This window comes from Phyllobacterium sp. CCNWLW183, from assembly GCF_037203775.1.
In the GTDB taxonomy this organism is placed as follows: Bacteria; Pseudomonadota; Alphaproteobacteria; order Rhizobiales; family Rhizobiaceae; genus Phyllobacterium; species Phyllobacterium ifriqiyense.
In genome coordinates, this window is record NZ_JBBCBN010000003.1 from 286469 (window position 1) to 401811 (window position 115343).

Annotated in this window: 107 protein-coding genes and 1 pseudogene (2 of these 108 running past the window's edge); 47 read left to right on the forward strand and 61 right to left on the reverse strand. The window is 53.7% G+C overall.

Annotated elements, in window-relative coordinates:
* On the forward strand, positions 1-1628 hold the 3' portion of the coding sequence (locus V9K95_RS09515) for an ABC transporter ATP-binding protein (RefSeq protein ID WP_307282459.1). The gene continues 4 nt to the left of window position 1, outside the view; 1628 of the gene's 1632 nt are visible here — the last part of the coding sequence; its start codon lies off the left edge, out of view; its stop codon occupies positions 1626-1628.
* Positions 1625-2584 carry a 2-hydroxyacid dehydrogenase gene (locus V9K95_RS09520; RefSeq protein ID WP_307282457.1) on the forward strand — a complete coding sequence of 320 codons (960 nt, stop codon included), beginning with the start codon at positions 1625-1627 and terminating at the stop codon, positions 2582-2584. Before V9K95_RS09515 ends, V9K95_RS09520 begins: the two co-directional genes overlap by 4 nt.
* A gap of 179 nt (positions 2585-2763) precedes the next feature.
* Here V9K95_RS09520 and V9K95_RS09525 read toward each other — a convergent pair whose 3' ends face one another.
* From V9K95_RS09525 to V9K95_RS09535, 3 genes are all read right to left on the reverse strand, one after another.
* A complete protein-coding gene (locus V9K95_RS09525; RefSeq protein ID WP_336440655.1) occupies positions 2764-3633 on the reverse strand; it encodes a C40 family peptidase in 870 nt (289 codons plus the stop codon).
* Positions 3630-3977, reverse strand: a complete 348-nt coding sequence (locus V9K95_RS09530) for a MarR family transcriptional regulator (protein ID WP_115051373.1) — start codon at positions 3975-3977, stop codon at positions 3630-3632. The genes V9K95_RS09525 and V9K95_RS09530 overlap by 4 nt, the downstream gene beginning before the upstream one ends.
* Before the next feature lie 66 nt (positions 3978-4043).
* Positions 4044-5414: a leucyl aminopeptidase family protein gene (locus V9K95_RS09535; protein WP_336440656.1), complete on the reverse strand. Its 1371-nt coding sequence runs from the start codon at positions 5412-5414 to the stop codon at positions 4044-4046.
* Positions 5415-5537: 123 nt separating this feature from the next.
* Between V9K95_RS09535 and V9K95_RS09540 the strand changes: the two genes are divergently transcribed.
* The gene (locus V9K95_RS09540; protein ID WP_307282449.1) at positions 5538-6371 is read left to right on the forward strand and encodes a tetratricopeptide repeat protein; all 834 of its coding nucleotides are present in this window, start codon (positions 5538-5540) and stop codon (positions 6369-6371) included.
* A 42-nt stretch (positions 6372-6413) separates the two neighbouring features.
* Here the strand turns inward: V9K95_RS09540 and V9K95_RS09545 are convergent, their stop codons facing one another.
* The 9 genes from V9K95_RS09545 to V9K95_RS09585 form a co-directional block, all read right to left on the reverse strand.
* Positions 6414-7439, reverse strand: a complete 1026-nt coding sequence (locus tag V9K95_RS09545; protein ID WP_336440657.1) for a type II secretion system F family protein — start codon at positions 7437-7439, stop codon at positions 6414-6416.
* A 15-nt stretch (positions 7440-7454) separates the two neighbouring features.
* Positions 7455-8468 (reverse strand): type II secretion system F family protein, encoded by a 1014-nt coding sequence (locus V9K95_RS09550; protein ID WP_336440658.1) that lies wholly within the window; start codon positions 8466-8468, stop codon positions 7455-7457.
* Positions 8469-8495: 27 nt separating this feature from the next.
* On the reverse strand, positions 8496-9941 hold the full coding sequence (locus V9K95_RS09555) for a CpaF family protein (RefSeq protein ID WP_307282447.1): 1446 nt from the start codon (positions 9939-9941) through the stop codon (positions 8496-8498).
* Between the two features lie 23 nt (positions 9942-9964).
* Positions 9965-11248, reverse strand: coding sequence for an AAA family ATPase (locus V9K95_RS09560; protein WP_115051379.1), 1284 nt, complete (start codon positions 11246-11248; stop codon positions 9965-9967).
* A 20-nt stretch (positions 11249-11268) separates the two neighbouring features.
* Positions 11269-11946, reverse strand: coding sequence for a CpaD family pilus assembly protein (locus tag V9K95_RS09565; RefSeq protein ID WP_336440659.1), 678 nt, complete (start codon positions 11944-11946; stop codon positions 11269-11271).
* Between the two features lie 14 nt (positions 11947-11960).
* Positions 11961-13520 carry a type II and III secretion system protein family protein gene (locus tag V9K95_RS09570; protein ID WP_336440660.1) on the reverse strand — a complete coding sequence of 520 codons (1560 nt, stop codon included), beginning with the start codon at positions 13518-13520 and terminating at the stop codon, positions 11961-11963.
* A gap of 1 nt (position 13521) precedes the next feature.
* Positions 13522-14319, reverse strand: coding sequence for a Flp pilus assembly protein CpaB (gene cpaB, locus V9K95_RS09575; protein ID WP_115051381.1), 798 nt, complete (start codon positions 14317-14319; stop codon positions 13522-13524).
* Between the two features lie 203 nt (positions 14320-14522).
* Positions 14523-15047 carry an A24 family peptidase gene (locus V9K95_RS09580; RefSeq protein WP_307282438.1) on the reverse strand — a complete coding sequence of 175 codons (525 nt, stop codon included), beginning with the start codon at positions 15045-15047 and terminating at the stop codon, positions 14523-14525.
* A gap of 3 nt (positions 15048-15050) precedes the next feature.
* The gene (locus tag V9K95_RS09585) at positions 15051-15251 is read right to left on the reverse strand and encodes a Flp family type IVb pilin (RefSeq protein WP_115051383.1); all 201 of its coding nucleotides are present in this window, start codon (positions 15249-15251) and stop codon (positions 15051-15053) included.
* 223 nt (positions 15252-15474) lie between these two features.
* Here V9K95_RS09585 and V9K95_RS09590 point away from each other — a divergent pair, with 223 nt between their 5' ends.
* The 5 genes from V9K95_RS09590 (at position 15475) to V9K95_RS09610 (ending at position 19593) form a co-directional block, all read left to right on the forward strand.
* The gene (locus V9K95_RS09590) at positions 15475-15909 is read left to right on the forward strand and encodes a pilus assembly protein N-terminal domain-containing protein (protein ID WP_115051384.1); all 435 of its coding nucleotides are present in this window, start codon (positions 15475-15477) and stop codon (positions 15907-15909) included.
* 160 nt (positions 15910-16069) lie between these two features.
* Entirely contained in the window at positions 16070-16615 is a 546-nt protein-coding gene (locus V9K95_RS09595) for a TadE/TadG family type IV pilus assembly protein (RefSeq protein WP_336440661.1), read from the forward strand.
* A 13-nt stretch (positions 16616-16628) separates the two neighbouring features.
* The gene (locus V9K95_RS09600) at positions 16629-17222 is read left to right on the forward strand and encodes a TadE/TadG family type IV pilus assembly protein (RefSeq protein WP_162802385.1); all 594 of its coding nucleotides are present in this window, start codon (positions 16629-16631) and stop codon (positions 17220-17222) included.
* A 530-nt stretch (positions 17223-17752) separates the two neighbouring features.
* The gene (locus V9K95_RS09605) at positions 17753-18994 is read left to right on the forward strand and encodes a sensor histidine kinase (RefSeq protein WP_336440662.1); all 1242 of its coding nucleotides are present in this window, start codon (positions 17753-17755) and stop codon (positions 18992-18994) included.
* The gene (locus tag V9K95_RS09610) at positions 18991-19593 is read left to right on the forward strand and encodes a response regulator transcription factor (protein ID WP_336440663.1); all 603 of its coding nucleotides are present in this window, start codon (positions 18991-18993) and stop codon (positions 19591-19593) included. The genes V9K95_RS09605 and V9K95_RS09610 overlap by 4 nt, the downstream gene beginning before the upstream one ends.
* A gap of 89 nt (positions 19594-19682) precedes the next feature.
* Here the strand turns inward: V9K95_RS09610 and V9K95_RS09615 are convergent, their stop codons facing one another.
* Positions 19683-20048 carry an autotransporter outer membrane beta-barrel domain-containing protein gene (locus tag V9K95_RS09615; protein WP_336440664.1) on the reverse strand — a complete coding sequence of 122 codons (366 nt, stop codon included), beginning with the start codon at positions 20046-20048 and terminating at the stop codon, positions 19683-19685.
* Positions 19973-24982: an autotransporter domain-containing protein gene (locus V9K95_RS09620; protein ID WP_336440665.1), complete on the reverse strand. Its 5010-nt coding sequence runs from the start codon at positions 24980-24982 to the stop codon at positions 19973-19975. The genes V9K95_RS09615 and V9K95_RS09620 overlap by 76 nt, the downstream gene beginning before the upstream one ends.
* A gap of 1173 nt (positions 24983-26155) precedes the next feature.
* Between V9K95_RS09620 and V9K95_RS09625 the strand changes: the two genes are divergently transcribed.
* The 8 genes from V9K95_RS09625 (at position 26156) to V9K95_RS09660 (ending at position 36255) form a co-directional block, all read left to right on the forward strand.
* Complete coding sequence (locus V9K95_RS09625; RefSeq protein ID WP_336440666.1) at positions 26156-27385, forward strand: phosphopentomutase; 1230 nt, start codon at positions 26156-26158, stop codon at positions 27383-27385.
* Positions 27378-28271: a bifunctional DNA-formamidopyrimidine glycosylase/DNA-(apurinic or apyrimidinic site) lyase gene (gene mutM, locus V9K95_RS09630; RefSeq protein WP_336440667.1), complete on the forward strand. Its 894-nt coding sequence runs from the start codon at positions 27378-27380 to the stop codon at positions 28269-28271. The genes V9K95_RS09625 and mutM overlap by 8 nt, the downstream gene beginning before the upstream one ends.
* Before the next feature lie 11 nt (positions 28272-28282).
* Positions 28283-29056, forward strand: a complete 774-nt coding sequence (locus tag V9K95_RS09635; protein WP_336440668.1) for an enoyl-CoA hydratase — start codon at positions 28283-28285, stop codon at positions 29054-29056.
* Between the two features lie 219 nt (positions 29057-29275).
* Complete coding sequence (rpsT, locus tag V9K95_RS09640; protein WP_008122492.1) at positions 29276-29542, forward strand: 30S ribosomal protein S20; 267 nt, start codon at positions 29276-29278, stop codon at positions 29540-29542.
* Positions 29543-30474: 932 nt separating this feature from the next.
* A complete protein-coding gene (gene dnaA / locus V9K95_RS09645) occupies positions 30475-31968 on the forward strand; it encodes a chromosomal replication initiator protein DnaA (RefSeq protein WP_435530116.1) in 1494 nt (497 codons plus the stop codon).
* Between the two features lie 167 nt (positions 31969-32135).
* Entirely contained in the window at positions 32136-33254 is a 1119-nt protein-coding gene (gene dnaN, locus V9K95_RS09650) for a DNA polymerase III subunit beta (protein ID WP_115051396.1), read from the forward strand.
* A 17-nt stretch (positions 33255-33271) separates the two neighbouring features.
* Positions 33272-34435, forward strand: coding sequence for a DNA replication/repair protein RecF (gene recF, locus V9K95_RS09655; protein WP_336440669.1), 1164 nt, complete (start codon positions 33272-33274; stop codon positions 34433-34435).
* Between the two features lie 158 nt (positions 34436-34593).
* Positions 34594-36255 carry an L-lactate permease gene (locus V9K95_RS09660; protein WP_307282418.1) on the forward strand — a complete coding sequence of 554 codons (1662 nt, stop codon included), beginning with the start codon at positions 34594-34596 and terminating at the stop codon, positions 36253-36255.
* A 59-nt stretch (positions 36256-36314) separates the two neighbouring features.
* On the opposite strand, the gene V9K95_RS09665 is transcribed toward V9K95_RS09660, so the two are convergent.
* Positions 36315-36728, reverse strand: coding sequence for a pyridoxamine 5'-phosphate oxidase family protein (locus V9K95_RS09665; protein ID WP_336440670.1), 414 nt, complete (start codon positions 36726-36728; stop codon positions 36315-36317).
* Between the two features lie 109 nt (positions 36729-36837).
* Positions 36838-37056 carry an HVA1 family protein gene (locus tag V9K95_RS09670; protein ID WP_115051400.1) on the reverse strand — a complete coding sequence of 73 codons (219 nt, stop codon included), beginning with the start codon at positions 37054-37056 and terminating at the stop codon, positions 36838-36840.
* Between the two features lie 134 nt (positions 37057-37190).
* Here V9K95_RS09670 and V9K95_RS09675 point away from each other — a divergent pair, with 134 nt between their 5' ends.
* Together V9K95_RS09675 and V9K95_RS09680 are read left to right on the forward strand one after the other, a co-directional pair.
* Complete coding sequence (locus V9K95_RS09675; RefSeq protein ID WP_336440671.1) at positions 37191-37637, forward strand: SRPBCC family protein; 447 nt, start codon at positions 37191-37193, stop codon at positions 37635-37637.
* Positions 37624-37953 (forward strand): ArsR/SmtB family transcription factor, encoded by a 330-nt coding sequence (locus tag V9K95_RS09680; protein ID WP_307282411.1) that lies wholly within the window; start codon positions 37624-37626, stop codon positions 37951-37953. The genes V9K95_RS09675 and V9K95_RS09680 overlap by 14 nt, the downstream gene beginning before the upstream one ends.
* On the opposite strand, the gene V9K95_RS09685 is transcribed toward V9K95_RS09680, so the two are convergent.
* Entirely contained in the window at positions 37930-38544 is a 615-nt protein-coding gene (locus tag V9K95_RS09685) for a TetR/AcrR family transcriptional regulator (RefSeq protein ID WP_115051402.1), read from the reverse strand. The genes V9K95_RS09680 and V9K95_RS09685 overlap by 24 nt on opposite strands.
* A gap of 115 nt (positions 38545-38659) precedes the next feature.
* Between V9K95_RS09685 and V9K95_RS09690 the strand changes: the two genes are divergently transcribed.
* Both V9K95_RS09690 and V9K95_RS09695 read left to right on the forward strand, forming a co-directional pair.
* Positions 38660-39865 (forward strand): MFS transporter, encoded by a 1206-nt coding sequence (locus V9K95_RS09690; RefSeq protein ID WP_115051403.1) that lies wholly within the window; start codon positions 38660-38662, stop codon positions 39863-39865.
* A gap of 154 nt (positions 39866-40019) precedes the next feature.
* The gene (locus tag V9K95_RS09695; RefSeq protein WP_336440672.1) at positions 40020-42758 is read left to right on the forward strand and encodes an autotransporter family protein; all 2739 of its coding nucleotides are present in this window, start codon (positions 40020-40022) and stop codon (positions 42756-42758) included.
* A gap of 268 nt (positions 42759-43026) precedes the next feature.
* Here V9K95_RS09695 and V9K95_RS09700 read toward each other — a convergent pair whose 3' ends face one another.
* Positions 43027-44178, reverse strand: a complete 1152-nt coding sequence (locus V9K95_RS09700) for a DUF2778 domain-containing protein (protein ID WP_336440673.1) — start codon at positions 44176-44178, stop codon at positions 43027-43029.
* 205 nt (positions 44179-44383) lie between these two features.
* Positions 44384-45310: an adenylate/guanylate cyclase domain-containing protein gene (locus V9K95_RS09705; protein WP_307282403.1), complete on the reverse strand. Its 927-nt coding sequence runs from the start codon at positions 45308-45310 to the stop codon at positions 44384-44386.
* A gap of 267 nt (positions 45311-45577) precedes the next feature.
* Between V9K95_RS09705 and sugE the strand changes: the two genes are divergently transcribed.
* From sugE to V9K95_RS09725, 4 genes are all read left to right on the forward strand, one after another.
* Positions 45578-45892 (forward strand): quaternary ammonium compound efflux SMR transporter SugE, encoded by a 315-nt coding sequence (gene sugE, locus V9K95_RS09710; RefSeq protein WP_115051407.1) that lies wholly within the window; start codon positions 45578-45580, stop codon positions 45890-45892.
* Between the two features lie 287 nt (positions 45893-46179).
* Positions 46180-46959, forward strand: a complete 780-nt coding sequence (locus V9K95_RS09715) for a molybdopterin-synthase adenylyltransferase MoeB (protein WP_336440674.1) — start codon at positions 46180-46182, stop codon at positions 46957-46959.
* Entirely contained in the window at positions 46949-48205 is a 1257-nt protein-coding gene (locus V9K95_RS09720; protein WP_336440675.1) for an aconitase X catalytic domain-containing protein, read from the forward strand. Before V9K95_RS09715 ends, V9K95_RS09720 begins: the two co-directional genes overlap by 11 nt.
* Positions 48202-48606 carry an aconitase X swivel domain-containing protein gene (locus V9K95_RS09725; protein ID WP_336440676.1) on the forward strand — a complete coding sequence of 135 codons (405 nt, stop codon included), beginning with the start codon at positions 48202-48204 and terminating at the stop codon, positions 48604-48606. Before V9K95_RS09720 ends, V9K95_RS09725 begins: the two co-directional genes overlap by 4 nt.
* Before the next feature lie 198 nt (positions 48607-48804).
* Here the strand turns inward: V9K95_RS09725 and V9K95_RS09730 are convergent, their stop codons facing one another.
* On the reverse strand, positions 48805-49806 hold the full coding sequence (locus tag V9K95_RS09730; protein WP_115051612.1) for a 2-hydroxyacid dehydrogenase: 1002 nt from the start codon (positions 49804-49806) through the stop codon (positions 48805-48807).
* Positions 49807-50012: 206 nt separating this feature from the next.
* On the opposite strand from V9K95_RS09730, the gene V9K95_RS09735 reads away from it, so the two are divergent.
* Positions 50013-50573, forward strand: coding sequence for an SH3 domain-containing protein (locus V9K95_RS09735; protein WP_435530078.1), 561 nt, complete (start codon positions 50013-50015; stop codon positions 50571-50573).
* Here V9K95_RS09735 and V9K95_RS09740 read toward each other — a convergent pair.
* Positions 50570-52096, reverse strand: coding sequence for an MFS transporter (locus V9K95_RS09740; protein ID WP_336440677.1), 1527 nt, complete (start codon positions 52094-52096; stop codon positions 50570-50572). The genes V9K95_RS09735 and V9K95_RS09740 overlap by 4 nt on opposite strands.
* A gap of 130 nt (positions 52097-52226) precedes the next feature.
* On the opposite strand from V9K95_RS09740, the gene V9K95_RS09745 reads away from it, so the two are divergent.
* Positions 52227-53117 (forward strand): LysR family transcriptional regulator, encoded by an 891-nt coding sequence (locus V9K95_RS09745; protein WP_115051411.1) that lies wholly within the window; start codon positions 52227-52229, stop codon positions 53115-53117.
* A gap of 118 nt (positions 53118-53235) precedes the next feature.
* On the opposite strand, the gene irrA is transcribed toward V9K95_RS09745, so the two are convergent.
* Positions 53236-53667 (reverse strand): iron response transcriptional regulator IrrA, encoded by a 432-nt coding sequence (irrA, locus tag V9K95_RS09750; protein WP_115051412.1) that lies wholly within the window; start codon positions 53665-53667, stop codon positions 53236-53238.
* Between the two features lie 307 nt (positions 53668-53974).
* Here irrA and fabA point away from each other — a divergent pair, with 307 nt between their 5' ends.
* The 3 genes from fabA to fabI are packed head-to-tail and all read left to right on the forward strand — an operon-like array spanning position 53975 to position 56571.
* On the forward strand, positions 53975-54490 hold the full coding sequence (gene fabA, locus V9K95_RS09755) for a 3-hydroxyacyl-[acyl-carrier-protein] dehydratase FabA (protein ID WP_008122449.1): 516 nt from the start codon (positions 53975-53977) through the stop codon (positions 54488-54490).
* Between the two features lie 29 nt (positions 54491-54519).
* On the forward strand, positions 54520-55746 hold the full coding sequence (fabB, locus tag V9K95_RS09760; protein WP_115051413.1) for a beta-ketoacyl-ACP synthase I: 1227 nt from the start codon (positions 54520-54522) through the stop codon (positions 55744-55746).
* Positions 55747-55755: 9 nt separating this feature from the next.
* Positions 55756-56571: an enoyl-ACP reductase FabI gene (fabI, locus tag V9K95_RS09765; RefSeq protein WP_336440678.1), complete on the forward strand. Its 816-nt coding sequence runs from the start codon at positions 55756-55758 to the stop codon at positions 56569-56571.
* A gap of 143 nt (positions 56572-56714) precedes the next feature.
* Here the strand turns inward: fabI and V9K95_RS09770 are convergent, their stop codons facing one another.
* The 3 genes from V9K95_RS09770 to rpsO all read right to left on the reverse strand — a co-directional run bounded on the left by V9K95_RS09770 (position 56715) and on the right by rpsO (position 60441).
* On the reverse strand, positions 56715-57731 hold the full coding sequence (locus V9K95_RS09770) for a class I SAM-dependent methyltransferase (RefSeq protein WP_336440679.1): 1017 nt from the start codon (positions 57729-57731) through the stop codon (positions 56715-56717).
* 81 nt (positions 57732-57812) lie between these two features.
* Positions 57813-59954: a polyribonucleotide nucleotidyltransferase gene (pnp, locus tag V9K95_RS09775; protein WP_115051415.1), complete on the reverse strand. Its 2142-nt coding sequence runs from the start codon at positions 59952-59954 to the stop codon at positions 57813-57815.
* Between the two features lie 217 nt (positions 59955-60171).
* A complete protein-coding gene (gene rpsO, locus V9K95_RS09780) occupies positions 60172-60441 on the reverse strand; it encodes a 30S ribosomal protein S15 (protein ID WP_008122441.1) in 270 nt (89 codons plus the stop codon).
* Positions 60442-60683: 242 nt separating this feature from the next.
* Between rpsO and V9K95_RS09785 the strand changes: the two genes are divergently transcribed.
* Complete coding sequence (locus V9K95_RS09785; RefSeq protein ID WP_336440680.1) at positions 60684-61031, forward strand: gamma-glutamylcyclotransferase family protein; 348 nt, start codon at positions 60684-60686, stop codon at positions 61029-61031.
* On the opposite strand, the gene truB is transcribed toward V9K95_RS09785, so the two are convergent.
* From truB to rimP, 6 genes are all read right to left on the reverse strand, one after another.
* Positions 61028-61999, reverse strand: a complete 972-nt coding sequence (gene truB, locus V9K95_RS09790) for a tRNA pseudouridine(55) synthase TruB (protein ID WP_115051418.1) — start codon at positions 61997-61999, stop codon at positions 61028-61030. The two genes, V9K95_RS09785 and truB, sit on opposite strands and share 4 nt — an antisense overlap.
* The gene (rbfA, locus tag V9K95_RS09795) at positions 62000-62455 is read right to left on the reverse strand and encodes a 30S ribosome-binding factor RbfA (RefSeq protein WP_115051419.1); all 456 of its coding nucleotides are present in this window, start codon (positions 62453-62455) and stop codon (positions 62000-62002) included.
* Between the two features lie 79 nt (positions 62456-62534).
* On the reverse strand, positions 62535-65354 hold the full coding sequence (gene infB, locus V9K95_RS09800; RefSeq protein ID WP_307282379.1) for a translation initiation factor IF-2: 2820 nt from the start codon (positions 65352-65354) through the stop codon (positions 62535-62537).
* Positions 65351-66004, reverse strand: a complete 654-nt coding sequence (locus V9K95_RS09805) for an RNA-binding protein (RefSeq protein WP_115051421.1) — start codon at positions 66002-66004, stop codon at positions 65351-65353. The genes infB and V9K95_RS09805 overlap by 4 nt, the downstream gene beginning before the upstream one ends.
* A gap of 16 nt (positions 66005-66020) precedes the next feature.
* Positions 66021-67622 carry a transcription termination factor NusA gene (gene nusA, locus V9K95_RS09810; RefSeq protein WP_115051422.1) on the reverse strand — a complete coding sequence of 534 codons (1602 nt, stop codon included), beginning with the start codon at positions 67620-67622 and terminating at the stop codon, positions 66021-66023.
* A 62-nt stretch (positions 67623-67684) separates the two neighbouring features.
* Positions 67685-68338 (reverse strand): ribosome maturation factor RimP, encoded by a 654-nt coding sequence (gene rimP / locus V9K95_RS09815; RefSeq protein WP_336440681.1) that lies wholly within the window; start codon positions 68336-68338, stop codon positions 67685-67687.
* A gap of 268 nt (positions 68339-68606) precedes the next feature.
* Between rimP and V9K95_RS09820 the strand changes: the two genes are divergently transcribed.
* Complete coding sequence (locus tag V9K95_RS09820; protein ID WP_307282376.1) at positions 68607-68771, forward strand: hypothetical protein; 165 nt, start codon at positions 68607-68609, stop codon at positions 68769-68771.
* A gap of 26 nt (positions 68772-68797) precedes the next feature.
* Here the strand turns inward: V9K95_RS09820 and V9K95_RS09825 are convergent, their stop codons facing one another.
* The 16 genes from V9K95_RS09825 to V9K95_RS09900 all read right to left on the reverse strand — a co-directional run bounded on the left by V9K95_RS09825 (position 68798) and on the right by V9K95_RS09900 (position 87173).
* Positions 68798-70342 (reverse strand): tripartite tricarboxylate transporter permease, encoded by a 1545-nt coding sequence (locus V9K95_RS09825; RefSeq protein ID WP_115051424.1) that lies wholly within the window; start codon positions 70340-70342, stop codon positions 68798-68800.
* Between the two features lie 5 nt (positions 70343-70347).
* On the reverse strand, positions 70348-70839 hold the full coding sequence (locus tag V9K95_RS09830; RefSeq protein WP_307282372.1) for a tripartite tricarboxylate transporter TctB family protein: 492 nt from the start codon (positions 70837-70839) through the stop codon (positions 70348-70350).
* Entirely contained in the window at positions 70836-71786 is a 951-nt protein-coding gene (locus tag V9K95_RS09835) for a Bug family tripartite tricarboxylate transporter substrate binding protein (RefSeq protein WP_115051426.1), read from the reverse strand. Before V9K95_RS09835 ends, V9K95_RS09830 begins: the two co-directional genes overlap by 4 nt.
* Before the next feature lie 206 nt (positions 71787-71992).
* Positions 71993-72691, reverse strand: a complete 699-nt coding sequence (trmB, locus tag V9K95_RS09840; RefSeq protein WP_336440682.1) for a tRNA (guanosine(46)-N7)-methyltransferase TrmB — start codon at positions 72689-72691, stop codon at positions 71993-71995.
* Positions 72692-72713: 22 nt separating this feature from the next.
* Positions 72714-73979 carry a methionine adenosyltransferase gene (gene metK, locus V9K95_RS09845; protein ID WP_115051615.1) on the reverse strand — a complete coding sequence of 422 codons (1266 nt, stop codon included), beginning with the start codon at positions 73977-73979 and terminating at the stop codon, positions 72714-72716.
* Between the two features lie 512 nt (positions 73980-74491).
* A complete protein-coding gene (locus V9K95_RS09850) occupies positions 74492-74911 on the reverse strand; it encodes a helix-turn-helix domain-containing protein (protein WP_115051428.1) in 420 nt (139 codons plus the stop codon).
* A gap of 100 nt (positions 74912-75011) precedes the next feature.
* Positions 75012-76601, reverse strand: a complete 1590-nt coding sequence (gene lnt, locus V9K95_RS09855; RefSeq protein WP_336440683.1) for an apolipoprotein N-acyltransferase — start codon at positions 76599-76601, stop codon at positions 75012-75014.
* Between the two features lie 22 nt (positions 76602-76623).
* Positions 76624-77706, reverse strand: coding sequence for a hemolysin family protein (locus V9K95_RS09860; RefSeq protein WP_115051430.1), 1083 nt, complete (start codon positions 77704-77706; stop codon positions 76624-76626).
* 14 nt (positions 77707-77720) lie between these two features.
* Positions 77721-78209, reverse strand: a complete 489-nt coding sequence (gene ybeY / locus V9K95_RS09865) for an rRNA maturation RNase YbeY (RefSeq protein WP_162802387.1) — start codon at positions 78207-78209, stop codon at positions 77721-77723.
* A gap of 9 nt (positions 78210-78218) precedes the next feature.
* Positions 78219-79244: a PhoH family protein gene (locus V9K95_RS09870; protein WP_307282363.1), complete on the reverse strand. Its 1026-nt coding sequence runs from the start codon at positions 79242-79244 to the stop codon at positions 78219-78221.
* Between the two features lie 51 nt (positions 79245-79295).
* The gene (gene miaB / locus V9K95_RS09875; RefSeq protein WP_336440684.1) at positions 79296-80714 is read right to left on the reverse strand and encodes a tRNA (N6-isopentenyl adenosine(37)-C2)-methylthiotransferase MiaB; all 1419 of its coding nucleotides are present in this window, start codon (positions 80712-80714) and stop codon (positions 79296-79298) included.
* 10 nt (positions 80715-80724) lie between these two features.
* Complete coding sequence (locus V9K95_RS09880) at positions 80725-81588, reverse strand: lysophospholipid acyltransferase family protein (RefSeq protein WP_336440741.1); 864 nt, start codon at positions 81586-81588, stop codon at positions 80725-80727.
* A 1-nt stretch (position 81589) separates the two neighbouring features.
* A complete protein-coding gene (gene rimI / locus V9K95_RS09885; protein WP_115051432.1) occupies positions 81590-82108 on the reverse strand; it encodes a ribosomal protein S18-alanine N-acetyltransferase in 519 nt (172 codons plus the stop codon).
* Entirely contained in the window at positions 82105-82791 is a 687-nt protein-coding gene (gene tsaB / locus V9K95_RS09890; protein WP_336440685.1) for a tRNA (adenosine(37)-N6)-threonylcarbamoyltransferase complex dimerization subunit type 1 TsaB, read from the reverse strand. The genes rimI and tsaB overlap by 4 nt, the downstream gene beginning before the upstream one ends.
* 93 nt (positions 82792-82884) lie before the next feature.
* On the reverse strand, positions 82885-85053 hold the full coding sequence (locus V9K95_RS09895; protein WP_336440742.1) for a malate synthase G: 2169 nt from the start codon (positions 85051-85053) through the stop codon (positions 82885-82887).
* Positions 85054-85157: 104 nt separating this feature from the next.
* Positions 85158-87173: a hydantoinase/oxoprolinase family protein gene (locus tag V9K95_RS09900; protein WP_336440686.1), complete on the reverse strand. Its 2016-nt coding sequence runs from the start codon at positions 87171-87173 to the stop codon at positions 85158-85160.
* 131 nt (positions 87174-87304) lie between these two features.
* Here V9K95_RS09900 and V9K95_RS09905 point away from each other — a divergent pair, with 131 nt between their 5' ends.
* A complete protein-coding gene (locus V9K95_RS09905) occupies positions 87305-88267 on the forward strand; it encodes a cation diffusion facilitator family transporter (RefSeq protein ID WP_336440687.1) in 963 nt (320 codons plus the stop codon).
* Between the two features lie 37 nt (positions 88268-88304).
* Here V9K95_RS09905 and V9K95_RS09910 read toward each other — a convergent pair.
* Positions 88305-89411 (reverse strand): annotated as a pseudogene (locus tag V9K95_RS09910) (DNA recombination protein RmuC); the annotation flags it as partial.
* Between the two features lie 241 nt (positions 89412-89652).
* On the opposite strand from V9K95_RS09910, the gene def reads away from it, so the two are divergent.
* Genes def through truA form a run of 4 tightly spaced genes read left to right on the forward strand, consistent with a single transcriptional unit; the run spans position 89653 to position 92392 of the window.
* The gene (gene def, locus V9K95_RS09915) at positions 89653-90183 is read left to right on the forward strand and encodes a peptide deformylase (protein WP_336440689.1); all 531 of its coding nucleotides are present in this window, start codon (positions 89653-89655) and stop codon (positions 90181-90183) included.
* A 3-nt stretch (positions 90184-90186) separates the two neighbouring features.
* Positions 90187-91122 carry a methionyl-tRNA formyltransferase gene (fmt, locus tag V9K95_RS09920; protein WP_336440690.1) on the forward strand — a complete coding sequence of 312 codons (936 nt, stop codon included), beginning with the start codon at positions 90187-90189 and terminating at the stop codon, positions 91120-91122.
* Positions 91119-91613: a GNAT family N-acetyltransferase gene (locus V9K95_RS09925; protein ID WP_336440691.1), complete on the forward strand. Its 495-nt coding sequence runs from the start codon at positions 91119-91121 to the stop codon at positions 91611-91613. Before fmt ends, V9K95_RS09925 begins: the two co-directional genes overlap by 4 nt.
* A complete protein-coding gene (gene truA, locus V9K95_RS09930) occupies positions 91613-92392 on the forward strand; it encodes a tRNA pseudouridine(38-40) synthase TruA (RefSeq protein WP_115051439.1) in 780 nt (259 codons plus the stop codon). Before V9K95_RS09925 ends, truA begins: the two co-directional genes overlap by 1 nt.
* Here the strand turns inward: truA and V9K95_RS09935 are convergent.
* Complete coding sequence (locus V9K95_RS09935; RefSeq protein WP_336440692.1) at positions 92350-92964, reverse strand: hypothetical protein; 615 nt, start codon at positions 92962-92964, stop codon at positions 92350-92352. The genes truA and V9K95_RS09935 overlap by 43 nt on opposite strands.
* A 7-nt stretch (positions 92965-92971) precedes the next feature.
* Positions 92972-94159, reverse strand: a complete 1188-nt coding sequence (gene dapE / locus V9K95_RS09940) for a succinyl-diaminopimelate desuccinylase (RefSeq protein WP_115051441.1) — start codon at positions 94157-94159, stop codon at positions 92972-92974.
* An 83-nt stretch (positions 94160-94242) separates the two neighbouring features.
* On the opposite strand from dapE, the gene V9K95_RS09945 reads away from it, so the two are divergent.
* The gene (locus V9K95_RS09945; RefSeq protein ID WP_336440694.1) at positions 94243-95259 is read left to right on the forward strand and encodes a 2-dehydropantoate 2-reductase; all 1017 of its coding nucleotides are present in this window, start codon (positions 94243-94245) and stop codon (positions 95257-95259) included.
* Here V9K95_RS09945 and dapD read toward each other — a convergent pair.
* Positions 95256-96110 (reverse strand): 2,3,4,5-tetrahydropyridine-2,6-dicarboxylate N-succinyltransferase, encoded by an 855-nt coding sequence (dapD, locus tag V9K95_RS09950; RefSeq protein WP_307282338.1) that lies wholly within the window; start codon positions 96108-96110, stop codon positions 95256-95258. The genes V9K95_RS09945 and dapD overlap by 4 nt on opposite strands.
* 150 nt (positions 96111-96260) lie before the next feature.
* Here dapD and V9K95_RS09955 point away from each other — a divergent pair, with 150 nt between their 5' ends.
* Positions 96261-97103, forward strand: coding sequence for an LOG family protein (locus V9K95_RS09955; protein WP_307282336.1), 843 nt, complete (start codon positions 96261-96263; stop codon positions 97101-97103).
* A gap of 36 nt (positions 97104-97139) precedes the next feature.
* Here the strand turns inward: V9K95_RS09955 and V9K95_RS09960 are convergent, their stop codons facing one another.
* Positions 97140-97877 (reverse strand): pyrimidine 5'-nucleotidase, encoded by a 738-nt coding sequence (locus V9K95_RS09960; RefSeq protein ID WP_307282334.1) that lies wholly within the window; start codon positions 97875-97877, stop codon positions 97140-97142.
* Positions 97878-98061: 184 nt separating this feature from the next.
* On the opposite strand from V9K95_RS09960, the gene V9K95_RS09965 reads away from it, so the two are divergent.
* Positions 98062-98817 (forward strand): GGDEF domain-containing protein, encoded by a 756-nt coding sequence (locus V9K95_RS09965; RefSeq protein ID WP_307282332.1) that lies wholly within the window; start codon positions 98062-98064, stop codon positions 98815-98817.
* Between the two features lie 6 nt (positions 98818-98823).
* Here V9K95_RS09965 and phhA read toward each other — a convergent pair whose 3' ends face one another.
* Positions 98824-99657: a phenylalanine 4-monooxygenase gene (phhA, locus tag V9K95_RS09970; protein WP_336440695.1), complete on the reverse strand. Its 834-nt coding sequence runs from the start codon at positions 99655-99657 to the stop codon at positions 98824-98826.
* Positions 99658-99779: 122 nt separating this feature from the next.
* Here phhA and V9K95_RS09975 point away from each other — a divergent pair, with 122 nt between their 5' ends.
* Positions 99780-100262, forward strand: coding sequence for an Lrp/AsnC family transcriptional regulator (locus tag V9K95_RS09975; protein WP_307282328.1), 483 nt, complete (start codon positions 99780-99782; stop codon positions 100260-100262).
* Here V9K95_RS09975 and argB read toward each other — a convergent pair whose 3' ends face one another.
* The gene (gene argB, locus V9K95_RS09980; RefSeq protein ID WP_115051448.1) at positions 100263-101165 is read right to left on the reverse strand and encodes an acetylglutamate kinase; all 903 of its coding nucleotides are present in this window, start codon (positions 101163-101165) and stop codon (positions 100263-100265) included.
* Positions 101166-101337: 172 nt separating this feature from the next.
* Between argB and V9K95_RS09985 the strand changes: the two genes are divergently transcribed.
* The 3 genes from V9K95_RS09985 (at position 101338) to V9K95_RS09995 (ending at position 103213) form a co-directional block, all read left to right on the forward strand.
* Complete coding sequence (locus V9K95_RS09985) at positions 101338-101877, forward strand: sigma-70 family RNA polymerase sigma factor (protein ID WP_115051449.1); 540 nt, start codon at positions 101338-101340, stop codon at positions 101875-101877.
* Complete coding sequence (locus V9K95_RS09990; protein ID WP_307282325.1) at positions 101874-102578, forward strand: anti-sigma factor; 705 nt, start codon at positions 101874-101876, stop codon at positions 102576-102578. The genes V9K95_RS09985 and V9K95_RS09990 overlap by 4 nt, the downstream gene beginning before the upstream one ends.
* A gap of 83 nt (positions 102579-102661) precedes the next feature.
* Positions 102662-103213, forward strand: a complete 552-nt coding sequence (locus tag V9K95_RS09995; protein ID WP_115051451.1) for a fasciclin domain-containing protein — start codon at positions 102662-102664, stop codon at positions 103211-103213.
* Positions 103214-103295: 82 nt separating this feature from the next.
* On the opposite strand, the gene yihA is transcribed toward V9K95_RS09995, so the two are convergent.
* From yihA to rpmH, 4 genes are all read right to left on the reverse strand, one after another.
* Positions 103296-103931: a ribosome biogenesis GTP-binding protein YihA/YsxC gene (gene yihA / locus V9K95_RS10000; RefSeq protein WP_307286340.1), complete on the reverse strand. Its 636-nt coding sequence runs from the start codon at positions 103929-103931 to the stop codon at positions 103296-103298.
* Positions 103932-104151: 220 nt separating this feature from the next.
* Positions 104152-105990 (reverse strand): membrane protein insertase YidC, encoded by a 1839-nt coding sequence (gene yidC / locus V9K95_RS10005; RefSeq protein WP_115051452.1) that lies wholly within the window; start codon positions 105988-105990, stop codon positions 104152-104154.
* 47 nt (positions 105991-106037) lie between these two features.
* A complete protein-coding gene (gene rnpA, locus V9K95_RS10010) occupies positions 106038-106400 on the reverse strand; it encodes a ribonuclease P protein component (protein ID WP_115051453.1) in 363 nt (120 codons plus the stop codon).
* A 47-nt stretch (positions 106401-106447) separates the two neighbouring features.
* Positions 106448-106582: a 50S ribosomal protein L34 gene (gene rpmH, locus V9K95_RS10015; RefSeq protein WP_040853797.1), complete on the reverse strand. Its 135-nt coding sequence runs from the start codon at positions 106580-106582 to the stop codon at positions 106448-106450.
* Positions 106583-106842: 260 nt separating this feature from the next.
* Between rpmH and V9K95_RS10020 the strand changes: the two genes are divergently transcribed.
* Positions 106843-108357 (forward strand): sensor histidine kinase, encoded by a 1515-nt coding sequence (locus V9K95_RS10020; RefSeq protein WP_370878777.1) that lies wholly within the window; start codon positions 106843-106845, stop codon positions 108355-108357.
* 17 nt (positions 108358-108374) lie between these two features.
* Positions 108375-109835, forward strand: coding sequence for a phospholipase D-like domain-containing protein (locus tag V9K95_RS10025; protein ID WP_115051455.1), 1461 nt, complete (start codon positions 108375-108377; stop codon positions 109833-109835).
* On the opposite strand, the gene V9K95_RS10030 is transcribed toward V9K95_RS10025, so the two are convergent.
* From V9K95_RS10030 to V9K95_RS10040, 3 genes are all read right to left on the reverse strand, one after another.
* A complete protein-coding gene (locus tag V9K95_RS10030) occupies positions 109807-110673 on the reverse strand; it encodes an endonuclease/exonuclease/phosphatase family protein (protein WP_435530081.1) in 867 nt (288 codons plus the stop codon). The genes V9K95_RS10025 and V9K95_RS10030 overlap by 29 nt on opposite strands.
* Before the next feature lie 41 nt (positions 110674-110714).
* Positions 110715-111998, reverse strand: a complete 1284-nt coding sequence (locus tag V9K95_RS10035; RefSeq protein WP_336440696.1) for an NAD(P)/FAD-dependent oxidoreductase — start codon at positions 111996-111998, stop codon at positions 110715-110717.
* An 88-nt stretch (positions 111999-112086) separates the two neighbouring features.
* Positions 112087-113013: a LysR family transcriptional regulator gene (locus V9K95_RS10040; protein ID WP_336440697.1), complete on the reverse strand. Its 927-nt coding sequence runs from the start codon at positions 113011-113013 to the stop codon at positions 112087-112089.
* A 122-nt stretch (positions 113014-113135) separates the two neighbouring features.
* On the opposite strand from V9K95_RS10040, the gene hglS reads away from it, so the two are divergent.
* A complete protein-coding gene (gene hglS / locus V9K95_RS10045) occupies positions 113136-114524 on the forward strand; it encodes a 2-oxoadipate dioxygenase/decarboxylase HglS (RefSeq protein WP_336440698.1) in 1389 nt (462 codons plus the stop codon).
* A 72-nt stretch (positions 114525-114596) separates the two neighbouring features.
* Positions 114597-115343 carry the 5' end (the start) of an L-piperidine-6-carboxylate dehydrogenase gene (gene amaB, locus V9K95_RS10050; protein ID WP_336440699.1) on the forward strand. Its footprint extends 765 nt past the window's final position, so only the first 747 of its 1512 coding nucleotides appear in the window; the start codon lies at positions 114597-114599; the stop codon falls past the right edge of the window.

The window sequence follows — 115343 nt, forward strand, 5'->3', positions numbered from 1 at the left end:
CCAAAGCTCCCCTCCTCTCTGTCCGCGATCTCTCCGTTGCCTTCACGCAAAACGGGCGGGAAACGCTCGCGGTTGATCATATTTCTTTCGATATTGCTGAGGGTGAGACGGTCGCTCTGGTTGGCGAATCCGGTTCGGGTAAATCCGTCTCGGCCCTTTCAGTGCTGAAGCTTCTGCCCTACCCGCCTGCTTCGCATCCTTCAGGCCAGATTCTGTTCAATGGCGAGGATTTACTCGACAAGGATGAAACTGACCTGCGCCGTGTGCGCGGCAATGACATTACGATGATCTTCCAGGAGCCGATGACCTCGCTCAATCCGCTCCACACGATTGAGAAGCAGATCGTTGAAGTTCTCAAGCTGCATCAGGGCATGCGTGATCAGGCTGCGCGCAAGCGCACTCTGGAATTGCTTGAAGAGGTTGGCATCCGCGACCCTGAAAAGCGTCTGGACGCCTATCCGCACCAACTTTCCGGCGGGCAGAGGCAGCGCGTCATGATTGCCATGGCTCTCGCCAATAAGCCAAAGCTTTTGATCGCCGATGAACCGACAACGGCACTTGACGTGACCGTGCAGGCGCAAATTCTCAAACTCCTTGCGGAGCTGAAATCTGCGCAGGGCATGTCGATGCTCTTCATCACCCATGATCTTGGCATTGTCCGCAAGATCGCGGATCGCGTCTGCGTCATGACGGGCGGCAAGATCGTCGAGACAGGACCAACCAAGGAAATTTTCGACAATCCTCAACACGCCTATACCAAGCATCTGCTTGCAGCCGAACCGAAAGGCAATCCGCCTTCGGCTGATCTTTCGGCTGAGCCTGTCATGCGCGGCGAGAATATGAAGGTCTGGTTTCCTATCAAGCAGGGCTTTTTCCGCCGCACAATCGACCATGTGAAGGCCGTTGACGGCATCGACGTGACCATTCGCGCCGGTCAGACATTGGGCGTCGTGGGCGAATCCGGTTCCGGCAAGACCACGCTCGGCCTTGCCCTGTCACGCATGATTTCTTCGGAAGGTGTCATCCGTTTCGGCGAAAAGGATATCAACCAGTTTTCCTTCAAACAGATGCGTCCCTTGCGGCGCGAAATGCAGATCGTGTTTCAGGACCCGTTCGGCTCGCTATCGCCGCGCATGTCCATCGCAGAGATTATCGCAGAAGGTTTGAAGGTTCATGAGCCGAAACTTTCTGCCGATGAACGCGATGCGCGCGTCGTGACTGCTCTTAAGGAAGTGAACCTTGATCCGGAAAATCGTTTCCGCTATCCGCACGAATTTTCCGGTGGTCAGCGCCAGCGCATCGCCATTGCGCGCGCCATGGTGCTTAACCCGCGTTTCGTCATGCTGGACGAGCCCACATCTGCGCTCGACATGAGCGTCCAGGCACAGGTTGTCGATCTTTTGCGTTCATTGCAGCAGAAGCATAATCTGGCGTATCTTTTCATCAGCCATGATTTGAAAGTTGTCAGGGCGCTTGCCAATGATGTTCTCGTGATGCGCAATGGCAAGGCGGTGGAATATGGACCATCGGAGGAAATCTTCGCACGTCCGAAGACAGATTATACAAAAGCCCTGATGGCCGCGGCCTTCAGGATAGAAACGGCCGAACAGGGAGCGGTTAGCGAATGACAAGCTTGGAGAGTGATAAGATCCTGCTGGCGGTAACCGGCTGGGACCCGGAGGTTTGGCAGACGGAATTCGCTAAATCAGCGCCCAAGCGCAAACTCGTGCTTGATAGTGAAGCTGACAAGAATGATGTTCGCTATGCACTTGTCTGGAAACAGCGCCCCGGTTCGCTGATGAATCTGCCCAAGCTCGAAGTGATTTTCTCATTGGGTGCAGGCGTCGATCATGTGTTTCATGACACGCAAATCCCTGATGTTCCAATCGTCCGTATTGTCTCGCCTGATCTTACCATGCGCATGAGCGAATATGTGGTCTGGCAGGTGTTGGACCATCACCGTCTTGGTCTTCGCTACCGCGAGCAGCAAAAGCAGCGCGTGTGGCATGAAGATCGGCGCCAGCCAGCCGCTCATGAAGTGAATGTGGGCATTCTCGGTCTTGGTGTGCTTGGACGTGACGCCGCTCAAAAGCTTCGCACGCTCGGGTTCCGCGTCAGTGGCTGGAGCCGCCGCCTGCAAACCATCGAAGGGGTTACAACCCATTATGGCAAGGATGGATTGAAGGATTTTCTCAAGGATGTAGATATTCTTGTCTGCCTGCTTCCCTTGACGCCGGACACGAAGAACATCCTGTCGATGAACATATTTGCGCAGCTGAAGCCGGAAGGCCCTCTCGGCGCGCCTGTCCTTATCAATGCCGGACGCGGCGGCCTGCAAAATGAGGCGGATATTCTGGCAGCGCTTGATCGCGGCATGCTCTCTGCCGTGACCCTCGACGTGTTCAACAAGGAACCATTGCCGAAGGACAGTCCTCTCTGGACTCATCCGCAGGTCATTGTCACACCGCATGCAGCTGCAAGTTCAAGCCCGCAAGCACTGGTGCCTGAAATCGTCGCCCAGATCGAATCCTATGAGCGCGGTGAGCCTTTAAAGAACATTGTCGATAAGGCTGCTCAATACTAAGCTTGCATAATCAATGGTGCGTGGTTCGACAGGGCTCACCATGAGGAATGTGGGCTGGTTGCAACGACAATCGCAATTTAACGCGCTATGTTCCTGCAAGGAACCACCTCCCTCATGGTGAGCTATCCTGAGCTAGTCGAAGGGCGAACCACGCAAAGTTCTATTTGCCACCAATATTCTTACAACCGCCGAACAGCTGTTGGCTTCCCATACAAATAAGCGATGCGCTCGATAGCATCGGGCAAGGGTTCCAGCGTAACGCTCATTGTATGGCCGCTTGCGTGAAGCAGCGTGGAATGGCTGGCCATGATGCCCACATGGCCTTTCCAGAATACGAAATCACCGCGCTTGAGATTCTTGTAATGTTCATCGGGCTCAATCAATTCACCGACAGATCCCTCCTGCAAGTCCGTGTCCCGCAAAGCGCCTTGACCGGTCATCAACAGAGACAGTTGCACCAGACCTGAGCAATCAATGCCAAAGCCGGAAACGCCTCCCCAAAGATAGGGCGTGTGCATAAGGCTTTCGGCCACGGCAACATGGTCCTGTGCCACTTCATCAATAGGCACGAGATGCTTGGCAATGACCGCCTCACCGCTTGGCAGCATGGCGTAAAGCGTGCCGCGACGCTCCTGCCCGCCAGTGATTGTCACGAGGGAACCCATCGATAAGGCACGGGATCGCGGATAACGCAGATCGGAGCCGACATAAACGAATGTACGGGGAGCAATGACAATATGCGTCGCTTCATCGGCGCGGCGATCAAGCGATGTATCCACCACATAACCGACATAACCATCGCGCTCGTTCTGCACCCAGCACCAGCCATTATCGTCTTCGAAAACAATGACGTCATCGCCGTAAAGAAACTGCGTTGTCATGCCTGCATCGCCGCGCGGCTCGGAACGGACATCCACCACAGGGTCGGCGATGCGCATCGGCTTGCCTTCGACGAAGCGCTCAGCCTCGACAAGCCCGCGCAGACTTTCGTCGGCAAGATCAGGCCTATATGCATTCAGCCGCTTGTCGAGTTTCTCGGGTGATTTCAAAGTGGCAATCCTCTCGCTTTGGCGATCACAAGATCACCGAGCCTTTCAACATAGAGCGCACCTTTTACTGTTCTCTTGACGAGAACGTTGCGCTTGTCCTTTTCGTCACGGTGACGATCAACCAAACCATAGGCGCCCATTGTGTCGAGAGCACGGGTGATGACCGGTTTTGTTACGGCCAGCTTTGCAGCCATCGCGCGGATCGTGTGCGGCGGCGGCTCCAGATAGATCGTAAGCAGGATTGCAAGCTGGCGCATGGTCAGATCATGGGCGTCATCACGCACTTCTGAAAGGGCGATTTCCTTCCACAATGTCAGCGCCTGCAAGGGCTTGAGTTCAAGCATAAACGGCTTCCGCAATCATTTCGGTTCCGTTCCATTCTACTCTGTCACATTTGCGATGCAAGCCGCTCAACTTGCTGGATAGCGTTCTTTCAAAAGACGGTAAAGCGCCCTTATGGCTTGGGCCTCTCCGCCAATGGGTGAATGCGCTTTCTCTACCGGGTTCCAACCAAATATATCGAAATGAGCCCAAGTCTTCGTCCTGGTTACAAAGCGCTGCAGGAACAAGGCGGCCGTAATCGAGCCGGCAAACCCATCCGTGGTGACATTGTTCATGTCCGCGACACGCGAAGAAAGCTTGGCCTCGTAAGGTGTCCAAAGCGGCATGCGCCAAACCGGATCGGCAACGGCGGTTGCACTGGCAGCCACGTCCCAGGCAAAAGCATCATCGTTGGAGTAAAATGGCGGCAGGTCGGGTCCAAGCGCCACACGTGCAGCACCGGTCAACGTCGCCATGTCGATGAGAATCTCAGGCTCTTCTTCATCGGCAAGCGCCAGCGCGTCGGCCAGAACCAGCCGGCCCTCTGCATCAGTATTGCCAATTTCTACCGTCAACCCCTTGCGGCTGGTCAGCACGTCGCTCGGCCTGAAAGCATTGGCAGCTATCGAATTTTCAACAGCCGGTATTAACAGGCGCAGGCGCACCGGCAATTTCGCGTCCATGATGAGTTGCGCAAGCGCCAGTACATTGGCTGCGCCGCCCATATCCTTTTTCATCAGAAGCATGCTGCTGGCTGGTTTGATATCCAGACCGCCCGTATCGAAACAGACGCCCTTTCCTACCAGCGTTACTTTCGGCGCGTTCTTTTTTCCCCATTCCAGATCAATCAGCCGGGGTTCTTCGCTGCCAGCGCGCCCTACCGCATGGATCATAGGAAAGTTCTTCTTCAACAGGGCATCGCCCTTTACGACATTGACCGAGGCTTTATGCTCGTCGGCCACATCGCGGACTGCAGTTTCAAGCGCAACCGGCCCCATATCATTGGTTGGCGTATTGATGAGATCGCGCGCGAGAGCGACTGCCTTGGCCAAGCGCTTTACATCCGCCTTGTCCGCGCCTTCGGGCAGCGTCAGGCTGATGCTTGTCTTGTCCTTTTTGGTGTAGCGGGTGAACTTGTATCCTCCAAGAAGGAAGCTCAAAGCTGTCAAATCAGGTTCGTTAACAGCGCCTGCAATATGCCAGGCCCCTTCCGGCAAAGCCGTTGCAAGTTTCCCCGCTGCAAGTCGATTTTCGTCCTTACCCAAACCGAAGAGCGCACCAGCAATTTCGCCGTTCACGCCAGGAACCGTCAACACACGTCCAGCCTGTCCTTCAAAGCCATTTGCTTTTGCCCAGCTGAGTGTTGCGCTTTCAAGACCGGCTGTTTCCAACTCGCCCTTGCGTACAAACCATATGGGTTTGCTGTCACGCGACTTTCTCGCTGTAATTTCGGCGGCCATGGGTTTCTCCTGATCAAACTTCTGCATCCCGGATCGACGTTGTTAAGAGTCCATTAGGGTTAACAGATTATTTCTTTCATACGGGAATGAGTCGCAGACGATAAACTGCGCGTGGGGCAAATTATGACAGGTCCAGCTTTTATTCAACGTAAGCGCAGTTTCATTTTGTCAGTAGCGTTAATCGCTCTGGCGAGCGGCATATCCGGGTGTTCCACCACGGATAAAACGACGACCGGTTCCATAAGTCCGGCGGCCAGCAATTCACCCACAATGCCAGCCGGCAATTTCGACCAGATGAACCAGCAACAATTGATGCAGGCATCGACTAGTCTTGGAACACGCTATCAAGGCAATCCGAAAGATAAAGCGACTGCAATCAATTATGCCACTGTCCTTCGCATGACAAATCGTAGCGATCAGGCATTGGCTGTCATGCGCAGTCTTGCCATCGCCTATCCCAAAGATCGCGATGTTCTGGCGGCCTATGGCAAGGCACTGGCGAGCAGTGGCCAGTTTGAAGCCGCGCTGGACTCTTTGCGCCGGGCGCAAACACCGGAATATCCGGACTGGAGATTGCTATCGGCTGAAGGCGCAATCCTCGACCAGCTCGGCAAGACTGGAGAAGCGCGTGACCTCTACCGCAAGGCCTTGCAGGTCAAGCCCGATGAAGCTTCCATCCTTTCCAACATGGGGATGTCCTACGTTCTCTCGGGCGAGCTGAGTACAGCTGAAACCTATATGCGTAAGGCAGTTGGTGCACCGGGTTCGGATAGCCGTGTTCGCCAAAACCTCGCGCTTGTTGTCGGCTTGCAGGGTCGCTTCGATGAAGCCGAACAGATTGCCAGTCAGGAGCTTTCCGCCCAGCAGGCAAAAACAAATGTTCAGTATTTACGGTCCATGCTCTCGCAGCAGAATTCATGGAACATGCTCAAGGACAAGAAGTCACCGAAAGGCTGATCGTCTGATCTGCGACCTCCGGGTATATAGCGGCTTCAACCGCTATTTCGCTGTGGCGTGACCGAAAATGCCGCCTTGCGCGTTGATCTGGATGATTGCCGGGCCAAGAATGACGCAGAACAATACCGGCAAAAGAAACACGATCATGGGCACCGTAAGCTTCGGCGGCAATGCGGCTGCCTTCTTCTCCGCAGCCATCAATCGCATTTCGCGGCTTTCATCTGAAAGCACCCGCAGCGCTCCACCAATCGATGTGCCATAGCGTTCAGATTGTGTCAGCGCCTGCACCACCGATTTGACCGTTTCCAGCCCGGTACGCAGGGCCAGGTTTTCATAGGCCTGACGACGCTCAGACAGAAATGATAGCTCCGCATTGGTCAGAACAAGTTCCTCGGCAAGCTCAGCAGATTGCACGCCAATCTCCTCCGATACTTTTTTGAATGCCGCCTCAATCGACATACCGGATTCGACGCAGATTAACAGAAGATCAAGCGCATCCGGCCATGCGGCCTGTATCGCTGTCTGACGTTTGGTTCCGGCATTCTTCACGTAGAGATTGGGCAAATAGAAGCCGACATAGGCCCCGGCGAAACATGCGGCCATCCGGACAAATGTGTTCTGATGGGCAAGCCCCCCCATCGCGAATATCCAGAATGCAGCAATTCCGAGCGTCAGGAAAGGCAAGCCAAAACGGGCCGCGAGAAAAATGTTGAGAGCATTTTGCCCGCGAAAGCCAGCAATCCGCAGTGCCCCTGCGGTTTTCTCATCCGCCAGGGCACGTTGAAGATCAAGTCGTTCCACGAATTGGCGAATGCCTTCCCGCTCAACCCGGCGTAGAGAATTCGAAGAGCTTTTCCGCTTGCTATCGCTTTCTGTCGCCAATCGCGCTCGTTCGCGCGTGCGGATCTGATCCCGTTCCAGTGCAACGGACTTCATTCTCGATTTTAGCGTGGAGCCAGAAAACACCGGCATGAGCAGCGTCACGATTGTCCCGAAAATGGACACTGCCACCAAAACAGCAAAAATGAAGGCTGGATCGTGAATGGCTTTGGTGAAGGTGTTGATCATGGCATACCCACGCTACTAGAATTTGAAGTTGATCATCTTTTTCATGATCATGATGCCAATCGACATCCACGTCCCTGCACATGCCAGAACGAAATTCCCGCTGGAAGTTGTGAAAAGGATCATAATGTAATCGGGGCTTGTCAGATAGACCAGCGCGGCGACAACAAAGGGCAATGCGCCAATAATATAAGCAGAGGCTTTCGCTTCCATTGAAAGCGCCTGTACCTTGGCCGCCATCTTCTTGCGATCGCGCAAAACCCGCGAAAGATTGCCCAGCGCTTCTGAAAGATTGCCACCGGCCTGTGATTGTATCTGGATGACGATGCCGAAGAAGCTTGCTTCCGAACAGGGCATATATTCTGACATGCGCATAGCGGCATCCGGGATGCTTATCCCCACCTGCTGCTGGTCGACGATGCGCCGGAATTCGGTCTTCACCGGCTCGTGCGCCTCCTGCGCAATAAGCCGGATACCATCATTCAAGGGCAGGCCCGAACGAATAGCTCGGACAATAACGTCGATGGCGTTCGGAAATTCATGCAAGAATGCCTTGATCCGCCGGCCACGACGAAAATAGACATACCAGCGTGGCAAGCCCACTGTTCCGGCAATGAAAAGCCCGGGCAGCAGATAAAGCGGCGAGCCAAAGAGCAGCCCCAGCACCGCAACGACGAGTCCGGCTATCGCTGAATAAAGATAGAAACGCGATGGAGACACGCGCATGCCCGCCTGCTGAATAAGCATTTTCAGCGGAGGTGACTTGATATTCTTGTCGCGCAATTTCTGGCGCTGCTCGATATCTTTCAGCGTATCTTGAACTGACTTGCGACGCTTGTTCGCCTCGGCCTGCTTGTCACGTATGGCGAACTTGCCAAAAGACTCGGCATTGGCCAATTTGATCGTGCTGAGACGTTCCTCGGTTTTCTTCTGACGCGCCATCGAGTCAAAGAGGAAGACATAGGCCAAGGCAGCAAAAGTGAATGCCACCAGACCGATGAAGGCCAGCTGTGTCAGATCAAGCCCGGCCATTCGACTGTCCTTCGATACGGGCTAAGCTCATAGCTTGGCCTTTTCCATGGAGTCGAGTGCGTTGGCGAGCCGCCTGTCTTCATTGTAATACCGCGCCCTCTCCCACATATGCGGCCGGCTGATCCCCGTAGAGACATGATGTCCGGTAAGCTTGCCATTGGCGTCCTCGCCGGTAATCTCATAGGTCAGAAGATCCTGCGTAATGATCACGTCGCCCTCCATGCCTATGACCTCGGTCACATGGGTAATCCGCCGTGAACCGTCGCGCAGGCGAGCCGCCTGAATAATGATGTCGACCGAACCGACGATGATTTCGCGCACTGTTCGCTGCGGCAACGCAAAACCACCCATGGCGATCATCGACTCGATACGGCTCAGACACTCGCGTGGACTATTGGAGTGGATCGTACCCATGGAGCCGTCATGGCCGGTATTCATGGCAGACAAGAGGTCGAAAACTTCAGGCCCGCGTACTTCGCCGACAATGATCCGTTCGGGGCGCATGCGCAGGCAGTTTTTAACGAGGTCTCGCATGGTAATTTCGCCTTCGCCTTCGAGGTTAGCGGGGCGTGTTTCGAGGCGTACCACATGCGGCTGCTGTAATTGCAATTCAGCTGAATCTTCGCAGGTGATGATGCGCTCATCCTTGTCGATGTAATTGGTCAGGCAATTCAACAGCGTGGTCTTGCCGGAACCCGTGCCGCCGGAAATCACGATATTGCAGCGGACACGTCCGATAATTTGGAGAAGCTCGGCTCCTGCCGGAGAAATAGCTCCAAACCGCACGAGTTGATCCAGCGTCAGCTTGTCCTTTTTAAATTTGCGGATTGTCAGAACAGGGCCATCAATGGCCAGTGGCGGAGCAATCACATTGACGCGCGAACCATCCGGCAGACGCGCGTCGCATATCGGGCTGGATTCATCGACACGCCGCCCCACCTGGCTGACAATGCGCTGGCAAATATTCAAAAGTTGCTGATTGTCACGGAACCGGACACCAGATTCCTCAACCTTCCCGAGAATTTCGATATAGGTCTTGCGAGCACCATTGACCATGATGTCGGAAATCTCATCGCGAGCCAGCAATGGCTCCAGCGGACCGTATCCCAGCACATCGTTGCAGATATCGTCGAGCAGTTCCTCCTGCTCCGAGATCGACATGGCAAAATTCTTGATTGCAATAATGTCATTGACGATATCGCGGATTTCTTCGCGCGCCACTTGCGGATCGAGCTTCGATAATTGTGCCAGATCAATCGCATCGATAAGAGCGGTAAAAACCTGCGACTTTGTATCGTAATAGGCCTCGTTTCTCTCGCGCACCGGCATGGCGATCTTCGGCACCTCTATCGGTGAGCGTTTGGGCTCCAAAATATCGCGCGGCAGCCGTCCCGCCTCCGGCTTGATTGACGCGAGGGGTGGTGTTGGAGCTCTGAACTCACTTGGCTGGGCATTACCGCGTTTACCGAACATGATGTCGCTTTACCTGCTCACAACTATTTCTTGCGTTTTAACTTCGAGAACACCGAACCCAAACCGGCCTTCTTCCGCGGACTGACCTTTTGCCGTCCTGTCAGAATATGGGCGATCTCATTGATGCTCTGGACCACTGGATTTGCTGGCTCCGTTTCACCCAGCATGCGTCCATTGTTGGAAGCCTGACCGAACAGGCCGGGGTCAAAAGCGATTGTCGCGATGGCCTTGAGTCCAAGCGGGCTGCAAAAATCAGTGGGAGCTATCTCCGGACGTTTTGGAATACCCACCTGATTAAGAACAAGCTGCGGCGGCGTATCGTTCGGACGCAATTGCTTTAAAGCGTCGATGAGATTTTTCGTGTTGCGCAGATTGGCAAGTTCCGGCGATGCGACAATAACCACCTCATCTGCGCGGGCCAGCGTCGTGCGTGTCCAGCCGTTCCATGTATGCGGAACATCAAGGATGACATGTGGAACCGAACGCTGCGCTATGTCGATCAGATGCGCAAATGAGTCATCGCGAAAATCGAACACGCGTTCCAGACTGGATGGAGCTGCCAGGAGCGAAAGATTTTCGGCACATTGTGCCAGCAACCGATCAAGGTAAACGTCGTCGATGCGTTCGGGGGAAAACACCGCTTCCGCGATACCCTGAGCCGGATCCTGATCGAAGTTTATATTCGCCGTGCCATAGGGTAAATCCATATCGGCAATCACGACTTCGCTTTTGAATAGCGAGGAAATGGCCCAGCCAACATTATGAGCAATGGTCGAAGCGCCGACGCCGCCTTTTGCACCGATGAAGGCAATCGAACTACCCAGCGGCTTCAGGCCCGGATCGCTGTACAAACCGCCAATGACGCCGATAATATCCGATAGATCGATCGGGGCGACCATATATTCCGAAATGCCGTTGCGCATCAGTTCGCGATACAGCCACACATCATTGTAGTGACCGATAATGATGACTTTGGTGCTCGGGTCGCAAACTTCTGACAGGGCAGCCAATGCCGCAAGCATTTCCTTGGGCGCCGCGCCTGTTTCCAGCAGAATGAGGTTTGGCGTCGGCACCGTTTGGAAAAGTTCAACGGCAGTTTCCAGCCCGCCCATATGAATCTGGGCATGAGTTTTCGCCATGCGGCGGTCGTCACGCGCGCGAGACATTTGCTCAGCAACCGCTTCCGTTTCGCAGAATATCTGTATCGAAATGCGCGGAATCGGCCTGTGGGCATTCAGCCGCCCTACATGAGCGACACGGTTTGCCTCTTCCAAATATGGGTCTGTGTCCAAGGCCAATTGACTCATTGTCGTTTCCACCGGTGGGATTAATAGGTTACTTCCATTTCGGGCTTGTAGACCCATGTTGGCGCTTTACGGTATCCATCAATGACGGTACCGCGCCGCTCCGCATCAATCGGCGAAGATGCCCGCGGTCCGAGCAAGTCGGCGGGATTGGCAATCTGCGCAGCAAGGTTATTTTGGCTGGCACAGCCAAAATTCGCGTAGTGTTTATTGTCTGCCGTATCCAAAATATCTTTGGGCCACTGGCCACATTGATTTGTCGAGGCAGTCATCGCCGAATAGGACAAACGCACGGGCGCAGAAGCTCCCGGGGCTTGGTATGTTTCGCTGGAAATATTGAACGGCTTCACACCACCACGCCTCAAAGTAGCGGTAATATCGTTACGCAACGCTGCCGCCGCACGCTCATTTGGCGAACCGGCAGGCGTCAGAATATGAATAACGCCGGATCCGTTGGCGTGGTAGTTGCTGATGACCCGCTCCACGATGCTGCGCTGCGTAATGGACAAGCGCTTATCTGCATGGCCGACAGGAATGTCTGCAACTTGTTCCTGTTCGGAAATGACGATGGGATGGTTCGTACGATAATCGTCCGGAATGCTGCCGGTCGTATTACTCTTTGATGCGCATCCCGCCAGCAAAGCCATGGCGAGGATAGCCAGTACAGTCTTGCAATGCGAACGCTTTGCGGTGTCGAACATGATCCTGTCCTTGTTCATTTGTAGATATATCCGACATTGCCCTCGTAACGGGCATCAGGCAGTTTTGCCTCTCTGGACCCGTAGACGCGGTTAACCTGGCCGAGGAATATCCCGGCCGCATCGCTGGCCAGATTAAGATTGTCATCCGGTCTCGCCAGCGCAGTGCGCGCCACCGGGCGAACGAGATAAGGCGTGATGATGACGACCAGTTCGGTTTCGTTTCTTACAAAATCACGGCTGCGAAAAAGAGTTCCGAGGATCGGAACCTTTGCCAATCCGGGAAAGCCGGAGATTGCCTGTCGTGACTCATCCCGCATCAATCCGGCGATCATCATTGAACCGCCAGAGGGAAGTTCAACCGCCGTATCGGCAAGCCGCTTGCGGATTGAGATAAGGTTCGCGTTAGGCTCCCGGACAGAAGTTCCAACGGTGAGCGATCCTTCAACCGTAGGTTCTGAAACGGATGTCCGCACTCTCAGACTGATACGCCCAGGTGAAAGCACGACGGGCAAAAACTCGAGAGCGATGCCATATTCAATTTTTTCATGCTCACGGGTGATCTGTCCCTTATCGTCGACTTCCTGCCCCGACAGAACATTGTACTCGCCGCCTACTTTGAACGTGGCCTTCTCTCCGGAGATGGCGGTCAATGTAGGCTCGGCCAGCGTCTTCATGACGCCTGCCAGTTCCATGGCATTCATGTAGGCACCGATGGACGTGTTCCCGATGGAGCCGGATAGACCCAGACCTGAGCCGCTCAAGGTCTGCCCTAGTCCCGTGGCGTTTTGCGATATGGCGCCATACTCGATGCCGTTGCTTGAGCCCGAGGCAACCAGATTGACACCAAGCTGTTTCATGACGGTGCGACTGACTTCAGCCACGGTAACTTTAAGCGTCACCTGATCTTCACCGGCAATTTGAATGAGATTGACGATCTTGCTCGTCCGGCGCTCTTCGTCCTGGTCACCGACAACGACGCTCGTACCGCCATTGCCCGCACTAACCGAGGTTTGGGCGTATTGGCCAGTCGTGGCTTCACCACCTGAAACCAAAAGGTTGGCAAGTTCTGAAGCGCGTTTGGCATCCAGCGGGGTCTGCACCGTCCCCGTCAGAATGACATTGTCATTCATCAACTCGACCTTGATATCGGAATCCGGAATGTACTTTTTCAGACTACCTTCCAAACCGGCCACGTCGCGTTCAATCACCAGATCGAAGCTGGCGAGCTGCTCGCCATTGGGGCCGAAAACGAAAACATTCGTTTGGCCGACCTGCTTGCCAAACAGATAGATCCGCCTTGCTGTGCGGGTAACCGCATCTGCAACACCCGGATTGGCAACCAGAATGTCATAGGCATCGGCTGGAAGATCTACAACCAGCGACTTGTTGAGGCCAAGATTGATGCGTTTGGCCTCGCCATGCCCCTGATTGAGTCGAACGACATTACTCTGTGCTGTTGCTGGGCTATGCACAGCTATTGACGCGAGCAAACAGCCCATGGCCGCTGCTGCAAATTTTGCTGCTATCGAACTCTTATACTCGCGTGAGAAAACCTTGCCTGGCTTGTTTGCCATGTTATTTGCGCCCCAGAATTTCGGTGACTGTACCGGACTTGATGAGTTTGACATTGCCGGCACGGCCGGGAGAATTGACAAGATATCCAGCTCCAGGACCGGTTGCTTCCTGCGCATCCTGAATAGAACGCAGCACCAGCGCGAGGCGCGTTGCCATCTGTTGCGAGACAGTCAGGATTTCCGCCTGCTCCGGCGTCAATTCAAGCGTCGCCGTTGAGCCGACTTTTGTTTTTTCACCCGATTCATCTTCCTGAATGGTCTGGTCGATCGCCAGCACGCGGATGTTGCTTAGAATTGTTTCCGTAACATATTGCTTCTGCTCGCCTTCCATCTGGCGGATCATGATGACATCGACATAATCATTGGGGAGAATGAACCCGCCTGCCGAAGTATCTGCCGCAATTTGCGTCGCTACTGCGCGCATGCCAGCTGGAAGCTGGGCTGACATGAAGCTTTGACCTTTGCCGATCAGTTTGGCTTCGCGAATTGGTTCTCCTGGAAATATCTGAAGACGAACGGTGGAACCTTTCAGCTCCTCTTCGGCGCTAGGGCGTTCCGAGCGGGTGATGTACCCTTCCGCAAGAGCTGAAACAGGCCAGGCCTGCCACCGCATCTGGTCCTGCATTTCAGCTCCGACACCGAGACTTTCCGTGGCGACCAAGATATCCTGAAGTTCCAGCTGTGGCTTCTCTGCGGGCTGAACGACGGTCGCTTGCGGCTTCATGTTCATGGCCAGATATCCGGCCGCACCCGCAGCAGCCACTGCCACGATCAGGATGACCAGTCGTGCTTTTTGCATTTATGCGCCCCGTTAGACTTTTGTCTTGATACTAAGGTCGCAGAGTGCCTGCCATTCGTGTATTTATGGTTAATAAAACGCTTATAAGTATGATTAATGTCGCTTAACGTCTTAATTTTTCGCGCGATTATGCGGGTATTACTTTTACGCCAAGAAGATCAAAGCATAAGTCTTGAAGGCCGATAGAGAAAACCTGCTCTGGGTCAGGAGTGCGCTAGTTGCTGCACGACCCAGGAGCCAAGCGGCGATGCGGGAAAACTCAGCAGTCCAGCGAGACCCAATGCAACACCGTATGGAACGCCTTCTTCTTTCTGGGCAAGGCGTCGCATAAAAGCAAAGCGTGCGGCGAATACAATAATGGTCTGTGAGTTGCGATAGCTCAGGATTGCGAGTGTAAGAACCCCGCCCAATAGCGAAAGCGTCAGCAGATAGCTGACGAGTTCAAGATTCCATCCGAGCCATATCGCAGTTGCGGACATGAGCTTTGCGTCACCACCGCCCATGGTGCCGGTCGCGAAGAGCCCGAAGGTTGCCGCCAGCACCGCGGCTCCGGCAACGAAATGCATGGCATAGGCATCCCAACCCATGCCCGTTAAAGGCGCAAGGATAACGAACGATACAAGCAGTATAATTGACACGCGATTCTGAATTGTCATGGAGAGCAAGTCGGAGATGGCAGCAAAAACCATGGCAAAGGGGAAAATGATAAGGATTGCAGCTTCAATCATCTTTCATTTCCCCGTAGAGGCGGTGACTTCCGTCGCAACATCGGTGAAAAGCGTGTTTACGGCCCTGCCCATGGAATTCGCACCAGCTAGAATACCTATGCTGACGATGGAGGCGATGAGCGTATACTCAATGACCGTTGTGCCTGAATCTTCCTTGAAAAGCTTGGCCAGTATGGCAGGAAAGCGATTAACGCCGCGCTTCATCTTCAGCCTCACATCTTCTTGGATATTGTCTGGTCCAAAAATATCGTTTCGGCATTGCAATCAGTTTAAGAAACAGACTTAGGAAATAGTAAATTCCGCTCAACAACGTTTATTGCTGCGCTGATACCCGCGATATTATGCTTAATATTTCATTGCAGATTTAAATCTTCCTTCATGAATACTGTCCATTCTATAGCCGACAGTTTCGGGTGAAGGGCTTCCCATGTTTTATACTAAATTCCAGCCAATACAAATATATGGAATGGCATTGCTCGCAGCCTTGCTCGGTCCACTGCCTGTCGCACAGGCCGATACCGGTATTCACGTCGTTATGAATCAAGCGCGTATCCTCAAGCTTGCTCGCCCGGCTGACACGGTTGTGGTCGGCGACCCCGCGATTGCAGATGCTGTTGTGAAGGATGCCCGCACTGTCGTCCTTACGGGCAAAGGCTTCGGAATCACCAATATTGTTATTCTTGACGCCGAGGGCGGGGCCATCGTCGACGACGAGATCATGGTCAGCCGTAGCGTCGTCAATACGACGCGCGTATATCGCCGCGCCAATGTACAAACTCTTTCCTGCACCCCCTATTGCGAAACAGCGCAAAAGACCGACGCTGAAAAAGAGTCTGACCGCACAATCGGCACGAGCGAGTAAAGCATTCGCGAGACCTGGTTTAATCGGAAACACCCTCAACCCTCCACACACCAAGGTTGAGAAATAGTGAATCCTCCGCTTGCAATTTACGGGGTTCCCGGAACCGGTTTCTAACGATTGGCATGTTAATTCTCCCCCGAAATAAAGTGCGGGGAAATGCATGTCGCCCATAAAAAGAAAAACACCCCATAGGCAGGGTTTACTGACGCGGTTTTGGGCCAACCGGCGCGGCACCGTTGCAATTGAATTTGGAATGATCGCGTTGCCGTTCTTCTTCATGATCTTTTCGATTATGGAAGTGGGCGTCGGCTTTACCGCGCAACAGGCCATGGCCAATTCTACCGATATTGTGGCTCGCCAAGTTCTCACCGGGCAATTGCGTCCTGCCGACCTGACGATGACTTCCCTCAAGGCGAAGATTTGCGCTGGATTGCTCATGCCCGAAAAAGATTGCCCAAATCTGGTGGTTGATCTTCGGTCCTATGCAAACTTTGCAGCCATACCCAAAACCTTGCCCATAACATCAACTGGTGACGTGAACAGTACGGGGTTTGTCAGCACGCCGGGCGGGGCCGGTACGATCAATCATTTGCGGGTGTTTTACCGTTATCCCGTCGTGACGGATTTCCTGACACGGCGGATCACTGGAACAACACGTATTCTCCTTTTCTCAAGTGCGACGTGGCGAAATGAATCCTATTTATAAAATGAGTTCGGCCATGGGACGCCTCTTTCGCTCCGGCAAGCGGTTTTGTATTGACCAGCGCGGTGTTGCGGCGATGGAATTTGCGCTCATCGCCCCCGTACTAATCCTGATGTACATGGGCAGCGTGGAGACAATCACAGGCGTGGATGTCGACCGCAAATTAAATCGTGCAGCAACGATGATGTCTGCTTTGCTTACTCAGGAAAAGGGCACGATCACCAAGGCGAAAATTAGCGATATCATGAATATCGGGACAGCCACGCTGCTACCCTATACACGCGATACGCCAAAGATAACCGTTACCTCCATCAATGTTTCTGACGCAGGTGTAGCCACCGTCGAGTGGTCGCGTCGAAAAGTAAACGGAATTGAGACGCGGCCCTTTACCAAGGGAACAGTGGTTACGCTCGATTCCAATCTGCTTATCAAGAAAACATCCGTGATACGGGTGGATATGAGCATCGCCTATGTCCCCATGATCGCATGGACCATAACTGGTGCGGTCGAAAAGGCAGATGGCAGTGCCGCTGTCGGTATTGGGCTTTCCGATCAATCGTTCGGACGCGTCAGAATCGGTCAATCGTCAACCACATGCTCGGATTGCTGATCTTATCCAGCTTGCGGGAAACCCTCATTTTATTCGCGATCGCCTGAAACTCAGAAATTCAGCGGTGCGGCACCAGCTTTCAACCGCTCGGCGCTGTTATCTGGCGCGAGACTTGTTATTGTAGATTTTTTTAATGACGTTTTGATTTTGCTTTATGAGATTTCATGAACCCCAGACGTTTTCTAATTCTTGTAGTAACGGTGTGGCTTGCTGCTCAAATCGGCAACATTCTTATATCGGGATTTATTGCCTGGAGCTCCATATCGGACGAGTTCCTTGAGCAAAACCAAAAGATCGCGGAATTGGTTTCCAATCGATTAGCCCATCATGAAGCGATCATGGGATCGCTCAAAGCTTTGACGAGAGGCACGTCCGACAAGATTTTCCAACGGCTCACGTCAAACGTCTTCAAAAATTACCCAAGAATTCAAAGCGCCAAAATCTACCGGTTCGATTCCCGTTCCTATAGTGCAAAGCCTGAATTGCTCTATGAGGCTCCCAGCAAAAGCCCGGCATTTCCGATGTCGGTTTTGAATGCCTTGCCCAGACAAGAGACAAACATAGTGCGCGTCTATGATGCGCCGGCAATCCCCAATCATTATCTTTCGACGATGGTTGCGAATAACCGGCAAGGTCTCATCGCAGTGGTTTTGCTAATCGACTCAACAAAACTTTTCGATTTGCCCCCGGCATCATATCCTCCGGAAATTAATCTCACCCTGAATGACGTGCTTGTTTTTGGCAGTACAGACCATGACAATGGACGCCACGATCATGAGAAGGATATTTCATCCATTCTCAAGAATGCTCTATATGCGGATCTTGATTGGGATCGGTCCGGCTATCGTTTCAAGATCCATGCACATCGCCCCATTGAGTTTGGTGAATTGGTCACTTTGCCTGAAGTGATACGCTTCGCCTTATTGTCGCTGGCCGCCATTTTGGGCGTCTCTTATGGGCGGTATCAGACCTTGGTTTCCCGGCAATCAAAACAAGCTGAGGAAAAAGCAATCAAACGCTCGGCAATGCTCGAACACGAAAATCGTCTCAGTCACGCCGCACGAGTCAATCAGGTGGGAGAATTGGCGTCCGGCATAATCCATGAGCTGACACAACCACTTTCGGCGCTCCTAAGCCAAAGCCAGGCCGGCATCATGATTATGGAAAAGCTTCAGATCACCGATGATTTATTAAATCGGGCTTTGAGCGTCAATATTATTGAAGCCAAGCGAGCCGGTGAGATCATGGATCGCATCAGAGATTACATTGTAAAAAAGCCCGTTATTTATGAAGAGCTAGACCTCAATATTGTCGTCAGCAACACCGTCAACCTCTTGCAGGGTGAACTGGATAAACAAAACGTGGTACTTGAATTGCAGCTGTTGCAACCGTCCCCCCGGTCGAATTTCAGTGCCATAGAGCTTGAGCAAGTGATTCATAACCTCATTCGTAACGCGACGGATGCATTGGGAACCACAACTCAGCTCGCGAAAAAAATCATTATAAAAACAGACATGGTGGGTCCGATGAATATCATCCGTATCTCTGACAATGGACCCGGAATAAAGGAGCATGTCCTTTCAAAAATATTCGAGCCTTTCTTCACCACGAAGACAAATGGCATGGGCCTTGGTTTGTCCCTTTGTTCGAAATTGCTCGAGCGAGTGGGAGGCACCCTTCACGCAGCAAGTGCAGATGGCGCGGTTTTTACAATAGCTCTGCCGAAGCTGGTCGGCTTGATCGATGCTGGTGCTGATCCGGCTGCCACATGACGAAACATTATCCTGTTTATTTGGTCGATGATGATGCAGCCGTTCGCAATGGGCTGTGCATTCTCTTTGAGGCCCATGACAGAAAAGCCCTTGCATATGAAGACCCTGTTGGTTTTCTTCGCTCTATTCCCAGTGCAAAACCCGGCTGTTTAATTCTTGATTTGCAGATGCCTCATCTGACCGGATTGGAGCTGCAAGCCGAACTCCTGCAGCGTGGATTTCGATGGCCCATTATCATGATTACCGGGCACGGAGATGTACATCATTGTCGGGTTGCGTTTAAATCCGGCGTGATTGACTTTCTCTCGAAACCCATCGATTCTGGCCTGCTTTTTGAAGCGCTCAAAAAAGCCGATCAAGTGCTTGAAGCGCTGGTTGAGGTGGAAAAAGCACGCGCAATTCTTGCAACATTGACACCGCGCGAAGATGAGATTGTCAGGCTCATTTGCCGTGGGTGGGGATCGCGGGAAATCTCCGTAGCACTGGACATTGCCCTGCGAACTGTGGATGCGCATCGCGTCCATATTTGTGAGAAACTGGGGACCAGATCTCCCGCCGAATTTGCTCAAATCATCATGACAGCCGATAGGCAGTCGTAGCGCAAGTTTTGCCGATCACCCGGCTGGCGGCCGGGATGCGAAGTGCAGTCCAAACTCACCACCTGGCGGGTTCGGACTGTATAGACTACTCAAAACCTGAGCGACAAATTTGCCTTGACCGCATTATCGCGGCTTTGTTGTGAAAATTGCCCGGTATATTTGATGCCAAGACGGGTATTTTTACCAATGTCGATATCAATTCCAGCTTCAACATTGAGCGCGTCCTTTGCAATCGGCAAGCCCTGGATGGCGAAATTTCCGCCGCCTGCAAAGGCATGCTGCCCCGTCACTGTCACGTCTCCCATTGCATGATTCCATCCGACCATGCCGTGAGCGGTCAGCGTGGTCTTCTCGCTTAACTGGAAGTGATGCGAAGCTCTCAGACCCAGCGTTGTCGTTGTAACATTATAATTTCCTGACCGCCCGGATAGAGCCGTACGCCCCCCTCTTCCCAAAAGCCGTCACTCTTCAAATACACATGGCTGATCCCTGCAAAGGGCTCAATCACCCCATAGGACGTGTTGATCGCATAGCTAATTTCACCAAAGCCTTGCACAGTTGTTGCTCCATAGGTGGCATGGTTGCCGTCCACTGTTGCAAACCATTCTGCTTGCCGATCGGTGCTGATGTCGTGACGTCCGAGATTAACGCCAAAACGTAATCCTAGCGGATTGCCTGCAACATCCCACTGCGTGCCGCCATAGGCTCCCATGTGATAGCTGTTCACGGAGGCGACCCCATTGCGCGTTGACAGAGAGGTCGTGCTATACCCCGCCAGAAGTCCGAAACGCCATGTGTCTGAAACTGCACCGTCAAGGCCGGTCACGATCCCGCTGACAGTGCGACTGTAACCGTCCGCATTGCCATTTTCTGCCGCATTGGCCCAGGAACCATAGGTCTGCCCCCATACAGCCAGGCGCGTATCCATTGCTGCGTCACGCTGCGTGATTGCCTTGAGTGCTGCGCCCGAACTTTGCGGTTTGCTTTGAGTGCCATAGGCGAGTGGCTGCACGACTGCCTGCTTCAAAGCGGCGTTATCTCCAAAGGCTTCCCGTAATCGGCTCGCGGCTATATTCGAGATGAAACGGCTGTCTTGTATAAGCACACCGGCGAGTGTTGCATGAATTTCACCACTCAACAGATCATAATCGGGGGTCGAGTTTCTTGATGATCTGAGTAGATCCGTGAACAGATCATTGCCAAGGCCCAACGACTTGATCGCTCCGCCTACGCTTTTCTGGTTTGCGCTGTTTGCGCCAATCAATTCAAAATCACGAATCTGAATCTCAACTCGCTCAGCTTTCTTCCCGGCAATCGAATCAGCAGTCGCGGCCACCTCAGTTGGCTGAATTGCAGCCACTTGCGGAGCTGCAGGAGGAGTGTCTGCCTCCTTCGGCTCGACCGGTGGCGCGACAGTCTCCTTAGTCTCAACTAGTGGAGCAATAGTCTCCTTCGGCTCGGTCGGCGCAGCAACAGCCTCCTTAGTCTCAACGGGTGGAGCAACAGTCTCCGTCGGCTCGACCGGCGCAACAACAGTCTCCTTTGGCTCAACTGGTGGAGCAACAGTCTCCGTCGGCTCGGTCGGCGAAACAACAGCCTCCTTAGTCTCACCTGGCGGAGCAACAGTCTCTTTCAACTTGGCTTCTTGCTCAGCCTTCAACTTGGCCTCTTGCTCAGCTTTCACCTTGGCCTCTGCGTCAGCCTTCAACTTGGCCTCTTGTTCGACCCTCAGCTTGGCTTCTTCGGCAGCCTTCAACTTGACTTCTTGCTCGGCCCTCAACTTGGTTTCTTCATCCACCTTCAGCTTGGCTTCTTCGGCGGCCTTCAGCTTGGCCTCTTGCTCGGCCTTCTGCTTGGCTTCTTGCTCCGCCCTCAACTTGGCCTCTTCGTCAGCCTTCTGCTTGGCTTCTTGCTCGGCTTTCAGCTTGGCCTCTTCGGCGGCCTTCAGCTTGGCTTCTTGCTCAGCCTTCAACTTGGTTTCTTCATCCGCCTTCAGCTTGGCCTCTTGCTCGGCCTTCTGCTTGGCTTCTTGCTCCGCCCTCAACTTGGCCTCTTGCTCAGCTTTCACCTTGGCCTCTGCGTCAGCTTTCAGCTTGGCCTCTTCGTCCACTTTCGGCTTGATCGGTGGAACGATGGAGAATTCCAAGTCCACCGGATTTTCTGATTTGCTTGGCGTGGGCTCCGGTATCCGTTCAAAACCGAGAATAACCTTGTTGCCGCTACAAGCGACCTTGCCCTTGACAGAGGTCATTGGCATCACGTCCTCAAAACAGCCCTGATCCGAGATTCCATTGCCTGCCGTCAAAATCTCAAAACTCTTGCCGGTCAGATCGACTATCTGTTCTTCACTAAGCACTACGGCATCATCAGCCATCGTGACCATGATAACGCCGCCTAGAAGATAGGCTTTTCCGCTTATTGCGACCTTACTTGCTGTGCTCGTGTCCGGGGCAATCTCGATGCCAAAAATACTATCCTTGGCGAAGGTTGCATCTCCCTTCACTTTCAATAAGTCGGTCGAATTTTCCAGCGATATGCCACCGCTATTCACGAACAGCTTATCAACGCTACCATTGCCGCCAAGTATGCCACTTGCATTAATTGTTGTTGTACCAGCCTTACCGTCCACCGTTGCAGAACCACCATTCAGCAGCAGATTGCCGGAGACGCCGCTTGCCAATACGGCAAGCCTCCCCCCATCAGCCACCTCAATATCTTTGCTTGTGCCAGCAATGGTGAGAAGGGCGTCCTTGTTGACAATAGAAGCGGAGTCAATTTTTCCGCCCTGATTGATCAAAAGCTCACCGCCATTCACCGTCGTAGTGCCGGTATATGTGTTCTGACCAAGCAGGGTTAGTTGCCCAGGTCCGGACTTGGTCAGGCCGCCAATTGAGCTGAAATCTGCGTTGAGACTTGAATTGAAACCCTTCGTATCGACGTCAATTCCTTGAGAGCCTATAGTGGCAGTATTAAAAACCCGCACATTGGCAGGGCTGCCATAATGTAGCGTTGCCCCATCGGTCACCAGGGAAGACAAAGAGCTTTCTCCGGGAACCAACCAGAGCGACTTGTTTTTCAAGGTAAGATTAAGAGTCGATGGGTCGACGAAGGATGTCGTACCATCCAGCGTCGAACCATCAAGGGTTACATTAAGTTTCGCCCCGGCAACTGCAACAAGTGCCGCCTCCTTTCCCTTTATTATGGAAGAACTGCTCGCAAATATCTCCAAAGGAGCGCCGCTCGTGTGGGCTCCAGGATTCAAGGTTGATTCCACCCGGCTATTGGTAAGGAAAACCTTTGAAAGAGGTGTCGAAACATCGCCCGCGCTAAAAATACCAACAGCTTCTGTTCCAAGGGAAGTAGCAGTACTATCGACAAGCCGCAGTTCTGCTCCATTTTCACTGGAAACCGCATGAGCCATATTCCCATTGGTGCTTATTATTGTTTTCGTTGCTGTCAGTGATGTACCAGCCTTTACGGAACGCAGCCCATATGCCTTCTTACCCGATGTCGAAACCGTCACTCCATCAAGTTTCACCGTTCCGCCATTGGCCCAAGTGCCTTGAAATCCTTCGCCATTGGCAGTCAGTGAGCCGCCACTTATGTTGAGCTTGCCTCCATCACTGGCAGCACCATGACCTGTAGTCGTTGTCACTTTGGTGTCCTTGGCCTTCAATTCTCCGTTGATAATACATAGACCCGTAGAATCGGAACCCTTTGTTTCAATCTCGGAGTCTGTAATATCGATCACACCGCCATAGGCATATGCGCCTGATGCCTGGTAGCCATTTGTTGTCACCTTGGTATTATTTTTTGCCGTAATCTTGCTCTTGCCGTTCTCCGAACTCAGACCATATGCGCTCTTACCCAACGTGGTGACCGTGGCTCCATCAAGCTCGATCGTGCCGCCTAATGCCCAAACACCACGATGTTCATCGCCATTGGCAGTCACAGAGCCGCCACTTATGTTGAGTTTGCCTCCATCGCTGGCAGCACCATGACCTGTAGTCGTTGTCACTTTGGTGTCCTTGGCCTTCAATTCTCCGTTGGCAATATATAGACCTGTAGAATTAGGACCCATTGTTTCAATCTCAGCGGCTGTAATATCGACCACGCCGCCTTTGACATAGACGCCTGATGCCTGGTGGCCATTTGTTGTCACCTTGGTATTATTCTTTGCCGTAATCTTGCTCTTGTCGTCCTCCGAACTCAGACCATATGCGCTCTTACCCAACGTGGTGACCGTGGCTCCATCAAGCTCGATCGTGCCGCCATTGGCCCAAGCACCATAACGATTGTCTCCGTTGGCGCTCATTGAGCCACCAGTTACACGCAGATTACCTCCCGCATAGCTGGCAGCAGCATGGCCCTTCTCGGCCGTCACTTTGGTATTCGTAGTCGTCAATACTCCAATATATTCAACATATAGGCCGGTAGAGCCAGATCCCTTCGTCTGAACTTCACTTGATATGAAATCGATAGTTCCACTTTTGGCAAAGGCGCCATAGTTCCCATCGCTATTGGTGGTCAGTGAGCCGCCTGTAATAGTAACTTTACCTCCCGACTCGCTAAAAGCGCCATAACCATTAACCGCTGTCGCAATGCTATTTGTGGCCTTCAATATGCCAGACTCAGCAGCATAGAGGGCCGGAGATTCGCGCCCCTTTGTCTCAATTTCAGCCGCTGTAATGTCGATCTCGCCGCCAGCGGCAGAGACAGCCCTTGCACGTTCGCCAAGTGTATTTACCTTGGTGTTATTTTTTGCCGTAAGCTTGCTATTGCCCGCCCCCGAATACAGACCATGTGCCTCCTCCTGGGATGTAGTGACCGTCACTCCATCCAGTTCGACAGTTCCGCCATTGGCCCAAACAGCCCTAGACCTGCTTCCATTGCTGACTAGTGAGCCACCTGTAACAGTGAGTTTACCTCCCGTCCAACCGATAGCAGTATGAGCGTTGCCCGTTGTTACTTTACTATTCGCAATCGTCAATATACCGTTGTTTTCAGCATGTAAGCCTACACCCTCGAAACCTCGCGTCTCAATGTCAGCCCCTGTAAGGTCAATCACGCCGCCATCGGCAGAGACAGCCCTTGCATACAAGCCGCTTGTTACGAGTCTAAGAGGGCCGTTGCTTGAGATTTTCCCATTGTTCCGGGCTGCCAAGGCATAGCCCGATGCGCCGCCCAACCAAAATCCCGTATCAATGGTTCCGCTTACGCTTTTCTCCACACCGTCGGCCGTAACCCACTGTGCCCAGGTGCTTTGGGAATCGACGCAAATATATGCAACGCCCATCAAGAGCGACGCAGCTAATTTCGCCAGTTTTATGAAAACAGCACGCCGGAGATCACGTCGCGTGAATGCGGGGGCATAAGAGTAAACCAACATGGCACCTTCTTTCAAAGGGGACAGTCCGCATCGCCTTCACCCATTCCATTCCGCCTCGCGCCATAGCAACGGCTATCTGCAAGTGTTTCCAGCGAAGATGGAGCCAAGCAAATGCTCCAATTCTTTGCTTTTGCAAATTCCAACTAACACTACACGTTTGTTGGAACTGCACTTATCTCCTGTCAAAAACTCTAGATCGCCGGGCCTCCTCACGGACGCAAGATGGCAATCTTTCCTTTTGTCTTAGCATCAGATCATCCGAAAACCGGAATTCCACTTTTCAAGCCGATGCTTCAGCTTGGCCAAGACCCTTCCGGGCAGAAAACGCAACCTATCTTTCACTTGGCATCGGATTTGCGAAAATCAGGATTCTATTTTGATCTGCATTATAGGCGAATGAACTGTCTGAAGTGTGAGCACTGAGTAAGGCAACGTCTGTATATTGACATACTCCACAAATATATACCGCACTCACCATCAACTCTATCCGTACGGATACCTATTTTATGAAAATCATCAAGTTTTAATAGAATTTAATCTGAGACTTCGTGACAAATTCTTACCATATTTGTGACAAATTGTTAAATTTTTATCATTTCCAACTTATTATTGCACTTTTAATACTTAATAATTTGAACCGTGTTAAGTATACATTAGAAATAAACTTTCGAGAACCTATCCTATGCCAAAATCGAAATTTACTTCCGCAAATCTATTTTTTCCTGACAACGGCAACCGCTATTCCTCAGAATGCTCGGTAGTTTTACCGGTATTTAGCGCCACCAAGCTTCAGTAAATGCGCAAGCATACTAATTCAAACTGAAACTTCTAAAGATTGCCCCTTGAACCCATTCGTCCGATCTCGCTTGATCAGATCAACCTGAGATAGTCTGTAAACAGTGTTTCAAGGGTGAAATAGCGTTAGGGTTGCATTCCACTTGCATGATTGTCGACCGTACCTCAGGGCGCAATTAGTAATTTTATCCAGAACCCCCGCACATCGCTGATCCGAGAAAATTATCGACGCCGAGGAGCCTTGGCACGTCTGCCCGGATCCTGAAAAATCCATACTCAAAGGCATGATGTATCCACAATTTGTCTTTGGGCGCCGTTTCACCTATCTGTGGTTTTTGGAGCAAAACAAGATCTGCTCAAACTTTCGTGGAGTGGGCCATGTCTCGCGCTTTTCTTTTTGTACTGGATAGTTTTGGCATTGGTGGCGCGCCGGATGCCGCAGCCTTTGGCGACGAGGGTTCCAATACCTATGGCCATATTGCTGAAGCTTGCGAGGCGGGACGAGGTGACAAAGCCGGACTTCGCTCGGGCCCGCTTTCATTGCCTAACCTCAGTGCGCTCGGGCTGGCCCACGCCGCCCACCTGGCTTCCGGCTTTCAATTACCACCCCAGCCTCTAGAACTTACCGGCCTATGGGGTGCAGCGCAGGAAGTCTCCAACGGCAAGGACACGCCGTCCGGCCATTGGGAAATTGCTGGTGTGCCGGTGACTTTCAACTGGGGTTATTTTCCGCAAACGATACCCGCCTTTCCGGCAAGCCTTGTCAGCGCGGCTGTACAGCGTGCCAGCCTGCCCGGAATTCTTGGAAACAAACATGCATCCGGCACAGATATTATAGATGAGTTCGGCGAGGAACACATTCGGACCGGCAAGCCCATCTTCTATACATCCACCGATAGCGTGATCCAGATCGCCGCTCACGAAACACATTTCGGACTGCAACGGCTTTATGACCTTTGCCAGATCGTGCGCGAGCTGGTCGATCCACTCAATATAGGGCGCGTGATAGCGCGGCCCTTTCTGGGAGAAAGCAAAAGCACATTTGAGCGGACTGGCAATCGCCGTGACTACTCCGTTCCACCGCCGGAACCGACGCTTTTGGACAGGCTCACCGAGGCTGGGCGCACTGTCTTTGCAATCGGCAAGATTAGCGACATCTATGCCCATCGCGGGGTAAGCCATGTGCGCAAGGCGAATGGCAATATGGCGCTGTTCGACGAGACGTTGAAAGCAATGGATGAGGCAAAGGACGGCGACTTGGTTTTCACCAATTTTGTCGATTTCGACATGCTGTATGGCCATCGCCGTGATGTTGCGGGCTATGCGGCCGCGCTTGAGGCGTTTGATCGTCGTCTTCCTGAAGCCCTTGCCAAGCTGAAACCCGGCGACCTCATGATCCTGACGGCTGATCATGGCTGTGATCCAACCTATAAGGGAACCGATCATACGCGTGAGCGGGTTCCGGTTCTGTGCGCAGGGACTGGCCTGCCCCATGCCTCATTGGGGCTTCGCCTCAGCTTCGCAGATATTGGCGAGACGATTGCCGCCCATCTGAGTATTGCCGCTGGCAAGCATGGTAAAAGCTTTTTGAAGGGCACCGATGCCTGAATTACCCGAAGTAGAAACTGTAAAGCGCGGCTTGCAACCCTCAATGGAGGGCGCAACCATTCGCCAGGTGGAGCAGCGGCGTCCTGATCTGCGCTTTCCCTTTCCCGAAAACTTTGCCGGGCGTTTGATCGGACAGCGCATCTCATCGCTGGAGCGGCGGGCAAAATATCTCATATTCCACCTTGATAATGGCCTTGGCCTTATCAGTCATCTTGGCATGTCCGGCTCCTACCGCATTGAGCAGGAGGATGGCAGCGATATTCCCGGCAGCTTCCATCACGAGCGCTCGAAACTTTCCGCTCATGATCATGTGATCCTGCATCTGGCAGGAGTCGACGGTATTAACCGCCGTGTCGTCTATAATGATCCGCGGCGGTTCGGATTCATGCTTTTTGCCGAGCCGGACCAACTCAATACCCACCCTCTTATAAAAGACCTTGGAACAGAGCCCACGGGAAATCGCCTGGATGGCTCACTGATCGCCAGGCTTTTTGCAGGCAAGTCTGCGCCCTTGAAAGCAGCATTGCTTGACCAGAAGCTCATTGCCGGACTTGGCAACATATATGTCTGTGAAGCATTGTGGCGTGCAGAGCTTTCTCCGGTGCGCATGGCTGGCAGTATTGCGGGCAAGGACGGCGAAGCGACGCCCATGTCCGATCGGCTCGCGACATCGGTCCGGGCTGTTATCGCCGATGCAATCAAGGCAGGCGGTTCCAGTCTTAAAGACTATACACAGACCAATGGCGAGCTTGGATATTTCCAGCACTCGTTTTCTGTCTATGATCGCGAAGGTTCCCCTTGCCCCCGCAATGGATGCGGTGGCACGATATCGCGCATTGTCCAAAGCGGCCGTTCAACATTTTATTGTCCTGTCTGCCAGCATTAGGAGATTTATTCATGGCCTATGAGAACATCATCGTCGAGACGCGGGAGAAGGTTGGTTTTATTCAGCTCAACCGGCCCAAAGCGCTCAATGCGTTGAACTCCGCTTTGCTGGCCGAATTGACAACGGCGCTCGAGCTCTTTGAGTCCAATGCCCGAATAGGCGCAATCGTGATTACGGGCTCTGAAAAAGCCTTTGCTGCTGGCGCCGATATCAAGGAAATGCAAACGTTGCAGTTTGCCGATGCCTATACGGGTGACCATTTCAGCGGCTGGGAGCGCGTTACCGCTATCCGCAAACCCATGATTGCAGCTGTAGCCGGATATGCGCTGGGCGGTGGCTGTGAACTCGCCATGATGTGCGATTTCATCATTGCTGCCGATACGGCCAAGTTCGGGCAGCCGGAGATTACCCTCGGCGTGATGCCCGGCATGGGCGGCTCACAGCGGCTCACTCGCTTTGTTGGCAAATCCAAAGCCATGGACATGTGCCTGACAGGCCGAATGATGGATGCGAATGAAGCAGAACGCAGCGGGCTGGTTTCCCGCGTGGTTCCAGCAAATGAACTTGTTGAGGAAGCGCTGAAGGCCGCCCATAAGATCGCGTCCTTCTCCCTGCCTGTCGTCATGATGACAAAGGAGACGGTGAACCGGGCTTATGAGACGACGCTGACTGAAGGTCTGCGTTTTGAGCGGCGCGTGTTCCATTCCATGTTTGCACTGGAAGACCAGAAAGAAGGCATGGCCGCTTTTGCCGAAAAACGCGCCGCCAACTTCAAGGACAGGTAAAAACCATTGCTCGACAGGCGGATCCAGTGCCCTTTTTGCCCTCCGATCAGCCTGTCGATGCCGACCTTGCGAATTTGCGGGAACTCTCCACAGATTCCAAGTTGACGCATAAGCAAACCTCATCTATAAGCCCGTCAACGTTCGGTGGCCCTTGGCCGCCCTATTATTTTGTGACGACAGCCTGAAGCTGTCGATTAGCTGACAGAAAAGAGAGGCATCATGGCCAACACTCCTTCGGCCAAGAAAGCGGCGCGTAAGATCGAAGCCCGCACCGAAGTAAACAAGTCCCGCCGTTCGCGCGTGCGTACCTTCCTTCGCAAGTTCGAAGATGCGGTAGCAAGTGGCGATCAGGCAGCTGCTGCCCTTGCCTTCAAGGCAGTAGAACCAGAAGTAATGCGCGCTGCATCGAAGGGTGTCTTCCACAAGAACACCGCTTCGCGCAAGGTATCGCGCTTGTCATCGCGCCTGAAGGGCATGACTGCTTAAAACCATTCTAAATTTACATATGAAAACCCGGCTATTCCTTAGCCGGGTTTTTTTATTGGCGTTTTTTTGGGAATAAATTCGTTTCCCGAGAAAAACAATACGGCTTGCCCATGCAATGTCATATGCTTGTCACAAGCAATGTAAGACAGAAAGCGACAGCCACTCTTTATCGTTTATTTTCAATAAGTTAGCGAAGGTAGCCTCCATAGATCAAATGGAGGGTTCGGATTCTCCGGCTGGAGCTACTGTCAAGCGAATATTTATTATTTTTTTTTGGTCGTCGGACTCCGCACTGCAACAAAATGTGAGCTCTAAAAAAGGCGTTGAATCCGAACACTTTTTCCCGCTTGCCCCGACAACAGTTAAAAAAAATGCAATTCCGTTAACCCTTGCTTCATTAAAAATCCCGCGACTCGCACTTGCCCTCACCGCAAAGGTTTTTGTAAGGTCCAGACATCGACGGGGTGGGAAAAACCCAATTAACAGGCTTATAAAATTTTGGTTGTGAACGCAGATTTCTAGTTTGCGTAACGGGTAGTTTTTGTCAGTGCTCAGGTCCAACGGACTTGGAGTCATTTCATTAAACGAGGGCGTTGACGGCGCTGGCGAGAGCCGGGCGTGAGTCTTGTCGCGCTCAAAACTTGAGAAGGATAGAACGGTGACATTGATCGAAAATTCGCAATACGGGTCTTCATTCCAAATGCGTGTCAGCGTTTCAAACTTCAACAACTAGCTTAAAATGAACGGACCGTTCGCAAAGCTGAACGTCCGGATTTACTGTGCGGTGAAAGCCGGCACGCAAAAACCACGGGCAAAACAAAAAGACCCGATACATATCTTTCAGGATGAGGCGAATGACAATGAACAGCGGAATAATGGAAAACGGCGCAAAAGCAGCCATAGTCCCGCTCCATATGGGTGAGGGGAAAGCTATGGAGATAGCCACCAGTCCGGGCGAAGCGATCTTTGAGCGTGTAAAACTCAAACTGAAAGCAAAACTGGGAAGCGAAGTTTATTCGAGCTGGTTTGGCCGCCTGAAGCTGGATGAAACATCAAAGAGCATCGTTCGCCTGTCTGTCCCCACAGCGTTTCTCCGGTCGTGGATCAACAATCACTACGCGGACATGATTGCAGCGCTATGGCGCGAAGAAGACGAACAGGTTCTCAAGGTCGAGATCGTTTTCCGTAGCGCAAGCCGGGCCGCTATCCGCCCATCCTGCGATGAAAGTGCATTGCGCAGCGAAGCCTCTGGAGCTGATCGCGCCGGATCTGACAAGTCCAGCTTCGCCCGCGAAAAGCCGGTATTCCCGGTGGGCAACCTTGCTTCCGACAAGAAAACGCCTGCCCACTTCACCGACCGTGCGCAAAATGCTGTTTTCGGCTCGCCGCTTGATCCCCGCTATACATTCGACACCTTTGTCGACGGCACACCAAACCGTGTCGCTTTGGCTGCTGCCCGCACCATAGCGGATGCCGGCGCCAGTGCTGTCCGCTTCAATCCGCTGTTCATTCACGCCTCGGTTGGCCTCGGCAAGACCCATCTCCTGCAAGCCATTGCAGCCGAAGCCTTGAAGCGGCCAGAACGCGCCCGCGTTGTCTACCTTACCGCTGAATATTTCATGTGGCGCTTTGCAACCGCTATTCGCGACAATAACGCGCTGTCTTTCAAGGAGCAGTTGCGCGATATCGACCTTCTCATCATTGATGACATGCAGTTCCTGCAGGGTAAGTCGATCCAGCATGAGTTCTGCCATCTTATCAATACGCTGCTCGACAGCGCCAAGCAGGTCGTTGTTGCGGCTGACCGTCCCCCATCAGAGCTGGAATCGCTTGATCCACGCGTTCGTTCGCGTCTTCAGGGCGGCGTCGCGCTCGAAATGATCTCGCCAGACTATGCAATGCGCCTTGAAATTCTCCAGCGCCGGCTTGTGGCGGCGCAGGCGGAGGACAAGTCGCTGGATATCACGCCGGAAATTCTTGATCACGTCGCACGTTCCGTTACCGGTAGTGGCCGTGAGCTTGAGGGTGCGTTCAATCAGCTTCTGTTCCGCCAGACTTTCGAGCCCAATCTTTCGGTTGATCGCGTTGACGAGCTTTTGAGCCACCTAATGCGTGGCGGTGAAGCCAAGCGTATTCGCATCGAAGAAATTCAGCGCATCGTTTCGCGTCACTATAATGTTTCCAAGCAGGATCTTCTGTCGAACCGACGCACGCGGACCATCGTCAAGCCACGCCAGATTGCCATGTATCTGGCAAAGATGCTCACACCACGCTCGCTTCCCGAGATCGGTCGCCGTTTCGGCGGACGGGATCACACAACTGTGCTCCATGCCGTGCGCAAGATCGAGGATATTGTCGGCAAGGATCAAAAACTGTCGCAGGAACTTGAACTACTCAAGCGCCTCATCAACGATCAGGCGCAATAAGCAGCGCCATTCAACAGCTTATCAACAGAAAGCCTGCGGCGAGAACGTGTGTTGCTCCCCGCAGGCTTGCTTTTTACGTCTGTTTTCTGCCAATTTGCTTGACCTAAGGGGAATGCCTCCCCACCACCAGACACTTGTTTGGCAAAAGTCAGTGAGACCGGTTTATCATGCGTGTAACTCTTGAACGTTCCAACCTTTTGAAGTCGCTCAACCATGTCCACCGCGTGGTCGAACGGCGCAACACTATTCCGATCCTGTCGAACGTTCTTCTCCATGCCGACGGGGCCAGCCTGGCTCTGAAAGCAACTGATCTTGACCTTGAAGTGACCGAAGCGACTGCGGCACAGATCGAGCAGGCGGGCGCCACCACCGTTCCGGCACATCTGCTTTACGATATTGTCCGCAAATTGCCCGATGGTGCGGAAGTCATGCTCGCAACCAATGCGGATGGCAATTCCATGGCCGTGACGTCCGGTCGCTCAAGCTTTCGTCTCCAGTGCCTGCCGCAATCGGATTTCCCTGAGCTTACAGCAGGTACCTTCACCCATACATTCCGGCTGCCGTCGAGCGCCATCAAAGGCTTGATCGACCGTACGCAGTTTGCAATATCCACCGAAGAAACCCGCTATTATCTCAATGGCATCTATTTCCATACCATTGAAAGCGACGGCACACTGAAGCTCCGCGCTGTTGCAACGGACGGGCACCGTCTTGCCCGGGCCGAGCTTGAGGCTCCCGCCGGTAGTGAGGGCATGCCTGGCATCATCATTCCGCGCAAGACCGTGGCTGAATTGCAAAAACTCGTCGACGATCCCGATGTTGTGGTGACCGTTGAATTATCGGAAACCAAAATTCGTTTCACGATCGGCTCCGTTGTTCTTACATCCAAGCTGATCGATGGCACATTCCCGGATTATCAACGCGTTATCCCATCAGGCAACGACAAGAAGCTCACAATTGACAGGCAGAGCTTCGCCGCCGCCGTTGACCGCGTTTCGACAATTTCGAGCGAACGTGGTCGCGCCGTCAAACTGACGATCGCCGAAGGTCAGGTTACGCTTACGGTTAATAATCCGGACTCTGGCAGTGCCACTGACGAGCTGGCGGCAGACTATGATTCAGATGCTATCGAGATTGGTTTTAATGCCAAATATCTCCTCGATATCACGGCCCAGCTGACGGGCTCCGAAGCGATCTTCATGCTTGCCGATGCCGGCTCACCAACATTGGTGCGTGATACGGGCGATGAGAATGCGCTTTATGTGCTCATGCCGATGCGGGTCTAGCTGCACCTTGCAGTCTCATGGCCGATGATCCCCCTATGGACGCGGGCAAGCCAGCCCGTGTTTCGATCAGCAGGCTGAAGCTCAGCAATTTCCGCAATTATGAAAGCCTGTCCTTACGGCTGGCGCCTTCGCACGTGGTGTTGACGGGTGAAAATGGTGCAGGCAAGACCAATTTGCTTGAAGCTGTTTCGTTTCTGTCTCCAGGTCGGGGTCTGCGCCGCGCGACCTACACTGATGTTACCCGCAATAGTGCAACTGACGGCTTTGCCATTCATGCGTCTATCGACACAGCCGAAGGTACGGTCGATGTTGGAACAGGCTTGGCCGGAAATGCACCAGGCGATACGGCCCGCCGCGTCCGCGTTAATGGCGTAACGGCCACCAGCGCAGACGATCTTCTCGACTATTCACGCATTCTCTGGCTCGTCCCCGCCATGGATGGGTTGTTTACCGGCCCTGCCGGTGACAGGCGGCGTTTTCTGGATCGCATGGTCCTTGCCATCGATCCGGCCCACGGCAAGCGTGTTCTAGACTATGAAAAGTCGATGCGAAGCCGTAACCGCCTGCTTACAGAGGAGCGTGCCAACGCTTCATGGCTTGATGCGATCGAGACGCCCATGGCTGAACTTGGCATCGCTATTGCTGCGGCGCGTGCGGAATTGATGCGCCTCATCAATGGCATGATAGAGCGAATGCCTGACGACACCCCCTTCCCCAAGGCTGACTGCCTGCTTGAGGGCGAGCTGGAACAGCGCATTGGCATAGAGTCCGCGACGGATGTGGAAGAAACATTCCGCCGCGCGCTGCATGATGGCCGCTCGCGTGACCGGGCAGCGGGGCGCACGCTTGACGGACCGCATCGGTCCGACCTGCTCGTGCGGCATCGGCCCAAATCCATGCCTGCGGAACTTTGCTCTACCGGCGAACAAAAAGCACTGTTGATAGGATTGATCCTTTCCCATGCCCGACTTACTGGCGAACTTGCAGGGATGGCTCCGATCCTGCTGCTTGATGAGATTGCGGCCCATCTGGATGAAGGGCGCCGGGCGGCGCTCTTTGACATTATAGAAGAGCTGGGCGGTCAGGCTTTCATGACTGGCACGGACCAGGCACTGTTTAAAAGCCTTGAAGGACGCGCGCAGTTTTTCGATGTGTCGCATGGCGAGGTAACTGGCGTCTAAATAGCGTTACACCACATCATTTGCAGCCCATGGTGCAATATCAAGTGGATTAATGCCCTCTACATCCCATGACTTACAAGTTGCGCTTGCAATATCTCCTGATCACGTAACTACTAAGCGAATCTGACACATATATTAATGATGGGAGAGCATTCATTATGTGGAATCAGGTTTACAATCCCTTCAACAATGCTGTTCTGTCGACGCTTGCCGCAGCTGTACCTGTCGTCATTCTGCTTGCGCTGATAGCGTCAAACAAGGTCAAAGTGCATCTGGCGGCGATTATTGCGCTTATCGCTGCCAATCTGGTTGCGATCTATATTTTCACCATGCCTGCTGATCTGTCCCTGCGCGCTTCGCTTTTGGGGGTCATCACCGGCTTTTTCCCGATCGGCTGGATCGTTCTCAATGTCATTTTTCTCTACCGGCTAACGGTTGAGAAAGGTGTCTTCGAGACCTTGCAGAACACGATTGGCGGCGTGACGCGCGACAGGCGCCTGCAAATCCTGCTTATCGCCTTTTCGTTCGGGGCCTTTTTTGAAGGCGCATCCGGCTTCGGCACGCCGGTCGCTGTCACGGCGGCCATTCTCATCGGCCTAGGTTTCTCGCCGCTCGCTGCATCCGGTCTATCGTTGATCGCCAATACCGCTCCTGTTGCCTATGGCGCTCTTGGTACCCCGATAGCCGGTCTTTCGAGCGTGACGGGGATCGATCCATTTTTGCTCGGCGCGATGGTCGGGCGGCAATTGCCATTCTTTTCGGTGATTATTCCATTCTGGGTGGTGTGGGCCTTTGCGGGCTACAAGGGTATGAAGGAAGTTTGGCCCGCGATTCTAGTCACCGGCCTGTCCTTCGCCATCCCGCAATTCCTGATTTCCAACTATGTTAATCCATGGATCGTTGATATTGGCGCTTCGTTGATTTCGATGGCCTGTCTAATTGGCTTCCTGCGCATCTGGCAGCCAAAGGTCATCTGGACATCGACAGCCTTGCGTATCCGCGATGATTCCGCCAGCCAGGTACCGCCGGTCAAACAGACAAAGAAAGAGCCGACGAGAGCGGAAGTCTGGGCTTCCTTGACACCATGGATCATTGTCTGCGCCGTGCTTTTGGTATGGGGCACTGACTGGTTCAAAGGCATGGTCAACCCGTGGGCCACCTGGAGCTATCCCGTACCCGGTCTTAATGAGCAGATCATGAAGGTCGCGCCCATTGCCGCAACGCCGACACCGGAAAAAGCCGTATTCGCCTTCACATGGCTCTCTTATACGGGTTCGGGCATGTTGATTGCGGCGATCATTTCCGGCTTTCTCATGGGCTATACGCCGGGCGAGCTTGTCCGCAGCTATGGACGCACACTCAAGCTCTGCTCCTATTCACTCATTACCATTTCCGCCATGCTGGCAATCGGCACGCTCACACGGCTGTCCGGCATAGATGCTACCCTCGGGCTGGCTTTTGCGACAACCGGCGTTCTCTACCCGTTCTTCGGCACATTGCTTGGTTGGCTCGGGGTGGCGCTCACAGGCTCCGATACCGCATCCAATGTGCTGTTCGGCAATCTGCAGAAAATTACCTCCGAGCAACTTGGCCTATCACCAATCCTCATGGGTGCAGCCAATTCATCCGGCGGCGTCATGGGCAAGATGATCGACGCTCAATCCATTGTTGTCGCCTCCACGGCGACCAATTGGTACGGGCATGAAGGAACAATCCTGCGCTTCGTCTTCAAGCACTCGATTGTACTGGCCTGTCTCGTTGGCATCCTCGTCATGCTACAGGCCTATGTCTTCACGTGGATGATCGTGACACCGCCTTGATTGATCGATAATGGCATAACAAAAGGCGCTGCTTACGGCAGCGCCTTTTGTTGGAAGCATCAGATTTTTATTTCGCCCTCTTCCATGCCATCCCAATAATGAGCGCGCTCAGCGCTAACCCTTATCATCGCCATTCCTTTTGTATCGACACCGTCCTTGAACCAATCATCGAGATCCGATGTCCAATGTTCCTCAAATTTCTTCTTGTCTTTGATGATCTCGGCTTTCCCTTCGAGAGAAATGGAAAATGCCTTATCACCTTGAAAAGTCAGAGCCACCTTGGGATTTCCCTGGATATCTGAAACCATGTGAGAGTCATCCCAAGTGAAAAAGTAGGAATCCCCATCATATTCGACATCACGATTATTGCTCATGGGGCGTCCTGCAATTGCCCCGTTTTTGGTATGGGTCATCAGCATGCAAATATCGATGTCGCGCATCTTCTCTGCCAGATAGGAAATGTTCTTGCTCATGGTTTTCTCCCTTTTATCGTGAAAGGGCAACGCGCTAAGGGTCGTTTGGTTCAGCTTGAAACCAATTTTCGGTTTGTTGACTTGCCATATCAATTTAGAGCCTTGTCTGTTACTCAGCAGGCTTCAGTTCCGACCCGCTTTTGAGAACCTTGTCGCCATTTTCCTGTTCGATCAGATAGGCAGGATCTTCCTTGGAAGCTTTGCGTGTTACCTCCGCGCCTTTTATTTTCCGCGTCACCGTGCTCGTGAACGTATGAACAATTTTACCGCTGCCGGTACCATTGCCCCAATTCCATTCAACCGTGTTGCCATTATAGAATTTCGTCATAGTTCTTCCTGTCGATCTCTAAAAACATATTAATCAGGAAAATTCCCATCTGCCTATTCAAACCAGAACCGCAACTTTTTGGTTGCATTTCTTTTCTTGATCTGCAAGATTTAAAGCAACCAGGAGGTTGCATAATGTCTGACCGCATTGAAAAGAACATTGAACTGAATGCGCCTGTCGAAAAGGTTTGGCGCGCGCTCACCGATCATCTCGCATTTGGCGAATGGTTTCGTGTCAAGCTTGATGGGCCCTTTGTTCCCGGTAAGGTTTCCACTGGCCATATTACCTATCCGGGCTATGAACATGTGAAGTGGCACGCGACGGTGAAAGCTATGGACGAGCCTCGTCTGTTCAGTTTTACGTGGCACCCCCACGCAATTGATCCCGATGTGGATTATTCAGATGAGACACCGACCTTGGTCGAGTTTCGCTTGCAGCCTTCGGCCAAGGGAACGCGGTTGACCGTCACCGAGTCCGGATTTGACGCCCTGCCCGCCCATCGCCGCGACGAAGCTCTGCGCTCAAATGACGGCGGTTGGGATGAACAGATAATGAATATCAAGACCTATGTTGAACGATAGCCATCTTCCCGATCCCGCACCTTTATTTGCGGCCTTGGGTGATCGAACCCGCCTGTCGCTGCTGACCAAGCTCAGCGACGGCCAAACTCGTTCAATTGCGGGCCTTTCTTCGGATGCGCAGATTACCCGTCAGGCTGTCACCAAGCATCTCAAGGTTCTTGAGGACGCTGGATTGGTGATCAGCACAAAGGTGGGTCGGGAGAGCCATTTTGCGTTCCGGCCGGAGCCGATCAAAGATATTCGTGCTTATCTTGATGGCGTTTCCCGGCAATGGGATGATGCTTTGGAACGATTAAGAGTGTTTGTCGAGCGCTGAGGGTTTTGGCAATAATCCATCCAGCAACTGCCGGATGGCCTTGACTGCCTTGCGCAACGTGGCTTCCGGCTCTGTGGAATTAGCGACCCAAAGCGAAGCGTGGGTTAGCGCTCCATTGAGAATGCGGGCCATTGCTTCCGGCTCGACATCCCTTATCGCCCCTTCATCACGAAGTTGCGTCAGGCTGTCGGTCATGGAGCGAATACAGCTATTTGTTGTTGGCCAGTTTGCCGGGTCGCCCAGAACGGCAGGCCCATCCAACAATACAATACGCTGTATTTCCGGCTCGATCGCCATTTCGACATAGGCCACGCATTCATCGACATAGCCTTGCCAGCGGTTGGTTGCTTTCTCATTGACCTTGATCAAGCGGTCATTCATCTCCGCATCGATCTGTTTGATAACAGCTTCGAGCAATCCCTTTTTGTCTCCAAAATGGTGATAGAGCGCCCCGCGGGTAAGCCCCGCCGAAGAGGTGAAATCGTCCATTGATGCGTCCGCATAGCCCACTGTACCAAAGGCGTGCCGGGCAGAAGCCAATAGTTTTGCTCGGGTTTCGACGATCATTTCACTGCGCGGCTTATGGGCCATCAAATTTCCTTTCACATACGCAACGTATATTAGTTGACATACGCGGCGTATGCAACTATTTCATTTATATACGTCGCGTATGTAAATGGCGGCTGTTCAACAAAGGATGTCTTTCATGGCAAATCCATATAAAGAAATTTTCGCTGCGCCGGGAAGCGTCGCTTTCTCGGCATCCGGGTTCATCGCCCGCCTGCCACTCGGCATGGTAACGCTCGGCATTGTCACCATGCTATCGCAGACTCACGGCACCTATTGGCTTGCCGGCGCAGTCTCCGCGACATTCGCATTGTCCAATGCGCTCATTGCGCCGCAGGTATCGCGTCTTATGGACCGTTTCGGTCAAAGCCGCGTTCTGCCGATTTCGTCCCTTATCACAATCGCTGCGCTGGCCGGACTTATGCTGGCCGCTCACTATCGCACCCCCGACTGGACATTGTTCCTGTTCGCCATGCTCGCCGGCTTCATGCCCAGCATGACGGCACTCGTTCGTGCACGCTGGACGGAAATTTATCGCGATACACCAAAGTTGCGCACAGCCTTTGCCTTTGAATCGGTCGTTGACGAGGTGATCTATATGGTTGGCCCGATCATCGCTATCGGCTTCAGTGTTGCTCTTTTCCCGCAAGCTGGACCTCTTGCCGCAACTTTGCTTCTCGCTGTCGGGAGTGCACTGTTCGTTGCACAGAAATCCACTGAACCCGCCATCCATCCGCAGGACCGCACAGACAACGCCTCGGTAATCCGCCTGCCATCGCTGCAAATTATCGCTATCACACTGGCAGCTATCGGAGCGCTGTTCGGTACGGCCGAAGTCACCGCCATCGCCTTTGCCGAAGGGCAGGGCCAGAAGGCCGCCGCCGGTATTGCGCTTGCGAGCTACGCCGCAGGTTCGCTCATTGTTGGCCTCGTCTTTGGTGCTCTAAAGCTCCAGATGCCTTTGGCAAAACAGTTCCTGCTGGCAATCGGCCTTGCCATGCTGACGACGCTGCCCCTGCTCATCGTCGAGGGCATTGGCGGCCTCTCTATTGCTCTTTTTCTGGCAGGCGCTGCGGTATCCCCAACCATTATCATCTCCATGGGCCTGATCGAGCGTATCGTTCCAGCGGCGAAACTGACCGAAGGCATCACATGGGCAATGACGGGCGTCATGATCGGCATGGCGCTAGGCTCTTCCCTTTCAGGCTGGGTAATTGACGAATATGGCGCAAGCCGCGGTTTCTATGTTTCGGTAGGTGCTGGCGTGCTTGCATTCGTCGCCGCCTTTGCCTTCTGCCTCAGATACGGCCCCAAGCCGCAGGTACAGCTCAAAACAGCTGTTTAACTGCCAGCATCACAAAGAAACCGGCAGAGATGTTTGCACCTCTGCCGGTTTTATTAAGTTAATCTACAATTCTTCAATAAAATGGCTTGTCTACACCTAAAGTATTACCTAACTTCCGCATCGAGTTCACTACATCGCACTTGGGGGGAAGTAGATGGTTCTGGATTTTCTGCGCGGCAAACCTGTCTTGTGCACTGGATTACATAGGACGATACTAACCGGCATCCTTCTGGCCTCAACTACATCAACATTTGGGCTTCTCGCATTCTCCGGCGTTGCGCAAGCAGCCTGCGATCTTACGCCGACAGCTGGCGACAGCACCTATGTCTGCGATAGCGGCGTCAGCACCGGCCTCACCGATAATACCGGCAACAATACGCTTACCATGCCTGCGGGTGGCAGCGGCGCGGTCAATGGAAGCATTGTTTTTGGCGCAGGCGCCGACAATGTGACAATTGGCTCCGGTACAATTACCGGCAATGTCCAGCAGGGCAGCGGCATAGACAATTTCAGTATGACTGGCGGCTCTGTCGGCTCCCTCAACCAGGGTGACAATCTCGATACCTTCTTCATGTCGGGAGGACATATCATCGATGCCTTTGATGACGGCGACCGGGCAATCATGACTGGCGGTCGCATCGGGCGCGTCAACATGAAGCTCGATGACAATCTGTTCGATATGTCCGGCGGTGTCATTGACCGCAATCTTGTTACTGGCTTCGGCAACGACACGATCATCCTGTCCAACGGAACGATCGGCGGCAATATCAGCGTAAGCGGCGGCACTGACAGCGTTACGGTTACAGGCGGCAGCGTCGGCGGTAGCATCCTTCTCAGTTTCGGCACTGACACATTCAACTGGGACAGTGGCGGTATTATCTATGGAGCGATTGATCTGGGCGGCGACAATGACGTTGCCACACTCACCAATCTGACCGCTGCAAATATTGGCGCGACGACACAGGTTACGGGCGGCGCAGGCAGCGACGCGTTGACCTTCAGCAATGTCGCTGCAGACAATGTTTCGCGGTTTCAAAGTTGGGAAAACATCGCTGCGACCAATGACACCGAGCTTACTTTCAATGGCGCCTTGACACTGGGCGATGCGGGTACGCAGACGGGCAACCTCTCGGTTGATTCAACCAGCACTATATTTGGCGGCGGCGCAAACTCAGCCGTTGCATCCTTCGTGGCTGGCCAGTTCGTCAATGTAGCCAATGCAGGCCGCATTGATCTGACCAATGGCACCGGCACAAGTGACAGCTTCCGCATTGCCGGTAATTATACCGGTAATGGTGGGCTGCTGTTTCTAGACACTGTGCTTGGCGATGACAGTTCAGCTTCCGATAAGCTCATCATTGACGGCGGCGTTGCTTCCGGTACGACTGGCATCAGCGTTATCAATAATGGCGGCACCGGCGCCAGCACGACGCAAGACGGCATTCTTCTGGTAGAAACCGTCAATGGTGCAACGACCACCAGCAATACATTTGCGCTCAACAATGCTGTCGCGGCAGGTGCCTATGAATATTACCTCTTCAAGGGCGGCATCAGCGACGGCAGCGAACAAAACTGGTATCTGCGCTCCACGCTGGTAAGCTCCCCTGAGCCACCTGCCCCGGCTCCGGCACCCTCGCCAGTTGATCCTGGCCCGGTCGTCGAGCCGCAACCGCCGGAAGTATCTCCGCCACCGCCGCCACCACAGCAAGAGCCAGCGCCACCTTTGCCCGTAAATCCGGACGACCCGAATCCGGTCGATCCCTCGCCGCCTGTGCAGCCGGGAGACATAGCACCGGTCGCGCCTCCACCACCGGCGGAAGCGGCAGCGCCAACGCCGCCGCCATCCGCACCGCCTATACCCGGAAATCCGGCGCCGGTGCCCGGGGCTGGTTCAGCCCCGCCGACGCCTGGTGCAACCCGCGTCCTTGGCGATATTGTGTCTCTATACCGCATCGAAGTGCCAACCTATTCGGCAGCAATTCCAGCACTGCGGCAGACAGCCTTTGCAACGCTCAGCACATTCCACGAGCGGCGCGGCGCTCAGGAAATTCTTGCTCCGGGCGAGATCGGTTCAGCCGCATGGGCCCGTGTCTTTGGCGAAGACGTCGAACAGGGTTGGGGCGGCACCGTTTCCCCGACCATCGATGGTACGCTCTGGGGCGTACAGGCAGGACTCGACATTCTGCGCTATGAGAGCGAGAGCGGCCACAAGGATACAGCCGGGCTATTCTACGGATTTGCTTCGCTTGATGCCGATATTCGGGGACAAGCACTTGGTTGGAACAATCTGAAGACCGGCAAGATTGATACGGACACCCACAGCGCCGGTGCTTATTGGACCCATATCGGCCCCACAAACTGGTATGTCGATGCCGTTGTCATGGGAAGCTGGTTCGGCGGCACCGCCCGTTCTGATCGGGGCGTTGGCGTTGACGTGGAAGGCAATGGCGTAACAGCATCGCTGGAGGGTGGTTATCCGTTCAAGCTCAGTGATAATTGGGTTTTGGAGCCGCAGGCGCAGATCATCTGGCAGCATATCTCCCTGGACGATCAGGAGGATGAGTTTTCTGATATCGCCTTCGATGCCGATGATGGCTGGACAGGCCGTGTCGGCGCAAGGCTGCAAGGCAATTATCAGACATCATCCGGTCTGTTCCAACCTTATGTGAAGGCCAATCTCTGGCATTCGTTCAAAACCAAGGACAGCGTGAAGTTTGGCGGCGATGATATTGTCACGGAAGGTGAAAACACCTCGCTGGAACTTGGCGGCGGTATCGTTCACAGTTTCAACAAATCGGTCAGCGCCTTCGCTGTGGCTGACTATACGTTTGATGTTGATGGCGACAAACGTGAGGTCTTCGAAGGCAATATTGGCCTTAAAGTAAGCTGGTAGGCGCTCATACCGCCTGGAGTATCTTGCGTTTGACCAGTAAATGGGTAGTGCGTGCTTCGACAAGCTCAGCATGAGGAATGTAGAGACTGGCAGGGAGCCTAGTCTGAGACGTTGCAATTAGACATTGCAATCCACTTCTTTCCTCAGGCTGAGCTTGTCGAAGCACGCACAACATCCATGCAAAATTACTGAATTTGCAAAACATTTGGAGCAATTGCAGCGAGAGCGTCAGCGGTTTTGCGTCGGGAATTGCGCAAGACCAACGGCTTTACCGTGACGCAACACTTGTGGATCCGCCAGGCAAACGGGCGACCACGACCAGCTGTGTAATTTCGCCACGTTTGAAAGCGGCAAGGAAGCGCTTGTAGTCCTTGAACACAAGGCAACCATTGGAATCGCCGCGCTTGCCCAGCATGTAAGTGTGAGCCAGCAAGCCATCGCGCCCGAAAATCTTGCTCGGGTCGACCGGGTTGAGCCGGATTGCTTCCACTCCATGGAATAGGGCTTCCCGCATGGTCAGCTTATAGGTATGTGGCGGCGTCGCACCGCGCATTTTCTTATGCACGAAGCGTGGGTCGTCTAGCATTGGCCCCAGACCCGAATGTGCTTCAAGACGCTCTCCACTCGGCATATAGACCGTCTTCTGCTCGATACTGTAGATCGCCGTTCGGGCGCGAGCCGTAATAACAGGAGCGGGCTTGTAGCTCGGCGCCATATCCTGAATGTTGTTTTCCTGCGGCGCGTAAGCCATGACTTGCGCGTCGCGCTTTGCCGCATCCGCAAGCCGCTTTGGCTTCATGCCGGGCAATGGAACTTCCGTCTCGACGTCAGTCTCCGCCAGAACAAGGCTGAATGGTTCTTGCGGCGACGTGCCAAGGGCTGGGCCGGGCTCCTGCAAGGCGACGATTTCGGCAGGCGCAGGCGCGTCCAGAGAACTATAGGATCGGACAGGCGTATAGATTGACGAAACCTGCATTGTATCAAGCCCTGCAGCCCGCGCATCGAACGCATCTGCCTCAAGCGGCGGCTTTGCTGCCACCACTACTTTCGGCTTGGGCGGGGTAATGACAATGACTTCGCCGTTCTTCCCGATAACCGAGCCTTCATCCATGTCACTGACCTGCCAGCCAGTCCGGTTCAACTCCGGCATACGCGGGAACTTTGGTGCGCTTGGATTGGCATCATAGGCAACATGTTGCATGGCATGCCCGGAAAATGGGCTGAAAGCCTGGCCACCGGCGCTTGCCGAAACGTGGGGGATAAAGGCGCGCTGCAGGCTGACGACCGCGGCAACCGTGCCCAGTGATCCAACGACCCCGAAACCGGCAAGAATAGCCGCGGAAAGGAAGCCCCGCGCCGGCTGACGGCCCTTTTTGGCTTCAGGCTTGGCGCCCCCGACCGTCTTGACTGCAAACGCCATGATACAAGCTTCCCGAACTCTTACTCAATACATATCAGCGCCCCGCAAAATCACTGCTTACAAGGCAGGATTGAGGCCGAGGGCAAAACATGCGCCCATGGCAGGTACTGATGAAAACAGAGAATGAAGAAACTTGGTTACCAAGTGGTTGATGGGGAGAAAATTCAGTCTGAAGTCCTTCTTCGCTCCCGGTGCAAGCCGGTAATCAACCGCCAGCACTGCGGCGATAGCGCATGACCCAACGAATACCTCCAATAACTGCTATGGCGAGTAATGGCCATGCCGCCCAGAATCTCCCTTCCCAGGAAATCATGTTGATGCCCGCTATTGTCAGTCCGATGACCACAAGAGCGGCAATAAAGCGATCAATGCGCTCCGCCGTTTTAGCCCAGCGCAGCCCCCATATTGCTGCCAACACAAGAAGCGGCCAGCGCGACCAGAAGGTGCCGTCCCATGAGAGAAAATTGATGCCGACCAGTCCGATGGCAATGATCGCAAGCAAAGCCAGGCTTGTGCTTTTAGATGCTGCGGCCGTCGCGCCCGTTCTGGTCAAATCAGCTCTGTACCCGTCATTTACTGCAGGAGTAACAGGCTGCGCCTGCTTTGTGTCTTCACCAATCCGCACCGCATAGCTGAGAACGCCACCCTCAATATTCTTGACCTGAAGTTGCCCGAGGCATTCAAATCCGACCGCCAGTTTGTTGCGAACCTGATCATAGACCGTATTGGATATAACGATGCCGCCAGCAGAAGCCGATGCCTGCAAGCGCGCAGCAACATTCACGCCGTCCCCGTAAATATCGTCGCCTTCTGCAATCACATCGCCAAGATTGATGCCGATACGAAACAGCATGCGGGTTTCATCCGGACGGTCGGCATTATAACCGGCAAGTTCCGTTTGCACATCGAGGGCAGCGCGCACCGCCTCCACGACGCTGGAAAACTCCGCGATCAACCCATCGCCCCAAGTGTTGATGACCCGGCCGTAATGTGCCTCAATCAGCCTGCTCATCGCTTCCCTGTAAAGCTTGAGCGTGTCAAGCGTGCCTTCTTCGTCAGCGCGCATCATGCGCGTATAATCCTGCACATCTGCGGAAAAGATCGTGGTCAGCTTGCGGCGCGTTTCGGGCATGGCATCCGTTCTCCCCCGGCTCTTGCCTTGCTTTTGCGGCGAGAAACCCTCGCGACTGAGTTGGAGAATATAGTTTCAAACCGTTTGTGGGAAGGACTGTTCTGCTCTTTCACTCCCCTTGATGTTAAACACCAAAAATACTCATCGCGTCGCTGGCTTGCCTAATTCGCCGTCCGACCTTAAATCAATCTGTGAAGGACGACCTTCACGCGATAATGCGCTTCAGACAAATCCGGGACGGCCCGACAGTTCAAAAGGATGGTCGTCATGGCCTGGATTATTCTCATAACCGCAGGACTTTTCGAAATCGGCTGGGCCATCGGGCTCAAATATACCGATGGCTTTACCAAGTTTACGCCTTCAATTCTCACCGCTGGCAGCATGATTATCAGCGTCGTGCTTCTTGGTATTGCCCTACGCGATCTGCCAGTTGGTAGCGCCTATGCGGTGTGGACCGGCATTGGCACAGTGGGCACCGCGCTGCTTGGCATGTATATTTTCGGCGAGCCTGCTACTGTGGTGCGGCTTGTCTGTATCGGGTTGATTGTTGCCGGTATCGGCGGGCTGAAGTTTTTGGCGTAGCACGAGAGCTGCACATAAGTATTGCGTGGTTCGCCCTTCAACAAGCTCGGGGGGTTCACCGTAAGAAAGGTGGGATGATCGCAATAATACCGCGGGCATCTCCGTGACATTCCATCCAGACCACCTCTCCGTCACCCTCGGGCTTGATCCGAGGGTCCAAAGACAGATGGTAGAAAATTGGATCCTCGGGTCAAGCCCGAAGATGACGAAGAGGTGGTGGTGTTTTCCTTGAGGGAGGGATAATTCGGCGCATTGGTTTCAGGTTCATCATCCCCTAGAGTAGCAGCATGATCGATCAGCCGAATACTGCCCTTTCCTCTTCTGAAGTTGAACGCTATGCCCGCCATATCATTCTTGGTGAAATTGGCGGCCCTGGTCAGCAAAAGCTGAAGCGCGCCCGCGTGCTCGTGGTGGGCGCGGGTGGGCTTGGTGCGCCTGTGCTGCAATATCTGGCTGCGGCGGGCATTGGCACACTCGGCATTGTCGATGATGACCGTGTTTCCCTGTCAAATCTGCAAAGGCAGATCATCCATTCGACCGAGCTGGTCGGCTCCCCCAAGGGAGAAAGCGCGGCGCGAGCAATCGCAGCGATTAATCCGCATGTCATCGCCGAGGTGCATGATATGCGCCTTGCGCCCGACAATGCCGCCGATCTCGTTTGCCGCTACGATATTGTTGTCGATGGCTCAGATAATTTCGATACGCGCTATCTGCTGGCCGATACTTGCCTTGCTCAAAAGCGCCCGCTGGTTTCGGCAGCGCTGGGGCGGTTTGACGGATCGCTGACCACACTCATGCCCTATGCCACCAACAGCGACGGGGGTTCAAATCCCTCCTACCGCGATCTCTTTCCAAACCCGCCGCCACCCGGGCTTGTTCCTGCCTGCGCCGAAGCGGGGGTGCTTGGCGTCCTTCCCGGCGTCATCGGCACCTTGCAGGCAACCGAGGTCATCAAGCTTGTCACCGGCATAGGCGAGCCGCTGATCGGCAAGCTCCTCCTTTACGATGCGCTGACCTCTCGCTTTGAAACAATCAAATACCGGGCCAGAAAAGCCGATGGCGCTTGAACTTTCCGAGGAACAGCGCGCAATCGCCAGCGGTTCGCGCGGCGAAGGTTCCGCCATGGCCATGCGTATCGTTGCTGCGACAGCGCGGCTAATGGGTGCGCCATCGCTGATCCCAATTGCCTCCGCGCATATTGATGGCGCGCTTTACCATGGCGATAGCGGCACGCTTTTCGCAGAAAAGCTGGTTGAGGGCGGCGCCAAGGTTGCCGTGCGCGCCACGCTGAATGTCGGCTCGCTTGATCTTACCGGCTGTTCTAAAAATCGCTTGCCAGCCCATGAGCGCGATATGGCGCGGCGAATGATGGACGCCTATCGCGTGCTTGGCTGCGAGCCAAGCTGGACCTGCGCGCCCTATCAGGCCGGTCATCGTCCGGCGCTTGGCAGCGATGTCGCATGGGGCGAATCCAATGCGGTTGTGTTCTGCAACTCAGTACTGGGCGCACGCACCAATCGCTATGGCGATTTTCTTGATATTGCCTGCGCCATTGCCGGTTTTGCCCCCTATTATGGGTTGCACATACCGGAAAACCGCCGTGCCACAATCATTTTTGACGTCGATGCGATTGATCCGGCATTTTTGCGCTCGGAAGTTGCATGGCCCATTCTTGGCAGTCTGTTTGGGCGCGAGATTGGCGATGCCATTGGCGTTGTGGCTGGGGTCCATGCTCATCCTGGGGAGGATGCCTTGAAAGCTTTCGGCGCGGCCTCGGCTTCGGCGGGCGCTGTCGGACTTTTCCATGTAGCAGGCGTGACACCGGAAGCGCCGGATCTGGCGACCGCGCTACATCATCAAGCGCCGCAAGCGGTCATCCATGTAACGAACGAGATGATTGCGGATTCGCGTCGGCGTCTTTCCACCGCGCGCGACATGGCGCGCATTGATGCCGTCGCCATTGGCAGTCCACATCTTTCGGTGTCGGAGTTTGACCGGCTTGAAACCCTCATTGCCGGACGAAAACTCAAGATTCCGCTTTATGCCTGCACTGGACGCCACGCGCTTGCCGCATTGGAGGGCAATGACCGCCGCCAGTCGCTGGAGGCGTCGGGCGTGGTCATTGTCGCTGATACCTGTGTTGTGGTTACGCCGATCCTGCCGGATATTGAAGGCGCGGTGCTTATGACCAATTCCGGCAAATTCGCCCATTACGCGCCGGGCAATACGGGCTATGGCGTCATTTACGGCTCCATGGCTGAATGCGTCGAAAGCGCTATATTGGCGCGTCCTGTCTTTGGTGCATCGGCATGAGGGCGGAAATTCTGGTTCAGGGGCAAGCGACGCGTGCCGATGCGCTAGTACTGACCGCGCCGATCAGCTTCTGGGGCGGGGTTAACCCCAAGACAGGCTTGATCGCCGATGTCCGCCATCCGCAGCATGGTGTTTCGATCACCGGCAAAGTGCTTTGCCTGCCGGGAACGATTGGCTCATCTTCGGCAGCAGCCGTTTTGCTGGAATTGGTCTCGGCGGGTCTGGCGCCTGCCGCAATCGTCCTGCACGAGCCCGACGCAATTTTGCTGCTTGGCCTCATCGTTGCCCAGGAAATGGGCCATACAACGCCGATGGCCCTGCGGATGGATCGCGGAGACTTTGCAGGGTTTGTTGAGCGTGAGCTTTGTATAAGCGCCGAGGGTTCGATCGGCGTTATTTAAATCCTAGCATTGGCGCTGCGCGCGGTTCGACGGGGCTCACCATGAGGAATGTGGTGGGATGCAGCAGATAGAGCCAACTTGTTAGCTCTCTGCGTTCTGCTTCTCTTGCAATCAGCCAATCTTCCTCATGGTGAGCTCATCCTGAGCTTGTCGAAGGGCGAACCACGCAAAACAGGTTTGCCAAATCTCGATAAATTCTCACCGGTCCCTTGGCAGCACGCGATCTGGCGGTCTGTGCCCATCGATAAAGGTGCGGATATTAATGATGACCTTCTCGCCCATATCAATACGACCTTCCAGCGTAGCGGAGCCCATATGCGGGAGGATGACCACCTTGCCCGCCTTGGCGAGCTTGCGCAGCTTGGAATTAACGGCTGGCTCATGTTCAAACACATCCAGCGCTGCGCCGGACAATTTGCCCTGATCCAATTGGTCGATCAGCGCCTGCTCATCAATGATCTGGCCGCGCGCCGTGTTAACGATAAAGGCTGTCGGCTGCATCAGCGCAATGCGGCGGGCAGAGAGCAAATGGAATGTCGCGGGTGTCGAGGGACAATTGACCGAGATAATATCCATGCGCGCCAGCATCTGGTCGAGGCTTTCCCAATAGGTCGCCTCCAGCTCTTCTTCGGTCTTCGGGCTCACCGGCTTGCGGTTATGATAATGGATTGAAAGGCCAAAGGCCTTGGCGCGGCGGGCAACGGCAGTGCCGATGCGGCCCATGCCGACAATGCCGAGACGTTTGCCCCAGATACGGCGGCCGAGCATCCAGGTTGGACCCCAGCCCTCCCATTTTCCGTCATCAAGCAGAATGGACGCACCCTCTACGAGACGACGCGGTACTGCCAGCATCAGTGCCATGGTCATGTCGGCGGTGTCTTCGGTCAAAACGTTTGGGGTATTGGTTACAGTGATGCCGCGTGCAGCCGCGGCTACAACATCAATATTGTCGGTGCCATTGCCGAAATTGGCGATCAGCTTGAGATTTGGACCTGCCGCCTTGATGACCTCTTCATCAATACGGTCCGTCACGGTCGGCACGAGAACATTGGCCTGCGAAACCGCCTCGATCAACTCCGCCTTGGTCAACCGCCGATCATCAACATTCAACCGTGCCTCGAAAAGTTCGCGCATGCGCGTTTCGATGGGGTCCGGCAATTTGCGGGTAATTACGACCAGAGGCTTTTTGCTCACCGATATTCCCCTCCCTTTCGCCTGCAATATTGAGAGCTCTTTAACCAAACCATTGCAAACTGCAATTGCTGTTATGCCGCTCTGGCGCGAAACTTGTCACGCCTGAACAACTGTCTACCAAGGCCAGACATAGAAGACAAAGAAAAACAAGGATCGTTCCGCGATCAGATGAAAATCACCAGGTTGAACGGAACGATGAAGGACCAATATTGTTGACGATTAAGAAATTCCGCCTTTTCGCCGTTTCCACAAGTCTTGCCGCAGTGCTCGTTACGGCAGCACCGCTGAGCCTGCCCGCGCTTGTCAAAGCCGAGGCCGCCGGGCAGATCGGCCCCAGTGGATTACCCCTGCCGCGTTTCGTCAGCCTCAAGCCCGGACGCGTCAATCTGCGTGTTGGCCCCGGACGCGATTATGCGGTGACATGGCTGTTTCTTAAATCCGGCCTGCCAGTCGAAATTGTCCAGGAGTATGATAATTGGCGGCGGATACGCGATTCGGAAGGCACTGAGGGCTGGGTGTATCAATCATTGCTGTCAGGCAAACGGACCGGCATGACTGCACCTTGGCAAAAGGACAAGGACGGGGTCATGCTCAATGTCTTTGCCAAGGCAGATGACAAGACACCCGTTGTTGCGAAAGTACAACCGGGTGTTCTTGGTACATTGAAGAATTGCAATGGTGATTACTGCCGTGTGGTTTTTGGTGGCGCAAGCGGCTGGATGCGCCAGAACGAGATTTGGGGTGCCTATCCCGGCGAGAAATTCGAGGATTAGGCCGAGGCTGTTTTTTCCGACAATTGCTTTGGCCGGAAAACCAAATAGCTGCAAAGCGCCAGAATCCACACCGAGACTGCACCGTAAAGCAGCACCCAGCCATAGCCATGGATAAGCGCAGACCGAATGACCGAGGCGGAAAGGCCCGGCAATTCGGTTGCTATTGCCGCAAGGTTTCCTGATGCGATGCGCTCTGCTGCCGAATAGAGCGTCGTTCCGGACAGAGCCTCTTGCGCAACGCTTTGCAAATGCGCCGAAACACCACTGATAAGGATAAAGCCCATAAGCGCTATGTTGATTGCAAGCGCAGTCAGGCGCGCACTCATATCAATCCCTGACGCCATGCCGGCACGGTTGCTTGCCACAGCTCCCGTTGCAGTGTTGGTGACTGGCGTATTGGTCAGGCCCAAGCCCGTTCCCGCGAGCACCGCACCGGGCAGCATGGTTAGCCAGCTTGCATTTTCCATGCCTGATCCCAACCACATTAAAACAAAGCCAAGACCGATGATGAAAAGTCCCATCGGAATGACAGTACCGGGTCCGAATCGCAGGGTCAGCTTTTCGGCAATAGGCGGGACAATCAAGGTTGGCAGCGTATAGGCAAGGACGGCAAGTCCCGTCGCCACATTGCTATAGCCAAGCGCGGCTTGAAAATAGAGCGGCAGATAAATCATGAATGGCCAGAAACAAAAATTCATGCCCATGGAGCCAAACATTGCACCGGAAAAACTCCGCACCTTGAAGACCGAAAAATCAAACATGGGATAGGGATGGTGCCGCTCGATCATTACAAAGGCGAAAAGACCAGCTAGAGACAGCCCGATCGCGCTCAGAGCAAGAGTGCTGGCAAACCCGGTAACAGGCCCCTGCGTGATGAAAAATACGAGGCAGAAAACCGCAACCGAGTAGGTTCCCATGCCAAAAAAGTCGAGCGACTTGGCTTCCTGATCCGAGGATTCCGTCACGCCCGCATAGGCAAGTACAAAGGTTACAGCTGCGACAACCGCGTGAACCAGAAACACCCATTTCCAATCCAGCAATGCCAGAATCATACCGCCAATAATGGGTCCGAACCCTAGGCCTATGCCAAAAATGACGCCCCATACAGCAAAGGCACGGGCGCGCTGTTGGGCGTCGGAAAATAAATGCGACAGAACCGATATATGACCGATCAGCATGATGCCGCCGCTGATCCCTTGCAGAAATCTGGCGGCAATCAGCACAGCCATATTTTGTGCCAAACCACAAACCAGCGATGTCACACCGAACATTACAATACTGATCAAAAAGACCCGCTTGCGGCCAAACCGGTCAGCAAGCGTCCCTGCTGCCATCAGGACCGAGGTGCAAGCCAGCGTATAGGCGGTCATGACCCATTGCAGCTCATTGAAACTGCCGTGCAAAACCTGCTCCAGGACTGACAAGATGACAGGGACGCTGGAGATTTCCAGCCCGAACATGAGCGAAGCCAAACAGACCGCTGCCAAAGCAAGCGGTGTTCTGGCCGAGGTAGAACTGATCATGGGTAGATACTCTCTGGTTAAATGGTGCCGGAGGACCACACAGCAGGTGCCCCGTGACTATCGTTGTAAAGGGAGATGTCTTATGATAGAAATGATATAATTTCGCGTATTAATTAACATTGGTCATGAAATGAATCCCGACTTTGATCCACCGCTTTTGCGCGCTTTCATTGCCGTCGTCGATACCGGCAGCTTCACCCATGCAGCGCAACGCTTGCACCTGACCCAATCGGCGATCAGTCATCAGATAAGACGTTTGGAGGAGCAGGTCGGCACGCCTCTGCTCTACAGGACAACGCGCGCTTTAACTTTGACCCCGAGCGGCGTCGATTTCTTGCAATGCGCCAAACAGATTATTGTGATGCTGGACAGTCTGTCCCAGCGGTTCAATCCGTCGCCAGTCACAGGGATCGTACGGTTCGGCGTTATCGAAAATTTCCTGGGTGATAAATTGGCGCATCTGCTTTGCCAGTTCGGCCGCACATATCCCTCCATTACCCTTGATGTGAATGTCAGCCCCAATCTTGATTTGACAGCGATGGTTGCCGCCGGGCAACTCGATTTGGCAGTGCTGCTATGCAAGGAAAATGACGCTGATTGTGGTTCCGTCCTGCGTAAAACACGGCAAGTATGGGTAGCAGCTGACAATTTTACGCTTGCTCCCGGTGCATCGCTGCCGCTTGCCTTGTCCCCTTCGCCCTGTTTTCATCGGCGTGCCTGCGCCACTGCTCTTGAAGAGACCAATTTGGGCTGGCACATTGTTTTCACCTCGCCAAGCCAGCATGGCCTTCACGCCGCTGTTCTCTCAGGACTGGCAATTACCATCATGCCCGATGATGATGTGAGGCCCGGCATGCGAATTGTTGATGGTCAATATGGCTTGCCGCCGCTGCCCGACGCTGCTTTTGTTCTTGCATGGAGCGAAGGCAATAAAACTGATGCGGCCTGTGAATTTGGCAAAATGATCGAAGAAATGTCCCGTGCGCCCATGCAATCACAAAAGATTACGGTTCCGGCATAGGCAGGAAAGCGCATCATTGAAAGCGAAGTTAAGAGGCGGAAGGTGATGTTTACAGCGTCGGCGTTTTACAGAAAGATGCGTATCAAGCTTTCCCTTGGACGCTCGACCGTTCTGCGCTTCAGCCGCGCTTCTTGCGCAGTCGAATGACGATATCGACGTTGACGATTTCCATGCCCTCAGGAACAGGCGGCAGATGACCTACCATGGCGGAGCCATCTGGAATATCGATGACCTCGTTTTCACCTTCAACGAAAAAGTGATGATGGTCGGAGGTATTGGTATCGAAATAAGTCTTTGCACCTTCAACCGCCAGAATGCGCAACATTCCGGCTTGCGTGAATTGATGCAGTGTATTGTAGACCGTCGCCAGCGAAACGGGCACATCGGCGCCAAGCGCCTCTTCGTGCAGCTCTTCGGCTGAAAGATGGCGGTCGCCTTTGGAGAAAATAAGGTTTGCAAGGGCAATACGCTGACGGGTGGGCCTCAGACCAGCAAAGCGCAGGCGCTCCTGTAAGGGAACGTCGGCGTCAATTTCATAAGAAATATGCATGGCGCTTGTGCCACTCCGTTAACTGATATCCAAAGTCGCACAACAGATTTTTATTCAGCGTGCTACACCATTCATATATGCCGTCTTGCGAAATCGATCAATAGGCAGCAAATACGCCGATAATATGTGCTTTGCCAAGGATTCAGTCGCATAAGTTTCGCACTGTTTCCAGTGAAAGCAAGGGTTCCATTTGCGCGTGGTTTGCTCTAGGAAGCGTTTTCAGGCGGAAACACTCTATGATAGGGTCCTGCAGCCTGGATGTCGTGTGCCCCAAGCGCAAGATTTGAAGTTACCGATGGGAGAAAGAATGCCAGAACAGAAATCAAGCTACGGCTACGAAGAGCTCCTGGCTTGCGCCCGTGGAGAGATGTTCGGTCAGGGCAATGCCCAACTGCCAGCACCACCTATGCTGATGTTCGACCGCATTACCGAGATTTCTGAAACGGGCGGTGAAAACGGCAAGGGCTATATCCGCGCTGAATTTGATATCAAGCCTGACCTCTGGTTCTTTCCCTGCCACTTCATTGGCGATCCGGTCATGCCAGGTTGTCTCGGACTCGATGCCATGTGGCAATTGACCGGCTTTTATCTCGGCTGGCTCGGCGAGCCTGGCAAAGGCCGCGCTCTATCCACGGGCGAGGTAAAATTCACCGGAATGGTTACGCCAAAAAATAAACTTGTCGAATATGGCATTGATTTCAAGCGTGTAATGCGCGGTCGTCTGGTCCTTGGCATTGCCGATGGCTGGCTAAAGGTCGATGGCGAGACTATCTACAAGGCAACCGACCTGCGGGTTGGCTTGTTCAAGGAAAGCGCGGCGTAAGCCGATGCAATACCTTTAAGGAGATCGCAATGCGGCGAGTGGTTGTGACGGGCATGGGTATTGTGTCCTCTATAGGCAATAATGTGCAGGAGGTTCTCGAATCCCTGCGTACAGCGAAATCGGGCATCGTCTTCGCAGAAGAATATGCAGCCCATGGTTTTCGCAGCCAAGTCAAGGGCGCTCCAACGCTCGACCCGTCTACTCTGGTTGACCGGCGCGCCATGCGTTTTCACGGCGGCGGCACGGCATGGAACCATGTAGCCATGGATCAGGCCATTGCTGATGCCGGCCTTGACGAGAGCCATATCTCCAATGAGCGCACCGGCATCATCATGGGCTCTGGCGGCTCCTCCACACGAACAATTGTTGAGGCCGCTGAGAAGACCATTGAATCCGGCTCCAGCAAAAAAGTCGGGCCCTTCGCTGTGCCAAAGGCCATGTCTTCAACTGCGTCGGCAACGCTTGCTACATGGTTCAAGATCAAAGGCGTGAATTATTCTATCTCTTCGGCTTGCGCGACCTCCAACCATTGCGTCGGCAATGCCTATGAGATGATCCAATATGGCAAACAGGACATGATGTTTGCTGGTGGCTGCGAAGATCTCGATTGGACGCTCTCCGTGCTGTTTGACGGAATGGGCGCGATGTCATCGAAATTCAATGACCGGCCGTCCGTCGCCTCGCGTGCCTACGATAAGAATCGCGATGGCTTTGTCATTTCCGGTGGCGCAGGTGTTCTCGTTCTTGAAGAGTTGGAACATGCCAAAGCGCGCGGCGCCAAGATTTACGGCGAACTGGTCGGCTATGGCGTGACCTCTGACGGGGCCGATATGGTTGCACCGAGCGGCGAAGGCGCTGCACGCTGCATGCGTATGGCTATCGCCAACGTCAAGGGCAAGGTCGATTATATCAATCCGCATGCGACTTCTACACCTGTTGGGGATCTGAAGGAAATTGAGGCGATCCGCGAAGTTTTCGGCTCCGGCGATCAGTGCCCGCCGATTTCTGCCACCAAATCTTTGACCGGCCATTCGCAGGGCGCGACAGGCGTGCATGAGTCGATCTATTCGCTGCTGATGCTCAACAATGATTTTATCGCGGAAAGCGCCAATATCGAAGAACTCGATCCGGCATTTGAAGATATGCCAATCGTGCGCAAGCGCATCGACAATGTAAAATTAAACACAGTCCTGACCAATTCCTTCGGATTTGGCGGCACGAATGCGTCGCTGGTCTTCCAGCGCTACGAGGGTTGAGGAATCAAAATGGGTGATCTGATGAAGGGCAAGCGCGGTCTCATCATGGGAGTCGCGAACAGCCATTCCATTGCCTGGGGCATTGCCAAGGAACTCGCCGACAATGATGCTGAGCTTGCCTTCACCTATCAGGGTGATGCATTTGGCAAGCGTGTGGCACCTTTGGCCGAACAGCTTGGCTCCAAGTTGCTGCTCCCCTGTGATGTCGAAGACATTGCAACAGTCGATGCTGTTTTCGAGACCCTGGAAAAAGAATGGGGCACGATCGATTTTGTCGTGCATGCCATCGGTTTTTCCGACAAATCACAATTGAAGGGCCGCTATGCGGATGTAACCACGCGCGACAACTTCTCGCGGACAATGGTTATTTCAGCCTATTCCTTCACCGAGGTCGCGCAGCGCGCTTCAAAGCTGATGAAGGAAGGTGGCTCTATTCTGACGCTGACCTATGGCGGCTCCACCCGCGTTATGCCGAACTACAATGTCATGGGTGTCGCCAAGGCCGCTCTTGAAGCCATGGTGCGTTATCTGGCCGCTGATTATGGTCCGGAAGGAATTCGCGTCAATGCAATCTCTGCGGGTCCTGTGCGGACTTTAGCCGGTGCTGGCATTGGCGATGCCCGCGCCATGTTCTCCTATCAGCAGCGCAACGCACCTTTGCGACGCACAGTTGATATTGGCGACGTTGGCCGTTCGGCCCTCTATCTCCTGTCAGATCTATCAAGCGGCGTGACTGGCGAAATCCACTATGTGGACTCCGGCTATAACATTGTTTCAATGCCTACATTGGAAGAGCTGAAAAAATCCGATGACGGCAAGGAATAATCTCCAGCCAGTATCTATAATTGAGAACTGATCTGCCGGTTTGAACCTAAAATTTAGAGAATCGGCAGATTTTCACCGAAAAACCATCGAAAATGACCGAGAATTCTCTACCTTAGATCGAAAATTAGTTGCGTGCGGTAGAGCTACTTCTTCGCTTCAATGATTTTGTACCCGGAATTGTCCTCAATGGGCGTCACGTGCTTGAACAACGATTTCAGTCCTGCCTCGTAGGGCATTTGCCGGTTGGCAACGAGTAGGAGCCGACCACCCGGCTTCATTCGTTTTGCAGCCGCTGCGATAAATCCCTGCCCCATTGTGGGATCGGCGCTTCGCCCGGCATGAAATGGCGGATTCATCACGATCGTGTCGTAAATCTCTGTAATTGCTTCGCTATTTACATCATGCCAGTGGAACTTAACGGGTATTGCGCCACCCGTAATATTGGTTTTCGCAGCTTCCAGCGCTTCGAAATCGGCCTCATATAGGTCCAGCGATTTCAGCTTTTCGGGGTATTTCAGCACCTCACTGGCAAGATAACCCCAGCCCGCTCCAAAGTCCGCTACATGACCGCTGATGCGTCCTGCGAAATGCTTGACCAGCATTGCTGAACCATTGTCGATAGCAGTGTGTGAGAACATGCCCGGCGCCGTATTGAAACGACTTTCAACTTGCGTTGATTTTGGCGCAAGCTCTTGAATCTTTTCAGCATTTATTCCATTAGCACGAACAAACCAGAAGGCAACAGCGTGGTTTTTTGAAAGCCTGTCTTCTACCGGAGCAATGCTTTCTACGGTCTTGCGGAAGCTATCTACACCCAGTTTTTTATTGCCGCAGACAACTATTCGCCCGCCTGCTTTGACCTGATGCAATGCCTGGGCCAACCAGCCTTCGTTGCGGCCACGATGCTTGCCAAGTAAGATCAAAGCGCCATCAAACTGTTCATCGCCCTGTAGTCTTGGAACAGCGTTAAATCCTGCCTTCTGCAAGGTGAGATAATCCGGTTTGAACGGTTGAAGACAGGTCAGGATAGACTTCCACTCATCTGCAATAGCGCGATCAGCTTCCGCGCCGAGAAACAACCATGACGCGCCTTTACCAGGCACGGGCAGTATCTCGTCTTCGAACGGAAGGAACAGTGTCTGGAGAGCGCCGTTGGCCATGAGTGGGTCCATCTATAGATAGTTATAACAAGAAAAAAGCGCGCCACTGGGGCGCGCCTTTATTATTACATGGAAGAAAGATTACTCAGCGTCTTCCTGAGCCTTCTTTTCCTGAACGATTTCCTTGCCGGTTTCCTGATCGACAACCTTCATCGACAGGCGAACCTTGCCACGTTCGTCAAAGCCCATGAGCTTGACCCAGACCTTCTGGCCTTCTTTGACAACATCTGAAGTCTTGGCAACGCGATCGGAAGCAAGCTGCGAGATGTGAACCAAGCCGTCGCGTGGACCAAAGAAGTTTACGAAGGCGCCGAAGTCAGCAGTCTTTACAACTGTGCCTTCATAGATCTCGCCTACTTCAGGTTCTGCAACAATCGAGTGGATCCACTTGCGGGCAGCTTCGATTTCCTTGGCAGAGGACGATGCAATCTTGACTGTACCATCGTCTTCAATGTTGATCTTCGCGCCCGTCTTTTCGACGATTTCGCGAATGACCTTGCCGCCTGAACCGATAACATCACGGATCTTGTCGGTCGGAATGTTCATGACTTCAATGCGTGGTGCAAATTCACCGAGTTCCGAACGGCCTTCAGTGATGGCCTTTGCCATTTCACCAAGAATATGCAGACGGCCATCCTTGGCCTGAGCCAAAGCAACCTTCATGATCTCTTCGGTGATGCCGTCGATCTTGATATCCATCTGCAGAGCAGTGATACCATTTTCAGAACCGGCCACCTTGAAGTCCATATCGCCAAGATGATCTTCGTCGCCGAGAATGTCGGAAAGAACAGCGAATTTCTCGCCTTCCAGGATCAAGCCCATTGCGATACCAGCAACGGGACGCAGCAGTGGAACGCCAGCATCCATAAGGGCAAGCGATGTTCCGCAAACCGTAGCCATCGAGGATGAACCATTGGATTCAGTGATCTCGGAGACTGTACGCAGCGTGTAAGGGAACTGTTCCTTGGCAGGCAGAACCGGATGAATAGCACGCCATGCAAGCTTGCCATGACCGATTTCACGACGGCCTGGCGAACCCATGCGACCTGTTTCACCGACCGAATAGGGCGGGAAATTGTAGTGAAGCATGAATGTCTCTTTGTACATGCCGGTCAGCGAGTCGATATATTGCTCGTCTTCGCCTGTGCCGAGCGTAGCAACAACGATGGCCTGTGTTTCACCACGGGTGAACAGAGCCGAACCGTGTGTACGAGGCAAAAGACCAACTTCCGAAACGATAGGGCGAACTGTTGAAAGATCGCGGCCATCGATGCGGCTGCCTGTGTCGAGAATGTTCCAGCGAACGATCTTCGCCTGAACTGACTTGAATACGGTCGCGATTTCTTCTGCGGAAAATTCTGGCTCTTCAACGCCTTCGGGGAAGAAATGCGCCTTCACCTTAGCCTTGGCAGCGTCAACCGCGTTGTAGCGATCCTGCTTGTCAATGATCTTGTAAGCGGCGCGCAAATCTGCCTCAACAACCTTGAGGACAGCAGCTTCCGCTGCTGAAAGGTCATCGGTCTGGAAATCGCGTGGCTCTTTGGCAGCGACTTCAGCAAGCTTGATGATCGCATCGATAACCGGCTGGAAGCTGCGATGACCGAACATGACAGCGCCGAGCATGATGTCTTCAGCCAATTCCTTGGCTTCCGATTCAACCATCAGAACTGCCTCGCCTGTACCGGCGACGACCAGATCTAGGCTCGATTCAGGCATTTCATCGACAGTTGGGTTCAGGCGGTATTCGCCATTGATGTAGCCAACGCGTGCGCCACCGATCGGGCCCATGAAAGGAACGCCGGAAAGTGTCAGAGCAGCGGAAGCGCCGATCAGCGAGATGATGTCCGGATTGTTTTCAAGATCATGCTGAATAACAGTCAGAACGACCTGGGTGTCATTCTTGTAGCCGTCAGCAAAGAGAGGACGGATCGGACGGTCGATCAGGCGCGAAACCAGTGTTTCGTTTTCGCTGGGACGGCCTTCACGCTTGAAGTAACCACCAGGAATTTTGCCGGCTGCGTAGGTCTTTTCCTGATAGTTGACAGTCAGTGGGAAAAAGTCCTGACCAGCCTTTGGTGCCTTGGCGGAAACAACAGTGGCAAGCACGACTGTCTCACCATAAGTGGCCAGAACCGCGCCATCAGCCTGGCGGGCAATCTTGCCGGTTTCCAGAATGAGCGGACGTCCGCCCCATTCGATTTCAACTTTGTGTTGATTAAACATATCTTGTCCTTGAGTGGAGAAAAACGCGCTTCCCTTTGGATCGCAGCATCTTTCTTCCGTTTCGTTTAGACCAATCACGGGCAAGACAATTTGCAACTCGCATAACGAGTTGCCAGCAATCCTGCCCCATGACCTGTCTCATGGGTATTCTTCATTCCTTGAAGGAATGAGTAGAAACCGGCGGGACAGAAATGTCACCGCCGGTTTCAATCCGTTATTAGCGGCGCAGGCCGAGCTTTTCGATCAGCGTCTGGTAGCGGCTCTGATCAATCTTCTTGAGATAATCAAGAAGGCTGCGGCGCGTCGAGACGAGCTTGAGAAGACCACGGCGGGAATGGTTATCCTTTTTGTGGTCCTTGAAATGTTCGGTCAAATTGACAATGCGCTCTGTCAGAACTGCAACCTGGACTTCCGGAGAACCGGTATCGCCTGGCTTCGTTGCATATTCAGTGATCACTGCCTGCTTGCGTTCAGCGGTTATCGACATCGTATATCCTTTCTTTTGAAGAGGAAAACAGGATGCCCACGGCCGGGATGTCGTCCAGCGGGGGCCAGTTAAAGCGACAGACAAAGCCTGAAGCTTGGGGCCGTATAGTCGAAATTGTGACGAATTACCAGTCGCAAATGATTCTTGGAGCTTTTCCGGCCGATAGCGCTGATTTTCGCTATTGCGAATGTGAAAGCATTTGCCGCAAATATGCTCCCAACTAAATTGGGAAGCCTTGCATTATGAATGACACTCCTTGGATCAACCTATTCTCCTACGGGACCCTGCAATTGGAGAGCGTTCAAATATCGTCGTTCGGGCGGTTGCTTACCGGTTACAAGGATGCCATTCCGGGGTTCAGCCGCTCAATGGTGGAAATCACTGATCCCGATGTCATTCGGGCAAGCGGTAGCAATGTTCATCCCATTGTCAGGCCGAGTGGTAATCCTGCAGACGAGGTAGAGGGAACCCTATTTCACATTACCGAGCAAGAACTCGCTGCTGCCGATGCCTATGAGGTTTCAGACTACAAGCGAATTGAAGTCCGCCTGAAATCCGGCATCAAAGCCTGGGTCTATGTAAAGGCCTAATGCGCAAAAACCCGCTTGGGGTTGAATTGTCCATGCTCGATAAAGCCAATGGCTAGAAGCTTGCCCTTGGCTGTTACACAGGCCTCATCAGCCTCCACAGGTGCGTCACGGCCTCGCAAAATAATCGGATTGCCCATGCGAATCCGATGCGCCTGATCGTCAGATATGGCAATTTGCGGCAGACTTTCCAGCGCAGCGCCCGTATCGATCAAAAAGGCATCCATAACAGAGAAACGTTCGGCAAGACGCTCATATGAGCCTTCGTCACCCTCCCCTTCGGCAGGTGCCGGGGGATGTGCAGCTTCTAGTTCTTCGAGTGTTACAAAATCTGCCTCATCGAAAGGCGCAACTTCCGTTCGACGCAGATCGGCAATGTGGCCGTAACACCCAAGATCACGACCCATATCGCGGGCGAGCGAGCGCACGTAGGTGCCTTTGCCACACTCAACTTCAAAAATTGCAGTAGCCTCGTCAGGGCGTTCAATCAGCTCAAGTCGGTCAATCTCGACTTCTCGCGCAGGTATCTCGACCTCTTCGCCGCCGCGTGCCAGATCATAGGCCCGTTCGCCAGCGATCTTGATGGCTGAGAATTTCGGTGGGGTCTGCTGGATCACGCCAGTATATTTCGGCAGTACCGCCTTGATCGCCGCTTCGTCTGGGCGATTATCCGATGTAGCGCTGATTTCACCTTCCAGATCATCTGTCGTGCGTTCGGCACCCCAGCTCACCGTGAAGCGATAAATCTTTGTGCCATCCATCACATAGGGCACGGTTTTGGTCGCCTCGCCCAGGGCAATCGGCAACATGCCCGAAGCCAAGGGATCAAGCGTGCCCGCATGACCAGCTTTTTCCGCTTTGAACAGCCATTTTATCTTGGAGACGGCCTCCGTCGAGCCCATGCCTTTCGGCTTGTCAAAGATCAGCCAGCCGGATACCGGACGGCCCTTTTTCTTGCGCTGTCTTGCCATTTAATTATCGCCATGTCCCGGCACATCACCCGGATTCGGATCACCGCCATCATCATCGTCATGGTCATCATCCAGATCGCGTGTGACCTCCGGTTTGCGCAGCAAAGCGTCAATCTTCGCGTAATTATCGAAGCTTGTATCAATGCGAAAGCGAAACTCCGGCATATATTTCATGGATTTAAGGTATGTGCCTGCACGCCCGCGGATAAATTTAGCATGCTTGTTCAAGGCGGTAATGACACCTTCACTATCCGTTGCACCGACGGGCGATACGAAACAGGTAGCAATCTTCAAATCCGGTGACATGCGCACTTCGGAGATTGCAATGACGGCATTCTCAAGCTTGTCATCCCGCACATCGCCCCGTTGCAGCACTTGTGAAACCGCATGTCGCACCTGCTCGCTGACGCGTAGCTGGCGTTGAGATGGACCTGATCCGGTAGCAAAACGAGCCATTATTACCTATCCAGACAAACAAGAGATCGCCGGATTATTATTCCGGCGATCCTGTTATCAATAATCGAGACGCTTGAGTTTAGAGCGTGCGGGTTACATGTTCGACGCGGAAAGCTTCGATTGTATCGCCTGCGCGAATATCCTCGTAGTTTTCAAACGCCATACCGCATTCCTGACCCATCGGCACTTCGGATACTTCATCCTTGAAGCGCTTGAGCGTCTTGAGCTTGCCTTCGTGGATGACAACGTTGTCGCGGATAAGGCGTACGCCTGCACCACGTTCGACCTTGCCTTCCGTGACACGGCAACCGGCGACCTTGCCGACCTTCGTGATATTGAAGACTTCCAGAATTTCCGCATTGCCGATGAAGGTTTCGCGGCGTTCTGGAGAAAGAAGACCGGACATTGCTGCTTTCACATCATCTACCAGATCGTAAATGATGTTGTAGTAGCGAATTTCGATGCCTTCGCGTTCAGCCAGATCACGAGCCTGCTTGTTGGCGCGTACGTTGAAGCCGATGATTGCAGCGTTCGATGCTTCTGCAAGCGCGATATCACTTTCGGTGATTCCGCCCGCACCCGAATGGATGATGCGCGCGCGTACTTCTTCAGTACCTAGCTTGTCGAGAGCGCCGGCAATGGCTTCGATTGAGCCCTGTACGTCACCCTTGATGAGCAACGGGAACTCTTTCAAGCCGGTAACTTGCAACTGGCTCATCATCTGCTCAAGCGATCCACGAGAACCGGCTTGCTTGGCCACAGCCTTTTCACGGGCCAGACGTGTGCGATATTCGGAAATCTCGCGTGCCTTGGCTTCGTTTTCAACAACGGCAAAACGATCACCCGCTTGTGGCGGTCCGCCAAGACCGAGAACCTCAACCGGCATGGCCGGTCCGGCATCCTTCATGTTTTCGCCACGGTCATTGATCAGTGCGCGAACACGGCCCCATTCACTACCGGCAACAATGATGTCGCCAGGGTGCAGAGTACCCTTCTGCACGAGAACAGTAGCCACCGAACCGCGACCGCGATCAAGCTTGGCTTCGATAACCACACCTTCCGCCGTACGAATTGGATCGGCCTTGAGATCCAGAACTTCTGCCTGAAGCAAGATTGTTTCAAGAAGCTTGTCCAGGCCAACGCCGGTTTTCGCAGACACCTCAACGTCCAGCGTTTCGCCGCCCATCGATTCTACAAAAACTTCGTGCTGAAGCAATCCGTTACGCACCTTCTGCGGATCGGCAGAAGGCTTGTCGATCTTGTTGATCGCGACAATGATCGGAACGCCTGCCGCCTTGGCATGATTGATTGATTCAATCGTCTGCGGCATCACGCTATCATCAGCCGCAACCACCAGAATGGCGATATCGGTTGCTTGGGCACCGCGTGCGCGCATTGCCGTGAAGGCAGCGTGGCCCGGGGTATCGATGAAGGTGATCTTCTGACCGTTCTGCTCAACTTGGTAAGCACCAATATGCTGGGTAATGCCACCGGCTTCACCGGATACAACGTTCGCCTTGCGGATAGCGTCCAGCAATGAAGTCTTGCCGTGATCGACGTGACCCATAATGGTGACAACAGGTGGCCGTGATACGAATGCACCCTGATCATCCTGAACGTTAAAGATACCTTCTTCAACGTCCGATTCGGCAACGCGGCGAACCGTGTGACCGAATTCTTCGGCAATCAGCTGAGCCATATCGGCATCGATCAAATCGCCCGGCTTCATCATCTGGCCTTCTTTCATCAAATATTTGATGACGTCGACCGAACGCTCAGCCATACGCTGGGCAAGTTCCTGAATGGTGATGGTTTCCGGCAGAACGACTTCACGCGCGATCTTTTCGCGTGTTTCCTGCTGCATGCCGCGCTTGAACTTTTCCTGGCGGCGGCGCATGGCGGAAAGCGAACGGCTGCGGCCTTCATCATTGAGCGCAGAGCCCAATGTCAGCTTGCCGCGACGGCGTTCATCTTCACCTTTGACAACCTTAGGGGTGCGAACTTCAGGCTTTGCCGGGGCAGCACTGCTGCCGCGACGCGCGCCTGCCGGACTACCGCGGCGGGTCTCTTCTTCTTCCGCAACATTGGTCTTGCGAACGGATACTTTCGAGCTAGCCTCTTCAGTAGCGGCAGACTCGGGTTGACGCTTGCGTGATTCTTCTTCAGCGCGCTGCTTGGCCTGAGCTTCCTTGCGCAGACGCTCTTCTTCTTCTGCCTGACGGCGAGCGGATTCTTCACGCTCCTTGGCGCGCAACGCATCTTCTTCTGCGCGGCGGGCAGCTTCGATAGCTGCCTTGGCCCGATCCTCAATATCGCGTGCTTTAGACCCTTCAAGAGCTTTGCGGCGCGCTTCAAGCTCGGCTGCCGATAGCGTATTCAAGACCATGCCTGAACGATCATTCGGTCGCTGACCGGACGAACGGTATGGCTGTCCGGGACGCTGCGGCGATGATGGTTGAGCCCCACCGCGCTGTGCAGGGCGAGCAGGGGTGGCCGGTGCCGTAGCCTTGCTGGATGGAGCGGCAGCGGGTGCCGGCGCAGCCGAGCGAGGTTCTGGCGCAGGTGCAGGAGCAGCAGCAACTGGCTGAGGCGCAGCGGCAGCTGGCTGGGATACAGCCGGCGCAACTGGTGCCGCCGTCACTGGCGCAGCAGGCGCTGGCGCAGCAGGCGCTGTCTGAACAGGTGCTGGCGCTGGAGCCGGAGCAGCAACAGGCGCAACCTCCGGCTTCTGGTCCGGCAGGCTGAACTTGCGCTTCTTCGTTTCAACGACAACAGACTTCGTCCGCCCGTGGCTGAAATTCTGGCGCACCGTGCTTTGTTCGATACCGGGCCGCTTCAGGGTCAGGGTTTTCTTATTGACGCCAAGCGTCTTGTCGTCTGTCGATTTTATATCGCTCATTCCGTTTCCGTTTCCTTCGCAGCAGTTGCCGCTTTAGCGCTGGTCTGCTCGTCCAGACCCACGCGAAAATGCTGTAGCATCCAGACTCGTTTCATGAGTCCGGCAGCTGCCCTCCCTCTGAGTACGGCAGCATGTATCACATTAACCCCACCCAATGCCAAATCCATTTCATCGCTACTGAACAATGAAAGGGCGGGTATATCAGGTCCGTCGGCATAAACTACCGAACGCCGGGCCTGGTCAAGCTTTCGGACGCCGTCTTCCGCTGCTTCAGAAGCATGCAGCACAAGTCCTGCTGTGCCGTTGCGGATGGCGATATCCACTTTTGCGGCCCCTGTTATCACAACACCGGCCTTTCGCGCCAACCCAAAACTTCCCAAAGCCGATTTTACCAGCATCTGGTCGACGATCTGCCCGAAATTATCGGGAACTGTCACCGCTGTTTTCAGTCCACGCGGGAAAAGCTTTCGCTTTACCGCTTCGTCAATATAGCGCCGCTGGGCCTTGACCCAACATCCCCGTCCGGGAAGGTTGTGCTTTAAGTCAGCAACAACCGATCCATCGGGGCCAGCTACAAACCGGATCATGTCATCGACAGAACCTGCTTCACGCGTGACGATGCACGTTCTGTCGTTCATATCCGCTTCCATTTTCAAGCTACTGGGCTCAGCCAGCAACCTCTTCTTCAGCGTCGGCTTCGGTCTCGGTTGCAACGAGATCATCTTCCGTGATCCATCCAGCCTTCAAACGAGCAGCGAGCACCATCTGTTCCGCATCTGCACGGCTTACTTCAAATGCCGACAAAATGCCGGGGAAATTTACAGTTTCCCCGTCCTTGCGCTCACGCCATCCGGTCAGTTCGTCAACAGCATAGCCAGCAAAATCTTCCACGGTTTTGACACCGTCTTCACCGACGGCAACCAGAATCGCGTTGGTCATGCCTGGCAGATCACGAAGTTCGTCCGAGACACCCAATTCCTTGCGGCGGGCATCACGCTCTTCTTCTATTCGGCCCAGATATTCCTGCGCGCGCTGTTGAATTTCAGTCGCCGTGTCCTCGTCGAAACCATCGATCGAGGAAATATCGTCGCTATCAACATAAGCGATTTCTTCAACGCTGGCAAAACCTTCGGAGGCAAGAACCTGACCGACCATTTCATCAACGTCCAAGGCTTCCATGAACAGGTTGGAGCGTTCGACAAATTCCTTCTGACGGCGCTCGGACTCTTCCTGCTCTGTGAGGATGTCGATATCCCAGCCTGTCAATTGCGAGGCCAAGCGGACATTCTGACCGCGACGACCGATCGCTAGTGATAATTGGTCATCCGGAACCACAACTTCAATACGCTCGGCATCTTCATCGAGAACAACTTTGGAAACTTCCGCCGGCTGCAATGCATTAACGATAAAGGAAGCAGGCTCTGGTGACCAAGGAATAATGTCGATCTTTTCGCCCTGAAGCTCACCGACAACAGCCTGAACGCGCGAACCACGCATACCGACGCAAGCGCCGACTGGATCAATCGACGAATCACGCGAAATAACAGCAATCTTGGCGCGTGAACCCGGATCACGGGCTACTGATTTGATTTCAATGATGCCGTCATAAATTTCCGGTACTTCCATGGTGAAAAGCTTCGCCATGAATTGCGGGTGCGTGCGGCTCAGGAAAATCTGCGGACCGCGCTGTTCGCGGCGCACATCATAAACATAGGCGCGAACACGGTCCCCATAGCGGAAAGTTTCGCGGGGGATCAATTCGTCACGACGAACAATAGCTTCACCGCGACCGAGATCCACGATCACATTGCCATATTCAACACGCTTGACGCTACCATTGATGATTTCGCCGACGCGATCCTTGTATTCGTCATACTGGCGGTCGCGCTCTGCTTCGCGCACTTTCTGCACGATAACCTGTTTTGCAGACTGTGCCGCGATGCGACCGAAATCCATCGGAGGCAATTGGTCCGCAAGGAAATCGCCTGGCTGCGCATCAGGGTTACGATCGCGGGCGGCATCCATACCAATCTGCGTGACCGGATCTTCAACGGTTTCGACGACTTCAAGCAGGCGTTGCAACTTGATTTCGCCCGTCTTGGCGTTGATGTCGGCGCGGATATTGGTTTCCTGGCCATAACGCGAGCGCGCAGCTTTCTGAATGGCATCGGCCATAGCCGCAATAACGATCTCGCGGTCAATCGACTTCTCGCGCGCAACCGCATCGGCGATCTGCAGAAGTTCTAGCCTGTTTGCACTGACTGCCATTTTCTTCTCCTTGGGTTCACCACCACGCTTCCTCTGCGGGCGTATGAAATTCAATCCGGTTGTTAGCTCTGCTCTTCGTCCGAAGCGTTCGCTTCGTCAGTGTCCGAGCTATTATCTTCTGGTATGCGGCCTTCGCGCAGATCCTTGTCGCGGCGCAATGCATCGCGAATGAGATCATCCGTTAAAATAAGACGGGCATCGGCAATCATTTCGAATGGAACCTCGACAGCTGGCTTGTCGCCATAGGTCGCCTGATCGCTTTCGATCGTTATTGATTGATCTGTAACGTTGGCGATCCGGCCGCGAAACTTTTTCCTGCCATCGAGAACTGCGGAAGTATCAACCTTTACGATATGCCCACTCCAGACCGAAAAATCCGACTTCCGCACGAGCGGACGGTCGATCCCCGGGGAGGACACTTCCAGATGATAATTCCGGTCAATCGGATCTTCAACATCAAGAACCGGAGACAGCGTGCGGCTCACAAGCTCACAATCTTCAACGGTCATGGTGCCATCGTTCCGCTCAGTCATAATCTGTAGCGTAAGTCCATTAAGACCTGAAAGGCGCGCCCGAACAAGCCGGAAACCTATAGACTGAAGTACCGGCTCAATAATTGAAGCAACACGTGCATCAATGCCGGTTTCCGTAATAATACGCTCTTCCAGGCCAGTTGCCGGTATAGCTTGCTCTTCTGTATTGGTGCCGTCTGTCACGCAAATTTTCCTTGTTTTGGCCCCAAGAAACAAAAAAGAGCGGGACCTGTGTGGACCCACCCCTGTTCTAACGACCAAGAATATACGATCTGTATACCGAAACGGGCGGAGACTTTCAAGCGCCGTGACAAATTTCTGCGAACCCAGACCTCCTGTGGTCTGTATAGGTCAATTCGCATAGCTGCCTTGCATAAGAAGCTCTTACTAAACTTGCCTCTCATCCCTATCTTTGTTGCATCGCAATATAAACGCGAAAAGGATGAATAAAATGAGCAAGAATTCCGCAAGTTCCAAGATCAGCCGCATGCTGAACGTATTCGGCAGCGCCGTCGCAGTTGCATCAGCCACACGCACTGGCCACCAGCCAATTGCTTCGGATCTGCGCACGCTGGGCATTGATCCGGTTCAGTTCAGCTCCATCCACCGGAACTAATCGGTCCGGTGGACGGTGAATGAAGCTTAGTCTTCGTTCGCTGCAAGCGAGGCCAGAACTTTACCTTGGCCTCGGGCACGCATGATGAGCGGTATAACCACCGCACAGACAGCCAGAACCAGCAAGGTTACCGCGATTGGTGACCCGACCAATACAGAGAAGTCGCCCTGACTGATCTGGATGGCGCGACGCAATTGCGTTTCAGCCATCGGGCCAAGGATAAGGCCGACAACAACCGGCGCAATCGGATAACCGAATTGCCGCATGAAGTAGCCAAACAATCCAAAAAGTATCAGCATTGCCAATTCGAACGAGAAGGCGAGCCATCCAAGTTGAAAGACTGCGGAATTTGCTCCTATCGTTCCTAACGTTGCGAAAACAAGAATGCCCGCATAAAGCCATGGCTTGGGAATAGACAGCAAGCGCACCCAAAGGCCGATAAGTGGCAGATTCAGCACCAGCAGCATAAGGTTGGCTACCAGAAGGCTGGCAATCAAGCCCCACACCAATTGCGGGCTTGTTACAAACAGCAATGGCCCGGGCTGAAGTCCGAATTGCTGGAAACCCGCAAGCATGATCGCTGCAGTTGCAGTTGTCGGCAAACCAAGCGTCAGCAGTGGAACCAATGTACCTGCGGCAGAGGCATTATTGGCCGCTTCCGGTCCTGCCACACCCTCAATCGCGCCATGACCAAACTCTTCCGGCTTTTTCGCAAGTTGCTTTTCCACGGAGTAGGAAAGGAACGTACCGATTTCAGCACCGCCGGCAGGCATTGCCCCGATAGGAAAGCCGATAAATGTTCCGCGCAGCCATGGCTTCCACGAACGTGACCAATCTTCCTTGGTCATCCAGATCGAACCTTTAACCGCTTCGATTTTTTCGTCCATTGAAGAGCGTGAGGCCGCAACGGCAAGTGTTTCGCCAATCGCAAAAAGCGCGACTGCCAAGGTGGTGACTTCAATCCCGTCAAGCAAATCGGGAATGCCGAAGGCAAGCCTTGCTTGTCCTGTCAATTGGTCCTGCCCCACCAGACCCAGTGCCAGTCCGATGAACAGCGCTGTCAGGCCGCGTAAAGTAGAATCACCAAAGGCCGCGGAAACCGTCATGAACGCCAGAACCATGAGAGCAAAATACTCCGCAGGTCCAAACGACAAGGCGAACTTCACTATCCAGGGCGCGACAAGCGCCAGACCGATGGTCGCAATCAAACCCGCTACAAAGGAACCAATTGCTGCCGTGGCAAGAGCCGGTCCGCCGCGTCCCGCGCGGGCCATCTTGTTGCCTTCAAGCGCCGTGACGATCGAAGAGCTTTCGCCCGGTGTGTTCAGCAGGATGGATGTCGTCGACCCGCCATACATGCCCCCGTAGTAAATACCGGCAAACATGATGAGTGACCCGGCAGGGTCCAGTTTGTAAGTGACGGGTAGCAAAAGCGCCACCGTCAAAGCCGGGCCGATGCCCGGAAGCACGCCAACAGCGGTGCCCAATGTCACGCCGATCAGGGCGTAGAGAAGGTTCATCGGGTCCATCGCAACGGCGAAGCCCTGGAACAGCAATCCAAACGTGTCCATTGACCTTAACTCCCAAAAAAGAAGTGTTCTGGCGGCCCTGCCGGCAGAGACAATTGAAGCCCCTTGGCAAAGAGTACCCAGACGACAAAGGAAAGGACGATGCCCGCAGGTATCGTTATCCAAAGCTTCGTTTTGCCGAAGCCTCGCGCTGTGGCGGCAAACAACAGGCCCGTGGCAATTGAAAAGCCGACAACGTTAAGAAGGAGCATTTGAGCGGCGAGTCCACCGACAATCCACAGGACCGGGCCCGGCGCCTGTGCCTCGCGCTCAGGAAATTCTCCACGGAAGGCTTCGAACACAGTCCAGATAGCCAAAATAAATAAAACAATACTGATGGCGTATGGGAAAACAGCGGGGCCAATCCGTGTGACGCTGCCGCCATGAGTGGTGGCCGTGCTGTATCCGATTATGATGGCCAGAACCGCCAGAAAGGCGGCAATGCCCAACGCCGCCCGATCAGGGCGGCGCGTTTTTGAGGTTGATGACTGCTGCGTCATTTTACCAAGCCGATATCTTTCAGGATAGCGGACGTTGCTTCCGTATCCTTGGCCAGCTGTGCCTTGAATGCATCGCCTGCAAGATATGTGTCAGCCCAACCTTTGGCCTTCAACTGCTCCTGCCAGCCCTTGGACTTAACCAATTTTTCGATGTCGGCGCCAATAGCCGCTTCCTGCTCCTTAGTGATGCCGGGAGCCGCGGCCACCATGCGCCAATTCTGGATGGAAACGTCGAGGCCACCTTCCTTGAAGGTTGGCGCATCAATGCCCTCAACCTTGGTCTCACTGGAAATACCGATAATACGGAGAGTACCTGACTTGATCTGCGATTCGAACTCACCGTAACCCGAGATACCAACCGTCACCTGATTACCGAGAATGGCTGCAAGTGCTTCGCCGCCGCCAGAAAAGGCAATGTAGTTTACTTTGGTTGGATCGACACCCGCTGCCTTGGCCAAAAGACCTGCAGTGATATGATCTGTACCGCCAGCCGAACCGCCACCCCAGGATACTGCGCCGGGATCAGCCTTAAGCTTCTCGACCAGATCGGCTATCGACTTGATTGGAGAAGCAGCCGGCACGACCAATGCCTCGTATTCGCCAGTAAGGCGCGCAATTGGCGTTACCTGCTCCAAAGTAACTGGCGATGCATTGGTGAGAATTGCACCAACCATCACGTAACCACCCACGATGAGCTGCGACGGATCGCCTTTGGCGGAGTTTGCAAATTGTGCGAGACCAATCGTACCGCCCGCGCCGGTCACGTTGACGACCTGCACATTGCCCGAGATTTTCTCTTCCTGAAGCACTGTCTGGAGAGTGCGGGCGGTTTGATCCCAACCGCCGCCGGGTGCGGCTGGCGCCATTATTTTATAATCTGCGGCAAAGGCATTTCCGGAAATAGCCATTGCACCGGCAGCTACAAAAGCGAGCAACATCTTACGCATTGTGTGAAGTCCTCCCAAAACGGCCCTCGGCCATCGATTTTTTCAGTTTTTCGAAGATTGGAAAGTTGTCGCCATAGGATTGCGCAGGCATTGTTGCCACGATTAACGCGCATATCTATGGACAGCCTCCCAGCGGTCTCCTCGTCTTTAGAATGATACTAGAAAACTGTCAGGAAGCTGTCACGCGAAATAGCGTGCAAAGAGGCTTAGCGTCGTAGAAATGTCAGATAAGCGCCGACCCTGCCTTCGCGATGAGCTTTCTGCTCATAGCGGGTGCCCGGCCATGCTTCGTAAGGTGTATGCCAATCAGCGGCTGTTTCAGCAAGCCAATCGAACTCACTATGTTCATGACAGTGCTGCAATGTCCAATTTACATAGGTATCTATGTCGGATGCAAAGCGAAAGCGTCCGCCCGATTTCAACACACGAGCAAAGCGACCGAGATTTTTCTGGCTGATAAAACGGCGCTTCCAATGCTTTTTCTTGGGCCAGGGATCAGGATAGAAAAGATCTATTCCATCAAGCGATGCTTCCGGCAGCCAATCGAGCACTTGCGTTGCGTCGTCGTCGTAAAGCCTGATATTGGCGAGCGGATTGTCGTGAAGATCAACAACCAGCTTCGCCATGCTGTTGACGAATGGCTCAACGCCGATAAAGCCCGCTTCCGGATGACGCGCGGCTTCATGCACAAGATGCTCGCCGCCCCCGAAGCCAATCTCCATACGCACCACGTCAACCTCGGCAGCAAAAAGACTGCGGAGGTTGCCGGGTGCTGGGGAAGTAAGATCCAGCTTTAATTCAGGCAGGAGTTCATCCCTGATGGAACGCTGCAAAGGGCGCAGCGCCTTGCCGCTTCTCCTGCCGAAGAATGCTTCTGTTGAACGCTCGCGTCTGGGCTCGGTCATACCATTTATCCACATTGGCCGCTTAGGCGGCCAATGCTGTCTTCAATTGCTTGGCAAGATCTGTCTTTTCCCATGAGAAAGACCCATCGCGGCCGGGTTTCCGTCCGAAATGGCCATAGGCCGAAGTCTTGGCATAGATTGGCTTGTTAAGGTCAAGATGCTTACGAATGCCGGAGGGCGACAGGTCCATAACCTTGCGCAGGGCTTCCTCGACCGCATCTTCCTTTACTTTGCCCGTGCCATGCAGATCAACATAGACCGAAAGCGGCTGGGCAACGCCAATTGCATAGGAAAGCTGGATCGTGCAGCGATCAGCAAAACCCGCGGCTACAACGTTCTTTGCAAGATAACGTGCTGCATATGCCGCAGAACGGTCAACCTTGGTTGTGTCCTTGCCCGAGAAAGCGCCGCCGCCATGAGGAGCAGCACCGCCATAGGTATCGACAATGATTTTGCGGCCAGTGAGGCCAGCATCGCCGTCTGGACCACCAATGACGAACTTGCCCGTAGGATTGATGTACCAGACGCAATCGTCAGCAATCTTCAGATCACCCATGGCTTCGCGAATATAGGGTTCAACGACGCTGCGGACCTTTTTTGAGTCCCAGCTTGCATCCAGATGCTGCGTTGAAAGCACGATTTGGGTTGCTTCTGCCGCCACACCGTCCACATAGCGGACAGTAACCTGGCTCTTGGCATCAGGTCCAAGCTTGCCAGCATCGCCTTCGCCCTTGTGACGGGCTGCTGCCAGCAATTCCAGAATCTTATGGGAATAATAAATTGGAGCAGGCATGAGATCAGGTGTTTCGCGGCATGCGTAGCCGAACATGATGCCCTGGTCGCCAGCGCCTTCTTCACCTTGGCGATCGGCTGCATTATCGACGCCTTGGGCAATATCTGCCGATTGGGGATGCAGCAGAACTTCAATCTTCGCCGTCTTCCAGTTGAAGCCTTCCTGTTCATAACCAATGTCGCGAATGGCGCGACGGGCGGCAGCACGGAATCTGGAAGGATTGATAACCGGATGGCCTTTGGCATCCTTAACGACAGCGCCGTTTTTATCTTTCTTCAGCAATGTATCCGGAACCCGGACTTCGCCAGCTATTACGACCCGGTTCGTTGTCGCCAGAGTTTCGCAGGCAATACGAACAGTCCAGGGATCAACTCCTGTTTTCTTCGCTTCTTTGTAGATCATGTCAACGATTTCATCGGAAATACGGTCACAGACTTTGTCCGGGTGACCTTCCGAAACGGACTCACTGGTAAAAAGATAAGAACTGCGCGTCACGGGGAACCCCTCTTGAAAGCAAACGAACGCCAGCAGGCATATGCCGACTGGCTGCATAGTGTTTGCCAAGCTGCGGCGGTTCCGTCAATTGCTTTCACTTTTAAAAGGATCGCGCCAAGAGGATTTTTTTCCCGTTTCACACCATAAACAGATGAAAAGTTATGGTTGGAGCCTTTCTTGCTTAAGGAGAATCCTTCTACTGAAGGGAATCTTGGGGCAAAATCGAAGGGTTTAGCGAGGTTGATCTCGCCCCATTATGCGTAGGTGCACCGGAAGGATTTGGCCCAATTGCACGCGCCACGGATCGAACTGCATTTGTTACTAATCCAGTCAGCGCGACCGGCGGATTTGAAAGCTGGTTGGTTTGCTTTTGCAAACCAACGCTTGGGGTTTCAGCGCGCGTCCAGCCGCTTTGTCACGCAACTTCGGAGAGACGTCGCCCTCGCCACTTTCGGTGTCCCTTGTCACGCCGTTGGCGGAACAGAATTGCTTTTCTTTAAGCAGAAAAGCCTCTAGACCGCATCATCCTCTTGGCCAAGCGTGCGTACGAGGTCGAGCACTTTACGCCGGATTTTCGCGTCGCCAATTTTTGCAAAGGCGCGCGCCAACTGGATACCCTCTGAACTGTTCAGGAAACCAACGACATAGGTTGTCTCGTTTTCTTCCTCAAAACCACGAGGTTTGTCTGACTGACCGGGCATGTCGTCAAAAAAGAATGTAACCGGCACGTTGAGGATATTGGCTATTGCCTGAAGGCGACTGGCACCCACACGGTTCATGCCTTTTTCATATTTTTGAATCTGCTGAAACGTTATTCCAAGGCTCTCACCGAGCTTTTCCTGGCTCAAGCCTATCATATTGCGTCGCAATCTAATTCTTGCGCCAACATGGATATCAACGGGGTTCGGACTCTTTTTACTATTATCAGACATGAAAATCTCATTCATATGAAATGGAATTGAAAATGAATTTTACCATCAATGTATCAACGTACCAAATATCACTTTATTCGACAGGGCTGTATCGGAAATGTCAACCAACACGCCTTCTACCGCGCAAAAAATACCCCAACGCCACAATTAGAACCATTATTAATACAACCAGAAATTGAACTGTATGAACCCCCTCTCCCCAAGGTAGTTCTACGGGTCCTGGAAGTTGAGCATCAATCAAACCCACCCCATTGAGTGCAAGCGCATCAATGATTCGTCCATAGGGGTCAACGACCCCTGAAAGACCGTTATTGGCGGCCCGCACCATCGGCAGCCCCTGTTCCACTGCGCGCAATTGCGCCTGTCTGAAATGCTGGTAAGGACCAGGAGTATCGCCATACCATGCATCGTTGGTGACGTTGACAATGGCATTGGCGGCTGCGCCTTGGTAGAACATCTCACCCGGAAAGATGGCCTCATAACATATGAGCGGCAGTACTGAGAAACCGCTGATAACCTCAAGCGAGCGGCGCACCGAAGCTGCGCTGAACCCTCCCGGCAGTTCCACCACTTCGCTAATGCCGATCTTTCGGAGAATGCTCTCAAGCGGCACATATTCCCCGAAGGGCACGAGATGAACTTTATCGGCCGCTCCGGTAATTTCTCCCGAGCTGTCGATGGCATAGATGGTGTTGTAGTAGAGAGGTTCCTCCGCCCCGCCAGGCTCTTCCATTCTAATGGCACCAGCCAAAAGAGTCTGCCCCTCAGCCAAATTATCGGCGATAGCTTGCAGTGCTTCCGGGGTTTTCGTCAGAATATAGGGAACTGCTGTTTCCGGCCAAACTATAATCTGCGGCTTAACTTTCCCCTCTGCTGGCTCTTCAGCGGTCATGGCAAGGTACTTGTCAAATATACCGCGCCGCGCCTCTGCGTCCCATTTGAGATCCTGCGAAATGGAGGGTTGCACGATACGAATATGCGGGCCGTCGAGTTTGATATCCGCTGTGGAGAGCCGGAAAACGCCGAAGCCGACATGAGCGATGATCAGGATGAGTGCAACGGCAAGTCCAGCTATCCGGCCTTGCTTGGCATTATAAACCGCAGGCATGGCAAATACGATTACCGCCAGAATATTCATTGCGAGCAAGCCCACAATAACAGACGATTGCATCAGAACCGGTATTGGCATTGCGGCATAGCCGATGGCGTTCCAGGGAAAACCGGTTAGCACAAAGGAACGCAACCATTCGGCGAGGCCGAAACCAAGGCCGAGCGCAAATATGCGCCCGATCCCGTCGCTCCATATGAGACGCGCAATTACTGCTGCAAAAGCATAGAAAAATGCGAGAAATGCAGGAAGGCCAAAAATTGCCAAGGGAATTGCCCAGGCAAAATTTGCAGCATCGACCAGCAAAGCATTGCCGATCCACCACAGCCCGAAAACAAAATAGCCAAAGCCGAACCACCAGCCGACTATTGCGGCGGGAACCAGCCGACGGATCGGGCCGCTTCCGGCATTATCCACTGCGCCATCAAGCAGCCAGACCAAAACAGGAAAAGCAACAAATGCTACGGCAAAAAAGTCGTAGGGCGGCAAGGCAAAGCTCGCCAGAGCGCCCATAAGAAATGCCAGCCCACAACGCCGCCAACCCGACAGAAGCACGATCCTATCGATCAGACCCCGGATCATGCCTTGACCAATTTACACAAGATCATTCGTCATCCGCTGATGGCTCGACAACACCTTGGCGCTGGCTACGCGGCCTGCGTTCTGCGTGACGCAGGGGAACAATTCTAACCTTACGTATGCGGCGTGGATCGGCTTCCAAAACGTGAAACTCATATCCGGGAACAGCCTGAACCATTTCGCCGCGCACGGGAATGCGTCCGAGAATCGAGAAGATCAGGCCACCGACCGTATCAACATCCTCACCATGTTCGCCGACGACGAAGCCTGAACCGATCTTTTCAGACACTTCGTCAAGATCCGCCCGTGCATCCGTAATGAATACACCCTCCGGATCCTCGACGATCATCACTTCATCATCGTCATGTTCGTCTTCAATATCACCGACAACCATTTCCACGATATCTTCCAGCGAAACCAGGCCATCAGTGCCGCCATACTCGTCAATCACGAGCGCTATCTGGATGCGCTGCGCCTGCATGCGCCCCATCAAATCACTGGCAAGCATGGAAGGGGGCACGAACAGGATCGTGCGCATCAAGCTCAAATCTGAAATCGTTTTGGTGAGATCAACATTGGAGAGATCAAATTTTGCCGCAACCGGGGACTTGGGCGCGCGCGCCGTTTTTCGTGGCGTTTTAACCCGGGACGTCTTGGTAATGTGATTAACCACGTCGCGGATATGAACCATGCCCCGCGGGTCATCCAGCGTTTCGGCAAAGACTGGCATACGCGAATGACCGGACTTCTCGAATATTTCCAGGAGATCGCCAAGGCTCGTGCTGATTTCGACCGCTTCAATATCAGCGCGCGGAATCATCACATCTTCGACCCGCAACTCCCGCAGGCGCAAAATGTTATGAAGCATTGCGCGCTCTTCAGGAGAAAAGGCCGTGTCACCATGATGATCCTCGGCAAGCGCAGCATCAAGATCGTCCCTTAAGGACGTTCCGGGGCGCGCGCGCAAGAATGGAAAGATCGTGGAAAGGAGCGAGCGCTTTTCTAAAACAGGCGCTCTGGTGATACTTTGCCCTTCGGCATCACTTTCCTGCCCATTCATGCCTTTGGCTGGCGCGGCAGGATCGTTTTGGTGCGACGTGTCAGACATGGTCCTCAATCAAATTAATCGTCTATGACCGATAGCGCATATGGATCAGGAATTGCAAGCCGCGCAAGAATTTTGCGCTCGAGCTGCTCCATCTCTTCGGCTTCATCATCTGTTTCGTGGTCATATCCGAGGAGATGCAAAACCCCATGAACGATCAGATGCGTGAGGTGATGGTCGAAGGATTTTTCTTCATCTTCCGCTTCCCGCACAACGGTTTCGAGGGCAATAACGATATCGCCGAGCATCGGTCCGGGCGCTTGACCCGGTTTGATCGGAAAGGCCGGAAAGGACAAGACATTGGTAGGCTTGTCCTTGTCGCGCCAATCATTATTAAGTTCCTTGATCGCCGCATCATCGGTGAAAACCAGACTTAGCTCGCTGTCGGGCTGGTTTCCGCTAGCCAGCTCGTCCCAAACTGCAGCAATAGCAATTGATGCAAGGTCCGACAGCGCCGCCTCCCCTGGCCAGCCATCGGTTTCAACCAATATGTCAATGTCGATCAAGATACTCCGTCAAGCTTTAGGCTTGGCGCCTTCCTTATCGTAAGCACGAACAATCGCCGCAACCAGCGGATGACGAACCACATCGACATCCGTAAACTTTACGGTGACGATACCCTGAACATCGTTCAAAATATTGAGCGCTTCCACCAATCCGGACTTCTGGCCTGGCGGTAGATCAATCTGGCTCGGATCGCCAGTAATAATCATACGTCCGTTTTCGCCAAGGCGGGTCAGGAACATCTTCATCTGCATTGCAGTCGTATTTTGCGCCTCATCCAGAATAATTGCAGAATGAGCCAGTGTACGCCCGCGCATGAAGGCGAGCGGTGCGATTTCGATAACGCCTGCGGCGATGGCACGCTCAACCTTATCAGCAGGCATCATGTCGTAAAGCGCGTCATAGAGAGGGCGCAGATAAGGGTCGACCTTCTCTTTCATGTCGCCGGGAAGAAAACCAAGCCGCTCACCAGCTTCGACGGCTGGGCGGGAAAGGATGATGCGGTCCACCAGACCACGCTCCAGCAGCATCGCCGCATGGGCGACCGCCAGATAGGTCTTACCCGTACCCGCTGGCCCTACGCCGAACACCATTTCCGACCGGTCAAGCGCGCGCATATAAGCATCTTGCGTCGGCGTGCGAGCGAAGATCGTCTTCTTGCGGGTCGATATCTGGGCTACAGCCATCTTGCTCTTGTTTTCCATTGTGGGAAGCGTCAATTGATCGTCGGCAGCGATAGCCATTCGCAAAGCACCATCAACATCCGATGCGGATATATCATGGCCTTTTTGCAAATGTTCGTAGAGTTGATCCAGAGCGCGCCGAGCCTGCTCCGTTGCTCCTGGCTCGCCACGAATAGCGAGCTGATTGCCTTTGGAACGGACGTCAACGCCCAGCTTCTTTTCGATACGAGCAAGATTCTCGTCAAACTGGCCGAATAGCGCACTCGCCAGCCGATTGTTATCAAATGTCAGTACGATATGCGCCAGGTCCGAGGCTCCGGAAGGAGCGGGTTTCAGTTTTTCGGTGGCGTTCAAACGGCTCTCCTAAAAAAGTATTCGCCTGTTCATATAGTCGCTACTTGTTCCTCAAACCATCTCCCGGAGACCGATAAGGCTGTTGGTTCCCGTGTCAATGATTCGTACATTGATAATGTCGCCGATTCTGCCGCCGTGTACATCGATAATTACAGGTTGTAACCAAGGAGATCGTCCAACCATCTGTCCAGGCACTCTTCCGGCCTTTTCAATGAGCACATCAAAGCTTTTATTCACAAGGCTGCGTTGGAAGGCATATTGCTGTTCGCTGAGCAAAGCCTGCAAACGCTGCAATCTCTCGTCTTTTACCGCTTCATCAATATGGTCAGGCAGATCGGCACCGGGTGTTCCTGGTCGCGGCGAATATTTGAACGAATAGGCTGCGGCGTAGGTAACGTCCCGAACCAGCTGCAACGTCGCCTCAAAATCCTCGTCCGTTTCTCCGGGGAAGCCAACAATGAAGTCACCTGACAGCGCTATATCGGAGCGGGCGTTTCGTATCCGCTCAATCAGACGCAGATAATCGTCGCCCGTATGCTTGCGATTCATCGCTTTCAAAATACGGTCCGAACCAGCCTGAACCGGCAGATGCAGATAGGGCATCAACATATCGAGATCACGATGCGCATTGATCAAAGCGTCATCCATGTCGCGCGGGTGACTGGTAATGTAGCGTAGTCGCGCAATGCCGGGTATCTCGGCCAGCCGGTAAAGCAATTCGCCCAGCCCCCACTCGCGGCCATCATGCCCCTCGCCATGCCACGCATTGACGTTCTGCCCAAGCAGCGTCAGCTCACGTACACCGGCATCGGCGAGTTTTTCGGCTTCTTTCAGAATCTGGGCAACAGGACGCGAAACTTCAGATCCCCGTGTATAGGGGACCACGCAGAACGTACAGAATTTGTCGCACCCCTCCTGGACAGTGAGAAATGCAGTAACGCCGCGGCTTCTCGTCTGCTCCTTTTTGGGAGCGGGCAAGTGCTCGAATTTGTCTTCAATCGCATATTCAGTCTCGACGACACGCTCGCCTTTTGCCACACGCGCAAGCGCCTGTGGCAGGCGGTGATATGTTTGGGGGCCGACAACCAGATCAACAACGGGCGCACGCCGCGTAATTTCATCGCCTTCGGCTTGCGCCACGCATCCAGCAACGCCGACCGTGAGTTCGCGACCCTCTTTGGCGCGCGCATCTTTCATTTTGCGTAGCCGGCCAAGCGCCGAGTACAGCTTTTCAGACGCCTTCTCACGAATATGACAGGTATTGATCAAGACCAGATCGGCATCATCCGCCGTGTCTGTCGGGCTATAACCCTCAGCTGCGAGACTGTCAGTCATCCGCTGGCTGTCATAGACATTCATCTGGCAGCCATAGGTCTTTACATAGACCTTGCGGGTATTGGCCAGTGATGGCGAATGGGCAAGCGCTCCCAACGTCTCGTCCAGCTGATGTTTAATAATGATATCGTCCATGCAGAGGCTTCTAAAGCTTTTTGGCCTCTTTGAAAATAGCCGGATCGGTGAGATTCGTGGCAGTTGCGATCTCCGGCTCGATATAGTCACGGTCCTGCAGCGACCTTTGCATCATCGCCCGCACTTTCTCTTCCATTAACCGCGCCAAGGCTTTCCGGTCAGACTTGCTGTCAATCACAACTGGCTCGCCAAATCGGACATCAACATCATAGGCGCCCTCCTTGAGCATCCCGATAAGGCTGGGACCAAGCTCCACGTCCCCCGGCCATGCGATTATCGGGCGATGAAACCTGCCCATTGGCAGTCCGTGCACCCGCGTATAAGCGATGGCAACAGGTTGGATCGTGACTGTTTCGACGCTGGTTTCGCGGATTGCTACCTGCGCAGCACCGAACAGCGATGTCTTGAAGGGCAATATACGGTTACCGTCTGATGTCGTGCCTTCCGCAAAAAGCACCATGACATCGCCATCGGCAAGACGCGTTGCTATTTCACTTGCCTGATCATGGGTCTTGCCGCGTTTTTCACGCTCAACGAAGACAGAGCGCTGCAACTTGGCGAAGAGACCGAATAATGGCCAGGTAGCCACCTGAGACTTGGCTATGAAAGAGACTTCCGCGATAGCCGATAAAACGACTATGTCGGCCCATGAGGAATGATTGGCTGCAAGCAGCAATGGCCGATTCTGCGCCATTTTGCCGTGCACATGAATGCGAATTCCAAGCAAATGGCGAACAACCTTATGAAAAAGCACAGGAAGCTTTTTCTGTAATGACCAGCCGGTCTTAACGAAAAGCAGTTGGACCGGCAGCAAGATTATTGTGATGAGTGCAAAGCCGGCCGCTGCCAGAATAAGTCTTAGATATGCGATCATCTTAGCGGCCAGAACCCGTTTCGCGATGTCCCAGGTCACGGCGCATCGTCAAGGCCGCTGAGCGTCCTGAGGGCGTTTCATAATAGCCGGGCCGTTTTCCCACCTGTTTGAATCCGAGTCTGCGATATAGGGCGAGCGCCGGTGCGTTCAGCTCATCCACCTCAAGAAACAGCATGGTCGCACGCGCATTGTACAAATGGCGCAATGCCGCGTCCATCAAGGCATGACCGACGCCCTTGCGCTGAAACTGCGGAGCGACGGCAATGGTTAGTATCTCGGCCTCATCCAGAACAAGCCGTGCAAGAACAAAACCACCGGGCTGCGCCGCACGATTTCCCTCTTCGCGCGCGATAAAACCAAAGACGTTGGCTTCACCAAGCAGCGCGTGAAAATCGTCTTCACTCCACGGCTGCCGGAACGTACCGGCATGAATCGGCACCAGATGAGTTGCGTCCTCCCGCGCAAGCGTTTCGATTACGAAGCTGCGCTGACGCAGATTATCGAAAGGCAGGCCCATCATTCTGCGACCTGCCGCTTCAATACGAAACCCTGTTGCGGCTTAACGTCGAGACCACGCAAATAAAGGGGACTGGGCAAGGCTGTGTCTTGTGATCGTATTCCAAGTTGCGCAAACGCTTCGATCGTACCGGTCGCCATTGCCGACGCCACGTCCAATGGACGTTCCAGCTTTGCATTGATCAGCGCTGAGGCGGAACCGGCAAGAACAAGATTTTGCCCATGGCCGGCCAGTTGTTCCACGATCCCGGGCAAGGTAACAATCATGGGCTCGGAGGCAGGCGTACCATCGCTTGCGAAAAACTGCGCATAAAACTCATCGCGGCGCGCATCGATCACACTGAGAACTGGTCTTCCGGAGAGGGCTTTTCCGGCATCATAAGCCAGAGCCTCAAGCGTGGTAACGCCTATTGCCGGACAGCGCAAAGCCAAAGCCAGACCGCGCGCCGTTGCCACCCCTACCCGCACGCCAGTAAAGGATCCCGGTCCAATACTGGTGACGACCTTGCCAATTTCGTTGATTGCAATCCCAGCATTGGCAACGGCTTGTTCCATGATTGCCATCAACCGCTCGGCATGGCCTTTGCCAATATCTTCACTGATCTGTGCCAGCATCGTGCCGCTTTCAGCATCGAAGATGGCAACAGAACAAAGATTGGCGGCGGTGTCGAGCGCAAGCAATTTCATGTGCTATCGCCTAAACAAGAATCAGTCGGCAAACAAGAGCACACTCGGCACGGGCAGCTATTCATGTTGATCGCCGCCCGGCATCGAAAAGGTTTATTGGCTTGCTTTCAACTCCAGGCGCCTGCGGTGTAGGACAGGTTCTGTATAGCCATTGGGCTGTTCGCGGCCCTTGAGAACGAGATCACATGCGGCCTGAAACGCTACCGACTTGTCAAAATTACCAGCCATTGGCTGATAAAGAGGATCATTGGCATTTTGCTTGTCGACGACGGCTGCCATACGCTTCATCGTCTCCAACACCTGAGCTTCATTGGTGATTCCATGATGCAGCCAGTTGGCAATATGCTGGGCAGAAATACGCAAAGTTGCCCGATCTTCCATCAATCCGACATTGTTGATATCGGGCACCTTGGAACAACCAACCCCTTGATCGACCCAGCGCACCACATAGCCTAAAATGCCTTGCGCATTATTGTCGAGTTCACGCTGAATATCCTCCGGCGTCCAGTTGGGGCGCAATACGACAGGCACAGATAGAATATCACTGAGCTTTGCACGCCCCCGCGATTTCAACGCGCCTTGAACCTCAGCAACATTTATCTTGTGATAATGCGTGGCGTGCAGCGTTGCGGCTGTTGGCGATGGCACCCAAGCCGTATTTGCACCAGCCTTCGGATGACCAATCTTTTGCTCAAGCATTGCCGCCATCAGATCAGGCATCGCCCACATGCCCTTGCCGATCTGGGCATGACCGGAAAGACCACATTCGAGGCCGATATCAACATTCCAGTTCTCATAGGCTCCGATCCACGACGCCTGCTTCATGTCGCCCTTGCGGATCATCGGTCCAGCTTCCATGGAAGTATGAATCTCGTCGCCAGTGCGATCAAGGAAACCGGTGTTGATGAAAACGACCCGTTCTTTTGCAGCACGGATGGATTCCTTCAGGTTGACCGTCGTCCGGCGTTCCTCATCCATGATGCCCATCTTCATCGTATTCGGCTGCATTCCCAAAAGTGCTTCTACGCGCCCAAACAATTCAGCCGCAAAAGCAACCTCTTCTGGGCCATGCATCTTTGGCTTCACCACATACATTGATCCGGCACGGGAGTTCATATGCCGGCCATTTGGACCAATATCGTGAAGTGCCGCCAAGGCCGTGATGGCCGCGTCCATAATGCCCTCAGGCACCTCATTGCCATCCTTGTCGAGGATTGCAGGATTGGTCATCAGATGCCCGACATTACGTACCAGCATGAGGGAGCGTCCCGGTACCGTTAGCGGCTTGCCGTCCTTGCCCGTATATTCCCTATCCGGGTTGAGCTTGCGGGTGACTGTCTTCCCGCCTTTTTCGAAACTGTCTTCAAGATCGCCATTCATCAGACCGAGCCAATTGCGATAGACAATGACCTTATCCTGCGCATCCACTGCCGCGACAGAGTCTTCGCAATCCTGAATCGTTGTTAGGGCAGATTCCAACAGAACATCGGCAATGTGCGCCTTGTCTGTTGTGCCAATTGGATGATCGGCGTTAATCACGACCTCCACATGCAGCCCGTTCTTGATCAAAAGAATTGCCGTCGGGCTTGCCGGATCACCGCGATAGCCCGCGAACTGGCTTTCATTCGCAAGGGAAACAGCCTCATTCCCTGATTTGAGCGCAAGTCTACCGTCTTTAACAGTAAGCGCGGAAATATCCGCCCACTGCGCACCTTGCAATGGCGCACTCTCATCAAGAAAAGACTTGGCCCAGGCAATGACTTTCGCACCGCGTACCGGGTTGAATGCTTTTCCTTTTTCCGCCCCGCCTTCATCCGAAATTGCGTCCGTACCGTAAAGCGCATCATAGAGCGAACCCCAACGCGCATTGGCAGCATTGAGCGCATAGCGTGCATTCATGACGGGAACGACAAGCTGCGGACCCGCTGTCACGGCGATTTCGGGATCTACATTGCTCGTCGAGACAGCAAATTTGTCGCCTTCAGGCAGCAAATAACCAATCTCTCGCAGGAATGCTTCATACTCCTCCGGTGAGTAACCATTGTCACGCCTGCTCTTATAAAAATTATCGAGTTGAAGCTGGAATGCATCGCGTTTTGCCAGCAAAGCGCGATTCTTCGGCGCCAGATCATCAACGATCTGCGCAAAACCTGACCAAAACTGTGCCGCATCGACGCCTGTTCCGGGAATGGCTTCATTCACAACGAAATCGTGAAGCTCTGGAGCCACTTTCAGACCATTCATTTCGATACGTTCGCCCATGATCATGTCCTTATAGATTTGCATTGCATATCCTTGAACACGCCAAGGCCAGTGCAGTCAATTCTCCGATGGTCTGTGTTGAAATCTGTATCGATTGAAATCGATTAGTGCGCGATCCGCGGACGCCCTGACGCTGTAGCGATCAAGACCGCTTCAATGAATTTTCGCTGATCCTCCACTGTTGCCGCGCTGATATTGCGAATAATTGTGATGTGAGGCTCGTCTGTTCCGGCCTCAAGCGCCAGTCGCTGCACCTGATTCTTCAGTGTTGATTCGGCAAATGCGATTGAATCTTCCTCAAGCTGAAAATCCTGAACAGCTTCACCCGCCATTACCCGATAAAGACCTTCAACAGGCTGGCTTATATGCGCTTCGAGTGACACCCGGACTTGTCCGACTACGGCTCCTAAAGCGTTTGCCACATCCGTATCAACGGGAACGATACATTGAACACCAAGCTCGTCGCCCACAGCAGGGTAATAGACGGGTGCTGACGCTCCAAGTCCGATTAGGGGCCGGTCGATATGCAATTTGATACCGGCAATACCGCCCACCCCAGATAATGCTCGCTGAACGAGTGCACTTGCGACGGTTTCCTGCCCCTCAAGCCCGTCCTCCGCAAAGACTGTTTCAAGAACGACCTCGGATGAACGCCTGATAAGAGCATCATAGGTTCGGCGTGAAACTTCTTCTGGCGTATCGCAAAAAGGACGACCCGCCCCATCCTTGCGCCTTGCATAAAGAATAGCACCATACCGCGCTGCTTCGGCATTCCAATTGTTCTGAAGGCCCAAAACATGACAGGCATCCGAGGGCGTGAACCCCGCAAGATGAACCAATCCGCGAGAGACCAGCCGTGTTATTGCAGCCGTCTGCGAAACCGAGGCCAATAGACGATCAAGCGGCTGTGGCTCTGTGGTCATACGCTCGTAAAGCTCGGCCTCTCCCTTGCTCAGGCCAGACGCCATTTGCACCGGCACACCTGTGCGCAAGGCGAAACGTCCATCTAGCCGTCCTGCATTGACCGCTTTAACCTGACGGGCCAGATGCTCAATCACCATGGAACCGTGATTGGCCGCGAGAAGCGCCAGCGGCACAAGCCGTCTTGGTCCAAGCTTGATCCCAGGTGTCATGGCATTGTCGTCCAGCGACACTTCCGAGTCCCCGCCAAGGCCAAAGGTACGCATCGCCACAGCTTCAACCATGGTGCGAAACCCACCAACTGTGGCACCGTTGGGATCAAGCCGGGGGCGGCCATCATCCAGCACGGCAACATCAGTCGTCGTGCCGCCAATATCGGAAATAATCGCATTGTCGAGGCCGGTCATATGACGCGCGCCAACGAGACTTGCTGCTGGCCCCGAAAGAATGGTTTCAATGGGCCGGTGGCGGGCAAATGCGGCAGAGACCAGCGCGCCATCGCCGCGAACGACCATTAAAGGTGCGTGAATCCCGCGCTTGTGCAGAAAACCTTCCGTGGCCGCGACAAGCCGGTCAATCATCGCAATCAGCCGGGCATTAAGTACTGTCGTCAATGCCCGTTTGGGACCGTTCAATTTGGCCGATAATTCATGGCTGCATGTGACTGGCAGCCCTGTCTTATCATGCACAAGATCGCGTACGGCAATCTCATGCTCTGGATTGCGCACGGCAAAATAGGCGCAAATGGCAAAGCCTGTCACTTCAGATTTCAGATGTGGCAATGCCTTTTCAAGGGATGATGCATCGAAAGGTTGAGCACGACCATAGACGTCATGACCACCCGGGATAAATATGACAGGATCGTTGCCAAGAGCATCTTTCAATCCTGCCTTCTCCAGATCAGCATCGGAAAATCCGATCATCACCAATGCGATGCGCCCGCCCTGGCCCTCAACCAACGCGTTGGTGGCCAGTGTCGTCGACATTGACACAAGCCGGATGCCGGCTGGAAGCACAGAAGCTTCGGCAATGATGGCATCGACCGCGCCAGAAATGCCAACACTCAAATCATGGCGTGTCGTAAGCGCTTTTGCCTTGGCAATAACGCCGCGCTCTTCCGACCAGAGTACGGCGTCGGTATAGGTCCCGCCCGTATCCAACCCTAGAAATATTGCTTGCTCTACTGTGGAATCAGTCATGTCGCCCTACACTGTTTGTGGAAGAGTTAGCGCATGAGATACAAAACCACTAGCATCATACCGACCACTTACTGCCGCAAGCCGGAACCTTACAAAACATTTGGCGTTCTCCGAAGGACAGGGGGCAAACCATGGCAACACAATCGGCGAAAGCGCATGCCGGATCCAAAAAAGTTATTTACGCAGCGATACTTGGCAATCTTCTGATTGCCGTCACCAAGTTTGTCGCGGCTTTCTTTACCGGCAGTTCCGCCATGCTTTCGGAAGGTGTCCACTCTCTGGTTGATACCGGAAATGGAGCGCTTCTCCTCTTTGGTCTGCGCCGCGCGGCCAGACCTGCCGACCGTAGTCATCCGCTCGGCCATGGCCGGGAGCTATACTTCTGGAGTTTCATCGTCGCCTTGTTGGTCTTTGCCGTGGGTGCCGGAGTGTCCTTCTATGAAGGCGTGATCCATATTCTTGATCCGGAGCCCGTTGAAAATCCTATCATCAACTATGTTGTTCTTGGCCTTGCCATGTTGTTCGAGGGAACCTCCTGGTACATAGCGTTGAAGGAATTTCGCACTGTTAAAGGCGACCTTGGTTACGTCGAGGCGGTGCGGATTAGCAAAGATCCCAGCGTCTTTACGGTATTGTTCGAAGACACAGCTGCCCTGCTCGGGCTTGTTATTGCTCTTGTTGGCATTTCCGCCGCGCAACTCTTCAATATTCCAGAATTGGACGGTGTCGCCTCTATCGGAATTTCGATCATACTTGGCGGAACCGCGATTTTTCTGGCGCGAGAGAGCAAGGGCTTGCTGATGGGCGAGGCTGCACTCCCAGAGGTGGATCAGCAAATCCTCGACATTGCCAACCAGGACCCGGCAGTTCAACGCGCCAATGGGGTGCTAACAGTCCATATGGGTCCCAAACAGATCGCGGCGAGCCTCAGTGTGGAATTCGAAGATCACATGCGCGCGCCAGAAATCGAAGCCTGTGTTCAACGCATCGAAGCGGCTCTGAAAAAAGCCAATCCTGATATTATCAGCCTCTTCGTCAAGCCGCAGACGACCGGAACCTGGGAGGTTCGGCGCAAAACCATCGAAGCTGGCTAAGATCGGAATTATCCGTCAGGTCAGATACAGTCTGGCCTTACTCCTCGCCATCGACCACCCGCAAGCGCAACTGGCTTGTCGTGGAAGCTGCCGACCGCGTTGTATCGGGCGCTTTTGTTTCGCCCACTGGCGCTTCCGCGAATTCCAGCGCTTCGATCTTCTGGCCGCGCTTGGTCACCTTGCTGGAAGATACCAGAATATCGTCAATATCCTTGTTTGCCTGAATGAAATGGGTTTGCAGACGCCGCACACGATCATCAAGACGGCCAACATCTTCCATCAACCGGATGACTTCGCCCTGTATCAAATGCGCCTGTTCCCGCATGCGTACGTCTTTTAGCACAGCCTGAATGACCTGAATGGATAGCATCAGCAATGAGGGCGATACGATTACTATGCGCGAGCGATGCGCCTTCTGGATCACGCCTTCGAAATTCTCATGAATTTCAGCAAATACCGATTCCGAGGGCACAAACAGAAACGCCGTATCCTGCGTCTCGCCATTGATAAGATATTTTTCTGCAACATCACGAATATGAATCTCGATATCGCGCCGGAACTGTGTAGCGGCGATCTTCTTGCCTTCCGGCGTTTCGGATTCACGTATGGCGTTCCAGGCTTCCAGGGGAAACTTGGCATCAATGACCAGATTTGCTGCACCATTGGGCATGCGAACCACGCAATCAGGTCTGCTTCCATTCGACAGGGTTGCCTGAAACTCATAAGCGCCCTGCGGCAGACCATCGGCGATAATCGCTTCCATCCGCGCCTGACCGAAGGCCCCACGCGTCTGTTTATTGGCAAGAATTGCCTGCAATTGGACGACCTGACCCGCAAGCGTTTGAATATTATTCTGCGCCGTATCGATGACCGCCAGCCGTTCTTGCAGTTTGGCGAGATTTTCGTGCGTGGACTTGGTCTGATCGGTCATGGTCTGGCCAATCCGGGTGGTCATGCCGTCGAGCCGCTCCCGAATGGATTGATTAAGCTCTGCCTGACGAGAACCGAAAAGTTCAGCCATTGTCTGCATGCGACCTTGCATTTCAGATTGGCTTTTAAGAATTTCTCCCATTCGCGCTTCCGCGTCGCGGGCACGATCTTCCGCCTGTATCTCCGCGACAAGCCGCATCCGTGCTGCCCGCATGACAGCAACAATGGCAAAAATCACCACCAAAGCCATGACAAGCGCCACTGTAAACAGTGTTGCGCCTACAGATATTGAGGTCGCGCCGAGCTGAAACAGCGTTTGATCGAGAGAAATTGAAGTTTCCATAACCCTAGAGTAACCGATTCGATTGGTAAATGTGAGATCAAAACATGAACATTTTTATGATTGGGTCTGATGCCGCATTGACGGCTGAAAATCGAGATATTAGGTGAAGGGCATGTCTATCAAACCGCTCGTCATCCTTCCCGATCCGCTGCTTCGTCAAGTTTCCAAACCTGTCGAAAGTTTTGACGTGGATTTGCGCAAATTTTCCGCTGATATGCTGGACACAATGTATGATGCGCCCGGCATTGGTCTGGCGGCCATTCAGGTCGGCACACCGATCCAGATGCTGGTGATTGATCTTGCCAAAGAGGACGAGCCGAAGGCGCCGCAGGTTTACATCAATCCACAGGTGCTTTGGTCCAGCGACGAACGGAATATTTACGAAGAGGGCTGCCTTTCCATCCCTGATTACTATGCGGAAGTCGAGCGGCCCAAACAGGTTCGCGTTTCCTATTTCGATATTGAGGGGAAGCCCCAAGAAGTCGAAGCGGACGGACTTTTGGCAACATGCCTTCAACATGAGATCGATCATTTGAACGGTATTTTGTTCATCGATTACATTTCGCGGTTGAAGCGTGAAATGGTGGTGAAGAAGTTCAAGAAACTCGCCAAGGATCGTCCTCCAAGCCGATTGGCGGTTTAGGCCATGAGTTTACGCATCGTATTCATGGGCACGCCGGATTTTTCCGTGCCTATTCTCAATGCGCTGATCGGGCAGGGCCATGAAATTGTTGCGGTTTATAGCCAGCCACCACGCCCTGCTGGCAGGCGTGGGCTTGAGCTGACCCCTTCGCCTGTTCACCGGAATGCGGAGCAATTCGGCATCGAGGTCCGCACACCCAAGAGCCTGAAAGATCCGGATGAGCAGCAGGCTTTCATCGATCTCAAGGCAGATGTTGCGATTGTTGTCGCCTATGGCCTGATTTTACCGAAAGAAATTCTCGAGGGCACCCGCCTCGGTTGCTATAATGGACATGCCTCATTGCTTCCGCGCTGGCGGGGAGCTGCGCCAATTCAGCGTGCCATTATGGCCGGTGACCTTGAAACCGGCATCATGATCATGAAGATGGATGAAGGTCTCGATACTGGGCCGGTCGCCATGGTCGAGAAAATCAACATTACGGCTGACATGACGGCGGGCGAACTGCATGACCAGCTTAGCATGGCCGGCGCTGATCTGATGGTGCGCGCCATTGCCGCTCTGGAACGCGACAGCCTGACCCTCACGCCGCAATCCGATGAGGGAGTAACCTACGCCTCCAAGATTACCAAGGTCGAAACCCGCATCGACTGGACCCAGCCAGCCATAGACGTTCACAACCGTATTCGTGGCCTGGCGCCGTTTCCCGGTACCTGGTGTGAAATGGAAATTGGCGACGATCTGGAGCGTGTCAAACTTCTGCGCTCAGTGCTCGCCACAGGCGTAGGTGCCCCCGGAACCGTATTGGACGACGATTTGCGCATTGCCTGCGGCGAAGGAGCTGTCCGTCTGCGGACATTGCAGCGTGCAGGCGGCAAAGCCATGGATGGGCAGGAGTTTCAGCGCGGAGCTAAAATCGCGCAAGGCACACGACTGCCATGAGTGATGTCACGGTCCAGACTACAAGCCCTGACGATTATCCTGAAGTTGCCAACCTTGTCGAGCGTGCCTTCGGGGGAACCGGCGAAGTTAAATTGATTTCTCGGTTGAGAGAAAATAACGATGTTCTGCTCGAGCTTGTTGCCCGGAAAAACGGGATTCTGACAGGACACATCCTGTTTTCACGCGTGAAGATTACCGGTAAGAACCACGACGCCGTCGCTTTGGCGCCTTTGGCAGTATTGCCGGAGTTTCAAAAGCAAGGTGTCGGAAGTCTCCTCATTCAGACAGCCCATACGAAGCTCGTCGCTGCAGGAGAGACCTTATCGCTCGTTCTTGGCGATCCCGCATATTACGGCAGATTTGGCTATGAGCATCTGCGCGCTGCAGGTTTTGAGAGCGCTTACCAAGGGAAATATCTGCAAGCTTTAGCTTTTGCCGATGCGCCATCGACCGGCGTCCTGCAGTATGCTCCAGCTTTTGGAGCACTCTAATGCCCCGCTACAAGCTTACTGTCGAGTATGATGGTACGCCATATGCAGGTTGGCAGCGTCAGGAAAACGGCCACACCGTCCAGGCCGCCATCGAACAGGCCATCTTCAAGTTTTGCGGTGAGAGCATATCTCTTGGCGCAGCCGGACGCACAGACTCGGGCGTTCATGCCAGCGCGCAGGTTGCCCATGTCGATCTCGTCAAGGACTGGAGCAGTTCAAAAATTCGCGAAGCGCTCAACGCCCATCTCGTTTTTGCGGGCGAAACTGTCAGTATCATAAATGTAGAACTGGTCAGTTCTCAGTTTGACGCGCGATTTTCAGCAACGGGCCGCCACTATCTCTACCGGATCGTCAATCGCCGCCCCCCTGCCCCGCTGGAGGCTTATCGCGCATGGTGGGTGAAAAAGCCGCTTGATGCAGAAGCCATGCACGCTGCAGCGCAGAGGTTGATCGGAACACATGACTTCACCACATTTCGTGCAACGCAGTGCCAATCAAAAAGCCCTGTTAAAACGCTCGATTTCTTGAGCGTCAGCCGCAAGGGCGAAATTGTCGAGATCAGGGCGTCCGCGCGGTCATTTCTGCACAATCAAATTCGCTCTTTCGCTGGAACGCTGCAGGAAGTTGGCTGTGGGCGATGGGATGCGGATGATGTGAGCGCTGCTCTTGAAGCGCGCGATCGGCAGGCGTGCGGCCCTGTAGCCCCCCCCCACGGTTTATACCTGATCGGCGTAGACTACCCGCTCACCGACGGCATCGCAATTCCCAGAGCATTTTGAAACGTGATCACCATCAATATCGAACCGATGATGAATGCGATGAAAAACGTCGCTGACCAAATATAGGGTTTTTTCAATGCCACATGCACCAGCCTGTAGGTAAAAACGATAATCAGCGCATAAACCATCATGCTCATGCTGCCAATCAGAGTTGGCCAGTCAGGAAAAAGCATTCGTACCAGCGTGGCTGGCACCGTTAGCCACGCACCTATCGCAGATCCCCAATTGGTGGCGACGACATAAGGGCTGAAACGCTTTACGATTCCCAATGGTCGGGCAAGCAATGCCACTATCACCAACGGCAGAACCCAGCTTGCAAGATCGACAAAGGCAGCACTTCCGATTATGGAAAGGCGGCTTCCAGTTCCCGGACGCAAAGCGACAAGGTCATTGGCAAAAACAATCCAGCCCAGAATGAGCGGCGGCAGCGATATTGTTATGGCGTGAAAAGACTGCCAAAAACCGTCTTCCGAAAAATCAAGCTCTTCAAGACCGTCTGCATGACCATTCATCATGCGCCAGGTGCCGCGAAGATAGCGTTGTATTTCGTTCCAGTCGGGTATGTCGTTCATCAACTCGTCACGCAAAAAAATCCGCAATGAACCGCTCGTAAATCTGCGTCAAGGTTTCAAGATCGGCAACCGATACGCGTTCATCGACCATGTGCATGGTCTGGCCAACAAGACCGAATTCAACCACCGGGCAATAGTCCTTGATGAAACGGGCATCTGATGTGCCGCCGGATGTCGAGAGCTGAGGACGCTTTCCCGTCACCTTTTCAACCGACGAGGTCAAAGTTCCGATCAGCTTTTCATTATGCGTCAGGAATACGTGGCTTGGACGATCGCGCCAGACCAGGTCGTAGTTCACCGGCGTCTTCCTGCCCGGACGTAGCTTGCGGCGGCCTGCCGCCTTGTCGAGCCTGTTATGTATCTCGGCCATCAGCGTCTCATCGGTCCAAGTGTCGTTAAACCTGACATTGAAGGTCGCACTGGCTTCGGCAGGGATAACATTGACTGCTGGGTTTCCAACATCAATCGTCGTTACTTCCAGATTGGTCGCCTGGAAATTCTTGGTGCCCTTGTCAAAGGCGGGATAGAGAAGGCTGTCGACGAGCATGGTCAGGCCACGGATCGGATTGTCCGCAAGATGCGGATAGGCAGCATGCCCTTGTATACCGCGCACGATAATCGTGCCCGATAGAGAACCGCGACGGCCAATCTTGATCATATCACCGAGCGTATCCGGATTGGTCGGCTCACCAACGATTGCCGCGTCCCAGCTTTCTCCCTTAGCTTTTGCCCATTCGAGCAATTTACCGGTACCGTTGATGGAAGGCCCTTCCTCATCCCCGGTTATCAGAAATGAGATTGAGCCTTTGAGCTCACCGTTTTTCTCCAGATAGCGGGCAACAGCTGCGGCGAAACAGGCGATGCCGCCCTTCATATCCACAGCCCCGCGCCCATACATCTCGCCATTATGAATGGTCGCAGAGAATGGCGGATAGGTCCATGCCGCTTCATCGCCCACAGGAACCACATCCGTATGTCCCGCGAACATCAAATGCGGTCCGTTTCCGGAACGCCGTGCATAAAGGTTCTCTACATCGGGCGTCCCATCTTCGCTGAAAACGGGTCGTTCGACCGAGAATCCCAACGGTGCCAGAAGGGATTGGACTGTCGTCAATGCTCCGCCTTCCAAAGGCGTCACGGAAGGGCAGGCGATGAGCCGGGCGAGGTTTTGTACTGGATCAGCAGAGGATTTCATGTGTAATGCGATAATGGAAAAGCGCGATCCTGTCACGCTTCACGTGACTGATTTCGTGCCGCTTTTTGCTTGAAGGATGTGTCATGGTCTCCAACAAGTCGCGCATTGTTGTCGCTGGTTCAGGATCAATCGGGTGCTATGTCGGTGGAAGCTTGGTAGCAGCTGGACGCGCGGTCTGTTTTTTGACGAGGCCTCGCACCGAGGCAAAGCTTCGAGAGGCCGGACTTAAGGTCATCGACCTTGATGGGACACAGCAACTCATTCCACATCATGAGTTCGAACTGAGCAGCGATCCTGCAGTAGCCTTTGCGGATGCCGACATTGTTCTGATCACAGTTAAAAGCGGCGCCACCGAGGAAATGGCCGGACTTGCCGCAAAACATGCGCCTGCTGGTGCCATTATCGTCAGCCTTCAAAACGGCGTCGGCAACACGGAAATTTTACGCCGCATACTGCCGGAAGGAACGGTCGTCATTGCCGGAATGGTGCCATTTAATGTCGTCCTGTCCGACAATTCCGCAGAACCGCTCACGGTAAGGCGAACCACTCAAGGCACGGTCCTCATCGACAAGGTTTTGGCTGAACTGCCCCGCGTCCTTTCGGTGCCCGGCCTGCCGGTGCAAGCGCACCTAGATATAGAGGGTGTTCTTTGGGGAAAATTGCTGATGAACCTCAACAATGCGCCAAATGCGCTGTCAAACTTACCGCTTGCCGAGCAGCTGGCAGATCGCAAATGGCGGCAGCTTGTAGCCGACCAGATGAGCGAAGCCCTCAACATCATGACGGCGCACGGCATCGAGCCGGCAAAAATCCAGGGCGTAAAGCCCGCTCTTCTTCCCTGGATTTTAAGATTGCCAAATTTTTTATTTCGCGTCGTCGCGCGCAAGATGCTGGCCATTGATCCGAGGGCACGATCATCCATGTGGGAAGACTTTGCGCGTGGCCGGCCAACGGAAGTGGATTATCTCCAAGGAGTGATTATCCAAATGGCACGGGAGAAGGGCCTATCGGCTACGCTCGCCCGTAAAGTTCTGTCCTGCGTCAAGCAAGCGGAGGGGAAACCCCTCCGCAGCCATTCCATTGAAGAAATCCGGTCTTAATCGCGCAGAAGCTCATTTATCGAGGTCTTGGAGCGGGTCTTTTCATCGACGCGCTTGACGATGACGGCGCAATAGAGACCTGGCCCCGGCTCACCATTTGGAAAAGGTTTTCCAGGCAGTGTTCCTGCAACCACGACAGAATATGGCGGCACTTCACCATAAAAGATTTCGCCCGTGGCACGGTCGACGATTTTGGTCGATTTGCCGATGAAGACGCCCATACCGAGAACGGCACCTTCGCGAACGATACAGCCTTCAACAACTTCCGAACGGGCGCCAATGAAGCAATTATCTTCGATGATCGTCGGGCCGGCCTGCATGGGTTCAAGAACGCCGCCAATGCCTACACCGCCTGAAAGATGCACGTGCTTGCCGATCTGCGCGCAGGAGCCAACCGTTGCCCACGCATCGACCATAGTGCCCTCGCCGACATAAGCACCCAGATTAACAAAAGACGGCATGAGGATTGCGCCTGGCGCAATATAGGCGGAACGGCGAACGATCGCATTGGGTACTGTGCGTATGCCAGCCTTGGCAAATTCAGTCGCGCCCCAGCCATCGAACTTGGATGGCACCTTGTCCCACCAGGTTGCGCCACCGGGTCCACCTTCGATGATGCCCATTGGGTTGAGGCGGAATGACAGGAGTACAGCCTTTTTAAGCCACTGATTGACCTTCCAATTTCCGTCGGCCTGTTTCTCTGCCACGCGTGCTTCGCCGCTATCAAGGAGAAGCAACGATGTCTCGACCGCATCGCGGATTTCACCGCGTGTTTCAGTGCTGATCGCATCGCGTTCGTCGAAGGCCTTGTCAATCGTCTTTTCGAGGCCATTCAGATCGGGCTTGGACATTTTAAGGTCACTCCATTACACGGGCAATTAATATCAATGGCCTAGTAAGATAAGTCTGCGAGAGGGTCAATCGCAGCACCATAATGTTGGATAAGGAATCCGATTGGATGTCTGCCAGCGTCATCTACGCCGCAGAAGGAGAAGTGAAAATTGAATACTGACGAAAAAAACGGCTGGACGCCATTTTCCCACTCTTCTGAAGCGGTTCGCCGTGTAGGCGAAGCGCCTTCAACACCGCAGACCGAGTCCGACACCTATCGTCTCGCCTTTGCCGATCCCGATTTCATGACCAAACGTGAATTGCGTGCCGTGCGGCTGCAACTCGAATTGCTCAAGCCGGAAATGGCTTTGACCGAGCGTGGCATCCGCTCGACAGTCGTGCTGTTTGGCGGGGCGCGCATTCCGGAGCCCGGCGGTGAGGCATGGGCAGCCAAAAACGAGGTTCAGAAGAAAAACCTTGAGGCAAACTCACGCTATTATGCCGAGGCGCGGAAGTTTGCGCAGCTCTGCTCCGTCTATTCGGCGACCACCTACAACCGCGAATTCGTCATTGTGACAGGTGGTGGCCCCGGCGTGATGGAAGCGGGCAATCGCGGTGCTGCCGATGTTGGCGCGCCAACGATCGGCCTTAACATTGTGCTGCCGCATGAACAGGCGCCCAACGCTTATGTTACGCCGGACTTGTGCTTCAATTTCCATTATTTCGCGATCCGCAAGATGCACTTCCTGATGCGCGCCAAAGCAATGGCCATTTTCCCGGGCGGGTTCGGGACAATGGACGAAACATTCGAGGCGCTGACCTTGATTCAGACCGGTCGCATGGAGCGCATACCGTTCCTGCTTTTCGGCAAATCATTCTGGGAAAAGACGATCAACTTTGAGTTTCTCGCGGAACAAGGTGTCGTTTCTCCTTCTGATCTCGAACTTATTACGTTCGTGGATGAGGCGGAAGAAGCATGGGACGTCATTCGTAAATTCTACGATTTGCCTTGAACGCAATGATGGCCGCGCATTAACTCCAAGCGGCTCTCATTCCTCAACTTGAGCGGGAACCTGCCTGTCGACCTGACCCGGCAGGATCGCGCTCAAAAATGCCGACAGATTATCGGTGACATAATCAACATGATCCGTTTGACCAGGATCGCGTTCCCAAATTTCTGAAAAAGTTGGTTCGAAATTGTGCGGCACGATCAATACTGTTTTCATGCCAAGCGCTTTGGGCTCGATGAGATTACGAGCAAGATCCTCAAACATGACGCTGCAGCCGGGGTCTATCTTGTACAGGTCTAGAAACCGGTCATAGGTCGCCCTTTCAGGCTTGGGCATCAACTGAGCGGCGACAATATCAAAAATATCGTCAAACTCGTCCAGAACGCCTAGCTGTCTGGCGGCGCGTTCCGCATGACCGCGATCACCATTGGTGAAGATAAATTTGCGGCCCGGCAATTGGCGAAGCGCGATGGTCAATGATGGATCGGGAACCAGCCAAGAATAATCGATATCATGCACTTTCTGCAGAAAGTCATCTGAATCAATATCATAACGATCCATCAATCCCTTGAGGGTCGTGCCATATTCTTTGTAAAATTGTTTTTGTACAATGCGCGCATCTGCACGCGAAAGCTTCAACAAATCGGCTACATAACCCGTCATTTTCATATCAATCTGTGAAAACAGGTTGGAATGATGCGGGTAAAGGGTATTGTCGAGATCGAAAACCCAATCTGTCACATGGGCAAAACTTAAAGGATCTGGTTGGTTTGTCATATTCGCTTGGGTTTCCGCTCAGCTTTCCATCATAGAAAATTGGAGACTCTGCTCATTCTTTTGAAGCAATAGGAGAAAACCGACTTAACTGCGACCGCTTTTAAGTTTTTCGCTAACTGCTGTTTCATGAATTCGTCGTAGTAAACCGTGTTGTTGCTTCCGAGGTTAGGGTCAGGACCCATTAATGTCCAGAATTCTTCTCAAATGTCTGACCATAACGATCGTCTCGGTGATATGCTCATTGTTGATCACCGGGATCATTATGCATGCCAATGACATGCATAATGCGATGGGTTATGTCATCGCGACGGTTTGTCCAGTGCTGATCTCTCCGATCCTCTCCTTTATCGTCATCCGGCAATCCGAGCGGCTAAGCCGCGCTTTGGAAGCGCTCAGGCGCGTGAAAGAAGAGCTGGAAGTCACAAATGCAAAGCTCTTTGAGAAATCATCACGCGACAGCATGACGGGCCTGCTTAATCGTGAGGCATTTTTCGATCATCTTGACGAAGTAAGGACACGTCAGCCCTGCTCGCTTCTCATCATTGATGTCGACCATTTCAAGAAGATCAACGATGTTCACGGCCATTATGTGGGCGATGGTGCCCTGATGGCTATTGCGCGTTGCATAACGGATTGCGTTGGCACAGACGATAGTATCGGACGCATCGGCGGTGAGGAATTCGGCGTCTATCTGGCGACAAAAGAAAACAGCCGCGTAACTGCGGTTGCCGAGATAATCCGGGCTGAGGTAAACCGCATGGATTACCGAACACCCCATAGCGAGCGCGTCAGACTGAGCGTCAGCATTGGCGGGATCGTCGACATATCCAGCGGCGCGGTCGTCGATCATTTTCAGACCGCCGACCGCAAACTCTACGAGGCCAAGCGCAATGGCCGCAATTGTGTATTCATCCAGTCCGGGATGAAAGAAGCGGCCTGAGAAAACTCACACAGCAGCCGCGTCAAGCGGGTCTGCATCCTTCCATTTCGCAATCAAGGTCGGCATATCAGCATTGCTGAACGCATCCCGCAGCGTGTCAAATGTGGGCAGCACAAAATATGCCCGCTGGAACTTGTCAATCTCGTAACCGGTACGCATGACTGTTTCCAGATCAAATGCCACATGATGGGCATCAGAGCTTGTCACCGCAAATTGCAGTTCGCTGAAGGACGACATCAACCCGGCACCAAATGCCTTGAGCGGTGCGCCTTCTTCCTGGATCAAGCCGAATTCGGCCGTATACCAGTACAGCCGCGAAACCATCTGATCGCCGCCCATTTTTACAGCTTCACCGCCTTTTTGTCCGTAAAGCTGCATGAAATCCGCAAAGACCGGCTGACTCAAGATTGGCACATGGCCAAAGAAGTCGTGAAACATGTCCGGTTCGACGATGTAATCGAGTTCCTTCTTGCTGCGCAGCCAGTTCGTCACCGGGAAACGGCGATTGGCGAGATGATCGAAAAATGGCTCGATCGGGATGAGACCCGGAACAGCAACAATTTCCCAATTTGTCAGCTTGTGCAGACGCTCGCTTACCTCGTGAAAATCCGGGATCTGCTCCAATAGGCCTAGTGCTTCAACACCATCGAGATAGGAGCGATGAGCAAGCTTTGAGGTGAGTTTGGTCTGGCGGTCGCAAAGGGTGCGCCAAACCTCCTGATCCTCGTTTGAATAATCGTAATTTTGCTCCACGGTAAAATCTGGCTGACAAACCGTATAATTACCACGCAATCCCTGCTCGGCACATTCGCGCGCATATGCTTCTACCGAAACGGTCATGATACCCTCCTCCTCCAATTGTATCGAAATCAGATTAGAGCGAGGCTTGAGGTGAATTTGACCTATTCATCTCCTTAAGCGAATATTTGGAGGCAATCACACCTATAATTTGGGAGAATCGGGTGAAAGAACCTCAATTTGATGAATTTGAAATCAGAATGCTGCGATCCTTGCAGGATAATGGTCGTATTCCGGTTACGGACCTCGCGCAATCTGTCGGCCTTTCGGCCACTCCCTGCGCCAGAAGGTTTGAAGCGCTGCAGGAAAGCGGAGCAATCAAAGGCTTTGCTGCCATTATCGACAGAAAAGCCATTGGCTTGATGGTGGAAGTGTTCATTCAAGTGCGTCTGAATACGCATAGCGACGATTCGCCGGAACGTTTCATCGCAGAAATTCAACGGCTGGACGAAGTTTCATCCTGCTGGACGATGACTGGCACGCATGATTTTCTGTTGCATGTGATGGTTCCAGACGTTGATGATCTCAACGCCTTCGTCATGCATCGGCTCATGCGGTTAAAGGGTGTGCGCGACGTGCACACCCAGCTGGTTTTACAGAATATCAAAGGTCCCGGGAAAATCCCTCTTGATCACTTGAAAAAATGATCAGGGGACGATGAGCGTTCCGGCACCCCGCTCGGTGAACAGTTCCAGAAGCACTGAATGAGGTGTCTTGCCGTTGAGAATGACAACGCCTTCAACGCCGCGATTGATCGCGTCAATACAGGTTTCCACCTTCGGGATCATTCCACCGGAAATTGTGCCATCCTTGATCAGCGCACGCGCTTGTCCGACGGAAAGCTCCTTGATGAGTTCCTTGTTCTTATCGAGAACGCCCGGCACATCTGTGAGGAATAATAGACGTGATGCCGCCAATGCACCGGCAATCGCGCCAGCAAAGGTGTCAGCATTGATGTTGTAGGTGTTTCCATCCCGCCCCGGCGCAACGGGAGCGATGACTGGAATCATTTCGGACCGGGCCAGCAGATCAAGCAGCGTACGGTCTATTTCAACCGGCTCTCCGACAAAACCCAAATCAACGATCTTCTCGATATTGGAGTCCGGATCGATGATGGTTTTCTTTGCCTTCTCGGCAAAGACCATGTTTCCGTCCTTGCCGCACAGCCCGATAGCCCATTCGCCCTCGGCATTGATCAGAGCTACGATCTCCTTATTGATCGATCCTGCCAGCACCATCTCAACGATTTCCAGCGTCTTTGCATCGGTAACGCGCAATCCGCCTTCGAACTTTGATTCAATGCCCATTCTTGCGAGCATTGACGCGATCTGCGGACCACCGCCATGGACGACAATCGGATTGATTCCCGACTGTTTTAGAAGGGCGATATCGCGTGCAAAGGCTTTGCCCAATGCCGCATCCCCCATGGCATGACCGCCATATTTCACCACAACGGTCTTGTTTTCATAGCGCTGCATATAGGGAAGCGCTGCAGAAAGCAGGCTGGCCTGAACTTCAGCAGTGCGGTCGGCTTCAGTAGGGGATGACATGGATGCGAGAGCTCCAGTTTTGCAAGGACGGTGGGTTCTTAACGCTAAAGTCGAGACGGGGCAAACATGATTTCGGCTATTTGCGAATGTTTTTGCCCGATGACCATTGACAGCAAGTCTGTCAGGCAGATTTAACTTGGTTCAAATAGAAGAAAGTTGGAAACGCTGTCGTATGACGCCTGAAGGCATCTCCCAGCTCATAACACGAGTCTCGCTTCGGGACCGCAATGCTTTCGATGCCCTCTATTCATCAACGAGCGCGAAACTTTTTGGTGTGTGCCTGCGTATCTTGAGCAACCGAACGGAGGCTGAAGACGCGCTACAAGACATCTACGTCAAGATCTGGAACAAAGCCGACCGATTTGCGATCGCCGAAACCAGCCCTATTTCATGGCTGGTTGCAATTGCCCGGAACCATTGCATTGATATCTTGCGTGCACGCAAACCATCGTCCAGCGATCTCGATCAGGCAGCCAACATCGCAGAACCTTCAGCCAACCCGGAACAATCTTCTATCGCTGCGAGTGAGTCACGGCGTATCTATGATTGCCTCGGCCAATTGGATCAAGCCAGAGCAAGTGCCGTGCGAGGTGCCTATCTGAATGGCGACAGCTATGAGGATTTGGCGGCGCGGCACAAAGTACCACTGAATACGATGAGGACTTGGCTGCGGCGCAGTCTTCTCAAATTGAAGGAATGTCTCGAAGCATGAGCGCGACCCCAACAGATAGCACACCGCCGGACGATGATTTCATCGCCGCTGAGTATGTGCTGGGCGTGCTTGCACTGGACGAGAAGCAAAGCGTTGAACGGCGTATCGCCACTGATGTGTCATTCGCCCGGCTTGTGGCCCGCTGGCAGCAGCAGTTCGATGGAATGAATGCAGAGTTTGATCCGGTAACTCCGCCATCGCATATGAAGGCTCTTATCGACAAACGCCTGTTTGGAACGGTTAGTCAGCAATCTGCTCCATTCTTCGGTAATCTTGCCTTCTGGCGCGCCGTTGCCTTTGCTGCGCTGGTTCTTGCTGCTATCGGCTTCGGCCGCGATTTCCTGAACAATTCTTCTGCGCCCGATAGGCAGCTCATTGCGTCAATGGATGCAAGTGGTAGCGCCTACCGCACGGTTGCTGTGTATAATCAGGATCGCAAGCAATTGAAGGTCAGCCTCGTGGCAGGCGAGTTGCCAGCAGATCGTTCACTTGAACTATGGCTGATTGCCGGCACCGACGCGCCTGTCTCGCTTGGCCTCATCAAGTCAGCACAACTTACTGAGTTTCCTCTCGACAGATCACTTGCGGGAAAGCTGCAGGAAGGGACAACGCTCGCCATTACATTGGAGCCTCTCGGCGGCTCACCTAACAAGACAGCAACTGGCGCAATTGTTGCGGCCGGTACCGTGCGCGAAATTTAATGTAGGTGTTTTGAAACTTAAATCAAACTGGCCCCGTATCTCCATCTGACCTCAACCGAGGGAAACAAACAGTGGAGAGAGACATGTTAAAGAAATCACTTGGTCTGATCGCGCTTTCGACAATGCTGATTGCCGGCGTAGCCTATGCAAAGAACCCTATGGTCGGCGGCGCTGCCATGTATGAAAACAAGAACATCATCGAAAATGCCGTTAACTCCAAGGATCACACCACGCTCGTGGCCGCTGTCAAAGCTGCCGGACTGGTCGAAACTTTGTCAGGCAAAGGCCCGTTTACCGTGTTTGCCCCGACAAATGAGGCCTTTGCCGCTTTGCCAAAAGGCACCGTAGACACTTTGCTCAAGCCTGAAAACAAGGACAAGCTCGCCAAAATCCTGACCTGCCACGTTGTTGCGGCCAATGCGTCTTCAAAGGCAATCATGAAGATGGTCGATGATGACAAGGGCGCGCATCCAGTAAAGACTGTTGGCGGATGTGTCTGGACTGCAAAATATGAAGGCAAAAAGCTCACACTTACCGATGAGAATGGCACCGTCGCCAATGTAACCATTGCTAACGTCAATCAATCGAATGGTGTGATCCACGTTATCGACAAAGTATTGTTGCCAAAGATGTAATCTGAGCAACAGACATGCGCAGACTGGCATCTGCGCATAATTGCCCCGCAGAATCCACCGACACCCGGATCAGCGGGGCTTTTTATCGATTTTCCTGTTCTTCCAGCAGCTGGGCAATTGCCGCCCGCAACTCATCAAGACCAGAGCTTTTTTCCGACGACGTTGCTAATATGTGCGGATAGGCGGCTGCACGCTTCTTGATCGCCAATGCCGTCTCATCCATCAACCGTGGAACACCGGCGGGTTTGATCTTGTCGATCTTTGTCAGGACGATCTGATACGAGACCGCCGCTCTGTCGAGCAGATCAAGCACTTCGGCATCATTCTTCTTAATGCCGTGGCGGGCATCTATCAGAAGATAGACGCGTCGAAGCGTTGTGCGTCCACGCAAATAATCAAAAACAAGTCGCGTCCAGGCATCGACCTGCTCTTTCGGCGCCTCTGCAAAGCCATAGCCCGGCATGTCGACAACAGCGAGTGGTGGCAGATCACCATCTTCGCCTGAATAGCCTTCGGGAACAAAGTAATTCAGTTCCTGGGTCCGGCCCGGTGTATTCGACGTACGTGCCAGGCCCTTTTGCCCAATTATCGCGTTGATCAATGAGGATTTACCGACATTTGAACGTCCGGCAAACGCGATCTCAAGCGGCCCTTCCGGCGGGAGGAATTTCATCGCAGGAACCCCGCGGATGAAAACCCATCCCTTGGCGAAGAGCATCCGGCCCTTTTCGATGAGCCTGTTTATATTGTTTTGCGCTTCGTTCACGTCTTTTCCATTCGTTAGGCGGTCGGTACCAGTGGTCTGCGACCGGTGGGACGCAAATGTCAAATTTGCTTTAGACTGCATTCAATATTGATCGGGTTGTTATCAACCGGAAGCCATCAAAAGAAAAGCCCCCGATCATGCCGGGGGCTCCTAAGCTCTTGCCGAGCCGATGTTATTCGGCCGGTTTTGGCTTTTTACGGAACAGCCCCGAAAGATTGTCCCAAAGCTCCACCTTCGCGCCCTGGCGCTTCATGATGATCGCCTGCTGTGTGATGGATAGCGTGTTGTTCCAGGCCCAGTAGATCACCAGACCAGCCGGGAAGCTGGCCAGCATGAATGTGAAAATAACGGGCATCCAGTTGAAGATCATCTGCTGTGTTGGGTCTGGAGGTGTCGGGTTCATGCGCATCTGCAGGAACATCGTCACGCCCATGATCAGCGGCCAGATGCCGATCATCAGGAATGCTGGAACTGTCCAGGGGATAAGACCAAAGAGGTTGAAGATCGATGTGGGATCGGGCGCTGCCAAGTCCTGAATCCAGCCGAAGAATGGCGCATGGCGCATTTCGATGGTGACGTACAGTACCTTGTAGAGCGCGAAGAACACCGGAATCTGGATAAGAATTGGCCAACAACCGGCGATCGGATTGATCTTTTCGGTCTTATATAATTCCATCATGGCTTGCTGCTGCTTGACCTTGTCATCCGCATATTTCTCACGGATTTCAGTCATCTTGGGCTGCACAAGTTTCATGCGCGCCATTGAAGCATAGGACTTGTTGGCAAGCGGGAAGAACAGCGCTTTCAGGAGAACGGTGACAACAAGAATGGCGACGCCAAAATTGCCGATTGCCTTATAAAGCCAGTCGATGAGGTAGAACATTGGCTTGGTTATGAAGTAGAACCAGCCCCAGTCGATCAGAAGATCGAACTGAGGAATGTTACGTTCTTTTTCATAGGCGCTGATCTTGCCAACTTCCTTGGCACCCGCGAAAATCATGTTTTCGATGCTTGTCGACTGACCTGGCTCAATCGTCGTTGCGTCCGAAAGGTAGTCACTCTGGTACAAGGGACGGCCACTGTCGAAATAGGACATGCGCGCCTGGAACGGCTTTGCCGGAGATGGTACAAGTGCCGCAGCCCAATATTTATCGGTTATGCCTATCCAACCGGTATTGGTCTTTTCCGGCAAAACTTCTTTTTCTTTTTCAATGGCTGCGAATTTGTATTCAAGCAGCTTGCCGTTGGTTACGGCAATAGGGCCTTCCTGAATGACATAGGTGCTTGCATGCAGGGGCTTGGAGAAACGGGTTACACGGCCATAGGACGCCAAGGAGATCGGTGTTTGGGTGCCATTGGTCACGGCATCCTTCACCGTGAACATGTAATTGTCATCAACGCTGATTGTGCGCTTGAATGTCAGGCCCTTTTCGTTGGTAAAGGCAAGCGTGACAGGTGTTGCGGGCGTCAGCTTATTATTGCCCTCCACTGTCCAGACCGTGCTTGGTCCCGGGACCGCACCCGTGGTGTCGTTGCCGGTAAATCCGATTTCGACAAACTGGCCATCGACCATCTGCGAGGGGCTGAGAAGCTGAATAGTCGGCGAGCTATCATCGACAGTCTCGTGATATTGCTTCAGCCGCAGATCGTCCAAACGCGCGCCCGTCAGGCTCAACGAACCGCTAAGGCTGGGCGTATCAATCTGGATACGGCTCGTCTGGCCCAGCGCTGCCTCACGGGTCACAGTTCCTGCCGCTTCCGGAGACTGACCTGGAATATTTGCGCCGGGGGCCGCTGGTGTCGATGATGGGAGAGTGGCCGTTCCGTCAGGATTTGTCCCAGCGGGCGCGCTAGCCTGCCCGTCAACGCGCGTTTGCCCCTGGCGGGTCGCTTCGATCTGGGCTTGCTCTCGCTGCTGTTCAACGCGGGGGTTCATATAGAACACTTGCCACAGCGTCAGGATCACAATGGATAAGGCAATGGTGATGAAGAAATTACGGTTGGTTTCCATTGTCAGTCCTTGGTCTAATCCAGTCGGGTCGGGTTCAACTGCGCCTGTCAGGGCTTGGGTGAACGCCGGGTCATTGATTTCTTGGCAACCCGTTTTGAGAGTTCCCGGGTCAAATCCGCAAACGATGCCTTCAGGGCGTCGGGGCGGGCAACGATCACATAGTCGGTTCCGGCAGCCATGTCATCAGCAACATTGACGCGCACAGCTTCTCGCAGGCGGCGTTTTATGCGGTTGCGGACAACAGCGTTTCCGTTTTTCTTGGTGACCGTAAAGCCTACGCGGGTGGGACCGTCCTGATCGTCCCGCTGTTTGACTTCAACAAGGAAATAAGCACCGCGGCGCTTTTCCCCGTTACGGACAGCCAAAAACTCCGCTCTCTTGCGAAGGCGGAGTGGCTTTTGCTCATTCATTCTATAGTGCCAACTTTGGCCATCCGCACGAAATCGCGCGGAATGACTTATGCCGACAACCGCTTGCGACCGCGAGCGCGACGCGCTGCAATAACCTTGCGGCCGCCTGCCGTTGCCATGCGGGCACGAAACCCGTGACGACGTGCGCGGACAAGCTTGGATGGCTGATAAGTACGCTTCATTTGTTAAATACCGCGGTGTGCGGCCCTTCTTGTGGTCTGTTCTATGACAGGAGCATATCAGGACCGCCGTTAGCGTATTAAAAATACACCGTTGATAAAACGTCACGCGGGGCGGTCAACCCGGACGTGCGCGGCTTATAGATGCGTGAGGCCTATAAGTCAATTGATGGACGTGATTCAAAAATAGGCAAATTCGCACAAGTGATTTATTGTATGGCATGGGCATTTGACCTACACAATGTAGGGTCAATGGAGCTTATATGGTCATCAGTCAGCAAAAGCCGGAACAAAGCCCGCAAATGAGTGCGGGAAGGCGTTTGCCTGTGCTGAAGCGTCTTTCTGGCAAGTTGCTGCGCCTGACCCTCCTGTTTGGCCTGCTGGCCGAGGTCATGATTTTCGTTCCCACCATCGCAGATATGCGCATTCGCTGGCTATCTGACAGGCTCAATACTGTTGCTGCCGCAAGCGTGGTGCTGGCAGCCAGCGACGCCAAAGACGTTCCGCAATCTGTGCAGGATGATGTCTTGCTGGCGACGGGCACCAAGGCCATTGCATTGAAGGAAAATGGAGCTTCCCGCTTGCTAGCGGTATCCGACATGCCTTCGAAGGTCGACAAACACATCGACATTACCGTAACCGACCCTCTGACAATGATCCGGGGTGCATTTGACGAACTCATCTATGGCGGCGACCGCATTATCCGGGTCTACGGCCCTGTGGGCGATACGGGAAAGGTCATAGAGCTACTCACATCCGACGCTCCGTTGCGCAATGCCATGCTGCTTTATGCCCGCAACGTTGCCCTGATCTCTTTGTTCATCTCGGTCATTACAGCCAGTCTCGTTTTCCTCGCCATCAGCCGCCTGCTTATTCGCCCGATACAGCGAATGAGCGATAATATGCTTGCCTTTGCGCAGCAGCCCGATGACCCTCAGCGTATCATCGTACCCGGAAAACGGGAGGATGAGCTGGGTATTGCAGAGCGTGAGCTTGCCGATATGCAGCACCGGCTGCAACGTACCCTCTCCGAACAGAAACATCTGGCTGATCTCGGCCTTGCTGTCTCGAAGATCAATCATGACATGCGCAATATTCTCGCATCCGCCCAGCTGATATCCGATCACCTTGCCAATTCCAGCGATCCGGCAATACAGCGTTTTGTTCCCAAGCTCGTACGGACAATCGACCGGGCCATCAACTATTCACAAACTGTTCTCGCCTATGGCGGGACACAGGAAGCTCCGCCGCAAAGACGCAGGGTCAAGCTCCACGCCATCGTCAATGACGTTGAGGAAATGCTCGATCTTGATGCAAAGGCGGGAGCCGAGACGAAACCAACTATCGAATTCAAGAATCTTGTGCCGGAAACATTCGAAATTGATGTCGACCCCGATCAATTTTTCCGAATTATTTCCAATCTCTGCCGAAACTCTGTCCAGGCCATGCTCGGAGATACCCGTAGCGATCCATCATTGGTCCGGCGGCTGACGGTCACGGCCGGACAAATCGGCACGACGTCAATCATTGGCGTAGACGATACCGGCCCCGGTCTGCCTGCGAAGGCGCGCGAGAATCTCTTTACCGCGTTCAAGGGTTCGGCGCGATCAGGAGGCACCGGCCTTGGCCTTGCAATTGTTCACGAACTCGTTCGGGCTCATGGCGGCACCATAGAATTGCGTGATCATGAGGGCGCTGGAACCAGTTTTGAAGTCCGCATTCCTAATCAGCCCGTATCGCTTGCTGAATGGCGATCCCGCCGCAGTTCAATTTCTTGACATGAAGTTCAAGCGCAATGTCTGAATACCTCCCTGCTTATTGGCCGCAAATTTTCTTCGTCCTGTCGATTGTTCTTGGCGTTCCCGCAGCCATCCATGCGACCATGACCAAGGAGGAAGTGCGCGCAGCAATTGGTTGGGTTGGCGTTATTATCCTCTCGCCGGTCATTGGCGCTGTCATTTATGCCGTGGTGGGCATCAACCGCATACGGCGCTCTTCCATTTCATCGCAGCGCGCATTCTTGCATGAGATCGGGCAAGGCCAGTTCCTGCGTTTTGATGCTACTGAAAAAGATGTTCTGGCACATTTCGAAAAACGCCTTTCGGCAATGAAGACATTGGGCGATCGCGTAAGCCGCTGCCGCCTCACCACCGGCAACACTATCACCATGCTTCAGACCGGCGACGATGCCTATCATGCAATGCTGGAAGCAGTGGGCTCGGCGGAGCGAAGCGTACTCGTCGAGACATATATATTTGATCGCGACAAGATTGGTTTGCGCCTTGCGGACGCGCTTATCGCTGCATCAAAGCGTGGAGTGGAAGTTCGGGTTTTAATCGATGCGGTCGGGGCGCGTTATTCCATTCCGAGTATTGTCGGCTACCTTTCCAAGCACGGCGTCAAGGTGGATGTGTTCAATGGCAATATTATCATTGGCCTCCGCCTGCCCTATGCCAATCTTCGAACTCACCGCAAGATATTGGTCGTTGATGGAAGGGTGGTCTTCACCGGCGGCATGAACATTCGAGCCGGTTTCTCGGCCGAGGTTGCAGGCGAAGACAATGCACGCGATACGCATTTTTGCTTGACTGGTCCCATCGTCACCGATCTCTTCCATATAGCCGCTGAAGACTGGCGGTTTTCCACGAACGAAGCTTTGACGGGAGAGGCCTGGCACATCGCTCCCCCGGAAAAGCAATCTGGTGAACCGGTATTCATCCGTGCTGTACCCTCCGGGCCGGACCGCAGCCTTGAAGCCAATCACAAGATGCTCATGGGTGCGTTCTCCATAGCGCAAAGCCACATTCGCATCATGTCGCCCTATTTTCTGCCGGACCGGGAGCTTATCAGCGCCCTGGTCACTGCGGCTCGACGTGGCGTTGAAGTTGATATCGTCATTCCATCCAACAACAATCTCAAACTGGTGGATCGCGCCATGACGGCACAGTTCGACCAGATTTTGAAAAGTCACTGCCGGATATGGCGCGCCAGCGGCAACTTCAATCATTCAAAGTTGCTTTCAGTCGATGGCGTTTGGGCCTATGTGGGCTCATCCAATCTTGACCCCCGATCGCTGCGCCTGAATTTCGAGGTGGATCTTGAGGTCATGGATGCAGAGTTTGCATCGAAGGTAGAGGGATTGGTTCAGAAAGCTCTGAACGATGCAAAACCTGTTCTGCTTCAGGACCTGCGCGCCCGTTCGTTCTGGGAACGTTTGCTGGATAGGATTATCTGGCTAGGCTCACCCTATCTTTGACAAAGGCGGCATCCGCTACAGCTGATTTCAAATCAACATAGGCCTTGATCGGGAGATGATCGGAGGCAACGCGCGCCAGGGGCGTGTCGTGAACTTCGATAGTTGTCACCAGACTATGGGGATGCCCCAATACCCGGTCCAACGCCAATACCGGAAAGCGTGACGGAAAGCTTGGCACGGCATTTTTTACCGGGTCAAAGATCGGCGATAAGAAATGCAAGGAAGAACCCTTGCCAATGCGCCATTCATTCAGATCGCCCATCAGCAGCGTTGGCCGCGAAGGATCGGCATTTACAGCCCGTAAAATCGCTTCTGACTGCTGCTGGCGCGAATGCCTCAACAATCCGAAATGTGCCGCGATTATCCGTAAAGGTCCGGCGGCGAGATCAATGTCGACGACCAATGCGCCCCGCGGCTCAAGTCCCGGCAGGACGAGCTGCTGCACATGACGCACAACCCCTTCCCTGAACAAAAGAAGGTTGCCGTGCCATCCATGACCTTTGGGATGAAGCGACGTGACCGGCACAGGCACAAGGCTGTTTTCGCGATGCAAACGCGCAAGATCAAGCAATCCGGTACGCTCGCCAAAACGCTTATCAGCCTCTTGAATGGCGATGACATCCGCGCCGATTTCACTGATGACGTGTGCGATGCGGTCCGGATCAAATTTCTTGTCTATCCCGACGCATTTATGAACATTGTAAGAGGCAATCAGCAAATCATTGCGCACGACACGGGTCACGCCTGTAGGGCGCTTGTTGCGATTTCTGACAGCTGCCAAAATACTTGCTGAGACGCTTGGCTTGATTGGCCGCGCCGGTTTCTTGCTATCCATCAAATAGAGATAAGTCGGTATGCGCCGAATGGCAAGCAGGTGTTTTAGAGCCTGTTACCAACCAGATGCGCCAATTGCGCGCCTACCTCGTAATAACCTTCCCGAAGACCGCGCATCCCCTCCTCTTTCGGCTGGGACACCGGAAGCGGCAGATCGGCTTCACTGACGCGGCCGGTAATATGTTCGGCAAGCAAGCGCCCAAAAACAGTTCCTGGAGCAATGCCGCGGCCGTTATAGCCACTGAAGCTTATAATATTGGGCGCGAGCGTGTGGAACCTTGGAAGATTATCACTTGTCATGCCGATCTTGCCGTACCAGCCAGCTTCGAAGGTCACGTCCTTGATTTGGGGGAAGAGTTTGCGGATCGATCTTGCAGCCCAGGCTTTGTGAACAGCCATTCCTGTTCCGCGCAACGCACCGACGCTTCCGAAAACAAGGCGTCCGGCACGGTCCATCCGGAATGAGCTGAGAATTTCCTTCGTATCCCAGCCACCCTGAAGTTCAGGCAAAATCGTGTCGCGCACATTTTCCGGCAAAGGCGTCGTGGCGAAATTGAAATAGGGCAAGTGCAAAAGTTCAGCTCTGAGAGCGGGCCATGGCGATGTGGTATAGGCGTTGGTGGCGACAATTACCCAGTCGGCGGAAATGGTGCCAGAAGGCGTCCGCACAAGCCAACGCGAGCCGGATCGCTCGGTCGCGCTCACGGCTGTCCTGGTATATATCGCAACGCCAATTGCCTGTGCTGCTCTGGCCAAGCCACGCACATAACCAAGCGGCTGTATCGTACCTGCCCGATTATCCAGCAGCGAGCCAGTATATGCGCTCGAGCCTACCTTAGCTGCCGTTTCCGCCGCATCCAGAAGATGAACAGCTGCGCCCCGCGCCTGCCATTGTTCTGCACGCTGTTCGAGTTGCTTCATCCCGCTTTTGCCCACAGCGCAATGCAAGGTGCCCTTGCGCTCCAGTTCGCACTCGATCTGATGTTTTTCCACGAGATTGAAAACGGATTGCGGCGCGTTGCCCAGAAGTTCAAGCAGGCGCTCGCCATGCAATTGCCCAAGCACGGCAGGCAAATCATTTGGCATTACCCACATGCCCGCATTGACGAGGCCAACATTGCGGCCAGAACCACCAAAGCCGATGTCCACCGCGTCGACAACTGCAACCTTCGTTCCGGCTTCAGCAAGATGCAATGCCGCCGAAAGGCCGGTAAAGCCTGCGCCGATTACCGCAACATCGACGGAAATATCGCCACGCAACGGTTCTGTTTTCGGTGCGGGAGGCGCCGTTTTTTCCCATAGGCCGTGCGAGTGTTCATCGTTCAGCATAGCATCACCGTTTGGCCAGTATTATAGATTGCCGTTATAGATCGGGTTTCATTTTGCGAAAATGAAATTCTTGGAAGACATGATGCTTTCAGCGAATGACTGACATATCTGGTTGTTGGTCAGTAACCTGCGCCGCAATCCAGCTGATAAAGCTTTGCGCAAGAGGATTCTCTTTTTTGTGCTCCGGCACGACAAGATAGTAATTATTCTCGGTTTGCAGTGGTTGGTCAAAGAGCACCTGCAGGCGGCCCGTCTCCAGCTCCTTTTCGATGAGATAGCGCGGAAGCAGCGCAAATCCCAGTCCCGCCAGAGCGGCTTCAATAACCATGGAAAAATGCTCGAACCGATGTCCCTTATAGGGACTGATGACTTCGGCTTGCTGTGTCTCGAACCACGACGCCCAAGCTTTCGGTCTCGTGGATAAATGCAGCAATGGTGCCGAATTTGCCAATCCGGCAGGCGTATCAACAGGATTGGCGCGGCATAATTCCGGGCTGCCAACAGGGACAATCATTTCGCTGCACAGATAGGTGCATGTGGCATGCGCCCAGACCGGCTGACCATAATGGATTGCCAGATCGAAAGGTTCTTCATCAAAATCAAACGGCTGGGAGCGGGATGCGACGCTTAACGCCATTTCCGGATGATCATTCAAAAAATTTGGCAGTCTTGGCATGAGCCACCGGCTGCCAAATGTCGGCAATGTCGCAATGCTCAATGATGATGCGGATTGCGATGCAGCCATGGCGCGCAACATTGTTTCTTCCGTCAAACCAAGCAGACGCCTGACCTCTGGCAAAAACTTCTGTCCCGCATCAGACAGTACAACCCGCTGACGTATGCGCTCGAACAAGAGCACGCCGATCTGGTTTTCAAGTTCGCTCAATTGCCGCGACACGGCGCTTTGTGTGAGACTCAACTCCTTTGCCGCCTGGGTGAAACTGCCATGGCGGGCCGCACATTCGAATGTTTGAAGAATATCGATGTCGGGGATCAGGCGTCTCGTTAACTTCATTCTCTTCTCGCATCAACCAAGTTTGAATCGTCGTAATACGTGGGGGCTGATAATCTGTATAATCCATATTGAGCATGACAGGAAAAGATTTGCTGTCCAAATTCAATGCGGAATCGATCATTATGAATTCATCGACGTTTCTTTCGCCGGATGCGATCCGGGCGTCTTTCTCTTCGGCCATGTCTTCCATGTATCGCACTGAGGTGCCTGCTTATGGAACATTGCTGTCACTGGTTGCCGAAGTGAATGCAAAAACACTCGCAGCCTCGCCCGAAATGGCACAGCGCCTTGAGCAAACCGATACGCTTGAACGTATATCGGAAGAGCGTCACGGCGCCATTCGCGTTGGAATCCCAGCCGAGCTTTCCATGCTTCGCCGCGTTTTTGCGGTCATGGGAATGTATCCTGTCGGTTATTACGACCTGAGTGAGGCCGGTGTACCGGTACATTCCACCGCATTCCGTCCCGTTGGCGATGCGGCCTTGAAGATCAATCCTTTCCGGGTCTTCACTTCCTTGTTGCGCCTTGATCTTATCGAAGATGCAGCGCTGCGCGAAGAGGCGCGCAAGACCCTTGATGCCCGTCAGATATTTACGGCAAAGGCTATTTTGCTTCTCGAGAAGGCTGAAATGAATGGCGGGCTTGACGCAGCTGATGCTGCATCCTTCGTCCAGGAGATACTCGAAACTTTCCGCTGGCATGATCATGCAAGCGTCAGCAACGACCTCTATCGGCGTCTGCACGATGCCCACCGCCTGATTGCCGATGTTGTGTCCTTCAAGGGACCGCACATCAACCATCTGACACCCCGCACTCTCGATATTGATGCTGTTCAGACATTGATGCCCGCCAATGGCATTTCGCCGAAAGCGGTCATTGAGGGTCCGCCCACGCGCAATTGCCCCATCCTTTTGCGCCAGACATCATTCAAGGCATTGGAGGAGAGCGTTTCCTTCATCAATGCTGAAGGTGTTTGGGAGAAAGGCTCCCACACTGCACGTTTTGGCGAAATCGAACAGCGCGGGATCGCACTCACGCCCAAGGGCCGCGCGCTATATGACCGGCTGCTGACGAAGTCACGCGAGGTCATTCGACCGGCGGCGGATGGCTCCAACGCGCAGGCCTATATTGACGCCCTGCAGGATGCGTTCGCCGGCTTCCCCGATGATTGGGCAACCATTCGCACGGAGAAACTCGGCTATTTCCGTTATTCCCCGGTTGCCACCTCGACTATTCGTGGCAGCGATCTTGAAGAGCTTATCCGCAAGGGTGCGGTGCAGTTCGATCCCATTGTCTATGAGGATTTCCTGCCCGTTAGCGCAGCAGGCATCTTCCAGTCAAACCTTGGCGATACGACGGCTCAAAACTTTGCGGCCAGCCCGAGCCAGCAAGAGTTTGAACTCCACCTCGGTGCTCCGGTCCTTGATGAATTCGAGCACTATGCCAATCTTGAGAACGCGTCCATCGAAGCCTGTTTACAGCAATTGCGCCCGGTCGCGCTTGCCAGCTAGGCCGTTTCAATAATCCGCGCCGGCTGATAAAAGCCGGTCAGCTCATTCGACAGATAATAAAAGGTAAGCAAGATGACTATTGCTCAGGAAGTAAAGACACTCCTTTCCAAGCTCGGCGTCGCAGACGCGGCTTATACGGGCGGCACGATGGCTTCATTCAGCCCGGTTACTGGTGAAAAAGTTGCCGATGTTGCAGTTCACTCCGCCGCAGATACTGCACAAGCAATCGAAGCTGCTGACGCCGCCTTCCGCGAATGGCGTCTTGTTCCAGCGCCGAAACGTGGTGAACTGGTACGCCTTTTTGGTGAAGAACTGCGCGCGCGCAAGAATGACCTTGGCCGGCTTGTTTCCATCGAAGCTGGCAAAATCCCGTCAGAGGGTCTGGGCGAAGTTCAGGAAATGATCGATATCTGCGATTTCGCGGTTGGTCTTTCGCGTCAGCTCTATGGTCTCACCATTGCCACGGAACGTCCCGGCCATCGCATGATGGAAACCTGGCATCCGCTCGGCGTCGTTGGCGTTATCTCTGCCTTCAACTTTCCAGTCGCTGTCTGGGCGTGGAATACGACACTTGCCCTCGTGTGCGGCGATTCCGTTGTCTGGAAGCCGTCAGAAAAAACCCCGCTGACCGGTCTCGCCTGTCAGGCAATTTTTGATCGTGCCGCCAAGCGTTTCGGTGACGTTCCCGCCGGACTTGCGCAAACGCTCATGGGCGACCGCACAATCGGTGAAGCCCTTGTCGATCATCCGAAAGTGGCACTAGTTTCAGCCACGGGCTCGACACGGATGGGCCGCGAAGTCGGTCCGCGTCTGGCCAAG

Bases quoted from the DNA above. Each gene is read 5' to 3' on its own strand.
- V9K95_RS09520 (WP_307282457.1), top strand. From the start codon at position 1,625: ATGACAAGCTTGGAGAGTGATAAGATCCTGCTGGCGGTAACCGGCTGG.
- V9K95_RS09530 (WP_115051373.1), bottom strand. From the start codon at position 3,977: ATGCTTGAACTCAAGCCCTTGCAGGCGCTGACATTGTGGAAGGAAATC.
- V9K95_RS09535 (WP_336440656.1), bottom strand. From the start codon at position 5,414: ATGGCCGCCGAAATTACAGCGAGAAAGTCGCGTGACAGCAAACCCATA.
- V9K95_RS09540 (WP_307282449.1), top strand. From the start codon at position 5,538: ATGACAGGTCCAGCTTTTATTCAACGTAAGCGCAGTTTCATTTTGTCA.
- V9K95_RS09545 (WP_336440657.1), bottom strand. From the start codon at position 7,439: ATGATCAACACCTTCACCAAAGCCATTCACGATCCAGCCTTCATTTTT.
- V9K95_RS09550 (WP_336440658.1), bottom strand. From the start codon at position 8,468: ATGGCCGGGCTTGATCTGACACAGCTGGCCTTCATCGGTCTGGTGGCA.
- V9K95_RS09555 (WP_307282447.1), bottom strand. From the start codon at position 9,941: ATGTTCGGTAAACGCGGTAATGCCCAGCCAAGTGAGTTCAGAGCTCCA.
- V9K95_RS09560 (WP_115051379.1), bottom strand. From the start codon at position 11,248: ATGAGTCAATTGGCCTTGGACACAGACCCATATTTGGAAGAGGCAAAC.
- V9K95_RS09565 (WP_336440659.1), bottom strand. From the start codon at position 11,946: ATGTTCGACACCGCAAAGCGTTCGCATTGCAAGACTGTACTGGCTATC.
- V9K95_RS09570 (WP_336440660.1), bottom strand. From the start codon at position 13,520: ATGGCAAACAAGCCAGGCAAGGTTTTCTCACGCGAGTATAAGAGTTCG.
- cpaB (WP_115051381.1), bottom strand. From the start codon at position 14,319: ATGCAAAAAGCACGACTGGTCATCCTGATCGTGGCAGTGGCTGCTGCG.
- V9K95_RS09580 (WP_307282438.1), bottom strand. From the start codon at position 15,047: ATGATTGAAGCTGCAATCCTTATCATTTTCCCCTTTGCCATGGTTTTT.
- V9K95_RS09585 (WP_115051383.1), bottom strand. From the start codon at position 15,251: ATGAAGCGCGGCGTTAATCGCTTTCCTGCCATACTGGCCAAGCTTTTC.
- V9K95_RS09590 (WP_115051384.1), top strand. From the start codon at position 15,475: ATGTTTTATACTAAATTCCAGCCAATACAAATATATGGAATGGCATTG.
- V9K95_RS09595 (WP_336440661.1), top strand. From the start codon at position 16,070: ATGTCGCCCATAAAAAGAAAAACACCCCATAGGCAGGGTTTACTGACG.
- V9K95_RS09600 (WP_162802385.1), top strand. From the start codon at position 16,629: ATGGGACGCCTCTTTCGCTCCGGCAAGCGGTTTTGTATTGACCAGCGC.
- V9K95_RS09610 (WP_336440663.1), top strand. From the start codon at position 18,991: ATGACGAAACATTATCCTGTTTATTTGGTCGATGATGATGCAGCCGTT.
- V9K95_RS09620 (WP_336440665.1), bottom strand. From the start codon at position 24,982: ATGTTGGTTTACTCTTATGCCCCCGCATTCACGCGACGTGATCTCCGG.
- V9K95_RS09625 (WP_336440666.1), top strand. From the start codon at position 26,156: ATGTCTCGCGCTTTTCTTTTTGTACTGGATAGTTTTGGCATTGGTGGC.
- mutM (WP_336440667.1), top strand. From the start codon at position 27,378: ATGCCTGAATTACCCGAAGTAGAAACTGTAAAGCGCGGCTTGCAACCC.
- V9K95_RS09635 (WP_336440668.1), top strand. From the start codon at position 28,283: ATGGCCTATGAGAACATCATCGTCGAGACGCGGGAGAAGGTTGGTTTT.
- rpsT (WP_008122492.1), top strand. From the start codon at position 29,276: ATGGCCAACACTCCTTCGGCCAAGAAAGCGGCGCGTAAGATCGAAGCC.
- dnaA (WP_435530116.1), top strand. From the start codon at position 30,475: ATGGAGATAGCCACCAGTCCGGGCGAAGCGATCTTTGAGCGTGTAAAA.
- dnaN (WP_115051396.1), top strand. From the start codon at position 32,136: ATGCGTGTAACTCTTGAACGTTCCAACCTTTTGAAGTCGCTCAACCAT.
- recF (WP_336440669.1), top strand. From the start codon at position 33,272: ATGGCCGATGATCCCCCTATGGACGCGGGCAAGCCAGCCCGTGTTTCG.
- V9K95_RS09660 (WP_307282418.1), top strand. From the start codon at position 34,594: ATGTGGAATCAGGTTTACAATCCCTTCAACAATGCTGTTCTGTCGACG.
- V9K95_RS09665 (WP_336440670.1), bottom strand. From the start codon at position 36,728: ATGAGCAAGAACATTTCCTATCTGGCAGAGAAGATGCGCGACATCGAT.
- V9K95_RS09670 (WP_115051400.1), bottom strand. From the start codon at position 37,056: ATGACGAAATTCTATAATGGCAACACGGTTGAATGGAATTGGGGCAAT.
- V9K95_RS09675 (WP_336440671.1), top strand. From the start codon at position 37,191: ATGTCTGACCGCATTGAAAAGAACATTGAACTGAATGCGCCTGTCGAA.
- V9K95_RS09680 (WP_307282411.1), top strand. From the start codon at position 37,624: ATGTTGAACGATAGCCATCTTCCCGATCCCGCACCTTTATTTGCGGCC.
- V9K95_RS09685 (WP_115051402.1), bottom strand. From the start codon at position 38,544: ATGGCCCATAAGCCGCGCAGTGAAATGATCGTCGAAACCCGAGCAAAA.
- V9K95_RS09690 (WP_115051403.1), top strand. From the start codon at position 38,660: ATGGCAAATCCATATAAAGAAATTTTCGCTGCGCCGGGAAGCGTCGCT.
- V9K95_RS09695 (WP_336440672.1), top strand. From the start codon at position 40,020: ATGGTTCTGGATTTTCTGCGCGGCAAACCTGTCTTGTGCACTGGATTA.
- V9K95_RS09700 (WP_336440673.1), bottom strand. From the start codon at position 44,178: ATGGCGTTTGCAGTCAAGACGGTCGGGGGCGCCAAGCCTGAAGCCAAA.
- V9K95_RS09705 (WP_307282403.1), bottom strand. From the start codon at position 45,310: ATGCCCGAAACGCGCCGCAAGCTGACCACGATCTTTTCCGCAGATGTG.
- sugE (WP_115051407.1), top strand. From the start codon at position 45,578: ATGGCCTGGATTATTCTCATAACCGCAGGACTTTTCGAAATCGGCTGG.
- V9K95_RS09715 (WP_336440674.1), top strand. From the start codon at position 46,180: ATGATCGATCAGCCGAATACTGCCCTTTCCTCTTCTGAAGTTGAACGC.
- V9K95_RS09720 (WP_336440675.1), top strand. From the start codon at position 46,949: ATGGCGCTTGAACTTTCCGAGGAACAGCGCGCAATCGCCAGCGGTTCG.
- V9K95_RS09725 (WP_336440676.1), top strand. From the start codon at position 48,202: ATGAGGGCGGAAATTCTGGTTCAGGGGCAAGCGACGCGTGCCGATGCG.
- V9K95_RS09740 (WP_336440677.1), bottom strand. From the start codon at position 52,096: ATGATCAGTTCTACCTCGGCCAGAACACCGCTTGCTTTGGCAGCGGTC.
- V9K95_RS09745 (WP_115051411.1), top strand. From the start codon at position 52,227: ATGAATCCCGACTTTGATCCACCGCTTTTGCGCGCTTTCATTGCCGTC.
- irrA (WP_115051412.1), bottom strand. From the start codon at position 53,667: ATGCATATTTCTTATGAAATTGACGCCGACGTTCCCTTACAGGAGCGC.
- fabA (WP_008122449.1), top strand. From the start codon at position 53,975: ATGCCAGAACAGAAATCAAGCTACGGCTACGAAGAGCTCCTGGCTTGC.
- fabB (WP_115051413.1), top strand. From the start codon at position 54,520: ATGCGGCGAGTGGTTGTGACGGGCATGGGTATTGTGTCCTCTATAGGC.
- fabI (WP_336440678.1), top strand. From the start codon at position 55,756: ATGGGTGATCTGATGAAGGGCAAGCGCGGTCTCATCATGGGAGTCGCG.
- V9K95_RS09770 (WP_336440679.1), bottom strand. From the start codon at position 57,731: ATGGCCAACGGCGCTCTCCAGACACTGTTCCTTCCGTTCGAAGACGAG.
- pnp (WP_115051415.1), bottom strand. From the start codon at position 59,954: ATGTTTAATCAACACAAAGTTGAAATCGAATGGGGCGGACGTCCGCTC.
- rpsO (WP_008122441.1), bottom strand. From the start codon at position 60,441: ATGTCGATAACCGCTGAACGCAAGCAGGCAGTGATCACTGAATATGCA.
- V9K95_RS09785 (WP_336440680.1), top strand. From the start codon at position 60,684: ATGAATGACACTCCTTGGATCAACCTATTCTCCTACGGGACCCTGCAA.
- truB (WP_115051418.1), bottom strand. From the start codon at position 61,999: ATGGCAAGACAGCGCAAGAAAAAGGGCCGTCCGGTATCCGGCTGGCTG.
- rbfA (WP_115051419.1), bottom strand. From the start codon at position 62,455: ATGGCTCGTTTTGCTACCGGATCAGGTCCATCTCAACGCCAGCTACGC.
- infB (WP_307282379.1), bottom strand. From the start codon at position 65,354: ATGAGCGATATAAAATCGACAGACGACAAGACGCTTGGCGTCAATAAG.
- V9K95_RS09805 (WP_115051421.1), bottom strand. From the start codon at position 66,004: ATGGAAGCGGATATGAACGACAGAACGTGCATCGTCACGCGTGAAGCA.
- nusA (WP_115051422.1), bottom strand. From the start codon at position 67,622: ATGGCAGTCAGTGCAAACAGGCTAGAACTTCTGCAGATCGCCGATGCG.
- V9K95_RS09820 (WP_307282376.1), top strand. From the start codon at position 68,607: ATGAGCAAGAATTCCGCAAGTTCCAAGATCAGCCGCATGCTGAACGTA.
- V9K95_RS09825 (WP_115051424.1), bottom strand. From the start codon at position 70,342: ATGGACACGTTTGGATTGCTGTTCCAGGGCTTCGCCGTTGCGATGGAC.
- V9K95_RS09830 (WP_307282372.1), bottom strand. From the start codon at position 70,839: ATGACGCAGCAGTCATCAACCTCAAAAACGCGCCGCCCTGATCGGGCG.
- V9K95_RS09835 (WP_115051426.1), bottom strand. From the start codon at position 71,786: ATGCGTAAGATGTTGCTCGCTTTTGTAGCTGCCGGTGCAATGGCTATT.
- trmB (WP_336440682.1), bottom strand. From the start codon at position 72,691: ATGACCGAGCCCAGACGCGAGCGTTCAACAGAAGCATTCTTCGGCAGG.
- V9K95_RS09850 (WP_115051428.1), bottom strand. From the start codon at position 74,911: ATGTCTGATAATAGTAAAAAGAGTCCGAACCCCGTTGATATCCATGTT.
- lnt (WP_336440683.1), bottom strand. From the start codon at position 76,601: ATGATCCGGGGTCTGATCGATAGGATCGTGCTTCTGTCGGGTTGGCGG.
- V9K95_RS09860 (WP_115051430.1), bottom strand. From the start codon at position 77,706: ATGTCTGACACGTCGCACCAAAACGATCCTGCCGCGCCAGCCAAAGGC.
- miaB (WP_336440684.1), bottom strand. From the start codon at position 80,714: ATGGACGATATCATTATTAAACATCAGCTGGACGAGACGTTGGGAGCG.
- V9K95_RS09880 (WP_336440741.1), bottom strand. From the start codon at position 81,588: ATGATCGCATATCTAAGACTTATTCTGGCAGCGGCCGGCTTTGCACTC.
- rimI (WP_115051432.1), bottom strand. From the start codon at position 82,108: ATGATGGGCCTGCCTTTCGATAATCTGCGTCAGCGCAGCTTCGTAATC.
- tsaB (WP_336440685.1), bottom strand. From the start codon at position 82,791: ATGAAATTGCTTGCGCTCGACACCGCCGCCAATCTTTGTTCTGTTGCC.
- V9K95_RS09895 (WP_336440742.1), bottom strand. From the start codon at position 85,053: ATGGGCGAACGTATCGAAATGAATGGTCTGAAAGTGGCTCCAGAGCTT.
- V9K95_RS09900 (WP_336440686.1), bottom strand. From the start codon at position 87,173: ATGACTGATTCCACAGTAGAGCAAGCAATATTTCTAGGGTTGGATACG.
- V9K95_RS09905 (WP_336440687.1), top strand. From the start codon at position 87,305: ATGGCAACACAATCGGCGAAAGCGCATGCCGGATCCAAAAAAGTTATT.
- def (WP_336440689.1), top strand. From the start codon at position 89,653: ATGTCTATCAAACCGCTCGTCATCCTTCCCGATCCGCTGCTTCGTCAA.
- fmt (WP_336440690.1), top strand. From the start codon at position 90,187: ATGAGTTTACGCATCGTATTCATGGGCACGCCGGATTTTTCCGTGCCT.
- V9K95_RS09925 (WP_336440691.1), top strand. From the start codon at position 91,119: ATGAGTGATGTCACGGTCCAGACTACAAGCCCTGACGATTATCCTGAA.
- truA (WP_115051439.1), top strand. From the start codon at position 91,613: ATGCCCCGCTACAAGCTTACTGTCGAGTATGATGGTACGCCATATGCA.
- V9K95_RS09935 (WP_336440692.1), bottom strand. From the start codon at position 92,964: ATGAACGACATACCCGACTGGAACGAAATACAACGCTATCTTCGCGGC.
- dapE (WP_115051441.1), bottom strand. From the start codon at position 94,159: ATGAAATCCTCTGCTGATCCAGTACAAAACCTCGCCCGGCTCATCGCC.
- V9K95_RS09945 (WP_336440694.1), top strand. From the start codon at position 94,243: ATGGTCTCCAACAAGTCGCGCATTGTTGTCGCTGGTTCAGGATCAATC.
- dapD (WP_307282338.1), bottom strand. From the start codon at position 96,110: ATGTCCAAGCCCGATCTGAATGGCCTCGAAAAGACGATTGACAAGGCC.
- V9K95_RS09960 (WP_307282334.1), bottom strand. From the start codon at position 97,877: ATGACAAACCAACCAGATCCTTTAAGTTTTGCCCATGTGACAGATTGG.
- V9K95_RS09965 (WP_307282332.1), top strand. From the start codon at position 98,062: ATGTCCAGAATTCTTCTCAAATGTCTGACCATAACGATCGTCTCGGTG.
- phhA (WP_336440695.1), bottom strand. From the start codon at position 99,657: ATGACCGTTTCGGTAGAAGCATATGCGCGCGAATGTGCCGAGCAGGGA.
- argB (WP_115051448.1), bottom strand. From the start codon at position 101,165: ATGTCATCCCCTACTGAAGCCGACCGCACTGCTGAAGTTCAGGCCAGC.
- V9K95_RS09985 (WP_115051449.1), top strand. From the start codon at position 101,338: ATGACGCCTGAAGGCATCTCCCAGCTCATAACACGAGTCTCGCTTCGG.
- V9K95_RS09990 (WP_307282325.1), top strand. From the start codon at position 101,874: ATGAGCGCGACCCCAACAGATAGCACACCGCCGGACGATGATTTCATC.
- V9K95_RS09995 (WP_115051451.1), top strand. From the start codon at position 102,662: ATGTTAAAGAAATCACTTGGTCTGATCGCGCTTTCGACAATGCTGATT.
- yihA (WP_307286340.1), bottom strand. From the start codon at position 103,931: ATGCTCTTCGCCAAGGGATGGGTTTTCATCCGCGGGGTTCCTGCGATG.
- yidC (WP_115051452.1), bottom strand. From the start codon at position 105,990: ATGGAAACCAACCGTAATTTCTTCATCACCATTGCCTTATCCATTGTG.
- rnpA (WP_115051453.1), bottom strand. From the start codon at position 106,400: ATGAATGAGCAAAAGCCACTCCGCCTTCGCAAGAGAGCGGAGTTTTTG.
- rpmH (WP_040853797.1), bottom strand. From the start codon at position 106,582: ATGAAGCGTACTTATCAGCCATCCAAGCTTGTCCGCGCACGTCGTCAC.
- V9K95_RS10020 (WP_370878777.1), top strand. From the start codon at position 106,843: ATGGTCATCAGTCAGCAAAAGCCGGAACAAAGCCCGCAAATGAGTGCG.
- V9K95_RS10025 (WP_115051455.1), top strand. From the start codon at position 108,375: ATGTCTGAATACCTCCCTGCTTATTGGCCGCAAATTTTCTTCGTCCTG.
- V9K95_RS10035 (WP_336440696.1), bottom strand. From the start codon at position 111,998: ATGCTGAACGATGAACACTCGCACGGCCTATGGGAAAAAACGGCGCCT.
- V9K95_RS10040 (WP_336440697.1), bottom strand. From the start codon at position 113,013: ATGAAGTTAACGAGACGCCTGATCCCCGACATCGATATTCTTCAAACA.
- hglS (WP_336440698.1), top strand. From the start codon at position 113,136: ATGAATTCATCGACGTTTCTTTCGCCGGATGCGATCCGGGCGTCTTTC.